The following is a 115,343-nucleotide window of genomic DNA, read 5'->3' as shown; positions in this document are numbered from 1 at the left end:
GGCATGACGATGACGGATGAGGTCGTCAAAGGCGGTCTCGCCGGGTACGTCTTCGAGCATGTCGAAATCGCCTCGTACACGACGCTCATCGCCGCCGCGAAAGCGGCGGGAGACGCGGAAACTCAACGATGTTGCGAAACGATCCTTCCGCAAGAGGTCGCAATGGCGAAGTGGCTTATCGAGAATCTGCCCGAAGTGGTCACGTCGTACGTTGCTCGATCGGAAGCCGATGTGGAGGCCAAACGATAAGTAGCAGCGCCTGGCCGCGGCTTGGTGGCGCCGCGGCGCCGGCGCGTTCGAGGTCTCTCTCGGTTCGACGAAAGGCAGAAACGCCTCTCGTGCGTGCGCGCGTCAGTGCTCCGCGCAACGGTAGAAATCGATTTGCTGTCCCGCGGCGACGGCCCGGCGCAACCAATCGGGCATATCGCCATAGCCGTCCCACGTGTTGCCCATTGCATCGCGATAGAGCACCGGCCGCTCGGGTTGCCGATCGGCCGAAATCGATTCGGCTACGGCCTGCAACGTAATTCCGTATTCGTCCATGCGGCGCCGGAGCCAGCGAATTAACCGTTCGCGAGCCTCTCCTTCAAGCTGTTCCATCGATGATTCCGGTTGTGGTTGATGCGGGAGTTCGAGCTCCCCTGTTGGACCCGAGCCGAATCATACTCGACTCGCGGCGATGAGCGGTCGCAACCGCCCGGCGGCGGGGTCCGAATGAACCCTCGCCAGATCGTGTTTCATGCTGCCAACTCCAATTATCGATACAAAATCTCGAAAAAGCAAAATATGAGAAACCATAAGAGAGGCGTGGCGCGCATATCGATTTTCAACGCACCGTCGGCCGCCCAAGCATTGAATGTGGAAGGCTGCCCGCGCGTACCTGACCGAACGCGGCGAGCGCGAGTGCGGACGCTCGCGCATGCCCTCCCCACGCCGGATGCGGCTGGTTGGCGCCCGTGAGAACGGCTTACCACATCGCACGAGCGGCATCTCCCCGAAGGCAAACGACGTCGACCGGAATTTTTACTGTTTGCGCCGGCATATTGTCGGTAAAGACAACATGAGCATTCTTTGGGGGCGTTCTTTAATGGGCGTTTCGTATCAAATATAAATGTTCGAAAAGATCACGCAACACCGCCGCGTCCGAACGGTGCCTGCAGCCTTGCGGATAGCTCCCGAAGAAGCTCACCTTCGGTGCCAGCAAGCGGTAAAAGTGAGACTTTTCGGGAGTCCTGCGAACGGCCGCGTTCCAACGAACGCAGACTAACCTGAGCGGGGGAGTGCCACCGGGGAAGGGACGCTGGACATGCAATATAGTCGAACGTCACTTTACTTATGGGCCCTTACGCCTATGGCGATGCCAAGTTGCCGCCGCCGACTTTCCCGCAAACACTCACCTTTTGCCGCGGAGCGCTCCCGCAAATGCTCACCGTTGCGGCTGAAAATGAATGGCGCACGGTATGGGCATCGTGGCAGCTCGAATACGGCTACCAACCGAGTCGACGATTCTTGTCCGACGAGATCAATCCGGCGGTTCCCGGAAAGGCTCACCTTTTGCCCACCGCGGATAGCATGGCGGGAACTACGCGGATTCGGAAGATCCCGAAAACACTCACCGTTGAGCCCCGCGTTGGGACCTCTCGCATCCATCGTCGACAACAGAATGGGGCATAACGTGCCGCTCCCGATCCGCACATCGGCTCTCTGGTGCGCCCCCGAAAAGGCTCACCTATTCCTGTGCGGGCCGCGGCGCGATAGGTGGTCCCGAAAATCCTCACCGTAGCTTGCCGAGGTGAGCTTTTACGGGACCAGGGTCGACTTGAGCGTCGCTGAGGATCGATGCGGGCGCAGTTTGCGAATTCGAAGCTCCCGAAAACACTCACCTCCCGGCAAGGAAAGCGCCTCGATACGCGGCAATAGAGAAGATTTTGGCCTGCGCGGGACGAGCACTGAGAGCCGGTTGTGGCTCCCGAAAACACTCACCGTCGAGCGATTCTTGCGTCAGCGCACTAGTACCGCACTCTCAACTGGAATCCGACGGTAAAGGGCAGGTTGTCCGAGGGAATCGGCGGTACCAGGATGAAATTGACGCCCACACGCTTGTAGCTCGTCATCAGGATTGGCGCGGCAACGGGACCGATCGAATGGTCATGTCCGAAGCCCCAACGGCCGTAGTTGTACCCGGAAATAAGCCCGCCCATCACGGCGAGGCGGACGAATCCCCAGTGCGCGAATTCAGGCGCCCACACGCCGCCGCCATACCAGGACGGATGAGCAAGCGAATTGCGAAATCCGCCCGCCGTCAAGGCCCATTGGCCGTTGAGCCAGCACTCCACGCCGAGCCCGGGGTTGAAGTCCTCGAACGATTCTTTCGGATGGATATGATACGAGCCGAGCATCGCGTCGACCCACAGCCCGCCGCTGCACCAATCGGCGCGAGCGCTCGTCGAAGCGCTCATGCCCGATAAGGTCGCGAGCAGAAGCGACGCGGCACGCACCGCTTTCCCATACCGATTCCCCGTACCCATCCACGAAAGACGCATATCCGCTCCGCCCACCGGCGCCAAGCCGGCTCTCTGTCGTTGCCGTCGCGGCTCAGCGCCGCTCGCCGCGCACTGTACCTCAATGACGGCGCATCATGCGAGGAGGAAATTCTCGGACGGACAAGTCGGTCGCAACGAAGCGGGCTGGCGCGACGCTGAATGGATACCGCCAACGGCGCGGAATCGCTCAGAGCCCGAGATCCGACAGCCCTGGATGATCGTCGGGACGGCGACCGAGCGGCCAGTGATAGAGACGCTCGCTTTCTCGTATCGGAAGATCGTTGATGGAGGCGAAGCGACGCGCCATCAAACCATGATCGTCGAATTCCCAGTTCTCGTTGCCGTACGAGCGAAACCAATTGCCCGAATCGTCGTGCCACTCGTAGGCGAACCGAACGGCAATGCGATTGCCATCATGCGCCCATAGTTCCTTGATGAGTCGATAATCGAGCTCCTTCGCCCATTTGCGGCGAAGGAATGCGACGATCTCGGGACGCCCCGTGACGAATTCGGCTCGATTGCGCCAGACGCTTTGCGGCGTATAGGCCAGTGCAACGCGCTCGGGGTCGCGAGTGTTCCATCCGTCTTCGGCTGCACGAACTTTCTGCATCGCGGTTTCGCGCGTGAACGGCGGTAACGGTGGGCGGGCTTCCTCTTGCTGGTTCGTCGTGGACATCGGCAGCTCCTTGCGAGTTGGGGTGGTCGATCATATCTTCAACGATCATTTGCCCGAGTCAAGCTTAATGTAGAACGGTCGTTCCCTGCATCGTCTCGTGCCGTCTCATTCATTCCGCGACCGTTCGCCGCGATCGGCGCTTTATCGTCGGAGAGCGCGCGTATAAGCTACGTTTTGCACAACTTTCTGGCGCTTACATGAGAATGCATTGCACGGTGAGGAGACTGATTCCGCGCGCCCTTCTTGCGCTAACTGTCGCTGCGACGGCGGCGCTCATGCCCGCCTGCACGCCGCTGCGCGTCGTCACCCATACCGTCGGGACTGACGAAGCGCGCGTACCGCCCGGGCAATATTCATTGGATGCTCACCACTGGAGCGTCATCTTCGATGTCGACCATCTGAAGTACTCGCGTTTCGTGATTCGATTCGATCGGGCGCATGCCATGCTCGTCTGGAAAGAAGGCGGGCTTGCGGCAAGCACTGTCGATGCTTCGATCGACGCCTCGAGCGTTGACACGAATGTGCCTTTGCTCGACAAGCTTGTGAAAGGCAAGGACATGTTCGACGCCGCAACTTATCCGACGATCCGCTTCGTCAGCACGCGCTTTACGCGTACGGGGGCCGCCGCGGGCAAATTGGAAGGAGACTTGACTATCCGAGGCGTCACGCGCCCCGTCACGCTGGACGTGACTTTCAATGGCTATGGGCCCAACCCGCTCACGAAGGAGGACACGCTCGGGTTTTCGGCCAGCGGCAGATTCAGCCGCGCGCAGTTCGGCCTCTCAACCTGGTACCCCGCGGTCGGCGACGAAGTGCGCGTGAGGATCGAAGCCGAGTTTGCGAAAAAGAAGGCGGGCTCGGCGCAGGCGGACAGCAACGCGCAGTGACCGCCTGCGCCGCGTTTCGGCGTAACCGCGCGCCGATCAGGCGGCAGCCCAGTCGAGGATGACCTTGCCGCTCTCGCCCGAGAGCATCGTCGAGAACGCCGTCTGATACTCGTCGACCGGGAAGCGATGCGTCAGTATCGGCGACAAGTCGAGTCCGCTTTGCAGCATGGCGACCATCTTGTACCAGGTCTCGAACATCTCGCGCCCATAAATGCCCTTGATTTCGAGACCCTTGAAGATAACCTGATTCCAATCGATCGCCGTTTGGGCGGGCGGGATCCCGAGTAGCGCGACCTTGCCGCCGTGGTTCATCGCTTCGAGCAGGCTCGTAAACGCGGTCGGCACGCCCGACATTTCGAGGCCGACGTCGAAGCCTTCCGTCATATGGAGGTCGCTCATCACATCGCGCAGCGATTCACGCGCCACATTGACGGCGCGCGTCGCTCCCATTTTGCGCGCAAGCGCGAGCCGGTAATCATTGATGTCCGTGATGACGATGTTGCGCGCACCGACGTGCTTCGCGATCGCCGCCGCCATGATGCCGATTGGCCCGGCCCCGGTGATCAGCACATCCTCGCCGACGAGATTGAACGACAGGGCCGTATGCGTCGCGTTGCCGAACGGATCGAAGATCGAGGCGAGGTCGTCCGAAATTTCGTCAGGAATCCTGAATGCGTTGAACGCGGGAATGACTAGATATTCGGCGAACGCGCCCTCGCGATTGACGCCGACGCCCACCGTGTTGCGGCATAGGTGGCGCCGCCCCGCGCGGCAGTTCCGGCAAAAGCCGCAAGTGATGTGCCCTTCGCCCGACACGCGGTCGCCGATCGAAAAGCCCCGCACCTCCTGTCCCATTTCGACGATCTCGCCGACATACTCGTGGCCGACGTGCATCGGCACAGGAATCGTCTTTTGCGCCCAGTCGTCCCACTTCCAGATATGAATGTCGGTACCGCAAATGGCCGTCTTCCTGATGCGGATCATGACATCGTTGTGGCCGACTTCGGGCTTCGCCACGTCGGTCAGCGTGAGGCCTGGCGCGCGTTCGAGCTTTGCAAGTGCTTTCATTGTCGGGATCCTCGCTCGATCAGACGACGCCGAGCGCCGCGCCGACACGCTTGAATGCGTCGACTGCGACGTCAATCTGCTCCGGCGTATGCGCCGCGCTCATTTGCGTGCGAATGCGCGCACGCCCCTTGGGGACGACGGGATACGAGAAGCCGATCACATAAATGCCCTCGTGCAGCAACGCGTCGGCCATGCGTGAGGCGACGAGCGCATCACCGAGCATCACTGGAATGATCGGGTGCTCGCCCGGTACGAGCGTAAAACCGGCGGCGGTCATCGCCTCCCGAAAACGCTCACCGTTGGCGCGGACACGCTTGCGCAGATGCGCGCCTTCTTCGCTTTGCAAAAGCTCGAGCACTTTGAGGGAAGCGGCGGCGATGCTCGGCGCGAGCGTATTCGAGAAGAGATAGGGCCGCGAGCGCTGGCGCAACAGCTCGACGATCTCGCGACGCGCGGCGACATATCCGCCGGATGCGCCCCCCAGCGCTTTCCCAAGGGTTCCCGTCAGTATGTCGATACGCCCTTCGACGCCGCAATATTCCGGCGTGCCTCGGCCATGCTCGCCGACGAACCCGACGGCGTGCGAATCGTCGACCATCACGAGCGCGCCGTAGCGATCGGCGAGATCGCAGATGCCTGCGAGATTCGCGATGATGCCGTCCATCGAGAAGACGCCGTCCGTCGCAATCAACTTGAAACGCGCACCGGCGGCATCCGCTTCACGCAGCTTCGCTTCGAGGTCGGCGAGATCGTTGTTCTTGTAGCGATAGCGCTTCGCTTTCGAGAGCCGGACGCCGTCGATGATGCTCGCATGGTTGAGCTCGTCGCTGATGATCGCGTCGTTTTCATCGGTCAACGTCTCGAAAAGGCCGCCGTTCGCGTCGAAACAGCTCGAATAAAGAATCGAGTCGTCGGTGCCGAGAAACGCTGCCAGCGCGTGCTCGAGTTGTTTGTGCACAGTCTGCGTGCCGCAAATGAAGCGCACCGATGCCATGCCGAACCCGTCGGTATCGAGCCCTTCTTTCGCCGCCGCGATCAGCCTCGCGTCGTCCGCGAGGCCCAGATAGTTGTTCGCACAGAAGTTCAGCAAATCCGCGCCGCTCGCGAGGCGCACCGCAGCTGATTGCGGGCTCGCAATCACACGTTCGGATTTGTAAAAGCCGTCTGCGCGAATTTGATCGATCGTGCTGCGTAGATGGGTGAGATAGGTTTCGCGCATCGATGGCTCCTGTAAGAGTCGGATTGCACCGCGTCGCTCACCGGGGTCTCCGGCGAAAGGCGGCCCTGTTGCTGTTATAGTCGTTTATCGCATCCAGCGGACAATTTCGTTTTGTCGAACTCCGGTTCGATATATCGAACAACTTTAAGCGATCGGAAACCAAATGGCAAGCACCGCCAGCCGGCGTGGCCCGCGCGCGCCGTCGTCGCCGCCCACTATGTCGCCTACGTCGGCACTCGCCGCGCCGCCGCGCGTCGGCGAACAGATCCAGCGGCTGCGCACCGAGCGCAACATGACACTCGACGATCTCTCGCGGTCAGCCGGCGTCTCGAAGTCGATGCTTTCGGAAATCGAGCGCGACAAGGCGAATCCGACGATCGCCGTCGCGTGGCGGCTGACGAATGCGCTGGGGGTAAGCCTCGACCAACTCTTCGCGGCGCAAAAGGCGCCTGAGACGATCAGCGTGGCGGGGCCGCACGACATTCCGACACTCGACGGTCACGATGCCAAATATCAGCTTCGCGTGTGGGGACCCATCGAGCTCGCTGGCAAATTCGAATGGTATGAGCTGACGCTGCAGGCCGGCGGTGCGCTCGTCTCGAATGCGCACGAACCGGGGACGCGTGAGCACCTGACGGTGTTGCAGGGGACGGTCGAAGTCGAAGCGAACGGCATTGCGAAACGTCTCAAGACGGCCGATACGGCACGGTACGTCGCCGACGTGCCGCATGCCATTCGCAACGCCGGCAAAGGTGACGCCAAAGCGCTGCTCGTCGTCATCCACGGCTGATCCGGCGCACGAAACCGAGGTTTGCCAACCGCCCGAGATGCTGTATATTTGTACAGTACTTCATCTCAAAAATAGGCGCGGGCCATGAAAGAACAAGACCTTGCCGCGCTGCGCTTTCAAGCCGCGGCGCGCGACCTCGAGCACATCGTCCGGAACATCGCGGCGCGGTACATCGTGCAGGACGTGCCGTTGACCTGGCGCCTGCTGCACGCCATCGAAGCCGAGGCGCTCGCCGACCTCGGCTTCGCCAGCCGGCACGACGCGTTCATTGCCGAGCTTTTCAAACGTCCGGCCGACATGAGCTATCCGGAAACGGACGACCCGGCGACGTTCGGACGATCCAATGCTCTACCCGCGACATTTGCATTCGTCGTGTCCGCCTATGAAGAGGCCGAGCGAGCCGAGCAATCCCGCCATGCCGCCGAACGCCCGCATCGACTCGTGCGGAGACCGGAGCGACGCGGCTAAGCGGCGCGCGGCCGGGCACGCCGCATCGCGGAAACAGCAGACGAGGCCCGCCTGCGACACTGTTCACGCTATTCCCGGCTCCTGAAAAGGCTCACTTTTCCGATCCCGGAAGAACTCACCATTCGACGAGGCGGAGTAGCCGGAACAGCGGCGAGTCGTCCGGATCGCCTCAGGCAGGCGAGGCGCCCGCCGCGTTCAGGAAGCGCGCAACCGCCTCGAGCCGCGAGCAGCCCATGCCCGAGCTGTGCTCGCATTCGGGACACGACAGTTCGTATCGCCCGTCGACCTGAGCGAGCTCGGGTTCTCCATCGCCGCATTTGGGGCAACGCGAAGGAACGTCGACATGATTGTCGAGGGCCGTGCCAAGTTCATCGAAATCCTGTGCGCCGAGCCGGCCGGAGCGAGCCAGCGCCCAGACAGCGGAGGCAACCTCCGGGGACACCGTGCTTCGCGCTCGCAACGCGTTGAGCTCGCGTGTCAGTGCGTCGATCTCGTCGGATTGGTCGCGAACTTGGGCATCCAGTCGGTCGGAGCGGGTTTTGGCGGCGCTCAGCTGCTGGATGAAGTCGAATTCTTTGCGGCTCGCGTCGCGAATGCCAGCCTGATAGGTCGATGCCATGCCGCGCAGCGAATCGAGCTCGACGAGCATCGGCTTGACGCGACGCTCCGCTTCGGCAATCGCATCTTTGATCTGGGCGGCATAGTGTTCGGCGTTCTGCCGCATTTCCGCCTGAAGCCCGTCGATGCGTTCGCGCAGCGCGGCATTCGCGGCCGTTTCTGTCTTCAGATGCTCGGTCAGCTTCTCATTGTCGGCTTCGAGCCGCATGAGCGCGGCCTGCAACGTCTCTTGTGTCGAGGCGCGTCGCGTGGCCGAGGAGGCCAGTTCGGCTTCCAGCTCGCGAATGCGTGCCCACGCTGCCTCCGCTCGCGCTTCGCTGCGCTGCAGAGCTTCGTCTGACGCCTGACGGCGAATTTCCGCTTCGCGCAGGCGCCGCTCGGTGTCGTCCTTCAGGGCATGCAAATCCCGGCGTTCCGATTCGAGGGAATCCCGAGCAACGATCATTGCTTCGCGGAAAAGCTCGCCAAGCAGTTCGCCCGCCTTTTCCTCGAGAGCGGGCGGGATAGCGCCCGATCCGATTCGAACCTTCGATGCCTTGCGAATTCGTTCCCAGAAGTGGTCGATGTCTTTCGGGATATCGCTAGCACTGCCCGTTTGCGTCAAGTCTCGGACAGCCGCCATCGACGGTCGTATGCCAAGATCGAAAAAGAGCCGTTTGCAAGCGTGCAGCGAAAGGTCCCGCCGATGAGCGCCGCCTGCTTTCATCGATTCAAGTTCCAGGCGAATCGCTCGCCGCTCGTCGTCTATAGTCAAGGAGATATACCTCGGCGATGTGAACCGTGCTGATCATAACGGATTACGTGCTGTCCGTTACGGTTCGGAGCATTGTTGTTGCGTTTTGACGAATCTATTGTCGTCGAGCCGTACCGGGGCGGCTTTCGACAAAGCACGAGCGCCAACTTCGTGAAACAAAACTAACAAGCGCGTCCAACGCCTTGTTGTATAAGGAATTTACGTGGCTGTGGCTGTTCGTTCACTTGTTTCACGGATGCATTCGCAAGCAGTGGAACGACTTTTTTGGAACACACACGGCTTTGCCGTTGAGAGTCATTGAAGTAAACACCCTTGAACCTTGTTAAAAGAAGTTAACGACTGCGCTCGGCCTTGCTGGATAAGGGTTTGCCGGCGCCAAGGTGAAGCCTTCCGGGAAAGATCGTGAGCATTTGCGGGACGCATCAGTGATGAGGTTCAGGGATGCGCGTGAGCGTTTGCGGGACAGGACGTGAGCGGATTCAGGACTCATCGCCGATCTGGTTGGGTGGCGAGGTGAGCGACTTCGGGAAGAGTGAGCGCTGGCAGGCTTATGTCAACGCCCTGTCCTGAGTTGCTTCGATTTATCATCGGTGAGATTTTGCGGGACTCCTCGGAACGGGCTGTCGCAGTGCCAATTCGGCCTGTTGGCTCGACATGGTGAAAGCATTCGGGAGCCAAAGCCCGATGTCGGTGAGCTTTTGCGGGCGCCGAGCCGGCCGGCGCGGGCATTTGGCCCAAAGGTGAGGTTATCCGGGAACACAGTTGGTCTGGAGCAGCGATGACCTCTCGGTCGGCCCCGAGGATCTTGGTCGCGGCGTCAAAGGTGAGGTTATTCGGGGACCGGCTGTTGGGCATCGGTGCAGCTTTGCGGGAAGGAAGCCCGTCAGCTTAAGGTGAGCGCTTTCGGGACATCGCGCGAAGTACCGTGGCGAATCACCTCGGTAAGTTAGTCATTACTTTCGCTGAATGACGCATCTGCGTTGTAAGGTGAGTAGTCGAACGTATATCGATCGCTGCCCAAGGTGAGGCTTTTCAGGGGGCTCCGATCGGTGAGACATGGCGGGTCCGTGAAACTCTCCTCTCCGATAAAGGTGAGGCTCTTCGGGAGCATGCGGCAACATAAGTGATGCACGAGATTCTCGACGTAAGTGGCCGAAGCAACAGCGAATTTTGCGACGGCAGCCAAGTTGAGGTGAGGTTTTTCGGGAATCCATTGCGATGATGCTTGGGCGGTCGTGTCCGCGTCGCTGAAAAGCAATGGTGAGCCTCTGCGGGAGCCGTCAGAGGGGCAACCGTGTGCATCATGATGGAGCTACCGTATGCCGTCTGCGGTTCGGGGACTTCTCGGGTGAGGCTTTTCGGGAGCGAGATGCCGTCTTTGGACATCTTCGGTATCCAGCGGGGCGCTGAGCGGTCCGCACTCGGGCGACGCGTGCGCTCGTGGTCGCCGCTGCATCGCCCTGCGCACATCGCCTTTCGGAACCTCGCGGTTGCCTGACTGCGCCAGCCGTATAGCGTGCCCTGTCCCGCGCAAGTTCGTTTGATATGGAATCCCCAGATGGCCGCCATTTGCCCAGAGGAAATCCCTTGGGGGACGGCCTCGCTCGTCGTTGCCATAGCTAGGGCTATGGCGCCTCCTCCCTCCTTGCCTGACGTCCATCTCGACAATTTCATTTATCAAAGAGCTTACGAGACAGGCACCTGCCTGCGGCTGGCCGATGAGAACGCGAACTCGCTGACTGCCACTCCATTCGTCGCGAAATTGCGACAGCCCCCCGCGGTGAGGGAGTTCGGGAGCCGATGCCACGCGTTCGACGACACGCTTGCCGGCCGATTCGAAGATGGATTCCGCGATAGACAACGAATGCGGACCGGTGGGGTGCGGGCACTAAGGTGAGCCTTTCCGGGAGCGCTGCAGGTGAGTCCGCGCCGAGAAACGACGATCACCCGGAAACGGTGAGAGTGCCGCTATAGACGTGCTTCACCGCACTCGGTATCCTCTTGCGAAAATCCCTTCCGGATCCGATGCATGGTAACGAAGCGCGCAAAGAAAACCGATGTCGTGGGTCCAAGCTCCGCGGAACTGCGCAAGGCCGTCGAAGCGATTGCAATCCAGCCGAAGAGCGGCAAGATCACGCTGCTCACACGCAAGTTGTTCAATGTGTTGCTGGCCGTGGCCCAGCAGGCGGACGAGTCCGGCGATACCTACCGCGCGCTGCTGTCGGACATCGTCGCCAATTCCGCGTTCGATTCGAACGATACCGCGCTCGTCAAAGAGCATCTGCGACGCATGGTGTCCGTCCAGGTCGAATGGAGCCAAGGGACGTCGAGCCAAAAGCCGGGCCGCAAGTGGGGCATCTCGACGCTGATCGCCGATGCGGAAATTCTCGAGGATCCGGCTACGCGCCGCGTGTGGGTGGAATTCTCGTTTGCGCCGAAGATCAAGAAGAAGTTGCTGGACCCGGTGCAGTATGCACGCCTGAGCCTTCAATTCCAAAGTCAGCTGCGCAGCAGCGCGGGTCTGGCGCTCTACGAAATCTGCGTACGCTATTTGACGAATCCGAGCCACCTGACGATGCGTGAGTCGTGGGCCTGGTGGCGGCCGATCCTCTCGGGCACGCCCGACAACGAGGCCGGAGACGAAGCGAAGCGCGAATACAAATATTTCAAGCGCGATTACCTGCGGCCGGCAATCGCTGAGGTGAACGCGGTCACGAACATCTTCGTCGAATTGATCGAGCATCGCGAAGGGCGGCGCGTCGCTGAGATTCAGTTCCGTGTCACCGAGCGCAAGCAGCCGATGCTGGCGCTCGACGAACACCCGAATGTATTCGACAGCACGCTCGTCGATCGCATGGTGAAGATCGGCATTCCGCTCAAGGAAGCGCAAACGATCTATGCCGATAGCGAGGAGAACCGGATTCGCGCGGCGCTTCAGATGACCGAGCAGCGCATGCGTAGTACGACGCTGCCCCCCGTGCGCAGCGCGGCCGCCTTATTCAAGGATGCCTTGAAAAAGGGCTACGCGCCGGCGGTCGAAGTCGTCCAGTCCGGCGGCAACGCCGCGAAGGGCCCGGCTATTGCCGCACCGGCCGACGAATTGAAGGCCCGCCTGCTCGACGAGTACGCCGGATATCGCCGCAATGAAGCCAGGGCTCTCTACGAGGAGCAAGGCGAGTCGGAACAGGAACTCGCGCGGCGCTCGTTCGAGGAAGACGCCTTGCCGGCGCTGGGGCCGCATCTGCGCGAGGACTGGCGTCGCCGAGGACTGAATTCGAAACTCGTCGAAACAGCGTTTTTTGACTGGCTCGCTCGGAAAACGTGGGGCGAGCCGACCGACGGCGATCTGTTAGCTTTCACGCTGAGCCAATCGCGGGCGGCCTGAGACGCACACTCGTCGCAAGTTTTCGGCGCGTCGCGCTCCCCTCCCCTTCCCGCTCGCGGACGCAGACGGCGAATCGTGCCAAAGAGGCACGACCCGCATACGGTTATTTCCGCTCGGATTGCAGGATCTGTTCGATCTGGCGAAGAATGTCGTCGCGCTTTTCGCGCGATAGTCCGCGCAACCGCAACTCGAGCCGATCGTCGCCATATGATTTCAAGTCGCCGACCGAGACGCCGTCGAGCTTGATTTCCATTCGCTGCGCGTAGCGCTGACGGGTCGCGGGCTTAGCACTTTCCTGCGGACCCGTGCGTCCTTTGACGATGTCGGCCACCTGGCGCGTACTCAAGTCGTCCGACACGATTTTGTTGATCAAGCGAAGCGTCGCATCGACGCCTCGGGCCGAATGATACCGGCCGACCTGGTAGGCCATGTTCGAGCCGAAGCGATCGGGTCTGGCCACCATTTCCTGCATGATCGTCTCCGGCAGCTTCGATAGCGAAAGCGCTACCGCCACCGTCGACTCGTCGAGTCCGAGGTGTTCGGCGAGTTCCTTCTGGCTCTGGAAGTGCTTTTCGTCGAGGAAGCGTCGCCAGACGACGGCATTGTCGAACACCGTCTGCGAATCACGCTGAACGTTGAGATCGTAGCCGAGCTTGTAGCTTTCGATGCCGACTGAAATATCGACGACGACAGCTTTTACCGTCTCCTTGTTGGCTTCTTTTAGTGCTCGGACGCGTCGGCCACCGTCGCTGACGAAGTAGGTCCCCGGGTTGGCGTAATCGGGAATGACGTGTATTGCCTGCTGCTGACCCTGCTTGGCGAGATTGACGGCGAGCTCGGCGATCGACGATTTCAGATAGAAATGCCGCGGGTTGAACGGGCTTGGTTTGATCGCTTTGAGATCCAGCTCGATGATTTGACCGGGCCTATATCCATGTGCCCGGCGCCACGCGCGGTATTCGGGCGATTCGTTCGAGGCTTGTTCGTCATCGGCGGCGGGCGCGATCGGCACTTCATGCAGAGACGCCGCCGGCTTGGTTACCGCAGGCGCATCGTTCTTCACCAAGTTGTCGATGGCATTAAGGCGATCGAGTGCGGTTCGCTTCTCGCTACTCGTCGTGTCGGGGCGCGTTTGAAAGCCTTTGGCGAACTGGGAAGGTTTCATGAGGGTGTCGTCCTTTATGCGCATAAACTCATGGGAGCAAGGCGGCGATCTCGTCGGCGCACGCGCGAATTTCGGCGGCGGCGAGTTTCGCACCGCGGTCGCTCATTTGCAGCACGGTTTGTCCAAGCGCCATCGCCTGCTTGTAGGCTTCGCGGGTTGGAATCTGTGTTTTCAACAGCGGGAATCCGAGGTCCTCGAGCGCGCGCTTCAACTCGCGCGTCAGCATTCGCTTTTCTTCCGTCTTGTTGAGGAGGAAAACGGCGCGCAGGTCCTCGTTCATCACTTTTGCTTGCTGAACGAGCTTGACGAGGCCGACGCTCGACCAGTAATCAGCCGGCGATGACGACGTAGGGATCACTGCAATCGAAGCCGCCAACAAAACGACGCCGGAGACTTTCTCGGTAATGGAGGGCGGGCAGTCAACGACGATGACGTCGTAGTCGCTGATGAACTTCTTGATCTCGCGATGGATCTGCCCGCCGGCTTCGGAGAGATTGACGACGGGAAACGGAATGCCCGCTTCTCCGTCATTCGATGCGCTGGCCCAGTGGATCAGCGTGTTTTGACCATCGGCATCGACCACGAGAACCCGCTTCCCTTTTTCGTGGAAGGCCGCGCCGAGGTGCATGGCGATCGTGCTCTTCCCGACTCCGCCCTTTTGTTGAGTTACCGCGACGATTTCCGCTGCCAATTTATTCACTCCTTAAGAGGTCGAGGAATTCTACCTTGAAGGATTTCTATTTCAACGTTTTTGTGTGGCGAGCTGACGACACTTGGCCATTCGGCAGTGGTTTATGCGCATAAATCGAGGGCGATGGAGCGCTGTGTGGCCGGCGGGTGGCACTTCGATAGCCGCTCTTCGGCGATACGATGCGAATCACCATCCAACGGCAACTACTCGCGACCGGCATCGAGAGTCGAGCCCCTGCTCGCCGTTTTGATTACGGGACTGTGAACCCCGGTCAGTCTTAGGATGAGGTTCATCGACGACACGCGCTCACCGCAGCGAGATCATCAAACTAACCGCACCTTGGCGCGGTAACTTGCCGGTAGGGGTCCGGACGCACAGTTCGTGGACCGGTGGCGTGGGACGCGAGAGCGCCTAGCGTTCGTATTTGCCTCATGGGGGGGGCTCTAAGCAAGATCATGCAGCGGATGCCTCCCTCGGTGACCTGCTCTTGGACGGGGCTGCGCGTTGCGCTGGTTTATGCGCATAAAGATGCTGCGGCAACCGCATGGACACGCCACCGGGCCAGTAGCATTGCAGCGACGTGAGGACTAGTCGCCGAGATGACTGGGATAGGTCGGAGCGATCGTTTCGTCGCGCGGCAACTTGCCAATGCCAACGGAGGCGCGAATCGCATGCTAACCACCAAATTGCACTACTGACCAACATTGAAAATTGAAGGGCAAAACAGATTACACGCTTTATATCTCCGCTACCAATGCCATCAATTGCAACACGCGATAGGCGAACGGCAAAAGTGAGATGGATCTGTCGCGCGACGCCGGTTCGCCGTTACGCCGGCCAAGAGAATCGGCGCGCTTTCTCGAACCCGTCGTCACGCGCATCGTGGCTTTCTCTGATCTCTTATAGCCCCTAGAATCGAGTTGTTCGAACATCGAAGCAAACCTCCAAGAACCGCAATACACGATGATCACGATTTATCACAACGCCCGCTGTTCGAAGTCGAGAGCGGCATGCGATCTCGTCCGCGATGCGCTAGCCGCACCCGGCAAATCCGTCCGTATCGTCGAATATCTCAAAGAGCCGCCGACCGTCGACGACCTCGAGCAACTGCATCGCATGCTCGGTGGTCCGGTGCGCGCCATGATGCGAGACACTGAGTCGGTATACCAAGAGCTGGGCCTTGCCGACCCCGCCTTGTCGGATGCCGCGCTCTATGAGGCGATCGCCAAGCATCCGATTCTGCTGCAGCGCCCGATTGTCGTTCGCGATGGGCGAGCGGTGATCGGTCGCCCTCCGGAGGCAATCCGAGCGTTGCTGGATTGAAGCGGTCGCGCGCCCCTCGTACAAAGACGCGCATATGGGCATCGATCCGCGCCGCCGCGCGGGCAAGATGGGTACGCTCATTGCGCCTTGGAGCCGTACTGTCAAGGCAATGACACACATGTGACCATTGGTAAGCGCCAACAGCAGGCGACAAGTTATCCACAGTTTCTGTGGAAAAGGTTGTGGAAAGTCGGATCAAAACCCGCGACGGGCCGACGCCGGACTGGTCTGAGCGCGAAAAGGGCCGCCGGTGCGGATCGCCTTCGGACTATGATCGAAGGGCAGCACATGTCGTCAAACAGTTCTTAGCGAATAGGAGCGACAGCAATGGCCTATCAAATCGAAGTGGTCGTCGGCAGCCTGCGCCGCGATTCGTTCAACAAGCAACTGGCGCACGCCCTGACGAAGCTTGCGAGCGCGGACTTAAACTTTTCGTTCGTGGATATCGGCGTACTGCCTCTTTACAGCCAGGACTATGATCCCGACTTTCCCGAAGTCGCACGAAAATTCAAGCAGCAAATAGAAAGCGCCGACGGCCTGCTGTTCGTCACGCCCGAGTACAACCGATCGATGCCGGGCGTTTTGAAGAATGCGCTCGATTGGGGTTCCCGGCCATGGGGTGCGAACTCGTGGAAGGACAAGCCGGCTGGTGTATGCGGGATTTCGCTGGGTGCGACCGGCACGGCATTGGCCCAGCAACATTTGCGCAACGTGCTGGCATACCTCGACGTGCCGACCCTCGGTCAACCCGAAATCTTTCTCAAGTACAGCGACGGATTCTTCGATGAGCAGGGCGCCATCGCGAGCGAAGACACGCGCCAGTTCCTGCAAGGCTTCATTGGCCGCTACGAGGCCTGGGTCGAGCGGCACGTCGCCAAGAAGTGAGGGCAGTCAATCCTCATACCTGGTTTCCCGCCGCACCGGGAACATGAGAAATCGCCCGACGCCGGCGCGTCACGGGCGATTGCTTCCATTGCGATGGGCTTTGTCCTCGAATTCCTCTTCGTCTTGGAGGTATTCGTCGGGAACCGACTTGGGCGGCACGAGCGGAGGGTCCTCTGGCGTTTTCCGCCGTGCCGGTTCCGCGCTAGTATGGGCGAAGCTGCGCACCGGTCCGCCCGGCTGTGCCTTCGGGGCACTGCGGCGAAGGCCTAGCTCCTCGAGGGGCGAGCGCTCGTGCAGCGCTTGCTCGCTCGGAGCGGACCAGGTCGACGCCCGTTCCTCGATGTCGATGGGACTCGTCCCCTCGAGCGTGGTCTTTGCAAGTTGGCATTGAGCATCGGTCGCCGCATCGACGCTCAGCATGACAGCGCCGCGCCTTATAGCCTCTGCGTATTGCGCCGTTTCACACCGTTGCGGCTGCGTCGTAAACAGCGATTCGAAGAATCGCTCGATGCTCGCGAGCAGCCCCTCGTCCTCATGTGCCTTTCCGGCGACCGTCGTCGCGTCGGTCGCATAGGTCGGCTCGCACCGTGTCTGCAGCGAAATCGATTCGGTCGTGAGCCCCGCGGCGATTAGCATGTCCCGTGCCCGTTCGGCCGCATCGTACGTATCGAAAAATGCGATAACCGTATGTTGCATGATGCTCTCCCCTTACTTTCGTTCTGCTTCGTCTGGCTGCGCCGCAAGCGGCGCGCCGGCTTTTGTCAGCTGGGTTTGCCTGCAGCCTGGGCGCGTTGCTCGCGCTCCCGCTGGATTCCCTCCAGCATCGTCTCCAGCAATGCGATGTCAAAAGGTTTTGACAGCACGCGCACCTTGACATTCCTTGCGCGCTCCAATTCCTGCGCATAACCGGTGATGAGGATCACGGGTAGCGGCGTCGTAAGGGCCTGCGCGGCTTCCGCCAGATCGATGCCGTTCTTCGCGCCGGGCATGTGAATGTCCGAAATGACGACATCGAACGGGGGCGGCGCCGTGTCGAAAAGCAGAGGTATCGCCGCGTCGGCGTTGTACACGCAGCTGACTTCATGGCCCATCATCCGCAGCAGCGCTTCCGTGCCGGCGGCGACTTCGTCGTTGTCCTCGACGAGCAGTACACGTAAGCCGCTCATCATTGCGAGCGCTTCAGGCTTGCGTTCGACTGCTGGCGCTTCGGAAGGCGCGGCGCTCGAGCGGGGCAGGTAGAGCCGCACCGCCGTGCCTTCGCCGACCTTGCTTTCGATCGTGGCCAGTCCCCCCGAGCGTTCGCAGAACGCGTAGACCTGCGGCAGGCCGAGGCCCGTGCCCATGCCCTTCGCCTTCGTGGTGTAAAGCGGTTCGAATGCATGCGCGAGCACGTCGGGCGGCATGCCGGCGCCGGTATCTTCCAACGAGATCTGGACGAATTCGCCGGCCAGTGCGAAGCCGCTCGCTCGCTCGAGCTTGACGTTGCTTGCGCGAAGGGTGAATCGTCCGCCATTGGGCATCGCGTCGCGCGCATTGACGGCGATATTGATGAGGGCGAGCTCGAGCTCCGCGATGTCGACTTCGATGGGCCATACGTCCGGCCCCACGTCGAGGCTGAGACTGGCCTTCGCTCCCAGCGAAGCGTTCAGGAGCTCCCGGCTGGCCGCCATCCAGCGGGCGAGATCGATCGTCTCGTTGCGCAGCGGCTGCTTGCGCGCAACGCCCAGCAACTGACGCGTCAGCGACTGCCCGCTTTTCACGGCGCGCTCGACGGCGCCGAGTTCGCGCTCGAAATTCGACGCGCCGCGGCGACGCGCGATCTGGATGTTCGTCGCGATAATCATCAACAGGTTGTTGAAGTCGTGCGCGACGCTGCCGACGAGGTTGCCGAGCGCCTCCATCTTGCGCGACTGCCGGTATGCCGTTTCGATCGAGCGGCGCATCGAAGCCTCCACCTGCCAGCGCGACCAGGCTTGCTGCTCGGCGGCGAGGCGCTTCAACGACAAGGCGAGCACGATCCAGAGCACGATCGACGGCGCGAACATCGAGACGACGAGTACCGTCGCCCGGCGATACCAGTCTCCCCAGATCACGGCCCGGCTGTACGCGCACGAGACGTAGACCGGATATGAGCCGACGCGCCGATAGGCCAGGATCTCACCCCGTCCCGTTTCGGGCGACGAGCCGATGCGCAGCACGCCGGCGGTCGCATTGGCCGCGAGCGCTGACGACAATGCGGGTGGCAGCGCTTGCTCGCCGCCGGGCTTCGGCGGGTACGAGGCGAGCACGGCGCCGTCCGCGCGCATCAGCGAAATCGTCATGGCGCGGCTTTCCTGACCGAGCAGCTCGCGATAGAACGACTCGAAATACGAACGCCGCAGCGCGATGGAAACGAGGCCGGCGAACGAACCGTCCGCGTTGCGCCGGGCGGCCCCTGTGTTGAAGATCGCTTCGCCGGCGCCGGCGTGCCATGTCATCGTTCTCGAAACGTGCTCGAGTATGCGGCCCCCGCGAATTCCGATGAAATCCTCCCGGTCGGCAATCGAGGCGTGCGGCGCGGGAAAGTAGCGGCTGTTCGCGAGAAGCATGCCCCCCGCACCGAAAATCGAAATCGACGCGACCTGCGGGTAGCCGCCGCCGATCTCCTGCAGCTTATCGTGGATATCGGCTTCTCGAGCCCGTATCCGACTGTCGTCGAGGCCGTGCACCAGATCGTCGACGCGCGCGTTCAGCGTTTCGTTCAGGTCGAATACTTTCAGCGCATGCTCGTCGGCAATGCGCACCGTGCGCACGGTCACGTCGGACGCGGCGGCGACGCGCGCTCGAAAATCCGAGTAGGCCATCGTCGCCGCATAGATGAAAGGCAGCACGATCGCCGCGGCCAACAACACGATCAACGTCGCGCGACGCACCGCGAAATCGGGCTCCGGTACGGCCGGGTACGACGGCTCTTCGTGCCAGCTGCCAGGAGCGTCGTTCTCTGCGGGCCGGTCCACCCGGTGGCGCGTCATGTCGATTCTGGTCCAATGAGGGTACGGTGGGCAGGCACAATCATAAGCGACTTGTCGCTCCGCTTGACGCCGGGTTCCCCCGAAGCCGAACCCTGTGAAATGGCCCCGGTCTCCGCGCGGTGCTCATATGTCGATGCAAAACAGCGACGAAATCGGAAGCGCAAACGTACACAAAAGAATAATCTTCCACGTTCGACGCAAACAAAACGGTTTTCTTTCCTCATATCTCACGGTGGAATGATGTCTTATCCCATGACGGAAAATTAAGGAGTTGATTTTTCGCCTGTTTGCCAACAGAATTTTGCTCCACTTCTACGCGAAAGATGTGCCCACCAGTCTCCGGGCGCACCGTGAAGCGCAGGCTTCACGACGAGACGATGCGCGCGCCGCGCCTTGCGTCTGTCCCCTGATGCACCTTGAGGGCGACCGCCCCAAAGCGGCCGTAGTCTGTCGACACAAGCTCGCTTCTCGCTAAAGAAAGGGTTTCGGGCCGCCGTTAACTCGGCATAGATTGTTTCGTTCTTCGCCACGCTTGCCATGCCTTTGCCGATTGTGATCGCCGATGACTCCCTGCTTGCCCGCAAGGTTTTGACGAAAGCCTTGCCGCAGGACTGGGACGTCGACGTCGCATATGCGTCGAACGGACGAGAGGCGCTCGCGCTGTATCGCGCTGGTAAGGCCTCGGTGATGTTCCTCGATTTGACGATGCCCGACATGAACGGCTATCAGGTTCTCGAGGCGCTGCAACATGAGGATCTCAATACCTTCGTGATCGTCGTATCGGCCGACATCCAACCCCTCGCGCAAGAGCGTGTGCGCGCCCTTGGCGCCGCCGCCTTCGTCCCCAAGCCCGTGACTACCGAGGCATTGCTGCCCATCCTCAAGGAGTACGGGTTGTATGCGTGATCACGTCCTGAACGAAGACCAGCGCGACGCCCTGCAGGAGATCGCCAACCTGGCGATGGGGCAGGCCGCGACACGGCTCGCCCGTCTGCTCGATACGTTCATCGAGCTGTCGGTGCCGCGGGTGCGCGTCGTGCGTGTCGAAGAAGCGGCTCAGGCACTGCGCGAGATGACGGGCATCGACGAAACCGTCACGGCCGTGCGACAAGGTTTTCGGTCGGACATCAAGGGCGAAGCGCTCGTCATCTGCCGCAGCAGCGGCGTCGGCAATCTCTGCTCGCTCGTCAACGATCCGTACATTCATTCGGCTTACGAATCCGTGAGCCAGACCGAGCTGATGTTCGACGTCGCGAACGTCCTCACCGGCGCCTGCGTGTCGTGCATCATGAACCAGCTCGACCGTACGCCCATCTTTTCCGCGCCGGGACTGCTCGGCGAGAAGATCGCACTCGAAGACGTTTTCCAGGCGGATGTGCTGGCGTGGAAATTGGCGCTCTTGCTCGAAGTCAATTTCGCGCTCGAGGATCAGACGTTCCGCGCGCATCTGGTGATGCTGATGGCCGAGGATTCGATCCGCCGCGTGCATGAAGCGCTCAACGCGCTGTTGTCGAGCTTATGAATCAGACGATGGAGCAGTCTCTTAGTGATTTGGTGCTCGAACGGGTCGGCTTCGGCATTTTCGTGCTCGACCGCTCGATGAAGGTCTTGATGTGGAATCGCTTCATGCAGGACCACAGCGGACTTACCGCGCAGCAGGTCGTTGGCAAGTCGATCTTCGAAAGCTTTCCCGAGTTGCCGCGCGTCTGGCTCACGCGCAAGGTCGAAAGTGTCTTTCAACTCGGCAGCTTCGCGTTCAGCTCGTGGGAGCAGCGGCCTTACCTGTTCAAGTTCGATCACGACAGGCCCATCACCGGCGGCGTCGACTTCATGCAGCAGGATTGCACGTTCATGCCGCTCACGCGCGAGCGAGACGTCATTGCCGTGTGTGTGACGATCTCCGATGTGACGCACGTGAGCGTCGTGCAGCGCGAGCGCGAGGAAGCCGTCGTGAAGCTGCGCGAATACGCGAACCGCGACGGCCTGACAGGCATCGCCAACCGCCGGTATTTCGAAGGGCGCCTGCGCGACGAATTTTCGCGCTGGGAACGTTACGGCGGCGAATTGTCGGTGCTCCTTTTCGATCTCGATCACTTCAAAAACATCAACGATCGTTTCGGCCATGCGGTCGGCGATACAGTCCTTCGCGTCATGGCGCAGCGCGTGGCCGAGGCGGTTCGCGTGCAAGACATCTTCGGCCGCTTCGGCGGCGAGGAATTCGCGTTGCTGCTGCCTTGCACGCCGCTTGCCGATGCCATGGTCGTTGCCGAGAAGATCCGCACGACGATCGGCGATACGCCTGTCGAAGCGGAGGGTGTACGCGTACCCGTGACGGCGAGCGTTGGCTGCGCGGCTGCACGGATCGGCCTGCCGACCTATGAGGTGCTGATCAATGAGGCGGACGCCGCCCTCTACAGTGCCAAGCGTCAAGGACGCAATCGCTGCGTCGCGCTGACCTGACGCGCCTCGCGTTTTCCGCCTCTTGCATCGCCGCGGTTCGCGCTTGCGCCTGACGGCTGGCGCGGCCCTTGCTGTGGCACCGATTAAAAGATTGCTATACTTTTGCCGGTTTCCGGCGCCGCCGGCGGACTGCGCCCGGGAAGACAGGGCGCGGCGAGTCGATGCGGCGCGCTTGCGGCACGCCGCCTGGAGAGTATCGATTTTCATTCGCCCGCTATGGGCGCCCACAGCGGAGTTCGCTTTGTCCGTTTCAAATCCCGTCGCAGACGAACCCGATATCGACGCTGCAGCCGTGACTTCCGGCAGCTCGTTCTATCTGGCAATGCGCATATTGCCTGCGGCTCAACGCGACGCGATGTTTCGAATCTACGCGTTTTGCCGAGCCGTGGACGACATTGCCGACAGCGATGCGCCACGCGCCGAGCGCGGCGCGGCGCTCGACCGCTGGCGTGAGGACATCGACGCTTGCTATGGCGGCACGCCACGGCCGGCGCTTGCGGCCCTTGCTCGTCATATCCGCACGTTCGATCTGAAGCGCGAAGATTTTCACGCCATGATCGATGGAATGGCAATGGACGTGGCCGAGGATATCTGCGCGCCGGACGAAGCGACGCTCGATTTGTATTGCGACCGCGTCGCGAGTTCGGCGGGCCGCCTATCGGTGAGAATCTTCGGGATGGAGGAAGAGCCGGGCAGGCGGCTCGCCCATCACCTCGGCCGGGCCCTGCAGTTGACGAATATTCTGCGCGATATCGACGAAGACGCGGCCATCAACCGTTCCTATCTGCCGCGCGAATTGCTTGCCCGCGAAGGCATTGCCGCGACGAACCCAGTGACGATCGCGGACGACCCATCGTTGCCGCGCGTTTGCGCGACGCTTGCCGAGCGGGCGACGAAGCATTTCCGTGAAGCCGACGCGATCATGGACGCCTCGCCCAGAAAGGCAGTGCGCGCGCCTCGCATCATGTCGGGCGTCTATCGGTGCCTGCTCGAGCGTACGCTCGAACGCGGGTTCGATTTGCCTCGCACACCTACGCCCAAGCCCCGCGCGCGCCTTTTGTGGATCGTCGCGCGCTATGCGCTCTTCTGAGCCCAGAAAAAAATGAACGATTTCTCCGCACCCTCCGCCGCGCTTGCGGCGGCTTCCGACACGAGCGAATCCCATGCGATGGACGCCGCGCTGGACGCGGCCATCGCTCGCGCGACCGACGCCATTCTCGCCGCGCAACGTCCCGATGGACACTGGGTATACGAGCTCGAGGCCGATTCCACGATCCCAGCCGAATACGTGCTGCTCATTCACTATCTCGGTGAGTCGCCCAATGTCGAGCTGGAACAGAAAATCGGCCGCTACCTGCGCCGCATTCAGCTGCCCGGTGGCGGCTGGCCGCTTTTCGCGGATGGAGCGCTCGATGTGAGCGCGAGCGTCAAGGCGTACTTCGCGCTGAAGATGATCGGCGATTCCGAGAATGCCGAGCATATGGTGCGCGCGCGCCGCGCCATCATCGAGGCCGGCGGCGCCGAAGCCGTCAACGTGTTCACGCGGATTCTGCTGGCGCTCTTCGGGATCATTCCGTGGCGGGCCGTGCCGATGATGCCCGTCGAAATCACGCTGTTGCCCGCATGGTTTCCCTTCCATCTGTCCAAGGTGTCCTATTGGGCGCGCACGGTCATCGTGCCGCTGCTAGTGCTTAACGCGCGGCGGCCCGTGGCGAGGAATCCGCGCGGGGTGCGCATCGACGAGTTGTTCCTGGGCAAGCCTTCCGAGGCGAGAATGCTGCCGCGCGCGCCGCATCAAAGCCGCGGTTGGTTCACGCTCTTTCGCGTCGCGGATGTCGTGCTGCGCGCGTTCGACGGCCTCTTTCCGAAGGCGACGCGCGAGCGCGCGATCGAGGCCGCCGTCGCCTTTGTCGACGAGCGCCTGAACGGTGAAGACGGGCTCGGCGCGATTTTTCCGGCGATGGCTAACTCCGTGATGATGTACGACACGCTCGGGTACGCGCCCGACCATCCGAACCGCGCGATCGCGCGCGCATCCATCGACAAGCTGCTCGCGGTGGGCGACGAGGAAGCCTATTGCCAGCCGTGCCTCTCGCCCGTGTGGGATACGTCGCTGGCGGCTCATGCGCTGCTGGAAACGCGCTTGCCGCGCGCGGAGCAGGCTGCCGGCAGGGGGCTTCAATGGCTGCGCCCACTGCAGATCCTCGACGTTCGCGGCGACTGGATTTCGCGTCGCCCCGACGTGCGCCCCGGCGGTTGGGCGTTTCAGTACGCGAACCCCCATTACCCCGATGTCGACGATACGGCCGTCGTTGCGATGGCGATGGACCGTGCGGCTCGACTCACGGGCTCGAACGTCGATCGCGAGGCGATCGCCCGCGCGCGCGAATGGATCGTCGGCATGCAAAGCAGCGATGGCGGGTGGGGCGCATTCGAGCCCGAAAACACGCATTACCACCTCAACAACATTCCGTTCTCCGACCACGGCGCGTTGCTCGATCCCCCGACGGCCGACGTCTCCGGCCGCTGCCTTTCGATGCTCGCGCAACTCGGCGAACTGCCCCGCAATAGCGAGCCGGCTCGTCGCGCGTACGACTATCTGCTCAACGAGCAGGAGACCGACGGTAGCTGGTATGGGCGTTGGGGGATGAACTACATCTATGGCACCTGGTCGGTCCTGTGCGCGTTGAATGCGGTAGGGATGCCGCATGACGATCCGCGAATCCGCCGCGCCGCGCAGTGGCTGATCTCGATACAGAACGACGATGGCGGCTGGGGCGAGGACGGCACGAGCTACAAGCTCGACTACCGCGGATACGAGCGCGCGCCGAGCACCGCGTCGCAAACGGCCTGGGCTTTGCTCGGCCTGATGGCGTGCGGCATCGTCGATCATCCGGCCGTCGAGCGCGGCATCGCCTATCTGACGCGCACGCAGTGCGCGCATGGGCTATGGGATGAGACGCGGTTTACGGCAACGGGCTTTCCGCGCGTCTTCTATTTGCGCTATCACGGCTATCGAAAGTTCTTCCCGCTATGGGCGCTCGCTCGCTATCGAAACATGATGCGCGACGGCGAGACGCGCATTGCGGTCGGCATGTGACGATGGGGCAGGGGGCGACGGCACCGGTCGTCGCGGTCACGGGCATGGCTTTCGAAGCCCGCATCGCGCGCGGCGAAGGTGTCGAGGCGGTATTCGCCGCCCGCGCCGATTTGCTCGAGCATGCGCTTGCCGAGGCGCTCGCGCGCGGCGTTTCGGGCGTCGTCAGCTTCGGGACGGCAGGCGGACTCGACGCCGACCTGAAGCCCGGGACGCTGATCGTCGCCGACGCAATTGAAGGTCCGTTTGGCCGCGCGCGCACGGATTCGTCATGGAGCGCGCGGATCGCCGCGGCGCTCGCCGCGTCGCCGCTTGCGCCGCGTGTCCGGTTCGGTACGCTCGCTGCCGTGACGGCTCCACTTGTCACCGTCGAGCAAAAGGCTGCATTGCATCTCGCCGCGGGAGCGCTTGCGGTCGACATGGAATCACATATCGCCGCTGCGATGGCCGAGGCGCGCGGCCTGCCGTTCGTGGCCTGCCGGGCCATCGTCGATCCCGCCTGGCGCTCGTTGCCGAGCGCGGCAACGGCCGGTCTGCGCGACGACGGCACGACTGCCCTGATGCCGATCCTTACAGAGCTTTTGAAGGCGCCCTGGCAGCTCGCCGCGATGATTCGGCTTGCAGCGGACGCAAGCGCCGCTCGCGCGACGCTCACGGGCGCGCGACGAATACTGGGCCGCGCATTCGGATTGCCGGCATAGGCCCGCGCAGGTCTACTTGCCGGCGGCGGAGCTTGCCGGCGCGGCCGGCGTAGCGGGCGCGGGAGCGGGCAGGGGTGCCGTCGGCACCGGAGGGCTGGTCGGCGTGGTTGTCGCCGGCTCGCTTCCGCTCGCGGGCGCCGCCGGCGCCGCACCTGAGCTTTCTTCGTCGCCATAGTTCGGCAGCGCGGGCGCCGTGCCCGTCTCGGCGCCCAAGCGCGAGCGCCGCTGCTGCAAGTAGGCGTCCCGGACGAACGAGTATTTGTCGAGCGCCGCTTGCTCGAGGATGTTCGTCGCCCCCAGCAGGTCGGAGCGCGCGCTGACGAATTGCAGGACATAGAGCTGCGTGCGCGTGGACGGCTCCGCATAGTTCAGCGGATTGAAGCGGACATCGACGGCGAGCCCGACGCCGTCCCGGAACGTGCTCGGTCCGAAGACCGGCAGCACGAGGTAAGGCCCCGAAGGCACGCCCCAGCGCCCGAGGGTGAGCCCGAAGTCCTGATGGTGTTTGGGCAGTCTCGCAAGCGTCGCGAAATCGATGAGGCCGCCGATGCCGAACACCGTGTTCATCGAGAAGCGGATCATGTCCGACGTCGCATCGGTGATCTTCAACTGCAGCAACTCGTTGGCGATATTGCTGAGATCGCCGAGATTCGAGAAGAAGTTGCTGATCGCCGTGCGCAACGGGTGCGGCGTCACTTTCTGATAGCCCTTCGCAACCGGTATCGCAATGGCGTGGTCCACGGCGTCGTTGAACCTGAAGATCGTGCGGTTCATCGGCTCGAGCGGGTCGCCTGGCGTGCGGTTCGCACCTGTTGCGCAGCCCGCGAGCATGGCCGCGGCAGCGAGAGTGGCAGCAAAGGTTCGCATCTTATCTATCGATTCCTTCTAGTTCTTTGCGGGGCGCTTGTGCTTTACGCGGCTTGCCCATCAATATCGGCTGAAAAACGACCGCACCGACGAGCGTGCATGAAAGCGCGAGTGCGAGCAGCCGTCCCATGCTGGCGGTGCCCGGATGATGCGAGAGCCAAAGGCTGCCGAACGCGGTTGCCGTCGTTGCGGCACTGAACAGCACTGCGTGAGTGAGACTGGACGAAAGCAGGCTAGTCTGACCGGCTCGCCATGCCATCACGAAATACACCTTGAATGCTACGCCGACGCCAAGCATCAAAGGCAGCGCGATGATATTGGCGAAGTTGAGCGGCATGCCGAAGATCACGCAAAGCTCGAGCGTGACGAGGGCCGAGGCCAGCAGCGGAATCATCGTTCGCAGCACGTCGCCGAAGCGGCCGAGCGCAAGCCACAGCAAGACCGTGATCGAGATCACGGCGAGCACGGCGGCCTGCAGGAATGCCTTGATGATTACGCGCGCCGAATAGAGGATCGAAATCGGCCCACCGATCGCTGCCGGATCCGCGTGTTTCACCGCGTTGGCGAAGCGGCGCAACATCGCGTCGTCATTGGGATCGACGCCGGGCGGCACGCGCGGCGCGATCTGCACGAGCGCGGCGCCGCCTGGGGCGACCCATTGGCGAACCAATCCGGGCGGCAGCCCTTCGCGCGTAATCGTGGAGGGCTGCAGCAGCATCGTCAGTTGCCGAAGCGCGAGTCGAAGCGGCGTCGAGAACGCCGCCTCGGCACGGTCGCGCGCCGTGGGAGCCGCCGAGGCCAGTTTCGAAATCGATGCCGACAGGCGTCGCGCCTCGCTCGCGCCCGGCCCCGGATGATCCTCGGCCGCGTATTCGAGCAGGTTCGACGCGCGCTTGAGCGCGGCGACGCGCTGAGCGTCCATGGCCGGCGGGGCAGTCGGCTGTGTCAGCGCGGGCAGCAGCGCATCGGCGGCCTGCTTGATCGACGCGAGCTTCTCGGGCTGATCGGCGGGAACGAACGTCGACAGCGTCGTGGCGCTCCCCACCTCCGGTAGCCGGCCGAGACGCTGTGCCGTGGCGTCGGCGGCGGCAAGCGACGGCGCGAGCACGACCACATCGTTGACGCCCGCCTCCGGCGAATCCTTCAGCGAAAGCAACGTCGCCATCGATTCCGTCGTCGGGTCCTTCAGATGCAACGGGTTGAAGTCGAACTGCAGATGCGCAAGCAGGGGCAGCCCGCAGACGATGACGGCAAGCGTGCCGATCAATATCGGTTTGCGGTGGGCCTGAAGAAAATCGTCGATGGGTGCCAGCCGGGGAAAGCCCGGGCTCGCCGGCTCACCGGGAGGCGCGAGCAGTTTCAGCAACGCCGGCAATACAGTCATCGTGCTGAGGTAAGCCACGATCATGCCGACGCCGGCGATGAGGCCGAGCTCGGAGACGCCGCGGTAGGCCGTCGGCAGGAACGAAAAGAAGCTCGTTGCCACGGCCGCGGCCGCGAGCGTCAGGGGCAGGCCCATTGAGTGCACGGCGCCGACGAGCGCATGATCGAGCCGCGCATCGCGAAAATGCTCTTCCCGATATTTGACGCCGTACTGGATCGCGAAGTCCGCGCCGAGCCCGATGAAGAGCACCATGAACGCGACCGAAATCATGTTCAGCGAGCCGACCATCATGAGCCCCAGCGCCGTCGTGATCGGCAGCCCCACGGCAAGCGTGACGAAAACCGCGCCGATGATGCGCATCGAGCGCAGCGCGAGCCAGAGGATCGCGAGCACGACCAGCAGCGTGATGATGCCATTCACGGCGGCTCCGTCTTGGACGGAGGCGAATTCCTCGTCGGCGAGCGGCTGCTGTCCGGTCAGCCGGACCACCGCGCCAAACCGCTTTTGCAAGTCGAGCGAGACGGCGGCGGCACGGATCGCCGCAGAAGCCTGCGCGCCTGCCTGCAACGCTCCGAAGTGGAGCACCGGCGTCACGGTGACGAACGCGCGTGCCGGCTGGCGCGCCGCGTCGGCGTCGACGAGCGCGCGCCATGAGAACGCCGCCGGCTTGCCCGCCAGCACCGCGTCGACGGTATCGGCGCTGCGCGAGAATAGCGTCGCGAGGCTCGGCAGTGCGACTTGCCCTGATTGCAACGGCAACCCGAGCATCGTCGACAGCGTCGTGGCAAGGCCCGTCAAGCTCGGATCGTGAGCGAGGGCGTTGATGAGCGGCTTCGCGCTTGCCAGTTGCGACGTCGTGCCGGCCACCTCGCGCGTCGACAGGAAGAGCAAACCGTTGTGCTCGAAGAGCGGGCCGCCAGCGGGCTGTGTGACGTCGCCGATCTCACTCGCGTAAACGGGCGTTTTAAGACCGGCGGCGAGCGCATCGGCCGCTGCATCGGCGAGCTCCGGCGCCGGGGCCTCGACAACGGCGAGGATCGTCTGGTCGCGCTGCGGAAAGGCACGGTCGAGCGCCGCGCCGAGCGCTGCCCATTGGGGCTCGTTCTCGATCAGCTTGCTTACATCCGTATTGATCTGGAAGTGTCGCGCGACGTAGACGCCGCTTGCCGCAGCCAGCGCCAACGCGAGCGCGACGACCCAGATCGGGCGGCGCACCGACCAGTCGACGAGTCGGACGATTAGGGACGTCAGCATGAGAGGGTTGGCAACGGGGACGGGATAAGCAAAAAGAGTCTAAGTATACCGGCTGCGCGAGCGACACCCGGATTGCATGTACGGCAAATCGCGGGCCACGGATGCGGCTTTGGGGGATGCGCCCGGATGTCCTTCGTGGGCACGTACCATGCGCGACGCATGGGCGGATGCTCTCCCGTGTGCGCTTCCAGGGAGCGGACGGCGGGAAGGCGCGGCGCCGGCGGCAGTATCGGATTGAAAGCGTCTGTATCAAACAAGATGCCACGGGGCCAATGGTCGGTATACTGCCAGCGGCTGCTTGGCGATCTGGCCGTGTAAACGGTCTGCCGCGGGACGCCGGACTTGCCGGTCGGCACTTTTTTCACTCGAAGCGTAATTCATGAAACGTCAACTGTTCGCTTTTCTCCTGGCCTCGTTCGTCGGCGTTGCCGCCCATGCGCAGACCACGCCCGTCGACGTCGTCAAGCACGCGGTCGTCGGCACCGTGGACGCGATGAAGAAAGACCCCGGCGCGCGCACCGGCGATTTGACGAAGATCACGCAGATCGTGCACGAGGACTTCATTCCCTCGACGAACTTCGAGCGCACGGTGCGCATTGCCGTCGGCCAGGCCGCATTCAATCAGGCGACCCCCGAGCAGCAAAAGGAGTTGACCGGCCAGTTCAGCACGCTGATGACGCGCACTTACGCCGCCTCGCTTGCGCAGCTCGGCTCGCAAGACGCGAGGTTTGCGTTCAAGGAAGGAACGGCGACGGTCAACGACGCGCTCGTCATGTCGACCGTCACCACGCCCGGCGATAGTCAGACCGTCGGCTATCGGCTCGGCAAGGTCGGCAGCGATTGGAAGATCTACGACATCGACATGTCGGGCGCCTGGCTGATCCAGGTCTATCAGGGGCAGTTCAAGGCTCAACTGCAGCAAGGCGGCGTGCCTGCGCTCATCGATTACCTCAAGAAGCACAACGCGCGCACCGAATGAGGGGCCAGAGTCGGCTAACGCCTTTGGCGCCGGATCGCCCGGCGCCGGCCCCTTCAGCGATGCCGTCGCTCCACGGCAAACTTGATCAGCTCCGCCTGGCCTTCGATATCGAGCTTGCGCTTGAGATTGAGCCGGTGCGTCTCCACGGTCCGCACGGATAGCCCGTAACGCTCGGCGATCTGCTTGCTCGACAAGCCGTCGGCGAGCGCATCGAGGATTTCGAGCTCGCGCGGCGTCAGCCGCTCGGCAGGCGTCTGCAGTCCGCTCGCCTGAATCATTCGCGCCGCGATGTCCGCACTGAAGAACGTCCGGTTCTCGAGAACGGCCGCTATCGCGTGAACGATTTCGGTGGCAGGCGAGTCCTTGAGCACATAGCCGCTCGCACCTGCGCGCACGGCTTGCGTCACATACTCGATGTTGTCGTGCATCGATAGCATCAGGACTCGCACCGCCGGAAAGCGCTCATGAAAGATGCCGGCGAGCGCAATGCCGTTCATGCCGTTCATGCCGACGTCCATCAGCGCGAGGTCGGGGCCGAGCTTCTCGGCAAGCGCGAGCGCCTCGTCCGCATTGCCCGCTTCGCCGGCGACTTCGAGCCCCGGCACGCCTTCGAGGCGCAGGCGCAGGCCGTCCCGTACGAGCGGATGGTCATCGACGAGGATAATTTTGGCGGGACGAGGGGCGGGTGCGGGCGTACTCATGCGCTGCGAGCCTGTTGCTCCGGTTGGATAGGCGCGTCTGGTTCGATGCTGCTCGCGAGCGGCACATGCGCGGTGACGACGGTGCGGCCCGGCTGTGATGCGAGCAAGAGCGTACCACCGAGCGCGTCGAGGCGCTCGCGCATATTGCGCAGGCCGATGCCACGGCGCGCGTCTGCCTGCACGCGCTCGATGTCGAAACCGCAACCGTCGTCGGTGATCGAAAGGGTCACCGCATGTTCGGATAGACGAAGCTCGAGCGTCGCATGCGCGGCATGTGCATGGTGCACGATGTTCGTCAGCGCTTCTTGCGCGATTCTGAAGAGCGCAGTGTTGAGCGCATCGGGCAGCATGCGCGCGGGTCCGTGCGCGTGGCGCGTGAATACGACTTCGAGGCCTGTCTCGTCGCCGAGCTCGTGCGCCAGTTGCTCCAGCGCGGCGGCAAGGCCGAGATCGTCGAGCATCGCCGGGCGCAGCGCATGCGAGATGCCGCGTACCTCGCGCAATGCGTCCGAGAGGCGGGCTAGGCCCGTCGAAAGCGCCGCTTCCGCGCTCGGCACTCGCGCATTGCGCCCACCGGCCGATTCGAGACGCGCCAGCGCCGATTCGAGCAGCAGCTTGACCGACACCATCTTCTGGCAGATGCCGTCGTGCAACTCTCGCGAAAGCCGCGCGCGCTCCTCCTCCTGCGATTCGACGACCTGCCGCGCGAGCCGCTTCAACTTCGCGTCGGCGCTGCGATGCTCGGTGACGTTGATGATCAGCGCGCAAGCGGCGATGACGACGAAGCCGGCCAAGGCGATGGCGCCGATCCACGTCAGCGTCCGGCCGATATTCGAGGACGCGCTTTCGTCGATGTGCGCGAGCGCTTCATGGACGCCGTCCAGATAGATGCCCGTGCCCATCATCCAGCCCCAGCGCGGCAGCGGCACCACATAGCCGAGCTTCGCTTCGAGCTGGTTCGTCGACGGCCGATGCCAGACGTAGCGTACGTAGCCGCCGCCTCTCGCCGCGGCCGCGATGAGCTCCTGAATCGGGAGCGCTCCTTCGGGGTCGCGCAACGACCACAGATTGCGGCCGACGAGATCGGGTTCGCGCGGATGCATCAGCGAATTGCCGTGCATGTCGTAGACGAAGAAGTAGCCGTCGGGGCCGAAATCCATCTTCTCGAGCACGGCCAGCGCCTGGCGACGCAGCGCCGCATCGTCGCTCGCGGTATCGGCGCTCGCCGCGTAAAGCGGCGCGATGGCGCTGGTCGCCAGCTCGACATAGTGCTTGAGCTCGAGTTGCTTGCTCGACATGTAGGCCGCTTCGACGCTCGCATGCTGCGCCTTTGCAAGCGCTGTCGCCTGCAGGCGCACGCCGATGCCGATTCCCGCGATGGCAACGAGGAACGGCACAATCGCAAGCAGAAAGATTTTGGTCTTGAGCTTCATGTCGACGGACTGCCGCGCCTTAAGCCCCTTCAAAGCGAAAGCGCGACGAATCGCTTCGCCGCGCTTTCTTCGATCATTCGAACGAGTGGACTGCCGAAATCAGCCGCTCAGTGCGCGGCAGCCGTCCGCGTCTTGTTCGCGCCGCCCGAGCGCTTGATTTCCTCGAGCTTAATTTCGACGTGGCGCGAGAAGACATATTCGGCCGGACGTTGCTTGTCGAGCGGGATGTCCTTCGCGAATGCCCCTTCGATCTTCGGCCCGCGCATGCTGACGCCGAGCGCCTTCAGCGGATGCGCGACCGTATCCATCACGGCCGTCGCTTCGAATCCGCTATGCACCATGCAATCGGCGCACTTTTCGTAGTTGCCGGTTCCGTAAGCGTCCCAGTCGGTCTCTTCCATCAGTTCCCTGAACGTCTTGGCATAGCCTTCGCCGACGAGATAGCAGGGCCGCTGCCAACCGAACACGGTACGCGCGGGATTGCCCCACGGCGTGCAATGGTAGGTTTGGTTGCCGGCCAGGAAGTCGAGGAACAGCGCCGACTGGCTGAACGACCAGTTCTTGCCGCGTGCGCCGCGCTTGAAGATCTCGCGGAAGAGCTGCTTCGTCTTGTCGCGATTGAGGAAGTGCTGCTGGTCCGGCGCGCGCTCATAGGCGTAGCCCGGCGAGACGGTGATGCCATCGACGCCCATCGGGTGCAGCGTATCGAAGAATGCCGCGACGCGCTCCGGCTGCGCATCGTTGAAGAGCGTGCAGTTGATGTTGACGCGGAAGCCGCGGCGCTTGGCTTCGCGAATCGCGGCGACAGCCTTGTCGTAGACACCGTCCTGCGACACCGAGTGGTCGTGCATCGCCTTGTCGCCATCGAGATGGACCGACCAGACGAAGTACGGGCTCGGCTCGTAGTCGTCCATCTTCTTTTCCATCAGCAGCGCGTTCGTGCAGAGATAGACGAAGCGCTTGCGCTTGATGATGCCGCGCACGATCTCGGGCATCTCCTTGTGCAGCAGCGGCTCACCGCCCGCGATCGAGACGACGGGCGCGCCACACTCATCGACGGCGCCGAGGCACTCTTCGACGGAAAGGCGCTGATTCAGGATTGGGTCCGGGTAATCGATCTTGCCGCAGCCATTGCATGCCAGGTTGCAGCGAAAGAGCGGCTCGAGCATCAGCGCGAGCGGATAGCGTTTATTACCCGAGAAGTGTTGGCGCGCGATATAGGCGCCGACACGGACTTTCTGCAACAGTGGGATCGACAAAGCGTCCTCCTTGAACTTATCGTGCAGCGACGGGCTCGGCGAGCTTCGACGGCAGCTTGAATTCGACTTTCTCTTCGCGGCCGGCCATCGTCTCGACTTCGACGGGACCGAGCGCGCGTAGCGCGTCGATGACGTTTTCGACCATTTCCTCAGGCGCCGACGCGCCCGCCGTGATGCCGACGGTCTGCGCATTGGCGAACCATTCGCGCTTCACTTCGGAACCGTCCGCGACGAGATAGCTGGGCACGCCGCTTTCGGCGCCGATCTCGCGCAGCCGGTTCGAGTTCGAGCTGTTCGTCGCACCGACGACCAGCAGCACATCGACATGCGCGCTCAACTCGCGCACCGCCGCCTGGCGGTTTTGCGTCGCGTAGCAGATGTCGCGCGTGTCGGGACCGACGATGTCCGAGAAGCGCCGCATGAGCGCATCGATGATGCCGCGCGTGTCGTCGACCGAGAGGGTCGTCTGCGTGACGTAGGCAAGCGGCGTATCGTCGGGCAGCTCGAGTTGCGCGACTTCCGCTTCGCTCTGCACGAGCAGCACTTCGCCTGGAATCTGGCCGATCGTGCCTTCGACTTCGGGGTGCCCGGCATGACCGATCAGGATCAGCGTGCGGCCGGCGGCCACGTACTGGCGCCCCTGCACATGGACTTTCGTCACGAGCGGGCAGGTGGCATCGAGCACGTCGAGGCCGCGCTCTTGCGCGTCGCGCTCGACGCTTTGAGCGACGCCATGCGCGCTGAACACGGTCACGGCCCCGTGCGGCACTTCGTTGAGCTCTTCGACGAAACGCGCTCCCTTGCTGCGCAGATTCTCGACGACGTGCCGGTTGTGCACTATCTCATGGCGCACGTAGACGGGTGCGCCGTGCCGCTGCAACGCGCGATCGACGATCTCGATCGCGCGGACGACTCCCGCACAAAAACCGCGCGGCTGAGCAAGGATGACTCGCATGTTCTGGCGAACTCCGACTGGATCGGGGTATCGAATAAGCCGACTTGTTGCGGCTCGTTGATCGCCCTGATCCAACTATTATTAAAAGCGGGCGTGAAGCCGGCAGACTGAATCCAAACGCGCATTCTATCGCGATCGGGCCGCAAGCGCTTCAAAGCGCCTTTCGAGCGTTGCAGGCAGGGCAATGGCGCTTCTATTGTGCTTGCGCATTGCGCGTGCCCATGAGCGGCGAAGCGGGCGCCGGCGCGCTCCCGCCGCCTTCCCGGTAAACCCCATTAAACTACCGGTCTCGCCGTCAACCTTACATTCTCATTACCGGATGCGCTCATCCCTTTCGTTCTGTTCCCTGGTCAGCACGATCAACTTCGATTGCTCCGAGCATTCGCGCGCCGGCGGCCGCGATGCGTTGTTCATGCCGGCGAGGACGCGGGTATGGTGACGACCCTGCTTTTCAGCGTGTCGCTCGTCTCACTCATCATCTGGTGCGTGCTGCTGTTCGCGCGCGGCGGCTTCTGGCGCGCGCGGCCGCCGGTGCCCGTCGTCTTCGAGTCGAGACTAACGTGGCCCGCCGTCGTGGCGGTCGTTCCCGCGCGCAACGAAGCCGACGTGATCGGCGACGCGCTGGCATCGCTGCTCGCCCAGGACTACGCGGGCCGCTTCCATGTGATCGTCGTCGACGATCACAGCACCGATGGCACGGCCGATGCGGCGCGCGCCGTGGCGCTCGCGCTCGGGCGCGCCGAGCGGCTCAGCGTCGTGGCGGCGAAGCCCCTGCCCGCGGGATGGTCGGGCAAAGTGTGGGCGCAATCGCAAGGCATCGCGGCAGCGGCCTCGCTCGGTCTCGAAGCCGACTACTTGTTGCTGACCGACGCCGATATCGGCCATCCGACCGACGCCGTGACGCAACTCGTTGCGCGCGCAACGAACGAAGAGCGCGACCTGGTCTCGCTGATGGTGCGGCTGCGCTGCGACTCGTTCTGGGAAAAAGCGCTGATCCCCGCGTTCGTGTTCTTCTTCGCGAAGCTGTATCCGTTCGCCTGGGTCAACGATGCGCGCAACAAGACGGCCGCCGCGGCGGGCGGATGCATGCTCGTGAAGCGTTCGGCGCTCGAGGAGGCCGGCGGGATCGAATCGATCCGCGCGGAACTCATCGACGATTGCAGCCTTGCGGCGCGCATCAAGCATCGCGGCTCGGGCGGCCATGCGATTCGGCTCGACGTCGCGGCCGAGAGCGTCTCGCTGCGTCCGTACGATAGCCCGCGCGAGATCTGGAACATGATCGCGCGCACGGCTTTCACGCAGCTGCGCTATTCGCCGTGGCTGCTCGCGGGCACGCTCGCGGGCATGACAGTGATCTATCTTGTGCCCCCCGTCGTCGCGCTGTTGCTCGGCGCGCCGGGGTGGCCCGCCTGGATCGCGTGGGCCGCGATGTGCTGCGCCTACACGCCGATGCTTCGTTATTACGGGCGTTCGCCGTACTGGGCGCCGGCGCTGCCGCTTGTCGCGCTCTTTTACGTCGGGGCGACGTTGGCGTCCGCCATCCGCTATTGGCGCGGCAAGGGCGGCCAATGGAAGGCACGCGTGCAGGCGCCCGTGCAAGATCGTTGACGTTGCATTGAGGGGTTGCTTCATGGCTCGCCCCACCGCCGCGAAGGCCCAAGCGATGCGGCAGAGGCGGGCGAATGAAAGAGAAGGCGAGCCGCGGCTGCTATTTCGACAGCATCATGTAGAGCTGGATGACCATATCGGGCGAGAACGTAAATGGCACCCAGCCGTGCCCGGTGTGGCGAGCGACGAGCAACCGGTCGCCATTCGCCTGTTTTTGCACGGCGACGATCGGGTTCTTGGTCGAGACGAATTGCCATCCCTGCGCAATCGTCGTCGGGACCTCGGGCAACATCGATGCTCGCGCATTGGCGAGCTCTTCGACGAGTTGACCGATCTGCTCGGGACGCAGCGTGACGCTCTGCGAGCCGATCGTGAGCGTCAATTCGTTTTGCGATGGCCGGCCAACGCGCAGCGTAGGTTTATCGTCGCTAGTGCCCCGCGTTTCGGGGATTTCGGGCGTTTGGGCCGGCGAGTCGGCCGCGTCGGCCTTCTCGGGTTCACGCTGTGCGGCCGCCGCGAGCGCCGCTTGCGCGGCCCGGTTGAGCTCATTGATCTGATCGATGCTTGCTTCCAGCGCCCCGATCTGTTCGTGAAGGTTCATGCGCGTTCTCGTTCGCGAGAAGAGTCCGCGATTTTAACGGCGCGCGGACGCATTTCCCGCGCCATCCCGATCAAGGTTGTAACAAAATGCACGAGGCCGGCCTTCGCTCGCGCCTGCGCCTCTATCCCTTTGCCTCAAGCTTTCAAATAGCCGGCCTCGCGGAACCAGTCGAGCGCGTCGTGCAGCCCTTCCCGATAGGGGCGAGAGCGATACCCCAGCTCGCGCTCTGCCTTTGCCGAGCTGAAATACATCTTGTTCTTCGCCATCTTGAGTCCGTCGATGGTCACGAACGGTTCGCGCTTCGTGAGCTTGGCGACGCATTCGGCGCCGAATGCGATCGGATAGAGCGGCAAGCGCGGCAGGCTGATGGTGGGCGGTTTGCGGCCGGTTCGCGTTGCGATGTCGGCGAGCATTTGCTGCAGCGGCAGGTTTTCGCCGCCTAGAATGTAGCGCTCGCCGATGCGCCCGCGCTCGAGCGCGAGCAAATGGCCCGCGGCGACGTCGTCGACGTGCACGAGATTGAGTCCCGTATCGACGAATGCCGGAATCTTGCCGAGCGCCGCTTCGACGATGATGCGTCCGGTCGGCGTCGGCCGCACGTCGCGCGGACCGATCGGCGTGGACGGATTGACGATGACGGCCGGCAGCTGCTTTTCGGCGATCATGCGCTCGACGGCGCGCTCGGCGAGCACTTTGCTGCGTTTATAGACGCCGATGGCTTGCTCCGGCGCGAGCGGCATCGTTTCGTCCGCGACGCGGCCTTCGCTCGTGACTTTCAAAGTGGCGACGCTGCTCGTGTAGACGATGCGCTCCACGCCTTCGGCGAGTGCGGCCCGCATCGTCGCCTCGGCGCCTTCGAGGTTCGCGCGCTCGATCTCGCTCGGGTTCGGCGCCCAGAGGCGGTAATCCGCGGCCACATGAAGCAGATAGCGCACGCCGCGCAAGGCAACTCGCATAGAGGCCTCGTCGCGCATATCGCCGACGACGACTTGCGCATCGAGCGATTCGAGGTTCGTGCGCGGGCTCGTCGCGCGCACCAGCACGCGCACGGCGAAGCCGCGCTCGAGCGCTGCGCGTGCGACGGCCGAGCCGACGAAGCCCGATGCGCCCGTGACGAGCACGAGATCGCGTGATGTGGCGGTCATCTGAGGGGTTCCTTATTCGTTGCAAACCGATGCGACGCACCTATCGCATCGCTGGCCATTCCAAGCGTGTTGCGATTCTAAACGCGGACGCGGACGGCGTTGGTAGGAAGCGGGAACGAGAGCGGTGTTTCAGCTTGGCACGAGCGAGCCCGCGTTGAAGCGGTGGATGAACGTGTACGCGTCCACCGCGGGCATCGGTCGAGCGAAGCGGTAACCCTGCACGACGTCGCAACCGTGGCGGCGCAAGAACGCGAGCTGCAGGTCGGTCTCGACGCCCTCCGCGACGACGCTGAAGCCGAGGGCATGACCGAGCGACAGAATGGCCCGCGCAATGACCTCGTCTTCGCGATGCACGCCGATGCCGCGCACGAACGACATGTCGAGCTTCAGGCGCTCGGCCCGGAATCGGCGCAGCCGGGAGAGACTCGAATAGCCGGTGCCGAAATCGTCGATAGCGATGTCGACGTTCATCGCGCGCAGCGCTTCGAGGAGTTCCGCTGACCCGGCATTGAGGAGCGCGCCTTCCGTGATCTCGACTTCGAGTAGCTGCGGCGCGAGTTGCGCGCGCGCTAACGCGCGTTGAATCACGCACACGATGTCGCCACGCGCGAGCTGACGGGGCGACAGATTGACCGACATGCGCAAGCCAGGCAGGCTTTCCTGCCACGCCTGTGCTTGAAAGCAGGCCTGTTGCACGACCCATTCGCCGATCGGCGCGATGAGTCCATTTTCCTCCGCGATCGGAATGAACGTGGCCGGACTGACGGAGCCGTGCTCAGCATCGTGCCAGCGCAGCAGCGCTTCGACGCCGGTCACGCGGTGTGTTTGCAGATCGACCTGCGGTTGATACTCGAGTCTGAATTCGCCGTTCGAAAGTGCGACGCGCATGCGTCGCGAAAGCGAAAGCCTTTCGTCCGCCTGCTTGCCGAGCGCGGGCGTGAAGCGCTGCAGACCGTTGCGCCCGTTGGATTTAGCGCGGAACATCGCGAGATCGGCGCGGCGCAGCAAGGTCTCGGCATCGTCGCCGTCGGCAGGGAAGCAGGCGACCCCGATGCTCGTTTCGACATGGAACTCTGTATCGTCGATCGCGATGGGAGCAGCGAACACGCGCATGACGTGCGCGATGACCTCGCTCTGACGGTCGCATTGGCAAGCACCGCCAGCCACACTATCGCTATTTGCGCCGTTTTCGAGCACGACCATGACAAACTCGTCGCCGCCATAGCGCGCGACGGTATCGGACGGGCCGACGCATGACGAGAGCCGCGAGGCAATCTCCTGAAGCAGACGGTCTCCGACGCCATGCCCCAAGCTGTCGTTGACGTCCTTGAAGTGATCGACGTCCATGAACACGAGCGCCACGCCCGTATTGTTGCGTCGCGCGTCGTCGATCGCCTGTTCGAGCCGTTCATTGAAACGTTTGCGGTTCGGCAACGACGTAAGCGAGTCCACGTCGGCCTGCCGGCTCAGCAATTCGCGCGAGTGCTCTTTTTCGGTGACGTCGATGACGACGACGAAACAGCCGCGGCGGCCTGCGTACCTCATCATGTGATACGTGGGCTCGACGCTGAACCGCGTGCCGTCCTTGCGGATATGCCGGCGCACGCCCCTTGTACCGCTGGCCGGCCCATCGCGGGAAACGAGCACATCGAAGTCTTCGAGAAAGGGCGCGCGATCTTCGGGCGGACGCAGTTCGGTGATCGGCAAGCCAGCGAACTCTTCACGCGAGTAGCCATATAGGCGCATCGCCGCCTTGTTTGCGGCGGCGACGGTGCGGGTCGCAACATCGTAGACCAGCATCGGGAGGGGATGGCCTTCGAAATAGCGGCGAAAGAACGCGCCCCCTTGTTCGCTGGCGAAAGGGGCGCGAGCTCGTGCCTCCAGGCGCCGACCGACGACTTTCTCGCGACTGATCTTTACGTTTGCTGCGCGGCGTCGCTGACTCACCGTAGGGTCTCCTCTCGCGTTAATGAGTGATCGCGCTTACGCAATCAGTGCATTAACGGCGCTCGCGTCGGCATTCTTTAGATGTTTTGCGCGTGCATGAATCGCCCGGTTGCCGACCGCGGGCGTCGACGGCGTCTAAAATGCCCGCTTGGAGCGAAAGCATTGGAGCGTTGGCTATGACAGCCCCCGATTTGAATACGAGGATCGAAACTTACTATGTGCATCTGCGCGGTGCCGTGCAAGGCGTCGGGTTCCGGCACGCTACGGTGCGACGTGCCCACGAGCTCGGCATTACAGGCTGGGTGGCGAACCTCCCCGACGGATCCGTGGAGGCGATGGTGCAAGGGTCCGCCAATCAAGTCGACCGAATGCTGGAATGGCTGCGCCGTGGTCCGCCCGCGGCGCGCGTGACTGATTTCGCGAGTGAAGAGCGGGCAGTGGAGAAGCGTTTTGCCCGTTTCGAGCAGCATTGAACGACTCACTCGCATTTGCGTGTCAATACGATGACATTGCGCTGAGGTGTGCCGCGAAGCACGCTTGCCCACACCGTGAGGCATTGCACCGCGAATGCGGGCTTCTCTGACCGCGTCGCCGTGCGGGTTTGCTCGCGTTCACTTCGCGAATCGCAATTGACTCACCCGCGCCGCGCATTGATGACAGTCGGGTCGCTATGCTTTTCGATCGCGGCACGCAGTCCGGGCCTCCATCCGAGCCCGAACAATGCTTCGGCGAGCACGAAAAGCGGGCCGATCAGAAGACCGATCAGGTCGTCGGCGAACGCGGGCTTCCTGTGCTCATAGGCGGCATGGCCGACGAACTGAAAGACCCAGCCGACGACGAAGAGCGCCGTGCCCGAGGCGAGCCAGAGCGCGAACGAGCGATGTGCAGCCCATTCGCCGATCGAAACGCAGACGGCCGAGAATGCCGCCATGGCGAGGCCCAGCGAAATGTCGAGCCGCAGGTAATAAAGCGTCGCTCCGATGAACAGTGCCCAAGCCGGCGAGACGACGAACGGCAGCACGCCGAAGGTCGATGAAGGGCGGCTCAGCAGTATTGCCACCGCGAGCACGATCATCGGAATGCCGATGAAATGCGTGGCGATGTTGCGGCGATCCCGGTGGTACGCAGCGTAGTGCGAAAGCTGGTCGGTCAGGGTTTTCATTTCGACGGCGCTTCGAGCCAAGCGCGGGATGATTGTCGATGACCGCACCATCGCATGAATCGCACGGCGATTTCAAGCGATTGAATGTTTTCTTCGGTGAATAAGGAGTCGAGAATCGCCGCGGCAATGAGCGCTCGACGCGACGCTACTTGCAGTCCCGCCCATCAAGCCGCGGCGCCGTCCGTCAAATTCGTGCGCAACGCATCGACGAAGCGCATGAACGCGGTCAACGAGCCGGCGATGCTTTGATATTTCTCTCGTCCGATCTGGCCGTCGAGCGTAACCAGCAGCCCGGCGCTCCGCGCGAGCGCCAGGACGTGGTCGGCGTCGGTCGCATGATCGAGATTCGGATCGTGGCTCATCGCGGCTCTCCTTGGCGCAGTGGTATGGTGCTGTCATCCGTTGCTGCCTTGCTGCCCAATCAACGGATAATCAGATCTCCATGTCTGCAGTATCGGCCGCCCGTCATGTTTTGGAAATCAGACGGCACTGAACCTTCCGTAGGCCAGGTGGTACCTATGTCAGCCTCGTCCTACAAACAGCCGGGCGTTTTTATGGGGCAGCCGCGCCTCTCGTCATCGGGCGCGCAGCCGAGCAATGGTGCTCAGCAGCGCGTCGAGCATGACCGGCTTCGTGAGATGCGCGTCGAAGCCTGCATGCAGCGCGTCTTCCACATCCCCTTGCCTTCCGAAGCCGCTCAACGCGACCGCCTTGACATGGGCCAACTCGGGGCGCCGCCTCACGGCCTCGATAAACTCGAATCCGCTCATGCCGGGCATGCCGAGATCGGACAAGATCAATGACGGCGGTGTGCTGTCGAGCATCTCGAGCGCCTGCTCGCCGTTTGTCGCGACGGCGACACTCGCGCCCTCCATTTCGAGCAGCAGCTTGAAGGTCTCGACCGTTTCAGTGTCGTCGTCGACGAGCAGGATTTCCGCGCCGTTGAGGAACGTAGACGGGTACGCGGCGCCGCCGGCGTCGGCTGCCGCGCCGACGATGCGCGGCAACTCCACGGTGAACGTTGCGCCGAGACCGAGGCCATCGGAGTGCGCGTCCACTCGCCCGCCATGCACGGCAACGAGCTCCTTGACGAGAGAAAGGCCGATGCCGAGTCCGCCGCGCTTGGCCGCCGTATTCGTGCGGCCTTGCTGGAACATGTTGAAAATTTGCGGGAGCATGCTCGCATCAATGCCGATGCCGTTATCGCTGACGGAAAGTCTTGCCGCGTGCTCATCGAGCGTGAGCTCGACGGAGATCTTGCCGTTGGCATCCGTGAATTTCATCGCATTGCTGACGAGATTCCAGACGACCTGCTCGATGCGCGTGAGGTCCGCATTGATCGCGACTGGCTCGTCAGGCAAGGAAAGTCGGAAATCGATGTTGTTGCGTTGTGCCTCTTCCTGCACGGTGTGCGAGATGCGCTGAACGACTTCCTTCAGATCGACGGCGCTGCGCGTGATCGAGAGCTTGCCCGTGCGCAGCCGCGACATGTCGAGCAGGTCGTCGATAATCTGCGCTTGCCCCATGACAGTACGTCGTATCGTGTTCGCAGCACGCGAAATCGCGCTGTTCTGCCGCGCATCGGGCGCGCGCGCGATCAGCTCGGCGCTGGCGCTGATCAGATTGAGCGGATGCTTGAGCTCATGCGAAACAACGGCGAGAAACTCATCGCGGCGGCGCTCGACTTCGTCGAGGCCTGCTTGCCCCGCCTCGCGTAGCTGCTCCTCGGCGGCGCGGCGCGAGGTGATGTCGACGAACGAGAGCACGGCGCCGTCGATGCGGTCCTCCGTCGTGCGATAGGGCAGGAAGCGCGCGAGATACCACCGCCCGTCAGTGCTTTTCAATTCGCGTTCGATGAGGCGCAGCGAATCGAACGCCTCGGCGGCATCGTCGGCGAGCCTGTCGTATTCGAGCCGGTGCGTGATGTCGAGCAGCGAGCGTCCGACGTCGGACGAGATGATGCTGAAAACGTCCGTCGCCCGTGGCGTGAAGCGCTTGATCCTCATGTTGCGGTCGACGAAGATCGTGCCGATGTCGTTGGCCGTGATGAGGTTTTGCAGATCGTCGTTGATCTTGCTCGTTTCTTCCACTTTTGCTTTGAGCTCGGCGTTGACGGTCGTCAGTTCCTCGTTGATGGACTGCAACTCCTCCTTGCTTGTCTCGAGCTCCTCGGTCGCGGAACGCAGCTCTTCGTTGATCGCCTGCAACTCCTCGTTCGAGGCCTTGAGTTCCTCTGTCGACGTCTCGGACTGCTCGATCGTCGCCTGCAACTGCTCTTTCGTCCGCTGCAGTTCGCGCTCGAGCTGGGCGATGATCGGATCGTGCTGATCGTCCGCTTGTGCACCGTTCGAGCCGACCATGCTGTCCTCGACTTCGTCGAAGAGAACGAGGATGAAGTCGGCATTCGCTTCGTCGTCATGAACGGGCCGCGCGATCATATTGACGAAGAAAGATCGCCCCTCTCGGTCCATCCGCACGCGTCGCGCCTCGACGCTGTGTTGCGTCTGCAACGCCTGATAGATGGCGGTCCTGAGCTCGAGCCTGAGCTCGGGTCTCACCGCCGCAAGAATGTTGTGCGACGGCTCGCCTCCAGCGTAATGAAGGAACCGGCCCGCGCGGTCGGACAAATGGACGATCTCCGAGTCCCGGTTCACGAGTACGCTCGGCGGCGCGTATTGCTCGACGAGCCGCTGATGGAGGTCGCCGAACGAGAACTTGCGCTTGCCCGGCGGCTGCAGCACCGACAAGGTGGGGCGCACGCCGTGCGCACCCGATGCCGCGATCGGCAAAGGGGTGTCCGTACGGACAGCGACGTTCGCGCGGAAGATGCGCGCCTTTTTGTCGACGACGGCAAAAAGACCGCCGACCGTATCGGCCGCCTCAGATGTGCCCAGGAAGAGATGACCGCCGGGCCGCAACGCGAAGTGGAACGTGCGCAGGATGTCGATCTGCGCTTCGCGATCCAGATAGATGAGCAGATTGCGGCAGCAGACGAGATCGAGCCGTGAGAACGGCGGATCGCTGAGCACGTTATGCAATGCGAACAGCACGCGCTCGCGGAGTTCTTTCTTGATCCGGAAATGCGCCCCTTCCTTGGAGAAGAATTGCTTCATGCGCACGGCGTCGACGTCGGCGGCGATCGATTCGGGATAAAGGCCGTCCCGCGCGATATTGATCGCGCGTTCGTCGATGTCTGTGGCGAACACCTGGAACGGCACATGTTCCGATGTCTGCGCCGACGCCTCCTGCAGCAGCATGGCGATCGAATAGGCTTCTTCCCCCGTCGCGCATCCCGCCGCCCAGACGCGTACCGGTTCCTCGGCCGTGCGATTGCGAAAGACGATCGGCAGCACCTCTTTGCGCAGCGCCTCGTAGGCTTCCTTATCGCGGAAAAAGTTAGTCACGCTGATGAGCATATCCTGCAGCAGCGCGGCCGTTTCCTCGGGATGCACGTGGAGGTAATCGCGGTACTGCTGCAAATCGGTGAAGCCGTTCACTTGCAAGCGCCGCTCGATCCGGCGCAGGACGGTGGCGCGCTTGTAATGCCGGAAGTCGTGAGCGGTGCGCGTACGCAAGATGATCATGATCTCGCGCAACGCTCGTTCATTACTTTCGGAGAACGCGCGATTCGTCTCGCTGTCCTCGTCGGCTCCTTCCGGCTCGGCCGGAAGCCGGATCTGCTTTGCGTTCTTCCAGAAGTCGAGCAGACGCTGCGGCATTTCGCTGGCCGGCAGCGTGAAGTCGATCATGCCCGTCGCGATAGCCGCGTGCGGCATGCTGCTATGTTCCGCCTCGGCGGGCGCTTGCGCGAGCGTAATTCCCCCGAGCTCCTTGATGCGCGTGATGCCGACGGATCCGTCGGAGCCGGCGCCCGAAAGCACGATGCCGACCGCCCGTTCGCGATGCGCCGCGGCGAGCGAGCGGAAAAAGAGGTCGATGGAGGTGGCGTAGACGTCCGTCGTTTCCTTTTTCTCGACATGCAGCTCGTCGTCCGACATCGTCATCCCCAATGCCGGCGCGATGACGTAGACATGGTTCGGCTCGATCGTGACGGTTTCCGTCACCTGACGGACGGGCATTTCGGTGAGCGGCTGCAGCACGGCGCTCAGGTTGCTCGAATGTTCAGGCGAAAGATGCAGGACCACCACGAACGCAGCCCCGGTGCGTGCGGGTAGCGCCTCGAGAAACACCTTTAGCGCTTCGATGCCGCCGGCGGAAGCACCGAGACCTACTACGGGAAAAGGCAACCTGCTAGGCGGCTTGCCACCACTCTGTTTGCGCATTGTCTGTTGATCGATCGAGGATATCGGCGGCTCGACCGGAACCGGCAACTCACTCCTCGCCGCGCAGAAGCTTCTCCAGCGTTCGTGCCGATGCTTCGGCACGGCGCGCCTCGCTGAGGCGGCGTTCGGCGTCAACGGTCTCACCTAAACGACTATGATACGCGGCGCGAAGCTTGCTTTGTGCACTCTTTTCATGCAGCACGCGCAGCGCCTCCGAGATCGCGCCTTCGACGACTTGATCCGTCGCGGCACCGAGGCTTTCGAGGCTGAACGCATGCCCGGTATGGCAGCGATAACGCGGAGGCCCCGCTTCGTGCATTCGCCATAACGTTCCGCCGCATTCGGGACAGGTCAGCGATGAAGGCTGAGCGACTTTATCCGGCATCTTGTCGATCGATTCGGGTGCGAGGACCGCATGGTTCTCCGCAATGAGGCCAGCCGGACACGGAGGCACGGATTCCGGTACCGGGCTGCCGGCCAGCGCGCCGAGCATCGCTCCGATTTCGTTCGCCGCAAGAATGTAATCCGGCGGCGTATAGCGCATCGCGTTGCGTGGCATCTCGGGCGCGAATGCATCTTCAGGGTCTTGCGCGATCGTCAGCCCACCGCACGCCCGCACAGCGGCGAAGCCTGCCGTGCCGTCGTCGAGCTGGCCAGTCAAAATCGCCGCGATGACACGCGCGCCTCTTGCCACGGCGGCACTTCTGAATAGCGGATCGATAGCCGGCCGGGCGAAGTTTTCCTTCGGACCCCGAACCGTTTTTGCCACACCGTCGGTGAGATGAGGTGCCGATCCGGGGGTGCCACATAAATTCTTCCGGTCTCGAGCGGCTCGCCGTCGCGTGCGTGATCGGCGCGCAACGGGCCCACTTTCTGGAGCATCGAGGGCAAGATGCTGTCGTTGCTGCCGATATGCAGAACGACCAGCACCGCGGCTGGCAAATTCGCCGGCAGCCGCTTGGCAATCGCGCATAGCGCGTCGACACCGCCAGACGATGTACCCAGAACGATCGTATCCCTGCTTTTGCGCGGTTCCAACACGTGCCCCTTACCCCCGTGTTCAAGTCGAGCAAGGCCTGTTCCCGCGGCGGTTCCGTCACGTTGCGTCACCGAAAGGCGCGTTATACTCGGTGCCGCATTTCAGTCGTCACCTTCACAAGAGGCAGACGTCGAATAGCTCTTCGACCTCGGATATGGATAACAATGAAAGCGAGCGTTGCGAATCGTGCCTGACGCCGGCCGAGGGCCGTGGCGGGGCATGGCCGTACCGAACGGGATCGGCGTTTGCCATTGCGGCGCTCCTCACGGCATGCGCGGTAGGGCCCGACTTCAAGCCACCGGCGCCGCCGCTCGCGCGTGACGTCACCGAAGAGCCGCTTCCTGATGAAACGCGAGCCACTCCCGTGCCCGGCGGCGAAGCGCAGGCTTTCCGGCCCGACGTGGGGCTCGATTCGCGCTGGTGGACGGCCTATGGCTCGCCCGAGCTCGACCGTCTCGTCGAGGAGGCATTGCGCAACAATCCGAACGTCGCATCGGCGCAAGCTGCGTTGCGCGCCGCCGAGCAGCAAGTCGTCGCGCAACGCGGCGCGCTCTTTCCCTCATTGAGCGGCAGCTTCAACGCGACCCGGCAGAAGATCAACGGCGCGACCGAAGGTTTTCCGCAAGCGGGCAGTTTCGTCTTCACCCTCTACAACGCATCGGTCAATCTGTCGTACAACTTCGATGTATTTGGCGGCGTGCGGCGCGGCATCGAAGCGCAAGAGGCCGCGCGCGAGGCTCAGCGCGAAGAACTGCAGGCGACCTATCAGACGCTCGCGGCCAACGTCGTGACCACGGCGCTACTCGAAGCGTCGCTGCGCGCGCAGATCGATGCGACCGACGGACTCATCGCATCGGCGCAGCATCAAGTCGATTTGAGCCGCAAGCAGTTCGAGCTCGGCGGCGCGGCGCGCTCGGACGTCCTCTCGGCCGAATCGAATCTCGCGACGCTCGAGGCCACATTGCCGCCCTTGCGGCAGCAACTGGCGATGGCGCGCAGCCAATTGGCCGTCTATCTCGGCAAGCCGCCGGCCGAATACGGCGAAACAGGGTTCGACCTCGCCTCGCTGCGCCTGCCGCGCGACATACCGGTGATGCTGCCCTCCGACATCGTGCGACAACGGCCCGACATTCGCCGCGCGCAAGCGCAACTGCATCAGGCAAGCGCGCAAATCGGCGTCGCGACGGCCAACATGTTGCCGCAGTTCGGCCTCTCCGCGAGCTATGGGGACTCGGCTCAATCGCTCGGATCGCTGCTGTCGAATTCGGTGTTTTCTCTGGCAGGCAACCTCGCGCAACCGCTGTTTCAAGGCGGTGCATTGAATGCGAAGCGGCGCGCGGCCATTGCGCTCTACGATCAATCTCTCGCCCAATACCGGCAGACGGTGCTGCTCGCCTTCAAGAACGTTGCCGACACGCTGCGCGCGCTCGACAACGACGCGCAAACGCTGAACGCGCAATACCGGGCGCAGCGGGCCGCCGCCGACAGCCTGCATCTGATCGAGCAGCGGTTCGGCCTCGGCGGGGCCAACAATCTCGATCTGCTTGTTGCGCAGCAGCAGTACGATCGATCGCGCATCGCCTACGTGCAGGCGTTGGCGGCGCGCTATCAAGACACCGCCGCGCTCTTTCTCGCGCTCGGCGGCGATTGGGAGAGGGGCGCGAACGGCGGCGCGCAACGGTCGCTGCCACCCCCGTCGCGGCAATAGAAGACATTGAAGACACAGCAGATGCGGAAGATACAAACGACTATTCGAAACCGGAAGCCAACATGACCGACAAGTCGGACTTGCTGCGGCAATTGCGCATCGATCGCGACAAACGTGCGCCTGAAGAAACGGGTCTTCGCCGCCGGTGGTGGATGGCTGGAATCATCGCTTTGCTGATCGTGGCCGGGGCCGGCTCGCTCGTCTGGCTTCGCTCGGGCGTACCGCAGGTGAAACTCGCGATCGCGCGGCCCGTCTCGACGGGCACTGGCACGGCGGGCGCGTCGATACTCGATGCATCGGGTTATGTCGTGGCACGCCGGCAGGCGACCGTGTCGGCCAAAATCACCGGCAAGCTCGATCAAGTCTTCATCGAAGAGGGCCAGCACGTCAAGGAAAACGAGATCGTGGCGAAGCTCGACGACACGAACGCGGCGGCGGCACTTTTGCAGGCGAAGGCCGGCGTCACGCAAGCGGAAGCGACGCTTGCACAGGCGAAGGCGGCCGCCGACGACATTGTGCCGATTTATCGACGGAATCAGCAGCTCGCCGCGGCGGGTGTGATCAGCAAGGAGGCGCTCGATTCGAGCAAAGCCGACTACGATGCGAAGCAAACGGACTTGGCGGTGGCGCAGGGCAACCTGGCCGTGCGCCGGGCAGCGCTCGCGGTCGCGCAGCGCGAAGAAGACGACACCATCGTTCGTGCGCCTTTTACGGGTGTCGTCACGACGAAGAACGCGCAGCCCGGCGAAATCGTGTCGCCGTTGTCGGCCGGCGGCGGCTTTACGCGCACCGGCATTTGCACGCTCGTCGACATGGATTCGCTCGAAGTCGAGGTCGACGTAAGCGAAAACTTCATCGGTCGCGTTCATGCTAACGAACCCGCCGTATTGAAGCTGAACGCCTATCCTGATTGGCAGATTCCGGCGTACGTGATCGCCGTGATACCCACGGCCGATCGCAGCAAGGCGACGGTGAAAGTGCGCGTCGGTTTCAAGTCGCGCGATTCGCGTATTCTTCCCGAGATGGGCGCGCGCGTATCGTTTCTCGGCGAAGCTGGCAAGTCGGCCGGCGGCTCCTCTGAGGCAGGCGTCGTGTTACCGCCCGAAGCTGTACGGCAAAGCGCCGATGCGGGGCAGAACGCCGGTGTCGTGTTCGTGCTGCACGACGACACGGTAGAGCGGCGCGTAGTCAAGCTGGGCGCGCGCAACGACGACGGCCAGACGGTGTTGTCCGGACTGGCGCCCGGCGAGCGCGTTGCTATCGGCGATTTCTCGAAGCTTGCCGACGGCGTGCACGTGAAGGTCGTGGAGCGCTAAGCGCTAAGTTCGTTCTCAACTTGCGGGACAGGGCACTCGCTGCGATCAGGATGCGGGACCGCTCGAACACCTCGACGAGGAGCACTCATGAGCGCAATCGTTTCTCTGCAGAACGTCGTCAAAACCTATACGCGGGGCAAGCAGACCGTCGAGGTCCTGCACCACCTGAATCTCGAGGTCGACGAAGGGGACTTCGTCGCATTGATGGGGCCGTCCGGGTCAGGCAAAACAACCGTGCTCAATCTGATCGGCGGCATCGATCATCCGAGCTCGGGCGAAGTCGTCGTGGCGGGCGAGCGGATCGATCGACTGAGGGGCAGCCGGCTTGCGCGCTGGCGCGCGAACAACGTCGGATTCGTCTTCCAGTTCTACAACTTGATGCCGATGCTGAGCGCCGAGCGTAACGTCGAGCTGCCGCTGCTGCTCACGTCGTTGAATCGCCAGGAACGCAAGCGCAACGTGCAAGTCGCGCTGTCGGTGGTCGGGCTCGAGGACCGCATAAAGCACAAGCCGGCCGAGCTTTCCGGGGGGCAGGCGCAACGCGTTGCGATTGCGCGTGCGCTCGTCTCCGACCCCAAGCTGCTCGTTTGCGACGAGCCGACCGGCGATCTCGATCGGGCCACGGCCGATGAGATCCTCCATTTACTGCAGGTGTTGAACCGGGATTACGGCAAATCGATCGTGATGGTCACGCACGACCAGAAAGCAGCCGATTTCGCGACGCATACGCTGCATCTCGACAAGGGCAGGCTTGTCGAGGAGCCCCTAAAGACCGAGGCGTGACACGAGGAGCGGCGATGAAATTCGTTCCCCTGATGTGGGCGATGCTGTGGCGCAAGAAGCTGCGCACGTGGCTCACGCTGTTTTCGATCGTCATTGCATTTCTGCTTTTCGGGATGCTGCAAGGAATCAACGCGGCGTTTCAGGAAACGATCGAGCGATCGAACGTCAACCGTCTCATCGTCACGAACAGGATCTCGCTGACCGAGAGCCTCCCTTACTCATACATGTCGCAGATCGAATCGCTCCCCGGGGTTGCGATCGTTTCGCATGAGTCGTGGTTCGGGCCGTACTACCAGGATCCGAAGAATCTGATTGCCGCGTTTCCGGTCGAGCCCGAACGCGAATTTGCGGCGCACCCCGAGGTCGTCATTCCCAAAGAGCAGATCGCCGCGCTCGAGCATATGCGCGCGGGTGCCATCGCGGGGGCGGGGCTCGCCAGAAAATATGGCTGGAAGGTCGGCGATCGCATTCCGCTGCATTCGACGATCTGGGTCAAGGCGTCCGACGGCAACTCGGATTGGGATTTCGATATCGTCGGCATCTACGAAGAGCCCTCGAACCGCACGCGCGAAGACGGTCTCTTCTTCAATTACAAATATTTCGACGAGGCGCGCAGCTTCGGGAAGGGCACCGTCGGATGGTACGTCGTGCAGTTGAAGGATCCTCGCCAATCGGCGCAGATCGCAGCAACCATCGACAAGCTCTTCGCCAATTCGCCGAACGAAACGAAAACGCAGACGGAGAAGGAGTTCCAGCAGTCCTTCCTGAAGCAGATCGCCGATATCAGCTTGATCGTCACGTACATCCTCTTTGCCGTCTTCTTCGCGCTGCTGTTCGCGGTCGGCAGTACGGCGATGCAGGCGGTTCGCGAGCAGGTGCCCGAGCTCGCCGTGCTGAAAACGCTTGGATTCAGCGATACGCGCGTGCTCGTTCTCCTACTGCTGCAGGCGCTCGTGCTTTGCATCGTCGCGGCGTTACTCGGGCTCGCGGTCGCCAACCTGCTGTTCCCGCTGCTCAGGGATACGCTCGGCGTCGTTAAGATGCCGGTCGCCGTCATCGTCGAGGGCGTCGTTATCGCCGCCGTGCTCGCCGCTGCGACGGGTGTTATTCCAGCCTGGCGCGCGAAGCGGCTCGTCATCGTGGAGGCGCTGCGCTCATGATCAAGCAGATTGTCGCCGTGACCGCCATGAATCTGCGCAGCCTGCCGCAGCGCATTGGCACGGCCTGGGTCATCGTGATCGGGATTGCCGTGACCGTCGCGGTCATGGTGTCAGTGCTCGCGATGGCGCAGGGCTTTACGAAGACCGTGAAAGGCACCGCCCGCCTCGATCGCGCGATCGTGCTGCGCGCCGGCTCCGAGGCCGAGCTGGCGAGCACCATCTCGCGCGAGAACACGCAAACGATCATGGACGCGCCCGGAGTACGCAAGGACGAAGCGGGCCGGCCGATCGCATCGGCTGAAGCGGTCGTCATCGTCGCGTTGCCGCAGAAGAAGGATGGCGTCGACGCGAACGTGACTTTACGCGGAATCGGCGCGAATGCGATGAAGCTGCGGCCCGAGGTGCATCTCATAGCAGGCCGGATGTTCCGGCCGGCCGTGCGCGAGATCATCGTCGGCAAATCGGCCTTGGCTCAATTCAAGGGGTTGGAGCTCGGCAGCCGTATCGCGTTTCGCGATTCCGAATGGACCGTCGTCGGCATCTTCGAAAGCGGCGGCGATGCGCACGAGTCGGAATTGCAGGGCGACGTCGAGACCGTTTTGTCGGCATACCGGCGCAACCTCTTTCAGTCGGTGTCGCTGCTGCTCGAGTCGCCGCAAGCGTTCGATCGTTTCAAGGCGGCTTTGACCACGGATCCGACGCTGAAAGTCAGTGTCGAGCGCGAAACCGAATACTACGCGGCGCAGTCGCGCAATCTGGCGAAGCTCTTGAACCTGCTTGCCTACTTCGTCGGCGGCATCATGGCGCTCGGCGCGTGTTTCGGCGCCGTCAATACCATGTACACGGCGGTCTCGACTCGTACGCGCGAGATCGCCACGTTGCGCGCGATCGGCTTCGGCGGGTTGCCGATCGTCGTTTCAGTGCTCGTTGAATCGCTGCTGCTCGCGTTGATCGGCAGCGCGATCGGTTCGGCGGCGGCGTGGGTTTTCTTCGACGGCAACACCGTCAATACGTTGGGTGCGGGGTTCACGCAGGTCGTGTTTCATCTGACCGTGACCGCCTCGCTATTCGTATCGGGCGTGTTCGTCGCGTGCACAGTCGGCATGCTGGGCGGGATGCTGCCCGCGATTAGGGCTGCCCGGCTGCCGATCGCGACGGCATTGCGCGCGAGTTGATGGCGTTTTGCCGATAGGGTCGGCGGTTTCGCGAAGTATAGAGGCTCGGCGTTTCGCCGAGCCGATCGACCGGCTGCGGATCGAGCTATTCCGACTTCTTGGCCGCTTCGGCGAGCATCGCTTCGCCGATCCGCGAGTTGCCGCTCGCCTTGAGCGCCTCCCCGGCACCTCGAATATCGCGCGCTTCCTTGTTCTGCCCGAGCTTGCTCTTGCCGACCAGTCGCGTGATATCGATTTGCAGGCCGACGATCGCTTTGAGCAGCGTATCGATATAGTCGCTCGGGGCGTCGGTCATCTTCCAGGGCGCACGTTGCGGCGCTTCGTGCGTGCGCGTCAGTCGCGCGACGACGCCGCGCACATACTTCTCGTCGTCGCGAATGGTAATGCGCCCATGCGCGTGGACGACCATGTAATTCCAGGTCGGCACCTGCTTGTGGAACTCGTGCTTGCTCGGATACCAGTTGGGCGAGACATAGGCATCTCCCGCCTGAAAGATAACGAGCACCTCGTCGCCGTTCGCGACATCCTGCCATACGGGGTTGGCCCGCGCGACATGCGCGCGCAGCACGCCCAGCTCGCCCCCGTCGGCTGCAAGCTCGAAGGGAATATGGTTTGCGTCGAGCCCGCTCTTCCCATTCGTGATCAGCGTGCCGAAAGGATTTTGCACGATCCGTTCGTGCAGGATTTCGGTGCGAGGTTCGTTGAAATCGGCTGGGACGTACATATCGGTTCGGCTCGCTGGCTGAAGTGAAGGTTATCGGCTTGAACTTGCTTGAACGTATTGTCGGGGAAAACCGGTTTATCCTAAAGAGCCAGTTCGGATCATTTTGGTAGAACCAGAATTCATGACGGGAACGGCTCCGGTCGCGGACATTCCGTGGCGATTGGACGGAGATGACGATGAGTGAAATACATGACGCTTTCCCTTACTTGCGCGTTCGCGGAGCAGCGCAAGCGATCGATTTCTATTGCCGCGCGTTCGGCGGCGTCGAGCGCTTTCGTCTGACCGAGCCCAGTGGACGCATCGGGCACGCCGAGATCACGTTGGGGCCCGCGACGATCATGCTGTCCGACGAGTTTCCCGAACATGGTCTGCTTGGACCCGCCCCGTCGGGGCGAAGCAGCTTCGCCGTTCATCTCCATGTCGCGGACGTAGACAAAGTATTCGAGCGCGCCGTCCGCGAGGGTGCGTCCGTCATCCGTCCGCTGGAGAATCATTTCTACGGCGAGCGTTCCGGTACCGTTCAGGATCCGTTCGGACACGAGTGGCTGCTCGGGGGCCAGATAGAAGCGCTTACGCCGGAGGAAATGCAGCGCCGTTATACGGCTTTGTTTCAGCAGTAGGCGAACACCGCCGATCGTCTGTCTCAACTCGACGCGTGTGCGAAGGCGGGTGCCTCACCCGCCGCGATGCCATCGGTACCTCGAAGGGGTGACTCGCCGGCGAAACGTGACGCGGCGATCAGCGTCAATGCAGTTTATCTAAAGATGACATAGCAAAACTTCGTTTGTCGAGCGTGGCGGTCCGTCGACAAACTGAGGGTTACGCAGCGGACCGAGACGCTCGTGCGTCGTCCGCTGAATTCAAATCACCGAGCAAAGCCATCATGAACGCTGTCCAACTGATCGTCCTGGCTGCCATATGGGGAGCCTCTTTTCTGTTCCTGCGAATGGGCGCGCCCGATTTCGGGGTCGTGCCGTTGATCGCACTGCGCGTCGGCATCGCGGCGATCCTGCTGTTGCCTGTCATGCGCACTGCCGCCGCGCGTGCCGAGTTCAAGAACAATGTCGGCCCGCTCTTCGTCGTCGGAATAACGAACTCGGCCCTGCCGTTTTGTCTTTTGACCTACGCCGCACTCTACGTGTCCGCCGGAGTCGATTCCATTCTCAACGCCACGACGCCTTTGTGGACCGCTGTCATCGGTTTCCTCTGGTTCGGCGCGCCGCTCAAGCGCATGCAGGTCGTGGGATTGCTAACCGGTTTTGCCGGCGTTGTGGTTCTCGCTTGGGATGCCGTCGGAGCAGGCGGCGAGGACGCGCTGATCGCAGTGGCGTCGGCCGTGCTCGGCGCCCTCTCCTACGGTTTCGCCGCCAACTACTCGAGGCGAAAGCTCGGCGGCGTTCGCCCGTTCGTTTCGGCATTCGGAAGCCAGGCGTTGGCGGCGGTCGTGCTTGCGCCCGTCGCGCTCGTGCTTTGGCCGCATACGCCGATCCATACCATCAATTGGGTAGCCGTGGTCCTGCTGGGTGTGCTCTGTACCGCGATCGCGTATCTTCTCTACTTCGCCCTTATTCGAAACGCCGGTGCGCAGTACGCTGCGTCGGTGACATTTTTGATTCCGGTCTTCGGCGTAGTCTGGGGTGCGGTGTTCCTCCATGAAACGATCACGCCGCAAGAGGGGCTTGGCTGCCTCGTCATTCTGCTGGGGACAGCGCTCGCCTCGGGCAAGCTCAGCGGTTTGCCGCGAGTGCTCGGCCTGGGGAAGCAGAATTGATCGGTATCTCGAGCGAGTCGTTCTCCATTTCCTTGCGGACCCAGTCGCGAAACGCCGCGATTCTCCACTCGTCCTTTCGTTGCGCGCTGCAAACGACGTAGTAGGCGAATTGAGTGGGCCACGGGAGATTCAGCGCGCGAACGAGCTGGCCCGCCGCGATTTCGTCTCGGACGTAAATGTCGCGCACGAGCGCGATCCCTTGCCCTGCAATCGCGGCTTTGACGAGCAGCGACTCGTCGCTGAAACTCGTGCCGCGCTGCGCTCGCTTGTCGTCGATGCCCTGCGCTCTGAGCCAAAGCGCCCAATCCGCGCGATCGAGGTCCTGCAACAGCGGGTAAGCGAGGCAATGTTCGGGCCGCGTGATTGGTTTATCCGTTGAAAGAAGGGCAGGGCTGCACACCGGGATCATTTCGGGCGCCCATATTTTGACGGCGTCATGCCCGGGGTAGTCACCCAGGCCATGCCGGATGGCGACATCGACGTACTCGCGACGAAGGTCGAGCACGCGTTGGCTAGTATCGATCGCCACCTCGATACCGGCGTGCAGCGCCTTGAATTGCCCCAGTCGCGGAACGAGCCAGGCGCTCGCGAAAGACGCCGTGGTGCTGACCGTCAAGCGCGTAAGGCGACCGCTCGTCCCCGGTGCGTTCGACCAGATCTCCTCGACTTCCTCGAATAAGGGCGAGAGTCGATCGAAGAGCGCGCGGCCGGCGTCCGTCAGCTCGACTTCGCGGTTCGTGCGCGTAAAGAGCCGAACCGCCAGCCGATCTTCGAGATTCTTGATCTGCTGGCTGATCGCGCCAGGGGAAACGTACAGCGCCTCGGCCGCGCGCTTCATGCTGCCAAGCTTTGCGACTTCGACGAAGGTATGCAGCGCGGCCAGAGGCAGAGACTTGCTCATGATCGTTGCTTATGCGACTGCGGTGTTTAGTCACGGGATCGCAATAGTATGAACCGATCCGCAACGCATGCCGGACGTTACGTGGGGGTAATGGTTTCGGATGCGCCGAAGCGGCGCACGTGGGCCTCGATGTAGGCGTCGCGGGACGGCGCGAGATGGTTTCGGCATAACTCGACAAGCGCTTGCCGATCCCGCGACACCAGCGCTTCGAGCATTTGATGGTGTTCGGAGCCCGCCTTCTCAACGTGGTGAGCAAATAGTAAAGACGCCGAACGAATTGCATGCGTGCGGCGTGCGTATTCGCCGATCGCCTCCGTCAGCGCTGTGTTGTCACATAGCGCAAACAATGCACGATGAAACGCCATGTTTGCGCGGAACAGAGCGCGTGAGTCGCCAGCCATCGCTGCCGCGTCGTGTGCACGCTGGATATCAGTCAGCTCCTGGAGTCGCTCGTGCGCAACGGGCAGCGCAATGCGTGCGGCCGCGTTCGTCTCGAGGATCTCGCGCACGGCGTACAGCTCGTGCACTTCGCGCGGCGAGTACGACTTGACGAGAGCACCGACATTCCTGCGCCGCTCGACCAGGCCGCGTCGCTCGAGTTCGACGAGCACCTGGCGCACGACGTGCCGCTTCAGCGTGAAGCGGTCGCACAGGTCGTCTTCGACGAGCCGTTCGCGCGGATGCAGCATGCCGAGCACGATCTCTTCTTCGAGAAGGTCGGAGACACGTTCGATGTTGGATTCGACATCGCGATCGCGCATTGCGGCCGGGCCCGAGGCCGCGCTGGTCGAACGATTCGATCGTGCAGAGAGGGGAGGGCTGTCCATGGTTCTCGGGCGGTTCGCTGATCTCAGCCGCGTGGCCTCGGTACTTTTGCGGTCGTTTCGGGCGCCCGCAGGAAGTCGAAGTCGCAACCTTTGTCGGCTTGCAAAATCGACGTCAGAAACAGCTTGCGATAGCCGCGCTCGTCAGGTGCGACGACATACGGCGATGCCGCTTCGGCGCGGCGCCGCAACTCGGCATCGTCGACGAGCATGTCGATCGAGCGGCGCGAAACGCTGAGCCGGATCCTGTCGCCCGATCGCACGAGCGCGAGCGGGCCGCCGATCGCCGATTCCGGGGTGACGTGCAGCACGATCGTCCCGGCGGCAGTCCCGCTCATGCGGCCGTCTGAGATGCGCACCATGTCCTTCACACCGAGCTTCGCGAGCTTCTTCGGGATTGGGATGTACCCGGCTTCGGGCATGCCAGGCGCTCCGACGGGGCCGATGTTCTTGAGGACCAACACATCGTCGGCTTCCACATCGAGCGCCGGATCGTCGATGCGGCGCGCCAGATCTTCCGCGTCCTCGAAGACGACGGCGCGTCCCTCGTGCTCCATCAGTACTGGGTTCGCGGCCGATTGCTTGATGATCGCGCCGCCCGGCGCGAGATTGCCGCGCAGCACCGCGATGCCGCCTTGCGGATAGATCGGCCGATCGAAGGGGCGCACGACGCGTTGCGCAAAGCTTGCCGGCGCGGCCTCGAGCTCTTCGCCGAGCGTACGCCCCGTTACGGTCAATGCATCGAGCTTGAGGAGCGGTTTCAGCTCGCGCAGCACGGTCGTCAGACCGCCCGCTTTATGCAGGTCCTCCATGTAGTGCTCGCCGGACGGCTTCAGATCGACGAGCACGGGCGTCTCCCGCGCCATCCCGTCCACTTCGTCGAGGTCGATCTCGATGCCGAGACGCCCCGCGATCGCCGTCAGGTGGATGATGCCGTTCGTCGAACCGCCGACGGCCAGGAGCACGCGCAATGCATTCTCGAACGCATCAAGCGTGAGAATCCGCTCGGGCGTCAGCTTTCTTTCGATCATCGCGACGGCTGTCGCGCCGGTGCGCTCGGCGATGCGGATGCGGTCTGCTGTGACGGCGGGTGCGCTTGCGCCGCCCGGCAACATGATGCCCAGCGCCTCCGCGAGGCAGGCCATCGTGCTGGCCGTGCCCATCACTGAACAGGTTCCGACTGTCGGTACGAGTTGGTCGTTCACGTCGTCGATTTCGCGCGCGTCGATTTCCTCGCCGCGAAAACGCGCCCAGAAGCGGCGGCAATCGGTACACGCGCCAACCCGTTCGCCGCGATGCGAACCCGTCAGCATCGCTCCGGTGACGAGCTGAATGGCCGGCACGCCCGCCGCTGCCGCACCCATCAACTGCGCGGGCACCGTCTTGTCGCAACCGCCGATGAGCACGACGGCATCCATCGGCTGCGCGCGAATCATTTCCTCGGTATCGATCGACATCAAATTGCGCAGATACATGCTCGTCGGATGCGAGAAGCTCTCCGCAATTGAGATCGTCGGGAATTCGACGGGCAAGCCACCCGCCAGCATCACGCCGCGCTTGATGGCTTCAATGAGCTGCGGCGCATTCCCGTGGCACGGGTTGTATGCGCTACTCGTGTTGGCGATCGCGACGATCGGGCGCGAGAGCGCATCGTCCGTGTAGCCGGCGCCCTTGATGAACGCTTTGCGCAAGAAGAGCGAGAAGCCCTCGTCGCCATAGCTCGTCAACCCTTTCTTGAGCCCAGCGTCTTTCACCGATTTGCTCATGGCATTGTCAACAAGATTATCGATAATGTTGACGTCGATCGTATCCACTTTTATAGTGAGCCGCAAGCGAAGCGGGCGATAACCTGTGCCGGTGGTTGGTTTTTCTATGAGCGAGGGCGTGATCCGATGTGGCAACAGAGCGAGCGTTATCCCGATCCGCGGGTTCAGGTGTTCGATCCTGAATTCGAGCAGTTCAGGCTGCCCGCCGCGGCGGTCGAGCGCATCGCGACGGGTTTTCGCTGGTGCGAAGGCCCCGTTTGGTTCGGTGACGGTCGTTACCTGCTCTGGAGCGACATTCCGAACAACCGCATCATGAAGTGGGAGGAAGAAACCGGTGCGGTGAGCTTATTCAGGAGTCCTTCCAATTTTGCGAACGGCAATACGCGCGATCGCCAGGGGCGCCTCGTAACATGCGAGCATGGTGGCCGGCGCGTGACGCGGACGGAGTATGACGGGTCGATCACCGTTGTTCTCGACAGCATCGACGGCAAGCCGTTGAACTCGCCGAACGACGTCGTGGTGAAGTCGGACGGCTCGATCTGGTTCACCGATCCACCGTTCGGTATTCTCGGGCACTACGAAGGGCACAAGGCCGAGCCGCAATTGCCGCAAAACGTCTACCGCGTCGATGCGGCGACGGGGGAGGCCAGTGTCGTAGCGGGCGACGTTTTGGGGCCCAACGGGCTGTGCTTTTCGCCGGACGAGAGTCAGCTCTACATCATCGAATCGCGTGGCAAGCCCAATCGCAAGATACTGGTTTACGACGTGGCGCCCGATGGCAAGACGATCTCGAACGGCCAAGTCTTTCTCGATGCGGGCGCCGGCACGATCGACGGATTGCGCTGCGACATCCACGGCAATCTCTGGTGCGGATGGGGGATGGGCAGCGACGAGCTCGACGGCGTGATGATCGTATCGCCGCGGGGCAAGCTGATCGGGCGTATCGCGCTGCCCGAGCGCTGCGCGAATCTCTGTTTCGGCGGCCTCAAGCGCAACCGATTGTTCATGGCTTCGTGTCAGTCGGTCTATGCGCTTTATGTCAATACGCAGGGGGTGGCGGGGGGGTGAACCCGCGGTCATCTCGGACGCACAGGCTATGTTGGGGCGTGGTCCGGCTCCACGGAAAGCCTCATTCCGACCGTCTTCAATACGGCAATCAGGGTCTTCAAGGTCGGGTTACCTTTGGGCGAAAGCGTTCGGTAAAGCGTTTCCCGACTTATCCCCGCGTGTGCCGCAACGGCCCCGAGGCCGCCATAGGCTTCGGCAATCGCACGCAGCGCTAGCAGCGCGCCGCCGCGTTCGTCGGGGTCGTCAAGTCCTTCCATCGCCGCCTTCAAATATTCGACGGCCAATTCACGATCCGCTCGAAGCTCGGCGACTTCTCTATCATGGTGAGACACCGCGCCCTTACGCTTGCTCATCGATGCCTTCCTTCTCTGTCAGATAACATACGACAGTGTAGCTTAAAAGCTACACCCCCTTTCCTATTACCGAAAGACGCTGACACTGGCCTTCATTGTTAGACAGGCGGACAACACGCCCACGAAATCGGACCCGTGGCCATTGCCCGTGCTGGCCGCATGCTCGGTTAGCGATGGGCAGGTTCGCCGATTGGGATTTTTTGTGGCTTTTTGAACGGTTAATGTGACGCGGGTATTGGGGCAATCGATTCAACGACCGCGGAGGAAGGTATGACGACCGTCAGCGTGGTGATTCCCACACGCAATCGCCCTGAGAAGTTGCAGCGCTGTCTGGCGGCGCTCTCGGTCGCACGATCGCGGATGCCATTTGACGTCGTCGTCTGCGATTCAACTCCCGATCGAGATTTGCAAGCGAAAGTTGTCGACGTCTGCAGCCAACACGACTTCGTCAAACTTCGCTTTCACGATGGCAAGAACGTCGCCGCCGCGCGGAATTTCTGCGCGCGCTCCGCCGATACCGACCTCATCGTCAATGTCGACGACGATATCCGTGTCGAGCCCGATGCGATTCAACGGCTTTTTGAGGCTTACGAGGCTGCCTCGGGCCATCGCGTCGTTGCTGGAAGCGTCCAGTGGGGCGACTCATGGAGCAGCCCGGTCGTCATGCGTTCGATCGGATATGGACGGGCCGCGCGTCCCGGCGAGTCTCCCGATTTCCTGATCGGCGCGTTTTTCATCTACGCACGCAAGCTTGCACTCGCGAAACCCTGGAACGAGGGTATCCGCACATCCGATGACCGTTTCATGGGAGCGCTATGGCGCAGCAGCGGCGTCAAGCTGTTGTTCGAGCCCGGTGCACGCGCGGTACACGATCATGAGCACGTGAGCTACGGCGTCGAGCATCAAAGCTCGCACATCTACGTCAACCTGTTCGATGCGATGATCGCGAATCCGAGGCCGCTTCGCGCGCTCTCGTATGAGTTCCTCGGCTTCGTCTGGGGGGCTAAAAAAGCGGTGTCGTCGGGGCCGCATCTGTTCCGCTTTCTGTCGGCATGGGGCAAGGGGCACCGAGCCTTGCTGCGCGACTATCGCTATTTGAGCCGTCTCGTGGCAGATCGCCTTCCGCCACCGTAATCGAATGACACGACGCGCGAGCGTTGCGATAAAAACTGTCGGGAACGTCAAAGCCGTCGTTTGTAACTGCTGGTAAAAGATGCGATGAGAAACGCCGGATATAGTGAGCTGGCCGCGGTTGACGATCACGCGCCGGTCGCACTGACGACCGACCTTCGACAGAGATCGAGCGAATTACATCGTCGACGTCACCACGCGGAAAACACACGGCGTTACAACTCGATAAAGATTCCGATCCTTTGCTGAAGCACACTGCGATCCAACGATAAAGATGTACCACCGCTTGGAGATCGCAATGGAAACGACAACGCAGCAATCCAACCGTATTCATCCTCTCGTGGCGACGGCGGCCGGCGCCGTCATCGTCGCCAGTGCCGTTGCAGTGGCCGCAATGACCGGCATCCTGCCGAAAGCGCACGGCAACGACAATCCTTCGGCTCAAGCGGTTATTGCCCAGGCCGCTTCGGCACCCGTGGCTCTGCCGGTCCAACAAGGCGCCGTCCAGGTCGAGCCGCATGCGCCGACTCGTCCGCGCGTCGCGACTCGCCCTGCGCGCGTCGAACCGCGGTATACGGGTGAGGGGCAGCAGCAGGCCGCGGTCGACCGCAACGTGGGAACGGTGGAGGCGATCACGCCCGTCACGCAGCAGGGTCATGGTACGGGTTTAGGCGCGGTCGGAGGCGCCGTAGCCGGCGGGCTGCTCGGCAACCAGGTCGGGCGCGGCAACGGACGTACCGCCGCGACGATCATCGGTGCATTGGGCGGTGGCGTTGCCGGTAACGTGGTCGAGCAACACTTGCGCAGCGAGACGGACTACGAAGTCAGCGTGCGAATGGGAGACGGCTCCGTCCGCACGATGACCTATCACCAGCAGCCCAATCTCGCCGTTGGCCAACGCGTTCGTGTTGATGGCGATACGATCGTCGGTGCGGTTTGAGCGACGGCGCCTGGGGCGCAATTCGAGAAGAAGTTGCTTACTGCTTCGTGGAAATGCTCGGCGCGGCGGCGGTCATGGTCGATCGAATGCCGCTGTCGGGCGCCTGGCCCCGCACACTGATGTCATGCCTGATGATGCTGTCGCGCAAGATCGCGCACATCGCGATCAGTAGCGCAAGGGCGACCGCCCAAAGCGCACAATAGCCCACGATTTTCATGACCGCGCCCCCGGAATTAAAGACGACTGTCTGCGCAATGCATGTCGCTGCGCGGCCACATATATACCACGCGGGATGCGGTTTTCAAGTGAATTCAAGTGAAGGCTAGTTGAAAGCTTTCGGGGCGGATGCCTGGTGATCGCTCGATCGAAGCGGGCCGCCGATCGTCAACGCAATTGTGCAGCCGCCACGAGCAACACCATGCTGCCGATCGCGCCGTCGAGCAGGCGCCACGCCGTCGCCTTGCGAAACAATGGCGCGAGCAATTGCGCACCGTATCCGAGGCCGGCGAACCAGATCGGACTCACCACCATTGCCCCGAGCGCGAACGATTTTCGCGCTCCCTCGGGCTCACGCGCACCCGCCGTGCCGATCAGCAGGACGACGTCGACATAGACGTGCGGATTGAGCCACGTGAACGCAAGTGTCATCAGCACGACGGACCACGCGGTTTGGCCGCCCCCCAGAGCCGCGTTGCCGCGCGTTTGCGATGCGTCGACGTCCATGACCGCATGCCCCGATCGCAACGCGCGCCGCAACGCCGAGAGCCCGAACCAGGCGAGATAGGCGAGGCCCGCATAAAGGATGAACTCGACGAACCTCGGATAGCGGGCGGCAAGCGCCGATGCGCCGCCGACGCCGGCAGCGATCAGAACGAAGTCGGAGAGGCTGCAAATCGCCACGATTTTGCCGATATGCGAGCGCATGATGCCCTGGCGCAGCACGAAAGCGTTCTGCGCGCCGATGGTGACGATCAATGATGCCGAAAGGGCGGCGCCGTGCGAGAAAGCAGTCCAGTTCATGAGATCGAGCGATGCGGTAAGGATGGACGAGCGATGCGAATGCGCGTAGTCTGCCGTCTCGTACGATAGTTAGAGAAGCTAATTTTCTTAAACGAGATTAAGAAGCGCTAATGTTCGACTACGCTCTGCTCGATGCGCTTGCCGCCGTCGTCCGACATGGCTCGTTCGATCGCGCCGCGAGCGAACTCAACGTCACGCCTTCCGCGATTTCGCAGCGTGTCAAGCTGCTCGAGGAGCGCATCGGCAGCGTGCTCGTGAAACGGGGCCAGCCGTGCGTGGCCACCGCTTCGGGTGCGCTACTGTGTCGCCATACGGAGCGTGTCCGCTTGCTCGAGGCGGAGCTGACGGGACGCATGCCGCTGATGCCGGGCGGCGCCGCGCTCGCCGACGTCTGGCCGACGCTGCGTGTGGCAGTGAACGACGACAGCGTCGGCAGCTGGTTCGTCGAGGCGGCATCGGCGTTCTGCGTCGAGCGACAGGTCTTGCTCGATATCGTGATCGACGATCAGGATTACACGGCGCAGCGCATTCGCGATGGCAGCGTGCAAGGCGCCGTGACGACGCAGGCAGAGCCGGTACAGGGTTGCCGCTCGACGCGGCTCGGCACGATGCGCTATCTGGCCGTCTGTGCGCCGGCGTTTTTCGAGCGGTATTTCGCCGACGGCGTGAATCGCGAAGCGTTGCGTCGCGCGCCTTGTGTCGTCTTCAACGCGAAGGACGCTTTGCAGACGCGCTTCATGCGCCGCATCACGCGCGCGCAGGTCGATCCGCCCGTGAACTGGGTACCGCACGTCAGCGGTTTTTTGCGCGCCTGCATGACGGGTCTTGGCTGGGGGATGTGTCCGGCGCAGACGATTGCCGCGCCGCTCGCGGCCGGCGATCTCGTGGAATTGCTGCCAGGCCGGCACCTCGATATCGATCTTTACTGGCAGAGCTGGCGGCTCTCGATCGGCTTGCTCGACGAGTTCACCACTGTATTGAAGAAGCGCGCGGGACAATACCTGAGTTGAGCAGGCGAGCGCCCTATTGATTCGTGCTTCTCACGCACTGCCGCTCGCACCCGTTCGGCCGACGCGCTCGATGAGCGCCATGCTCGCCAACGGATTGTGTGCTTTGAAGCCGCTGATCACGTAAAGGTAGACATCCCGTGCCGACTTCTTCGCTCGATGTCCTTCGTTGGGTTCGGCGACGGTTTCGAGCCCCGTCGGCGCGCTGCCGGAGGCCCAATGCCGGATATGGTCGGCCCAAACGTCGAGCTCGCTCTCTGAGTATCCGCAGCGCTCGGATTCTCGTGTGCCCATGATTCGCGCGTAGACGAAAGGCGCCGTCAGGTCGGCGATCTGCGGATACTTGCTGTCGCCCGCCACCACCACGGCCACGCCATGCTCGCGGGCCAGCGCGACGAACTCGGCGCTGCGAAAAGTCGGATGCCGCACTTCGACGGCATGACGAACCGGCTGGCCGTCGACACGATCGGGCAGCAATCGCAGGAATGCTTCGAAATCCTCGGCATCGAATTGCTTCGTCGGGGCAAACTGCCAATTGATCGGGCCAAGCTTCTTCTTGAGCTCCATTACGCCGCTCGAGAGAAAGCGCTCGATCGAATCGCCGGCTTCGCCGAGCACGCGCCGATGAGTGGTGAAGCGCGGCGCTTTGACCGCAAACACGAAGTCGTCGGGCGTTTCGTCGTGCCACTTCGCAAACGTCTCGGGCTTTTGCGTGCCGTAGAAGGTGCCGTTTATTTCGATCGAAGTCAGCTTGCGGCTCGCGAATTCGAGCTCGCGCTTTTGCGCAAGACCCTCCGGGTAAAACGGCCCGCGCCAAGGTTCGTACGTCCATCCGCCGACTCCGATGCGGATTTCGGCACGGGCTTTCTGATCTGCTCGATTCATCGCCGTTGCTCCGGTTTGCAAATACCAGTCGTCACTGTAGTCGATGGACATCGTTCGTGAACAGTGTGCGCGTCGCTTGGGCCGAGTGCGCGCCACCTCACCTGTCGTCGCCGATCGCCGCCTGGCGGCTGGGAAACTTTTTGGCCAGTAAGTGAGCGGTAAGTCGATCGGCTTTAAATTCTGCGTCGCTTTGTCCACCGCCCTCCCAGGAAAATGATCGTGAAAAAATCGCCCGGCCGCGAACGCCAGTCGTTGTTGCTATTCGTTTGCTTTCTGTCATTGTCGGCCCCGACGTGGGCTGAAGGCGAAGGCGCCGGTCAGGCCGAAGCAGACGGTACGGGTTTGGCCATCTTGAACAACGCCACGAATGTGACACATTGGGGCCTTGGCGCGGGAGTCGGTATCGAGCAGTCGCCGTATAAGGGGTATGGCAGCAAGGTATCGCCCATTCCACTACTCTACTTCGACGATAAATGGGTGCACATACTCGGCACGACGATCGATTTGAAGGTCGGGAGTTGGAGCGGCGTCAGCCTCGCACTGCGCGGGCAGTTCGCGCTTTTCGATCACGAGCGCCTCGCCTCATCATCGACCGCTGCCTGCCGGATGGAGACGGTCTCGCGTTTTTGCGGACCTTGCGCGCGGCGGGACGAATGACACCTTGCCTGATGCTGACTGCGCGCGATGCGCTGCATGACCGCATCGACGGCCTTGAAAGCGGCGCGGAGGACTACGTGACCAAGCCGTTCGAAATGAGCGAGCTCGTTGCGCGCGTGCGCACGCTGATGCGCCGGCCCGCTGTACTTGCTACGCTCATCGCATCGTTCGCCGACATCGCGGTGGACCCGCTGCAACGCACGATGACCTGTGACGGCCGAACAATCCTGCTCGCGCCCGCCGAACTCCAAGTCATGCTATGCCTCATAGAGGCGGCGGGCCGGACCGTGCGGCACTCGATACTCGAGCACGCAGCCTGGGGCCTGGGCGAAGCGGTGACGCCGAACGCACTCGAAGTGACGGTGCACCGCCTTCGCAAAAAGCTGACGTCGATCGGTGCAACGACGCGGCTCACGAATATACGCGGGGCCGGCTTCATGCTGAGGGAAGCGTGAATGCGAAGCACAGAACTACTGCTTCGATCAGGTAAGCAGCGTCGAAGTCGCGCGGGAAGTCGTCGACTATTTGGACGGCAAGGCCAATTCGAAGCAGGTGACACTCCATGTGGAAGCGAGCGACACGCAGCCGCACGTATGGGCGGATCGCAGCGCGCTCTTCGTTCTCCTAAAGAATCTCGTCGAAAACGCGATCAACGTTTCGCCGGTGAGCGGCGTGGTCGTACTGACGATCGAGCAGGCGTCGATCCGGGTCGAGGACGAAGGGCCCGGCATCCGGCTCGAACATCTGCCGTTCCTCTTTGATCGATTCTGGCGAGCGCCGGAGTCCCAATACGACGGGGCAGGCCTCGGCCTCGCGATATGCCGGGAGATCGCGGTTGCACACCAATGGCGATTGACGGTCAACGTGCTAAAGACGGGCACACGGTTTAGTGTCTGGCTGTAGCCGTCGGTGAACGAAAAATCCGGTGAGCTTCGAATTCGCCTTACTTATAACGAAAACGAAACGCCTCAGGCATAAGAATACGCCCCGCGATTACATCGGCAATCCTGCGGCGGAGCGCCAATACCCTGCCCGCATCCGCCGGCTGCGTTAGTTACGCAACAAAACTATGCGACTCGCGTTTGCCGAATTTTGATCATGGCCGCTGGTGAACTACGCTAGCAGTGGCGCCGAAACTGGCGCGCCGCGCTGATCGCGTTTTCCATTTATAGGACGCAAGCAGATGAAATACGACGTCTTGATCGTGGGCGCTGGTTTTGCGGGCGCCGTCTGCGCGGAGCGTCTCGCCGCTGCGGGCAAGCGAGTGCTCATCATCGACAAAAGGAGCCATATCGGCGGAAATGCATTCGATTGTCACGACAAAAACGGCGTGATGATTCATCCTTACGGGCCCCATATTTTCCATACTTCCAGCAAGCGCATCTTCGAGTACCTTTCGAATTTCACCGACTGGCGTTTCTACGAGCATCGTGTGCTCGCTTGCGTGGACGGAACGCTTTATCCGATCCCCATTAACCGGACAACGATCAACAAGCTATACGACCTCGATCTCGATGAGCAGGCCGTGACGGCGTATCTCGAATCGGTGAGAGAGCCGCGAGATCGCGTCACGACGAGCGAAGACGTCGTGCTGAGCAGCGTCGGCCGAGACCTGTGCGAGAAATTCTTCCGCGGCTACACACGAAAGCAGTGGGGACTCGACTTGTCCGAACTATCGGCCGGAGTGGCGGCACGGATACCGACCCGCGCCAACGACGACGACCGTTACTTCACCGATGCATTCCAGTTCATGCCCGCCCAAGGTTACTCATCGATGTTCGAGAGAATGCTCGCGAGCCCGAACATCGAGTTGCGACTATCGGAGGATTTCCACGCCATCAGGTCGGTCGTCGAGCGTCAGCATACGGTCTATACGGGGCCCATCGATGCATACTTCGATTTCCGCTTCGGCAAACTTCCTTACCGCAGCTTAGCGTTTGAGCACGAACATCTGAGCAACGTAGGCCGATTCCAGCTGACCGGGACGGTCAACTACCCCAACGATCACGAATACACGCGGATCACGGAATTCAAGCATCTGACCGGTCAGCGCCATAGCGGCACGTCGATCGTGAGGGAGTATCCGCGGGCGGAGGGCGAGCCGTACTATCCCATTCCCCGGCCCGAGAACGAGGCGCTTTTCAAGCGCTATAGCGAGCTCGCGGAGGCCACGCCCGATGTCACGTTCGTGGGGAGACTCGCGCAATACCGTTATTACAATATGGACCAGGTTGTGGGCGCCGCGCTGAAAGCCGCGGAGGATCTGACGTTATGAAACCGGCCAGCGTTGCAGCCATCGTCGTTTCGTTCAATCGACGAGCGTTGCTGCAAGAATGCATCGAGGCGCTCCTCGCCCAAACATGGCCACTGGATGCCATTTTCGTCGTCGACAACGGCAGCAATGACGGCTCACGCGAATATCTGGCTGCCGTCGAAGCGAAGCACGACAGGGTTGTCGTCTTTTTGACGGAGAGCAACATCGGCGGCGCCGGCGGGTTTGCGACGGGTCTGCGCGCCGCGGCGGCGAAGGGCTTCGATTGGTATTGGCTCATGGACGACGACGCTGAGCCGATGCCCGATGCGCTCGAAAAACTGATGGTGTCGGACGACGCCGCCCGGGCAGGCGTTGTCGCACTGTGCGGCTCAGTGCGGGGCATCGATCGACGCACGCAGCTCTGGCACCAGGGCACCTTCGACGAGCGAATGCGACTGATCGCGCCGACGGCTGAGCACCATGCCGCCGCTTCCTTCAAGACCGACTACATGTCGTTCGTCGGTGCCTGCATCCGAGACGATGCGGTTCGACGGGTCGGCTTTCCGTCCCAGGAATATTTTCTCTGGAACGACGACGTCGAATACACGGCTCGTCTGAGCCGCATCGGCGAGCTGCGCTGCGTGACTGCCTCGCACATGACCCACAAGGACGGTGAAAACCGCGATTTGACGGAGAGCCGCCGGTCTTTGCGCGCGTGGTTCACGAGCAGGCGCATGCCAGCGGCGACGCAGTGGAAGTATGCATGTGGACTGCGCAACTATGTGCATATGGTGTTTCGGCATCGCGGTCCCGCGCCGATTTGGGCGGCGTCGCTCTTCGCCAGAAGGCTCGCTCGTGTGCTGGTCTTCGGCGATCGCCGTCTTAGCGTCATCTTGCTGTACGTTCGTTACTTCGAGCAAGCGGTCGGGCGCAGGCAGTTCGATACAGTCAGGCCGACCGATTGGAAAAAGACGCTTGGGGAGTCATGACTCGAGCACATGCGGACATCCGCGGTTATCTATGCGTCTGCCAAGCAGCGCCTGACGGCTCTTTATCTCCGTAATAACCCGATCAAAACCAAAGGTACGATCGAAATAGCGCGGAAGTCGCTTTTGGCGAGATGCCCGAATGCAATCATTAGCCAAGTGAGAAAGCCCGCGATCATATTCAATCGACTGATAAAACCAAAGCCTTGCATAACGCTGACAACAACGCTGGCAGGGAGCGCCAGCGCAGTACGAGCATTGCGTTACTCAATAGGGACAATTCTCGGTTCGCCAAGTGTTAGCGCGCAAGCGACTTTTCTTGAACTTAGTTTTTTATCGCCTAGGATTAAACCCACGTTTGCAAACGTGCGTCTCCGTCAGCACATCGCGGCTAAAAGTCGCCGATTTTGCCGTCTTCCCAATGTTAATGCGATATCTTGACGTTCAAGAGGTGGCTTCATGACTAACGCACGCAACAGCAACAGTGCTGCTCGACTAATTGTCGCGTCGGTCCTCGCCGGCATAGCCGGCTCCGGCGCGCAAGCGCAAAGCTCGAACGCGGCACCGGCCGCGGCGTCCGCGCCGGGTCTCGCGATAGCGGGCCAAGCGTCGGCAAACGTACCGTTTCCGTTCCCTCATGGTGCACACCCGTTCGGCGTCGGACCCAAACTCCCGCCTGCCAGCGCGCTCGATGGATCGGATGTCGACAAACAGAACGGGGGGGACAAAATCGATCCCAACCGATTCCGCGACGATTCGGGGCCGTCGGTGGATACACCGTACCATGCTCCCGATCCCGTGACCGCCGCCACGGCCGCGCAAACACCTGGAGCCGCCGCGGCCTCAACGTTTACCTCGACGGACTGGCCGACGTTTGGCATGAACCGGCAGCGGACCGGGTATAACCCCGTTGAGACGGTGTTGAGCCCGACCAGCGTGAGTCAAACGACGATGAAAGTACACTGGACGTCGCCTGTCCTCGATGGCGCCATCCTGACACAGCCGGTATTGGCTACCGGCGTGTCGATCAATGGCGTGCTGACCGACCTCGTCATTGTTGCCACCGAGGGAAACACCACCTGGGCGCTGAATGCCAACACGGGAGCGGTCGTTTGGAAGAGCGCCCCCATTCCTCAAGCTGTTTTGTCGTCCACCTGTAGCGGCTTGTTCCAGGGCAAGATCGGCGTGCAAGGAACACCGGTCATCGACCATCCCAACAACCGAATCTTCGTCGCGAGCGGCAAAGGCTATCTGCATGCGTACGATCTCTCGACCGGCGCCGATCTCCCGGGCTTCAACCTGCCTCTTCTCGATGCGGCAAATGCCTCGCCGAGAACGATGGTCTACGGCGCCTTGACACTGAGTCCCGACAGTTCGTCGATATACGTTGCGACGGCGGGCGACCCCTGCGATACGCAGCCCTACCACGGACAGGTCGTTCACGCGACGACGAGCAACCCCGCCAGCATCTTGCAACGCTGGTATCCGGACGGTGCAAGCGGGCCGAACGGGGGCGGCGTCTGGGGTGCGGGAGGCGTATCGATTCCTCCGGACGGGACAGTCGTCTATGCGCTCACAGGCAACGCATTCGCCACTCCCGAGAACGCCGGGTTCGCGGAACATGTCGTGAAGCTCACGCCGACGCTGGCCGTGGCCGCGGCGAACTCGCCGCTCACTCCCACGCCGAACGAGGACGCCGATTTTGGTGCCACGGCATTGCTGTTCCAGCGCCCCAACTGCCCGACGATGCTCGCTGCCTACAATAAGTCCGGCAACCTGTACATCTATAATCGGGCAACCATCCAGCAGCAAGGTCCGATTCAAACGTTGACGATTGCGCTACCTTCGTCCGACGGCAGCAACATAGGCCTGCCTGCGTTCGATCCCGTGCTCAATCAGCTTTACGTCGTATCTCCGTCCGGCTCAGGCAGCAACAACTTGTACAAACACGGGCTCATGGCACTGTCCATCACGAGCAGCTGTAAGGTGAACCCCACACCCGTCTGGCAAACGCTAGTCGGCGTGAACAGCCCCACGTTCAATCCGGCTATTCCGCCGGTCGCGGCCAACGGTGTGGTGTATTACGCCGACGGAATGGGTAACGACGTGTTTGCGGTCGACGCGACGAACGGAGCGATTCTCTTCCAAGACCACTACACGCCGGTGCAAAGCGGCGAGGGCAACTTCGCGTCGCCGATGGTCGTGAACGGGCAGCTCTTCGTCGCCGGAAGCGACCACGTGGTGCACGCTTATGGCTTATAAGGAGTGACGCCTGCCAGCCTGAAATCACGCCCGGCCGCGGGCGTGATGCTCGCCGGCTTTAGCAAGATTCCGCACTGTTGCCACCGAGAGTAGACAACTACTGGCCCGTGCTCATGCGCGGATGCTCGTGGCCGTACGTCGCCACGACTGCGCGACTCGTGGTGCGCGCGATGCCAACAACAACGACACGGCGAGCGACATGATCAGTACGTTCGACGGCGATGTCAGTCGGTGTTCCGAGCAGGACATTGCAATCAGGCATACGGCAGAAAGCTCGACGAACAGATATCCCACGTAGTCCGTTGCCCCCTCTCTCCAGGCCTTCGTTGCACCGTCGGAAGCCCAGGCGATGAGTTGCCACATGAAACGCATCATGAGCATGAGGCCGACCACGCCCAGCTCCGCGAGAATGTTCAAATAGGAGTTATGCGCGTGCGAATCCGAGTGAACGATCTCTACCTCGAGTGGCTGGCCGAACAATCCGAAATAGTCGATGACACGCGCGATATGGTCGTCGAACGAGCCGAAGCCCAAGCCGAACACGGGACTATGACTGAAATAGGCCAGCGCTCGCGGCCATAGCCATTCGTAGCGGATATCGAGGTTGGCGACCTTTTCATCGGGATTCGCGATGTCGAAGGGAAATCCGAAGTAGTCGACCGATGGCCTGGTGTGATAGGCCGCGACGGCAAGCGATATGGCGATCACCCCAACGATCAACGAAACCAGCATCCAGCGCTTTCTACCGAAGACGACGTACGGGAGCACCACCAGAACGCCGAGCATGGACCCTCGGCTGTATGTCGACACCAACATGGCGGCATTGAGCGCCAGCACGGCAAGAAGCGACCAGCTGCTTTTGTTCAGGTAGCACGCCAGCCCGAGACAAAAGACCATCGCCAGAAAGCCGCCCGCGGCGTTGCGTGCGATGAAGTAGCTGCCAAACGTCTCACCGGCGTTTTCGAGCGGGGAAAGCAAGCCGTGATGCACGAGGTACGACGCATACGGCGGAACGTTCGCCAGGACCGCAAACACGAAAAAGCAGGTTAGCAGCTTGTTCACGTTCCAGCGATGGTTGTACACACACCCAGCCAATATCGGCGCGTAGGAGACGAAGAAATTGCCGTCGCGCCGATAGAAGTCGAAATTGACGAGCGAGGCGGGATCGTAGATGAGCGTGGAAAGTAGCGCATAGCCCGCAAAGAGCGATAGCGACGTGACAAAGGCCGGATAGGTTCGCCCATAGAATCGCCACGCACATAAGACCATCGGAGCGAAACCGATCGCACTGATGGGCACGAAGTTCGTCACTGTGAGAAACAACGCAATCAACGAAACATACGCCATCTCACTCACTCCTTCACGAGCGCCGCCATCGCGACGACATCGCGCGCCGCAACGGCAATGTCCGTGCGGTAGCGCGGCTCCGCGTCGTCGATGAACCGACACTCACCGCCAGGGACGATCATTTTTTCGAGGGCCATGGTCGTCGCTACGCAACGGGAGTCAGCACGAGATACGCGAGATGACGCGGCGCCTCGTCGGGCGGACCATTGGTCGATTCCGGCACCATGAAGCGAATCGATAAGGCGTTTCGCTCCCAGCCGGACACCAAGCTCTCCTTTGGGCTGCGCGTCCCGGTTATGGCGTCGATCAATGCGATTCGAAATCGGCTCGACCCGACCGCGGGCAGGTCGTCGAGGTACACGGTGCGCCAGCCCGGTGCAGCGGTAACTTGCAGCACGATTGCGTCGTCCGAACACAACGCGCGGACGTGCGAATCGGAATCGGATCGAAACGAAATTCGACACGGAGAGAGCGCGCCCGAAACGGTTCTATGCAACACGATCAGCGAACTGCCCGACGCATTGTACGTTCGCGGTGGTCCGCGGTGCGTCAGCCGGAACGGCTCGAAGCCGTCCCAGTGATAGACCATCGTCACGTACTTGTTGTCCTCGTTCCAATTTCGTCCGAGCGCCCAGACGGCGAGCTCGAAGAGGTACGTCGGGAGAAAGTGGGGGTCTTCCATGTACCGGTCCCCGATCTCGGTCTGCCATATTCCGCGGGCATCGCCGTTGGCGACGTAGCGTTGGTAGAGCGCATCCATCTGCGGGATGCCCAGGTAGTGAATGTCCAGATAGTCGATCCAGTCGAGCATGCGAGCCCCATGTACCGAGCTTCGGTATTCGAGCCACTCGAAATAATGGCTCAAGCCGCCCTGGTCGGGCCACCCGCCATAAACCACGTAAGCGTCATACTTGCGAATGATTTGCGCGGCGGGAATGTGGATGCGGTCCACGTAGTCCTGCATCGCACGCGCATAGGGTCCCGAATGGCGGTCACCGTCGAAATTCGGCCCATGCCAAAACGTCGCTTGAGGCGCGCCCCCCGTCAGGGGGCCAGCGGCTTCATTCCATATCTGGAAGTATTTGAGGTGATAGGGCGGTGCCGAGTACTTGCGAACCACTGCCTCCACGTAGCGCTCCCAGTACCGAACATCTTTCGGGGCCGATTTGTCATCGCCTGTACGAGAGGCGTTCCATACCGGCGTATAGGCAAGGAGAAGCAGCGAGTTGATGCCGTTGCGATTGTTCCGCGCGATAATGGCCGGCAGATCGAACGCAAAGCCGGTGCCTGTTTTGTCGACTTCGACTTCATCGTCGCTAGGCGGAGGCAGCACACCCGGTCCCACCGAATCGCGGCCCCAAGTCAGGCCCATGGCTTGCCACACGCTCACGTCCTTCGGCGACAGCGGCCAGCCGTTCGAGCCGATCAGTTGCGTGATTTTGCGGCGGCCCTGCTTCGCGACCTTGGCTTCCTTGGCGCGCGTGGCGGTGAACCCGGGAACGCCGCCGACGGCGATGCCTGCCAACGAGGCAAGCGTCATCATCGCGCTGCGCCGACCTGCTGCAATGCACGCTCTCTTCTGCATCCCGTCGCCTCGATAAAGGGGGCGTTGCCAATTCTCGTTGGCGCAATACCTGCCGGTCGTCAGCTCCTATGCTCGATCAGATCAAGCGTTTTGTAACCCATGGCGTAGGCATACCCGCGATTGCTCCGGCGCAGTGGTATTGCGTTGAAAACGGCACCCATCAGACGGGCATTCGCGTCCTGCAGTTTCTTCACCGTCTCCGCGATCTCCTGCTCGGTCTGCATGCCTGAGCGGACCACGAGCACCGTGACACCTGCTTCGTTCGCGACGATGGCTGCGTCTGCTACGGCAAGGAGCGGCGGTGTATCCACGATGACAAGATCGAATGCGAGACTTAACCGCCGCAGCACCTCCTTGAATCGCGCTCCCATCAGCAACTCAGCGGGGTTGCGTGGATAGCACCCGCAAGACATGAACGACAGCCCGTCGATACCGACGCTGCGGATGACGTCGCGTGGTTCCTTGTCGCCTGCCAGGACTTCCGATAAACCGCGCCGATTGTATTGACCGAAAAAGTAGGCAAGCCGGCCGCGCCGCATATCGGCATCGATCAGCAGGACGCGCGACCCGACCTCGGCCTGAAGCACCGCCAGGTTCGCGGCAGCAAAGCTTTTGCCAGCGGATGGCGCCGCCCCCGCGAACATCACCACGTTATTGGCCGCTTGCGCGATTCCTCGATTCAATGTCGTACGCACGCCGCGCAGCGCCTCGACCGATTGATCATCCGGAAATCTGGCGGCCAGCACGCGGATGGGGCCATTACCGAGGAAGACAGCCTCGGAGGCATCGCCCGATAAGCGGGCCACCGCTGCGTCCTCCTGATTCGTCAACGCTCCATGCGCTTCGCCCGGCATCCGAGTGGTCATTACCGCGCGAATCTCTTCGTCCAGTCGTGCCTGATTTGCGCTGAACAGCACCTTTCCGAGGACGGGAACGCTCATGCCCTGCTCGACAAATAGCGGGTCCGTCACACCCGTCATGACGTGATGACGGACGAAAACGAACACAGTGCCGGCGATGAGGCCAAGCACAGTTCCGGCGGATATGACCAGCAATCGGTTTGGCTTGACCGGCCGGTGCGGACGAAGCGCATCATCGACGATGTGCACGCCGCCCGAAGTGCTTGCGCGGCGCACGGATAGTTGCTCGGCCTTGTTTTGCATCCCCAGGTAAACCGCTTCCGCCACCCGTGCATCTCGGGCCAGGTCCGCGCTTCTGCGTTCAGAGGTGGGCATGTCGGCAAAGCGCGCCTCGAATGCCTGATTGGCGCGCATCAAGTCGGCCAATTGCGTGTCGACATTGCGTACCCAGCGACTGTCCGGCTGGTAACGCTCGAGCAATTGCGTGCGCTGCAATTGGAGCGTCGCGATCTGTCGCTGGAAGTCGATTCCGCCTTGTAGATACGCTTGCGCTTCGGCTGTCGGCTGAAGCGAGTTCGCTGAATTTCGGTAGTCGTTGAGCGCCCGCTCCGCGCGCTTCAACTGTGCATTCAAGCGCGGCAGTTCTTTGTTGATGAACGCAAGTGTCGCTGTATCGTCGCGCTGCCGATTCGCGATAGCCAATGCGACGTACTGCTGGGCAAGCGCGTTGGCGACTTCGGCTGCCATCGCGGGCGAAGGGTTCATGTACGCGATTTGTATGACGCCCGTGTCCTTGGCCTTATCGATCACCTTCATGCGGCGCAGGAACTGATTGAACGCGTCAATGGGATTCCAGCGAATCACCTTGAATATCGTTCCCGGGCGAGCAACAAGCTGAGTCACTGTGATGGTGACGCCCGAAGACGAAGCCGGTTCGCCCACGAACCCGCTCAGCAGGTGCTCGCCCGAAGGCCCGCGCAGCTCGTACTCGTGATCGGCGAGCGAAACGAGTTCGAGCGACTCGTCTTCGAGCGCCGGGGGCACGTGGAGCGAGGCGATCTTGATTTGCTCGCCGCCCCATGCGAACGAGTCGAGCCAAAGCCAGGGGCGTGCAGGCTTTCCAGGGGTGGCGAACGCGCTCGCAATCGCTCCCAGAATCGGAAATGACCGCGGCGTGATCGTGAGGTCGAATTGATAACGGTCGATGACGGGCTCGATCACCGAGCGGCTCTGCATCACTGCGATCTCCCCGCTCGGAGATGGCGCCGCGGGAGGTTGGTACACCTGGTTCTCGGATGCGATGCCGAGCGCATTCGGTTCGGGCGCGTCCAGACGCAGCAATACGTCACCGGAATAGAGCGGCTCGGCGAGAAAGGCGTAGGCGACGGCCAGTCCGATCGTGACTGCGGCGATCGCGGCAAATTCGGACAGGTGATCGCGCAACAGGTTGAGCACCTCTCGCGCGGAGAGCTGATCGCGGTCATCGGCTGCGCGGGGGAGTCCTCTGTCGAAGCGGGAGTTGCTCACGAGCGTCGTCCTCGAAGTTTCAACGTGTGCCTACCGTTGAAGGTTGGTCACGGAACCATGTCCCTCGTCATCCCGGTTGCTAGATACTGTTGCTGCTGTTGCGAAACGCCGTACGCGGTACCTGGCGCAACTTGAGAATGGGAAGCGGAGCGCTGACTCGCGACGACCATTCCTCCGTCCGCCGCAACTCGCTGCGAAAGCTCGCGAGCCGCACCTCGATGAACGCGCGAAACGCGGCATTGAACTGCTCGGTCCTGAAACGCTCGGCGTTTCGGCGGCAGTCTTGGGGATCGAAAGCCCACGCATGGTGTTCGAAGCAATCGAGGGCGTCCAACAGCGATTCTGTTGTTTGCTCGTGGAAGAACACGCCGGTCGCATGCTCCCTCGGGTATCCCAAGACCGACTCCAGCGCGCCCCCTTTTCCATACGCGATGACCGGCGTGCCGCACGCTTGCGCTTCGACCACTGAGATGCCGAAATCCTCTTCAGCCGCAAACACAAAGGCGCGGGCGCGCTGAAGATGGTCGCGCAAGACCTCGAATGGCTGGTAGCCCATTACTTCCACGTTGGGCCCCGCCGCCGCTTTGACCTTCGCCATGTCGGGGCCGTCGCCGATCACGACCAGCCGGCGCTCCGGTGTTTGCGAGAACGCCTTCACGATCAGATCGATCCGCTTATACGGCACCATGCGCGATGCCGTCAGGTAAAAGTCGCCCTTGTGCGTCTCCAAAGACAGCGCACTGACGTCGACGGGCGGATAGATGACCGTCGCATCACGTCCATATACTTTCTTGATCCGCCTGGCCACAAAGCGCGAGTTCGAGATCAAGTAGTCCACCCCGGTTGCCGAGCGTGAGTCCCAGCCCCGGATGTAGTGCAGCAGCACGCGCGCCAATGCCGACTTGAGTCCCGAGCTCAGCCCCGCTTCCCGTAGATATTGGTGTTGCAGGTCCCACGCGTAGCGGATCGGCGAGTGGACATAACTGATATGCAATTGGTCCGGTCCCGTCAACGTCCCTTTTGCCACCGCATAGGAACTCGAAATCACGAGCTCGTAGCCCGACACGTCGAACTGCTCTATCGCAAGCGGCATGAGCGGCAGATAGTCCCGGTAGTGCTTGCGCGCGGATGGCAGCCGCTGGATGAACGAGGTATACACCGGCCTGCCCTTGAGGCACGTCCGGTCCTCCAGAAAGTCGACGAGCGTATAGATGTCCGCCTCAGGGAAGCATTCGATGATCTGTTCAAGCACTCTTTCCGCTCCGCCGTACACAACGAGCCAGTCATGCACAATCGCAACTCTCATCTCCATATCCCCCTGCCGTTGGATTTAAGGTGCATACAGATGCTCGAGAAAGCGCTGAGCTCTCAAGAAATTTTCACAGACATTAGATCTCCATCGGACAATCCAATTAAAACTGACGTAATGCTCCCTGGTGTTGCACGCATCTGACTCTATGAGCCAATGATTATTCTTTCGCTCCGATTTGTCTAACATTCGCGCGATTGTGCGCGCCATCTGACATTAGACTGTATGTGCGCGATTATCAACCACAAAAAAACACGATCTTCCTCTGAACTAGAGCGTTCCCTGCGCCGACGCGTATCGCACCAGGGACGTGCGCGACGGCACGCGTATGGCGCGATAATGGGAGCCGCTGCCCGCAAGTAGGCCGATTACGATGAAGAAAAAGCGATCACTCGCCGCAGCTTGTGTTGTATTGACGCATTGCGTTCGAGACGCACTGGGCGTGGAGCCGAGTGCGGAATGCGGAACTAATAATTCAGCGTGGCTTCGCATTATCAGTGATGCCAGAACGATTCCGCCATTGCCTGCGAAAAAGTGGCGAGTTATCGCTATTCAAGCTTTTTCCGGCCAATTCCCAGAGCAACGCGACGACCGGTTCTCGTTACATCATGGAGCGCTTCGCCCGTTGCCCATCTGCCAAAGCCAAACGAGGCGCCGCCGCACGGCGCGTTGGACCCGTTTCGGCGCGATTCTTTGCAGCCACTTCCGCTTGGTCACGGACGGCTCGGTCAATCGCTGTTCGAGCCAACGCAATCGCGCTTCGTTTTCCCGCTCGCGGTCCGCATAGAGCGTCAGCGGGAACGGATGCCCAAGCCGCTGGCCATAAAGCGCGTGAGCGGCATCCACGATGTCGCGGTTCTCCTCCCGCTGAGTAAAGAACGCGAGGTGGACGAATGGTACGCGACGCACACAGACGATCCGGAGATCGTTGCGCTCGCAATACATGTGCATCATATGCTCGTCGTCGTGTCCCCCGTCATCGATCGCATCCCACAGTGGCTTCCGAAACAAGATGCAGCCAATCGAATAGCGCGATTGTGCCGGCACATCGCATGGCGCGAGTGCTTGCGTGGCAGCGATGAATGCATCGGGCTGAAGGGTGGTGCGCTCGTGCAGCCAGCGTGCGATGTGGGGGTAGCCCCATATCGTCCCGTTCGTGCCCGTCTCGATCTGCTCCGCGGGAATGATACGCAGCGGAAAGCGCCCGCTCTTCCCCGTCCCGACGAAATGCGGATGCGCCTGCGTAGCAAAGTACTCCTGCTCCAGGTTCATCACCTTCATCACCTGAGGGAAACCCCAGCCGTTGTTGTTGATGAGCGGCGTGACATACGCGAGCTTGCCGCCGCTTTCTTGCTCGGCGTCCCCATAGGCCTCGAGCATATGGTCGAGCCATTGGTGCGTAATCGGGAACGCATCGTCGTCGATCTTGCACACCAGGTCGATCTCCGCGAACTCCGGCTTGGAAAGCAACTTTTTGATCGAGCGGTAGGGGTCGCCGGGCACGATGTCGTCGACGACCTTGACGACGCCGGGAAAAAGCCTCTCATATCGCCGAGCTACGCCGAGCGTCCGTTCGGCATCGTACCCCCCACGGCAATTCTGCAGCACGAAGAACGGCACACCGGGTGGCCGGTAAGCCATTTGGCTCGCGAGCGCCAGCTCCAGTGCCGCGTAGTCGCGGCACGCGAGTATCACGATAGCCGTACGCCGTGCCATGGGGGCGGGATGCGATGTGCTCATGCGTCAACTCCTTTTGGCGATCTGGTGCGCTTAGCATTCAGGTGGCGATGCCCTTGTCAAAAAGACCGGGACTCGTTTCCGAATGAGGTAAAGCGCCATGCAGCCCGTGACGAGGACTTCCGTTGCGAGCACGGACATCGCCGCGCCCTGCGCTCCCAGGCGAATCGCAAGGGGCACCAGCAGCGCGACGTTGAAGACACCGGATCCGAGCAGTATCTCGCTGAATTTCTTCTTCATGCCAAGCGGCAGCATCATTTGGAGCCCGAGCACATTGTTCAGGCTCACGAGCAGGGGCACGAAGGCCATCCAACGCAATACGTCGACGGCGGGTGCGTATTGAGGTCCCATCGCTATGCGAACGATCCATGGCGCACCCGCCCAGAGCATCGCCGAAATTGCCAGCATGATCGCGCTCATCGCGTAAAGCGCTTTGCGCACGAGCGCATAGGCCTTGGCAGCGTCCTCGGCGAACAGTGCATTGACGCGTGGATAAAGGGCGTTGCTGAGCGGCCCTATCAGCGCCTGCGCCGCGTTCCGAATCTTGTCGGCGGCACCGAAGTAGCCTAGCGTGACATTGCCGGCGAGAAACCCTAGCAATACGCTATTGGTCGTTGTGTAGAGGCTCACCGCCGCCGTGGAAATGAATACGTGCCAGCCTTCCCGGAACGCTTCCATGACATCGTTGGCGCTCGGCGTCCAGAGCGAAATCATCCTTGCGCGCACAATCAGTGTATGGGCGACGATGCCCGCGACGACGGTGCTCATCGAATTGATGAGCGCCGCGAGCCACGTGTCACCGGGTGAGTGCACCAGAAGGTAGGTAAGGGGTATCACGAGCACGCGTGCACTGAGTGTCGATACCGTGATGAAGAACATCCGCTCCAAGCCCTGAAACAGCCATTGCGGAAATAAAACGGTGCCGATGACGAAGGGGAACGTTGCAAACATGATTGCCCGCAGCTCGATCAGTTTCGGCACCATCAGCACGCCGACCACAAGAAGCACCAGACCGGCGCACGCAACGAGCGCCTTCGCCGCTTGCGTCCGCCAAAAGATTCTCGTGACAGCGCCATGATCGCTCTGCACCTTCGCGATCTCGCCCGTGGCGGACCAATTGAAGCCGTAGTCGGCCAACAGAACCAGATAGGCAATGACTGCCTGAGCGAAGACATAGGCGCCGAAGTGGCTCGGGCCCAGGACGCGGAACAGATACGGTAACGTGGCGAGCGGCAGCGCCATGTTCGCGGCTTGCAAGACCGAGAGTGCAACCATGTTCCGCAACATTCGGTGCGCCATAGTGAGTCGGTCCTCGGTTCTTAACCTTCTTTATGGCCGTCCGATCGACGAGAAGTCAATCGATCAATAAAAGAAACGCATTTGACGCGGTGATTCCCAATTGGTCATTCGATCAGACGGAAGGTCGAATGCGGATGAGACTACGACCTTGCGTGGTATCGAAACGGCCGGCTATGGTTGACCGTCACCGCGTATCGGCGGAACGTCGATCTGCATGACTCGCACAAGGCGCTCCGCATATCGATGAGGCAGAAAGTCACTTACGTGGTACGTTCTGTCAGCCCTCGCGAGGTGTGCAGCGAGTTCGTCGAGCGCTGCGCGAAGGCTTTGCGCATCATCGTGGTACGCAATTTTGCTGCCGACTGTATCGCCGAATGTGAATCGATAGTTTCCCTCTCGGATCAATGTGGGCAATCCCAGCATCGCGGCCTCGACGATAACGAGCGGCGCGATTTCGGTGCCGACCGACGGAAGCACGATTGCGTCGGCGAAGCCACGTAGTGCGGAGAATAGTCGGTCGTGCGGCAGCCTGCCAAAGAAAATCAGTTTGCCCTTTTCGACGAGCGATGCGTAGCGTTGCTCGATCGCCACTCGATCGGGCCCGTCGCCAAAGACACCAAGGCATTCGATTCGCGCGAAATCGATCGAGTGGGCGAGCTCGATGAACTGCTCGAGGCCCTTCTCATACGCGATGCGTCCAACGAATGCAAGATTGAAGCGTTCTCGATTGCACACACTCACCGGCTTGCTCGCCACTGAGAGTGCCGATGGGTTGTAGAGGACGACGGTGTTGTCGATGCCTCTGCGATGCAGAGCCTGCTGCATGAAATCGGACGGGCAAAGTATCCGATCGAAGATACGCTCGGGCTTGTACAGGATCCGTATCGCATGCCAGTACGCCTTTGTGAAGATGTCATGGACTACTCCCTTCGCGCTGGCGCGCAGCCTGAGCATACGCCACGTTCCTAACTCATCGAGCGTCACCTGCTCTATATGGCCGCTTACGCGGTAATGAAGCGTAGGGTTGTAATAGACCAGATGATAGTCGTGACATGTCAGATACGCTGTGTAGCCAAGCTTGCGTTTGTAACGAGCGATCACGCCGAGGACCGACGCTGACAACGCGTTGTGGTAGTTGTGGACGAGGATCCTATGCGGGCGATACCTGATCAACGCTTGCTCGAGCGCGCGTGCTGCCGCCAGGTTCCACGACTTGGCGAGCAGCGATGAGCTTCCGTGGAACCGGCTTTCGTCGAAGCATTGCACTTCGACGCCAGGCATTGCGCTTAGAAGCTCGGCGGACTGTCGATAGACGACGTCCGCACCTCCTTTTTGCACGAAATCATTGATCACCAAGACCCTGTAGCGCTGCATATCTGCCTCTTGTCCTGTAAATGGCCGTGCGTTCGGGGCAACGATAGCCGGCGGCGCGCAAGCGGCTACGTTGGACAGCGCACGGAGTCTCATAATGCCTTGATGACCGACTGCACGATCAGCACAGGCTCCTCGAACATTGTCGCGAGTTCGAAGCAAAACACGAATGCAAGCAGGTAACAAATAGCGGGATGGGCATCGAATAGCCGCAGGACCATCGGTGCAAAGTGCTTTTTCACTGAATCGCGAGAAAGGATCAACGTGACAACAATGCCGATCGCGGCACCGCCGATAATGTCAGTCGCATAATGTAATCCGAGATAGACGCGCGGAAGACAGATGAAAATGGCCAGCTGAAGGAAGGCAAAAACACCCACCCAGCGCCAGATAAGGAATATTCCCGTCGCAACCGAGGCCCACAGCATGGCGTGGTCGCTCGGGAACGAACTCCATGTTCTTCGAACGAGTTCCGGCGCTTCGGAGAGGGGGAATACGAGGTGCAGATCCGGGTTGTAGATCGGACGCACACGAAATGGCAAGAAGAGCCCGAGTGTCCTTCCTACGATCATTGTCAACAAGCTGCTCGCAAGCGTGACGATCACCATCTCGCGCGCCCATCCGGCATCACGACGTGCCCCGAACCAAATCGCCCACAACAAGCCTGTCGGTACTACGCCCTTGAACAAGTTGAAGCTGGCGATGGCGCGCATTGCGTGATTAAAAAACGGCCAACTCACGGCGGCGTGCGTAATGAAGTTCTCTACGGCGGCATCGAATGTGTTCATCGTCGAGGAGGCGTGGAAAGAACTGGCGGCCGCCGTCCGCGGGCGTCGTTCGCTGTTGCCAGGGCGGGCGTTTCCTCGCGTCGGCCGCGATCTTGGCCGTTTCCTGAGTCATGACCATGCGGGCCATTGACAACGGAGGCCGTCTGATCTCCCGCACCGGCTTCGATCGCGCCCCATGCGAACTCCCAGTCTGGCATTAATTTAAACCTGCGGCCAGTGTCGGCGACGCAAGGTGGTCGTGGCGCACTGCAATACAAGAATAACGAACGCTTTGGGGTCGCAATGGTATTATATTTAATCATATAATAATCGGAGAAATCCCTGCCGATTTAATACGACGATTCGGCGAAGTTGCGACGGATTTTCCGAATCGGCTTGCGCCGGACAACCGCGTAGGAAAATCCTGACGCAAAATTCGGTGATGCATTATCAAATGACATAAGTTATACTTGCCCTGACTCGCGCGGCTGCCCCGAAAGCAGTACGGCGTTGGCTCTCCGCGAGTTGTGGCATGACCGCAGTTCAAGGCCGCCGCGATCGATGTGTATCCATGAAGTGTTGATCGATTTCGACCGCGCAGCCGTCCGTTCGAATACCTATTAATTCATCGAAAAATCGCCGCGTTTTTTCGGCGATGGATAAACTCGTCATGATTCATTGCGGATTCCTTAATGATCCGATAGCAGCATTTCATATCTGTACGTTAACCGCTTGCCGCGGTGACAAGGCTCTCGTGTCTGAAGCCAGCTCAGATTCGACGTGACAGATATCAGCTGAAGCCGCATCCGCACCGGCGGCCTCTGACTGAATGCCATAGCAGCGATATTGGCACTTCGGTGGGCGCTTCGCGATTTCGCGCGCCAATTGTGTGCAACGCCCAGCATCAATCCTGGTGACTCCGTCCAACTCCGCACTCTGTCCGATCGGCCAGGTGCTGAGCGTGGAAGACTCATCTCATCAAGAATGAGGTCAAATTGACGATTAATCGAAGGCAATTTCTGAATACGCTGGCTGCGGCTGGCATCGCTAGCGTAGCGGGTCTTGACGTGGCGAAAGCAGCCGTGACCAGCATGCCCCACTTTTACGGGATATGCGGACACTACGATTACCCACCGGACAGTGCGACACTCGTCAATCAGCTTCATTCGATTGGCGCCAAGACGCTGCGCCTCGATACCGGTGGCTTCAACCCGACGCATATCGCGAGTGTGCGGCGATTCGCCACCGAAATCGCGGCCATCGATCCGAGCATCAAGATTTTGTGCTGTATCACCACGAGTTTCCTGGGGACGGACGAGAACTCGGCTTACAACATCGCGTTCACCAACGCGCAGACTATCGCGCAGATGCTCGGACCGGCGGGCGTGACGGACTTCGAATGTGGCAACGAGATGACCGCCAGCACACTGGTGTTCCGGACGCCGGGCGCGCCAGGAAACAAGGTGAGCGACTACATCGCCGATAACAACTGGAACCGTATGCGTGGGACGATGCGCGGGCTCATCGATGGGATCAAGTCCGTCAATTCAGCTTATCGGTGCGGCATCAACTTCACGATTGCGCAGATCGCAGCGTCGGACATGCTGTGGCACGGTATGGCCCCGGACGGTAGCACTGGACATCCTACCGTGCGCTGGGACATCACCACGTGGCACAACTATTCCGTCTACGGTGATCTGTTCAACATGACGCTCGATGGGTACCAGACGAAGATGAACGTCATCGACTACATCAGCAAGGCGTACGGCAAGCCGATCATGATTACCGAGTGGGCGGCCAAGCCGGAGGACACGGATGCGCAGAAGGCCGCCTACTGTACGAAATTCCTGACGGAGTACTACAACAATCGCCTGCAGTACAACATCGAAAGCGTCATGAAGTATCAGCTTCTCGGTTCCGCACAGTTCGGCCTGCTCGCGAACCCGCAGGAGACGGCGGCCTACGCCGGGTTCTCGCGCGCTCATCTGGCATAAGGGCTAACGGCGGTATTTCGTCAGCCTCTTCATCGAGGCCGAGCGGGTTCTGCGCATCCGTGCGCAGAACCGCCGAGTTGATTGCCGCCAAGCACGTTCATCAGTTGGCGGGCAGCTCGTTCCCAGCGATACTTGCGCGCCTGCATCAGACCCAGTTGCCGATAGCGAGCGCGCAGACTGTCGTCGCCCAACATCTGCGCCATCTTGTCAGCGATATCGTCGACGGAGGTCGCATCGCAATAGAGCGCAGCGTCACCGCAAGCCTCGGGCAACGACGCTTCGCGCGAGACGACCGCGGGGCAACCGCAATACATCGCTTCCAGCGGGGGTAGTCCAAACCCTTCGTATAGAGAAGGAAACGCGAGCAACCGCGCGTTTTCGTAAAGCGCCTTCAGCTCGCTATCGGTCACGAAGCCCGCCCATACCACCTGACGATTTTCCGCTGTGCTCGTTGGCGTCTGCTCGCCGAATACGCGCGAATTCTTGCCGCCGACCACGACGAACTTGACCTCGCTCAAATGGCCGAGGTGCTCGACCGCGGCGAGCGCGCGCCGCAGATTCTTGCGCGGGTCCAGACTTCCTACGAGCAGACAGTAGGGGGCCGTCGCCAATTCGAGGCGCGCCAAAACGCTTCGGTCGCTATGCACGCGCTCCATGTGGTCGATGCCGGGATTGATCACGAAAACGCGTGACGGATCGACGTTCAGATGCCGGCAAATGCGCTCCTTCGAAAACTCCGAGACGGTCAGGATGACCTTCGCATTTCGGTGAATCGTCGCAAAAACAAGCTTGTACCAAAGTCTGAACTTTTTCGAAAAGGCGTACGGCACATCGAAGATCGCCATGTCATGCACCATGACGATCTGACGACGCTTGATCAGAGGGCTCGTATTGCAAAGGCTGATCAGCGTTTCACCGCTTGTCGTCAACGGGAGCGCGATCTGCTCCCATACGTTGCCCATGAACCATGGACAGCAGCGCTTGGATAGAAGCGATGCACCCGGCTCCGTGGCGTTCCTGGGGACGACGATCTCGATATCGTTCGAATGCAAATCGAGCAATTGCATCGCTCTCGTCAGTTCGTACGCGACGCGCTGCACCCCGGTGATGCGCTGCGCGGTGAATTTTCCGTTGATCGCAAAATCCATGGCTCGCCCCGGAAGTAGCGTTCGCTACGGTCCGCTGCAGGTTGCTTCGTCCGATCTCGAGGAACCTGGCTTTCGCCGCGGGATTGGCGCGGCCTCGAGGGGGCAGAATCGATTACGCAAAAACGCGCGTATGTTGCGGAACGCACATTGAGCAAATACTGCTCTAAAACGTCTGATCGGGACTGATAAAGTCTTAGGTAAATATGATAAGTAGAATAAGCCTGACCCAATTCAAATAAATAGCAAATCCCGAAATTGAAATGCGTGACAGTGGACATTGTTTGGCGGCTGGCCGTGGCTCCGTCGGCGCTGCCAGCAAACGTTCAACGTACGATGGCCCTCGGTCCGGGCGCTGCAAGGCACTCCCACACGCACGAACGACGCCCCCTCATTGTTGATAGCTGCACACGGCAAAGCCCGCGTGCTTTGATGCGGCCTGTTGCGACCGATCCGTCACGGTTTCGCGGCAAACACAAGCTCCCTTTACATTGCGCCGCTCATCGCTTATGAAAGCTTCGCGTTTTACCTTGTTCGCGGCCGCGTTGGCCGTGCTCCTATCGGTGTCGATACGAGTGCCCGGCGCTGCGTGCGCCGCCGAGATTCCCGCCGGCGTCGAACTCGCGCCCATTCAAGAACTGAATCGGCAGGTGCCTTCCGAAGTCGAATCGCTCGACCCCGCGCATATCGAATCGTGGAGCGCGAATACCATCGGCCTCGATCTTTTCGAAGGGTTGACGCGCATCGACGCGGCCGGCCACGTCGCCCCCGGCGTCGCGCAGAGCTGGATGCGCACGGCGCCCGATACCTGGGTCTTCAAGTTGCGCACCGACGCGCGATGGAGCAACGGCCAGCCCGTGACCGCCGACGATTTCGTCTACGCGTGGCGGCGCGTCGTCGATCCGAAGACGGGCTCGAAGTACACGATCCTCGTCGAATTCGTCAAGAACGCCAAGGCAATCATCGCCGGGAAGGCGCCGCCCTCGAGTCTCGGCGTGCGCGCCGTCGATAGTTACATGCTCGAGGTGAAAACCGAAATACCGGCGGCGTTCTTCCCGGAGTTGACGGCCATGGCGACGATGGCGCCCGTCTTGCGCGCGGCAGTCGAGAAAGGCGGAGACGTTTGGACGCGCCCAGGCTCGCTCGTCGGCAACGGTGCTTATGTGCTTGCCGACTGGCGGCCGAACGACCGGCTCGTTGCCGTGAAGAACGACAAGTACTGGAATGCACGCCACGTCGCGATTTCCAAGGTGACATACCTGCCCGTAGACGATGACCAGACCGCGATGCGCATGTATCAGGCGGGTCAGGTCGACTACACGTATCGCATTCCTTCCGGCATCCATGAGCTGATTGCTCGTCAATTCGGCGCCGAACTGCGCAGAGGCCTGCAAATCGCAACCTACTTCTACAGCATGAACAACGACGATCCGGCATTCAAGGATGAGCGCGTGCGCGAAGCGTTGTCGATGGTGATCGACCGCGATCTTCTGACGTCGAAGCTGCTGCAAGCGGGCGAGTTGCCGCTATACGGGCTCATTGCGAAAGGCACGAAAGGTGCGCTGCAATTCCGTCCGGACTGGGCGGATTGGACGATGCAAAAGCGCGTCGAGCGCGCCCAAGCGTTGATGCGCGAAGCCGGATATTCGGCTGCGAAGCCGTTTTCGTTCACGCTCACCTATAACACCAACGATCTGAACAAGAAGGTGGCGCTGTTCGTGACGTCACAGTGGCATACGAAGCTTGGCGTGAATGCCAGACTCGAGAACGTAGAGTTCAAGGTACTGCTGAAAGAACGTCACGATGGGGCGCTGCAGGCATCGCGCGACGGCTGGTTCGTCGATTACAACGACGCCATGTCGTTTTTCGATCTGCTTCGCTGCGGCGGCGTGCAAAACGATCAGCGCTACTGCAATCGACGCGTTGATGCGCTTGTCGACGAGGCGAATCGTCAACTCGACGATGGCCGCCGAACCGAGCTGCTCACGGAGGCGCACGCGCTCGCGATGCGCGACTACCCGTTGATTCCGCTCTTCCAATATTCTGCCGACCGTCTCGTGAAATCGTATGTGGGGGGCTACCTGCCCACGAACTACGTGGACATGCGGGCCTCGCAGGACCTCTACATCGTCAGGCACTGAGCCGGAGTCAGCGATGCTTGCATATACGTTGCGGCGAGCGCTTTGGGCGATCCCGACAGTTCTCGCGGTGATCACGATCTGCTACCTGCTGTTGCACCTGACGCCGGGCGGCCCGTTCGATTCGGAGAAGGGCCTGTCGGCGGCCGCGCAGGCCAACCTCGAGGCGAAATATCATCTGCGTGAGTCGCTTTGGCGGCAGTACCTGCTCTATCTATCCTCGCTCGCCCGCGGCGATCTGGGGCCGTCGTTTCGCTATGTCGACTGGAGCGTCAACGACCTCGTGGCCAAGGCACTGCCCGTCAGCCTGCGCGTCGGCGGCGCCTCGATTCCCCTCGCGCTCGCGTTAGGCGTGGCGCTCGGCGTCATCGCGGCGGTGCGGCGCAACGGGGTGATCGACCGAATGGTCATGCTGCTCGGCAACGTCGGTAATGTGCTACCGCCTTTCGTGCTCGGGCCGCTTTTGGTCTGGGTCTTCGCCATCCTGTTGAAGACGAGCGGCGGCGCGCGCGGCTGGCTGCCCGCCGGCGGATGGGGCGACGGCGACTGGCGCTACCGTGTGCTGCCGATCGCACTTCTGACGGTCATCAACCTGTCGACGATCGCGCGCGTCATGCGCGCGAGCATGATCGAAGTCCTCTCGAGCAATTTCATTTTGACGGCGCGCGCGAAGGGGCTGCCGACTCGCCGAATCGTCGTGCGCCACGCGTTGAAGCCGGCGTTGCTGCCTGTGGTCTCGCTGCTCGGCGCCGTCGCCATTTCGTCGATTACGGCGGCCGTCGTGACCGAGTCGGTCTTTTCCCTGCCGGGGCTGGGTCAGCTTATCGTCAACGCGGCGACTAACCGCGATTACACGTTGATGCTCGGCCTCGTCATCTTGACCACTGTCGCCGCCGTCCTCTTCAACCTCCTCGTCGATCTCGCCTACGCGGTGCTCGACCCTCGTATTCGATATTGATCAAGGATCATGGCTATCACGACTTCCCCCGCGCGAGACAACGATGACGGTTCGCTCCATGCCCCCATCGCGCGTAGTCCGCTTGGGCAAGCACTGGCTCGGTTCGTCCGCAATCGGGCCGCGCTCGCCAGTCTGACCATCCTCACGCTGATCGTCCTCGCCTGCTATGCGGGGCCGCCGCTCATCGGACGCGATCCCGCGGCGAGCGACTGGGCGGCAATCGCCGTCGCTCCGACGCTCGCTTCCGGCCACTGGTTCGGCACCGACGAACTCGGTCGCGACTTGCTCGTGCGTACGCTCGTCGGCGGGCGCGTTTCGCTCGAGATCGGCTTGCTCGGAACGCTCGTGGCCGGAGTAATCGGCGTTGGCTACGGCGCTTGCGCGGGCTACTTCGGCGGCCGGGTCGATGCGGTCATGATGCGCCTCGTCGACATGATGTACGCGATCCCTTACATGCTGATCGCGATCCTGATGATGACGCTTTTCGGCCGCGCGTTTTATTTGGTGGTCCTAACGATCAGCGCTTTCTCGTGGCTGGACATGGCGCGCGTGGTACGCGGCCAGACGCTGTCTTTGCGCACGCGCGAGTTCGTCGACGCGGCCCGCGCGATCGGCGTAGCGCCGTGGTCGATCGTCGTGCGGCATATCGTGCCCAACCTCGTGGGCGTGGTGGCCGTCTACCTGACTGTCATGGTGCCCGGCGTCGTTCTGACCGAGTCCGTGCTTTCGTTCCTCGGGCTCGGCGTGCAGGAGCCGATGACGAGCTGGGGCGTGCTGATCGAAGACGGCGCCCAGAAGCTCGAGGCCATGCCCTGGCTGCTGCTCGCGCCGGCCTCCATGCTGTGTCTCTCGCTCTATTGCATCAACTTTGTCGGCGACGGTCTTCGCGACGCCTTCGATACTAAGGACTCCTGATATGCCTATGTTGGAAATCGAACATCTGAGCGTACGGTTTTCGCGGGCCGACGGTCCGGCGATCGATGCCGTCGATGACGTCTCGTTCGCGCTCGACGCGGGCCGAGTACTCGGCATCGTCGGGGAATCGGGCTCGGGAAAGAGCCAGACCGTGTTGTCGCTGATCGGCCTGTCGGCGCGCAATGCCCGCGTGAGCGGCGTCGCGCGCTTCGAAGGGCGCAATCTGCTGACGCTCGACGAGCGCGGGCTGAACCGGTTGCGCGGCAATCGGATTGCTGTCGTCTTTCAGGATCCGATGACGTCGTTGAACCCATTTTTAACCATCGGACAGCAACTGATCGAGCCGTTGGTACTGCACCGGAGAATGTCGCGCCGCGATGCGCGCAGACGCGCCGCGGAAGCGCTCGAGCGCGTGCATGTGCCCGATGCGGCGCGGCGTCTCGACATGTACCCGCACGAGTTCTCGGGCGGGATGCGGCAGCGTGTCATGATCGCGATGGCGGTCATCACCGAGCCTCGTCTCTTGATCGCGGACGAGCCGACGACAGCGCTCGACGTCACGGTGCAGGCGCAGATCGTCGAGCTGCTGCGCGAGCTCAATCGTGAGCACGGCACGGCGATGATTCTGATCACGCACGACATGGGCGTCGCGGCCGGGCTCAGCGACGAAGTCATGGTCATGTACGCGGGCCGCACCGTGGAGCACGCGAGCGCGGCTGAGCTCTTCGCCGCTCCGACTCATCCGTACACGATCGGACTCATGAACGCCTTGCCGCGACTCGACGACGAAGGTGGGCGCCCGCTCACCACGATAGCGGGGCAGCCGCCCTTGCCGGGGGAAACGATCGCCGGTTGCGCATTCGCCAAGCGCTGCCCCCATGTCGCGGAGCGCTGCTTGACGAGGCGCCCACCGTTGGAGCGCCGGGCGGATGACGGCCGAGCGTGGCGCGCTTGTCATCGGCCGGCGGCGGTCGTCGCGGAGGGACTGGCGTGAACGATCCGCTATTTTCGGTCCGCGATTTGCACGTGCACTTTCGTGTCAAGCGCTATTCCGAGGCCTGGGCGGCATGGCGTCCCACGGCGATGCTGCGCGCGGTCAACGGCGTTTCGTTCGATATCGCTCGCGGCGAGACGCTCGGGCTCGTCGGCGAGTCGGGCTGCGGCAAGTCGACGCTTGCGCGTGCGATCGTCGGCCTTACGCCCGTGACCAGCGGAAGCATCCGCTGGCGGGGCATGGAAACCGTCCGCGGTGGGCGCCGCCCCGGGCCGGCACTCGCTGAGTTGCGCCGGGGCGTGCAGGCGATCTTTCAAGATCCGCTCGCGTCGCTTGATCCGCGCATGACGATCGAACGAATCGTTGCGGAGCCGCTCCTGGTTCGTCGTCCCCATATGAGTCGCGGCGAAGTGCGCGTGCGCGTCAGGACGATGCTCGAGCGCGTAGGCCTGAGTGCCCACTATCTCGGCCGCTATCCGCACGAATTCTCGGGCGGTCAATGTCAGCGAATCGGGATTGCACGGGCGCTCGTCGGCGAGCCGCAACTCGTCGTCTGCGACGAACCTGTATCGGCGCTCGACGTGTCGATCCAGGCGCAAGTCGTCAATCTGCTCCGCGATCTGCAACGCGAGTTTTCGCTATCGATGCTTTTCGTGGCGCACGATCTCGCTATCGTCAAGTCGATCAGTCATCGCGTGCTCGTCATGTACCTGGGGCGCGTGATGGAGGTCGCCGAAAGTGAGGCGCTCTATCGGGCGCCGATACATCCCTATACGCGCGCGCTGCTCTCGGCAGTTCCCATCCCCGATCCCGCGATCGAACGCAATCGTGGCCGTCTCTTGCTGCAGGGCGATTTGCCGTCGCCGATTGCACCGCCCACGGGTTGTGTTTTCCGCACTCGATGCCCGGAGGCAATCGAGGCCTGCGCGCAGCGCGTGCCGCCGCTTCAGACGCTCGACGATCGATGTAGACGCGTGGCCTGCGTTCGCGTGGCCGGCGGCTAGTTCGCGCCGGGCGTGCCGATAGCAGGGCGTCAGCACTCCATTTGAAGACCGGTTCTTTCGGCGCGAAGTGTGTCGCGCCGAGGAAAGCGCTCGTCCATTTCGTTTTCGATGGGCGCGTGAAGACGCTTGCGGCCATGAGCCGGCAAGCCATGTTGAACGCCTACAACAAGAGACTTGGATGAAGAGAGACACATCATCGCTTGCCGCGAGCAAGCGGCTTTTTGCATTGACGCTGACCCTCCCGGTCGTGGCGGGTACCGGTCACGTTCACGCGGACGAACGTCCCGCCCCCGGCGGAACAGCTCCGCTCCCGGCATCGGCGCCTGCCACGAGCGCAGCCGCCGCCTCGTCATCGCCACCCGCGCCGGCGCCCGCCGATGTGGCCAACATTGACGTCATTCAGGTGCCGCCCGTCGCGGCGTCGCCATCTTCGACGAGCCAGCGGAACAGCAAAGGATTGATCGGCGACAGCCATTTCGATCTGGAGTTTCGCAACTACACCGACTACTTTCATGACAACGACGGCGCCCACCGACACGCTTGGGTCGACAGCGTCCAGGCGCGGTTCCAGTCAGGGCTCACGAAAGGGCTCATCGGGTTCGGGTTCGACGCATCGCTTTTCGGCGCCCTAAAGCTCGACGGCGGCAACGGCGCGGGCAACATGGTTTTCGTCGGCAAGCACGGCGGCGGATCGAATCGCCTTGCGTGGGCGTATCCGGGCACCTACGACGTGAAGGCGCGCATCTCCGACACGGTGTTCAAGTATGGCCTGCACAACGTATCGAATCCGTTCCTCGATCCGCACGACAATCGCGCACTGCCACCGGCGTTTCTCGGCGCGTCGATGCTGAGCCGCGAGATCGTTCCACTGACGTTGCAGGCAGGCAGCTTCACAAAGGTCGATGCGCGCGGGCACACGAACCTCATGAGACTCAGCACGTCGTACGGAGGCATCGGATTCAAGCGGATCAGCTACGCGGGCGGCACGTGGGACTATTTCTCGAGCGGGTCCGCGTCGCTTTTCGCGGATCAGGCCGACGACGTCTGGCGGCAATACTATGCTTCAATTCAGCACAGTATCGGCCGCGTCGATACGATCAAGCTCACCGGATCGGCCAATCTCTATTCGACGCATGACACCGGCGCGGCGCGCCAAGGAACGATCGACAACAACGCTTACAGCCTCGCGCTGTCGGCGCAACACGGACCGCACGCATTGCTCGTCGGCTATCAGAAGATTGTCGGCGATCAGTTTTTCGACTACGTGAATGAAACGGCCGGCAACTACCTGACCAACTCGATGGATGTCGATTACAACGCGCCGCATGAGCAGTCATTGCAACTGCGCTACACGTTCGACGGCAATTATGCAGGCGTTCCAGGCTTTTCCGCCATGGTTTGGGCGCAGCAAGGATGGGGAGCCGACGCGTCATCCACTGCGAACCGCTACGGGCCCGGCGGTCCCGCGTTCAGCTCGGTTTACTTCAAGAACGGTCAGCCGGTGCATGGACGACATCACGAGTTCGGGTTCATCCCTTCGTACGTCCTGCAAAGCGGCCGGCTAAAGAACACCAAGGTGACGGTACTCGCGATGTGGCATGTCGGGTCGGCCTACTACTCGGATCCCACGAGTCAGGTCTACCGGCTCGTCGTGACCGTGCCGGTGAACGTGTTCTGAAAGATGGGAATCGAGCCGGCGGCGGGCGTGCAAAAGTGGCACGCGCCGCCGGCGTGCTGGAAACTGACGCGACTAACGAGCGCGAATCGCGCCTGGGCTTTGCCCATCAGCGCGCATGCTGCTCGCCCGAGAGCTCCGCGCCATGCGCGCGGATGGCGGCGATCAGTTCGGCCGCCGTAATTTCGTAGCGTACCTCTCGATGGATGCCGGGCTTGCGCTCGTCGATTTCGATCAGAAGAATGCTTTTGCCGTCTTCTGACGCTTCGAGCCGTAACGAGCGTACTTCGCGTCCGCTCGCTTCCTCGATTTCAGTGAGCAGGGTCATCGCCCCGGAAGAACGGGTGGTGCGCATCGAACGTTTCCTCGTGTCGTCAATGAAGCCATTTTACGGGCCTAGCATGTCAGCGCACACGGCGGCTCTCAGTGCGCGCGAGCGCTATCAGTGCGCGCGAGCACACACGTCCCGTCGCTGCGGCGGTGCGGCCGGCCTTCGCCCGTTTCCTGTCGATGAGTTTAACGCGAACCGCCAACGCTTCAGTGGCTTTTTAAAGTGCGCGAACAAGTGTCGAACCTGACACAACGGTGCGCGACTAAGCCCCCCGATCACTCACCTGAGGCACGGCGTGAGGCGGATAGAAACGGCTCGAGCCCGGCGGTTCGGCCTGCTCAGGCCAAATGCAAACGCTCGTTCTCGATCAGCGTTTGCGCCATGTCCCAGGCATCGCGGGCCGCGTCCACTCGTCCGCTCAACTGCCGCGCGAGCGTGGCGCCATCGAGCAGCAGCGCACAGCGACGAGCGAGCCGAACGGCGGCCTCGTGATCGAAGCGTTCGCCGAGTATGCGCTCGAGCACATGTGAGAATGCTCGACGTTGCGCAGCCGAAGCGGCGAGGATCTCATTCTCCTCGGCGTGGAATTCGGCCGCCGCATGAATGAAGATGCTGCCGGTAAACGATTCCGAGCGGAACCAGGCGTCGTGCCAGAGAAAAACGGCGTGGAGCTTGTCGAGCGCATCCGAATGCGGCGCGGCCGCCGCGGCGATTCCCGCTGCGAGCGCGGCACCTTGCTCGTTGAGCACCTCGACGACGAGCTTGCTTTTCGACGGAAAGTGTTTATACATCGTCATCTTCGCCACGCGCGACTCGGCGATGATGCGATCGATTCCGACCGCATGAAAGCCGAACCTCGAAAATAATCGAGTGGCGGTGTCGATCAGCGCTTTCTTTTTTTCGCTCATTTTTAGGCCCGCTTGATAATGTCAAAGTTATGCGTTCTCGCGCCGAAGTCCGTCTGCCGAGACGTTTTCTGCGAGGAAAGCGGAATTTTCGGAAAAGCTTTCCGCCGGCAGGCGATACCAATCGGTCGCCGCGCACTCTCTCAATGTGCGGCGACGAGCGGAACCACTGCTATTCAAATCGAAGAGCGTCCCGAAATCAAGCCCTTCCTTTTATTATTCGAGCAAGTGGTCGGTTTATTTATTGCGTGCCGAACGCGTGCGCCGCATGGCGATCGAGTTCTGGTGCGAGCGAAATGGATGTTGCAAGATGATTCTTCGCGGATTCGACGTCATCCGCTAGAACGCGTCAATTATCGGCATTGCGCCCGTGCGGCTCCCGCTCGCCGCGACGGGCACGGGCATGGGCGGACTTGGCGGCTTCAGGCTCGAAATGCCGGCTCCCCCGTAACAAGATGACGGCAGCGTGGCATACTCCGGCCATTCGAAAAAAGAATGAAGGGTTCATTCGATGACACGCACGCTTCGCTCCGTTGTTCGAGATGGCGCGGCCTCGCGCGCCGTTTTCGCCGCCGCGCTCTGCTCGGCTCTCGCCGGCTGCGGCGCAAGCGCGCCGCTCTTCACGAGCGACGGCCGCCCCACGACGCTCGTCCAATGTCCCGCGCAGGGCCCGCTGACCGCGTGCACCGACAATGCGCGCGGTATCTGCGGAGGCGGCATCGACATCATCAGGGAATCGACGGATAAGGGCACGCGCAGCCTGGTTTTTGCCTGCAAGCCGCGTTAGGCCGCACTTTTGCTTGCGCCACCGGTCATACACATATCTTTTTGCAATCACTTAGGAGGCAATGCTTTATGGCGACATACAGGCAACTGACGGAGCAACTGGCGAAAGTGCAGGCGCAGATGGCGGCTGCACGCGAAAAGGAGATGGCCACGGCCATTGCCCAGATCAAGGAGCAGATCGCGGAATATGGAATTACGGCCGAGGAGCTCGGCTTCTCGGACAGGCGCTCGCGCAGGACAAAATCGGCGACATCGGAGCCGAAATACCGTAACCCGCAGACAGGGCAGACCTGGAGCGGCCGCGGGCGCAGGCCGATGTGGCTAGGCAAGCGCCCGGAGAAATTCCTGATCAAGGATTGAAAATGCGCGGTAACGACGAACTGGGCGCCCGAGCATATCGTTTGACGAGCCGGCGCAATGACCTTGCATAAAGTCATCTACGATACGGATCCCGGCGTCGACGACGCGATGGCGTTCGTTCTCGAGACGCTGCATCCCGAGATCGAACTGATCGGCGTCACGAGCGTATTCGGTAACGCGACCATCGATACGACTACGCGCAATGCCTGCTATCTGGCCGGGCGTTTTGCGCCCGCTGTGCCGGTGGCGAGAGGGGCGGGCGCTCCGCTCGAGGGCGAGGCGCCGACGCCACTCGCTGCGATTCACGGTGACGACGGGCTCGGCAATATCGGCCCGAGCGAGGACGGCACCGTATCGCCCGATGCGCGCGCCGCGTCGCGGTTCATCATCGACAGCGTGCGTGCGCATCCATCCGAGGTGACGATCGTCGCGGTGGGGCCGCTCACCAATCTCGCGCTCGCGCTTGCCGAGGATCCGTCGATCGTCCCGCTCGTCAAGCAAGTGATCGTCATGGGCGGCGCATTCGGCATCGGCGGTGTGAATGGCAACGTCACGCCGGCCGCGGAGGCGAACATGTTCGGCGACCCTCACGCGGCCGATCTCGTGTTCGGCGCGGCGTGGCCGCTCACCATCGTCGGTCTCGACGTGACGCATCGAGTCGTCATGTCGACGTCGTACCTCGCGTCGATTCGCGATCGCGGCGGCGTTGCCGGGCGCTTCGTCTGGGACGTTTCCCGGCATTACGAAGCATTTCATCGGGATACCGAGAATATCGAGGGTATTTACGTCCACGATGCGTCGGCGGTCGCGTATCTGCTTGCTCCTCAGCTATTCACGGTACGCAAGGGACCGGTGCGCGTGCTGACCGAGGGCATCGCCGCGGGTCAGACGATCCAGAAACCCGAAGGGATGCCGTGCGCGGCGCCCGCGTGGGATGCCCGCCCTTCCTGCAATGTCTGCGTCGGCGTTGATGCCGACGGGGTGCTTGCGCTCTACGAGCGCGCGCTGTGCGGCGCGCAGTGAGCTGCGGGGCAACGCCCGTATGCATTGCGGTCATTGCGCAGTGTGCGGGCCGTTGCTACCTCGACGGACGCATCGACATGTACGGCGATTGAGCGGACCGCGCTAGGCCGCGACCCGTGCGAGGTCCGCCTCGACCATCATCTGGCAGAGGCCTTCGAGCGTGGTGTGCGGCCGCCAGCCTAGCTTGTCGCGGGCTTTGTCGGCGCAGCCGATCAGCAAATCGACTTCGGCCGGGCGATAGAAGCGCGGGTTGACTTCGACGAGCAGGTCGCCCGTCTTCATATCGACTCCACGCTCGCGTTCACCTTTGCCGGCCCATTCGATTCGATGGCCGGCCGCCTCGAACGCCATGCTGACGAAGTCACGCACGGTTTCCGTGCGCTGCGTCGCGAGCACGTAAGTGTCGGGCTCATCCGCCTGCAACATGCGCCACATGCCTTCGACATACTCGCGCGCATAGCCCCAGTCGCGCTTGGCGTCGAGGTTGCCGAGCTCGAGCCTGTCGAGCTTGCCGAGCTTGATGCGCGCGACAGCGTCGGTGATCTTGCGCGTCACGAATTCGAGACCGCGCAATGGCGATTCGTGATTGAACAGAATGCCGCAAGCGGCGAAGATGCCGTACGACTCCCGATAGTTGATCGTCGTCCAATGAGCAAAGAGCTTGGCGGCGCCGTACGGGCTGCGTGGATAAAAAGGCGTGCTTTCCGTTTGCGGGATCGCTTGCACCTTGCCGAACATTTCCGACGTGGATGCCTGATAGTAGCGAATGCCGCGATCGACGATCCGAATTGCTTCGAGCAGGTTCAGCGCGCCGACGCCGGTGACTTCCGCCGTCGTCACCGGTTGGTCGAACGACATTCCGACGAAGCTTTGCGCGGCGAGGTTATAGAGCTCCTGGGGCCGTGCTGATTCGATGAGGCGCACCGTGGAGCCGAAATCGGTCAGATCATGCTCGACGAGCGTCAGGTTGGGATGGCGATCGATACCGAGCTCGGCCATGCGCCAGAAATTGACGGAGCTTGTACGCCGATACGTGCCGACGACTTGATAACCGCGCTCGAGCAGGAATTGGGCGAGATAGGCGCCGTCTTGCCCGGTGATGCCGGTGATGATTGCCTTGTGCGCAGGGTTGGTCGCGTTCATGATGTTTTCCCTTTCAAGTCGTTCGAGGAAATGGACATTCAGTTCAGTCGCGGGCGAACGCGACAGGCATAGGGGATCGGTGCGCCTGCCCACGGACCAGGCGCTTTTCGATCAAAAACCAGCTCGCGGTCGCATAGGCGAGCGTGGCCACGCCGGCCGCCAGCGCGCTTTCGTAGCGTCCCAGGTCCATGCGCCAGGCAAGCGCGATGAAGCTCACGTGCGCGAGATAAATCGCGTAGCTGATCGTGCCGATGTAGACGAGAACGGGGTTCGACAGCACGCGCGCGACGATTCCTCGCTTGCGCAGCGCGAGCAGAACGACCGCCGCGGACAGGAGAAGCGTCAGCGTATAGAGCGTTGCATTCCAGAACGGCTCGTTAGCGTCGCGGATCGTCGCGAAATGTGCGTGAAGCCAGGCGAGAACGGCCAGCGTGCCGACGAGCGTCGCCCACGCTACGATCGCCAGGCGTTCGGGCAAGTGGGGCCGGCGCCGCAACAAGATCGCGAGCAGCGCGCCCGCGCATAGCAGATCCATGCGAAAGGGCGTCAGGTAATAAACCGGCCAAAAGGAATCGAAAAACGGTGTTGCGGCCGCGCGCAGCACCGGAGCGATCACGATGCCCGCTCCCGCGACAGCGGCGAGCTTGCGCTCGGATACGAACGAGACGATGACCGGCCAAATCAGATAGAACTGCTCCTCGATCGCGAGCGACCATAGGACGCCAAAGCCGGGATTCCCCGATTCGCCGAATGCGTAGCCGATGTTCGTCGCGAAAAACGCGTACCACCACCAGTGACTGAGCCATCCGACGCCGAAGAGTAGCGACGACAGCACGAGCAGCATGACGTACGGCGGCAGGATGCGGCGCGCGCGGCGTGCGTAAAAATAACTGAAATAGGACTGCTTGCGCTTTTTGCGCTCGAGCAGAATGCCGGTGATCAGAAAGCCGCTCAAGACGAAAAACAAGTCGACGCCCATCCAGAGCGAAACGCCGAGCGCGTGCGTGAGAAATACGGCCAATACGGCGACGGCACGAACGCCGTCGAGCTGAACGATGCGTCCAGTCTCGCGGGCGGTTTCGATCTCGGGATGGCTCGACTCGGTCAGTCGGGACATAGGCTCGTTTCCTTGGCCGGCGAGGCGTGCCGGGCAGTGCGTTCGGATCGACCCATTCTAGAAAAAAGAAATTGATGAAAAACCCATAAAGCGCATCGGGCGCGTGCGCGATCCATTTCGGATGCCGAGCAGGGGAACGGTATTTTTTTTAGAAAAATTTGGCCTTTACGGGCAATAGTTTCTCCGTACTCTGAAGGCGGCTGAACGACGACAGATAAGGCGTTCATAGACGCAGAGGGGGAATGGATGGGTATGTCGACTCGGCGGGCGATCCGCTGCGTTCTCATGTGCGTCGCGCTGCTCGCTGAATGCATGGGGGCTCAGGCTCACGACTCGCCGCGGCCTCTCGTTCGCGCGCCCGGCAGGCAGCTCGCCGTGACTACATCGTGGATCGGCAATACCTCGGGCTTCGGCCACGGTGAATGGACGCAGATCGACATCACATCGATCGCCGTCTCGCCCGATGGCCGGGTGTTCACGGATTCGCCATGGGACGAGAGCGGTGCCGAAGCGAGCGTCTATCAGGACGGCCGGCGGCTTCAATTCGCGGGCGGCACGCACGGTTGGGGCAACGCGGGAGGCAACGCCGTGGCGATCAATAACCGCTATGCGTTCATTGCCGTCGCACGGGGCAACGAGAATGGCAAGCTCGCGGCCGAAGGCGTCTGGCCGCCGAAAGGGAGGCAATGGTTCGGCATCACGCGCCGCGCGATCGGCGACGTTACGCGAGTCCAGCCATTTCGCCAGGTGTCAGGCGCGGACCCGCACGCGGTGCTCGCATCGGCTTTTCTGCCCGTCAACGACGTGGCCGTTGGAACCGGCGAACGGATCGATGGACTCGCTGCGACCGATTCGATGCTCTATGCGGCCACTGCAAAGCGCGACGAGATCGATGTGTTCGACGCCGAGTCGATGAAGAAAGTCGCGACGTGGCCCGTGCACGAGCCCGGGCGGATGTCGTTGGCACCCGACGGCACGCTATGGGTATTGACCGATACCTTGACCGGGACGTCCGCGAATCTCGCTCACTATGGCGCCGACGGCAAGAAGTTGCCCGACGTCGTGGCATTGCCGGAGGACACGCGAGCCGTCGACGTCACCGTCGACAAGAACGGGCGTTTGCTGATCGCGGACAACGGCTGGCGTCAGCAGATCCTCGTTTTTACGGCCACGAAGCCGGGTCGATATGAACTGAGCGGCACGTTCGGACAACGCAACGGAATCTGGGGCGGCGCGCCGAGCGAATCAGGGCGGCCCGGACCGTTGCGATTCAACGGACTGACCGGTGTCGGCGTCGACGCCGCAGGGAACATCTATGTCTCCATGAACGGCGTCGGTCCGCATCCCGGCACCATCGGGGCCGGGCTCGGCGCATCGCTGCAGAGCTATTCGCCCGACGGCCGGCTGCGATGGGAGGTGGACGGGCTCTTGTTCGTCGATGGGGCATGCGCCGATCCAGGCCGGCGCGACAGTGTCTTCACCGGCAACAAGCGCTTCGTCCTCGATTTCTCTCAGCCGCCTGGCCACGAATGGAAATACGCAGGATTCCTCTCTAACCGGTTCAAGTATCCCGAGGATACGGTTTTCCATATGGATCAATGGCCGGGCACGCCTCTCGCGCGGCGTGTGAACGGCCGTACGTTCCTCTATCTGACCGATATGTACGCCGATCACTTGAAGATTTATCGCTTCGATCCGCCGCATGACGGCGAGACCGCCATTCCGTCGGGTTTCATCGCCGGGCGGGCCTCAGGTGTCCGGTCCGTGCCCAACGCCCCGCCGGGCGGTGAGTGGATCTGGCGCAACGAGAAGGGCGATGGGCAATTCAATCCTGAGGAGTTCGAACGAAACACGAGCGACGAAAAGCTCGCGGGCGGCTGGGGCTGGTGGGTCGACACAAAGGGCGATATCTGGCGTGCCAACGATACGGCGATTCACCGCTTGCGCTTCGGCGGTATCGACTCGTCGGGAAATCCGGTCTACTCGTACGCGAAGATGGCGACGTTTCCGATTCCCGCGCCATTCAGGTACGTCAAGCGTGCGATCTACGACGCCGGCGGCGATACGCTGTTCGTCACCGGCTACACCGCGGATGCGATGCCGGAGAGCAAGGATGTGCCGAAGGAAATCGGCCGTGTGCTCGCGCGCTACGACCACTGGTCGAGCGCGAAGCCGACGTTGCGGTATGCGACGAATCTGCTCTGGCAGCCGGCGGGGAACCCGCGGCGCACACTCGTCAGCGTGACCGTCGAAGGCGATTATCTCTTCGCCGTCGAATTCATCGGGGCGGTGCACGTATTCGACAAAAACACCGGCGCCGAGGTCGGCGTCATCAACCCGGGCGCGGAGGTCGGCAATACCTCGGGCCACATCGACGTCGCCAATGCGATAACGGCGCATCGGCGCGAGAACGGCGAATACCTCGTGTTCGTCGAGGAGGATGCGCGCGGCAAGGTCATGATGTACCGCTGGACGCCATCGCGGGTGAGCACCGATGGATAAGGGGATGCTCAGAAACGTCGCGATCAACTTCTTCGGGCTGATCCTGCCGACGTTCGTATCGCTGGTCACGGTGCCGAGCTATATCCGGCTGCTCGGCGTCGAGCGGTACGGTGTGGTGAGCCTCGTCTGGACGTTCATCGGCTATTTCGGCGTGCTCGACCTCGGCATGAGCATGGCTGCCCAGAACCACATCTCGAAGGCGCGCGCGGCAAACGATGGTGAGCAGAGCGCGCTCGTTTTCTGGAGCGCGTTTTGGCTCAATCTCGTGACGGGTGTCGCGGGCGGAGCGCTGATCTACGTGGGCGGGTTCGTCTACACGGCCTACTTCACGCATACCGCTCCGCTGCTGCGTGAAGAGGTTTATCACGCGCTTCCCTGGCTTGCTCTCGCCATTCCGATCGCCAACGTCTCATGGGTCTGCGCGGGCGCCATCAACGGGGCCGAGCGCTTCGGCGTCTACAACGCGAACCAGACGCTCGGGACGTTTCTCTTTCAGCTGTTGCCGCTCGGCGCCGCATGGCTCATCGCGCCGACGTTGCCGAGCGTGCTCGCGGCCGCCGTGCTCGCGCGCGCGATCGGAGCGGTGCTGCTCGCACGCGCCGGTATGCGCGTGCTCGGCATCGATCGCATCCTCATGCCGCGCTTGCGCGTGGCCAAGGACTTGTTTCGCTTCGGCGGTTGGATGCTCGTGGCGAGCATGGCGATCATGATCGGCGATACGCTCGATCGCGTGTTGCTCGGCGCGGGGCTCGGCGCGCGCTTCGTGACCTACTACACGGTGCCGCAAAACCTCGTGACGCGGCTCAATATGCTGCCGAATGCGCTCGTGCGCACGCTGTTTCCGCGCTTGTCGGCGATCGAGCGCGATCACGCGGATGCGCTCGTACGGCAGGCGCTCGAATTCCTCAACGGCGTCTTCACGCCGATCATGATCGTCGCCATGCTCGCGCTCGGGCCGTTTCTCGACCTGTGGATCGGTAACGAGCTCGCATCGGCCTCGGTGAACGTGGGGCGCATCCTGATCGTGAGCGTGTGGCTCGTCGGGCAGGCGGGCGTCACGCGGCTTTTGATCCAGTCGCAAGTCGATCCGGCGCGCGCGGCATGGATCGGCATCGTCGAGCTGCCGTTTTTCGCGGGCGTCCTGATGCTCGGCATCACGCACTTCGGCCTGACGGGCGCCGCCGTCGTCGTCGTGATGCGCTCGCTCGTCGATTACGGCGTGCTGCTTCATTTGTCGTCGATACGTGCTCGCCCGATCGTGCTCGATATGCTCGGCCATCTGGCGTTTCTCGGTGTCAGCGCTTGTTGCGCCCACGCCGTCACGAATCTCGCCGCGCTCGCGGTATTGGCCACGGGCCTGGCCTGCGCGAACGTCTCGTGGTCGATGACGACTTCGCCCGCCCTGCGCGGCATCGTCCGCAACGTGTTGCTGCGCCTCGATCCAAGGAGAAGCGCATGAGCGATGAAGCGCTGATCACGAGCGAGGCCGCTTCGCTCGTTTCCACCCCGATATCGTGGCGGACCGCTCCCGCGACGGCAGCGCGAACGCCGCGCGTGGCCATCGTTCACGACTGGCTCGTGACTTACGCGGGCGCTGAGCGCGTACTGGAGCAGATCATCGCCTGCTTTCCCGAGGCCGATCTGTTCAGTCTCGTCGATTTTCTCGAGGATCGGACGTTCCTGCGCGGCAAGCGTGCGACGACTTCGTTCATTCAGCATCTGCCGTTCGCGCGCACACGCTATCGCGCCTACCTGCCGCTGATGCCGCTCGCGATCGAGCAACTCGACGTGAGCGGATACGATCTCGTGATATCGAGCAGCCACGCCGTGGCGAAAGGGGTGTTGACGGGCCCGGACCAACTGCACGTCAGCTACGTTCATTCGCCGATTCGCTATGCGTGGGATCTCCAGCATCAGTACCTCGAGCAATCGCACCTTACGCGAGGACTGCGCTCGGCGCTCGCCCGCGTCGTGCTTCATTACATTCGCAATTGGGATATTCGCACCGTCAACTCGGTTGACCACTTCGTCGCGAATTCGGAATTCATCGCGCGTCGGATCAAGAAGGTTTATCAGCGCGAGGCGCGTGTCGTGTTTCCGCCGGTGGACGTAGATGCATTTTCGCTCGGCGAGCACAAGGAGGATTTCTATCTGACCGCTTCGCGACTTGTTCCGTACAAGAAGGTCGAGCTGATCGTCGAGGCGTTCGCGCGCATGCCGGAGAAGAAGCTCGTCGTGATCGGCGATGGGCCGCAGATGCATGCCGTGCGCGCGAAGGCGGCGGCCAACGTCGAAGTCATGGGCTACCAGCCGTTCTCCGTGCTCCACGAGTACATGCGCAGGGCCAAGGCGTTCGTCTTCGCGGCGGAAGAGGATTTCGGCATCGCCCCGGTCGAAGCACAGGCATGCGGAACGCCCGTGATCGCGTACGGAAAGGGAGGCGCGCTCGAAACGGTGCGAGGCTTGTCACAATCGTCGCCTACGGGGCTCTTTTTCGAAGAGCAGAGCGCCGCGGCCATCGTCGCCGCTGTCGGCGAATTCGAGCGAGGGGGGCAGCGGTTTTCAGCACGCGATTGTCGCGCGAATGCCGAGCGCTTCTCGGTCGCTCGTTTCCACGAACGGTTCCTCGCATACTTGGACGAGGTGCGTCCGGGGACCTCCGCTCTCAGGAGCAACGGTCGCGTCGAGACGGCGCCTGCCGTCGCGCCTCATGTCGCAAATCGCGCGGTTGCCCGCGTGCCCGCGCCGATCAAAGTGCTTGCGGTCGACCAGAGCGGCGTACTCGGCGGGGCGGAGCTGTCGCTGCTCGAACTCGGCCGCCATATGAGCGATAGCGTGGAAGTCGTTCTGTTCGACGACGGGCCATTTCGCCTTGCGCTCGAGCAGGCCGGCGTCGGCGTCGACGTGCTCGAGGCGCCGCGGCTGCGCGGAATTACGAAGGGCGGCGGCCTGCCGAGGATAGCGACGTTGCGCGGCATCGGGCTGCTCGTGCGCGAGACAGCACGACGGGCGCGGCATTTCGACGTGATCTACGCCAACACGCAGCGGGCGATGGTGGTGAGCGCGCTCGCAGGCGCCATCGCGCGGCGGCCCGTCGTCTGGCATCTGCGCGATATCGTCAGCGCCGAGCACTTCGGGCGTTTGCAGCGGATGGCGATCAAATGGTGCGGCAAGTTCGGGCTCGATCACGTGATCGCGAATTCGGCCGCGTCCGCGAAGGCGTTCATCGACTTGACGGGCGCGCGAAAGGAGCGCGTCGATGTCGTCTTCAACGGCATATCGGAGACGCCGTTTCGCCGTTACGACAAGGTGCCGAGGGACGTGTTGCGGGAGCGCCTCGGATTGCCGCTCGATGCGTTCATCGTCGGCTCGTTCAGCCGCCTCGCGCACTGGAAGGGGCAGCATGTGCTGCTCGAAGCGGCGCTGCGCGATCCCGACATGCATGTTGCGCTCGTTGGCGCGCCGCTCTTCGGCGAGCACGATTACGAGGCCTCGTTGAAGGCGTTCGCGCAAACGCACGGCATGGCATCGCGTGTCCATTTCCTCGGCTTTCGCGAAGACATACCGGCTTGCATGCGCGCCGTCGACATCATCGCGCATACGTCCATCGCGCCCGAGCCGTTCGGTCGCGTCATCGTCGAAGGCATGCTGGCAAAGCGGCCCGTCGTCGGCATGCGGGCCGGCGGCGTGACCGAGATTGTCGAAGATGGAACGAACGGTCTGCTTTGCGAACCCGATGATGCGACCGCGCTGGCCGAAGCGCTCGCTCGGTTACGCACGGACGAAGGCCTTCGTGCAAGGCTGATCGAAAACGGCTACGAAGCCGCGCGGCGCCGGTTCGGCGATCAGGCGTACGCCGACGACGTACGGCGCATTCTAGGTCGGACGGCGGCGCGCGAGAAGCCGTGAGCGGCGGCTCAATCGGTGCCGCTCGGAGCTCGCCGTTTGATGCTGGCTGACCAGCGGATGGCGGGCAACTCCACGCATTGATAGAACAGATAAGCGGCAACGACGGCGACGGGCATGAAAGCGATCGACGGCCAAATCGAAGCCTGTAACGCCGAGCGGAAGAAGACGGCCTGCAGGCAAACGAAGATGGGTAGGTGGATGGCATACAGCGAGTAGCTGAATGCGCCCAGGCGAGAGAACGACTGCATGACGATGCTTGACGAAGCGCGCCTGTCGTCCGGTCTCAGGGCCGTGCGGAGGACGCATGCGAAACCGATAGCCCAGAACTGGAACGCGACGTATTGACTGACATTGAACGCCGCGCAGCCCAGCACGGCGCCCGCCATCGCGGCGCTGCGCCAAACGAGGACGCCGCGCGCGCTGAGCGCCAAGGCTCCCGGCTGGGCGCGAATTTCGGCGAGATAGGCGCCGATCGCCCACGAGAACCAGTACGAGGTGAAAAAGGAGATGAACTTCGGTTCGAGCAGCCAACCGGAAATGATGTTCAGGACCGCAATGCAGCTGAGGACGATAGGCATCCCGAACCGTCGGCGCGCGGCGAAAAGAAGAGGGTAGACGGCGTAGAACTGAACTTCGATGGCGAGTGTCCAGAGCGCGCCGTTCGAGCCGTAGGTATGTCCGAATACGCCCTGCAACGAGAAAAGATTGACGAGAAACGCGTGCGGACCGTTATCGAGAATCTTGTGACTGACGGGCGGGAAGCCGCGACTGATCGAGTCGAGCGCGAGCGTCAACAGCAATGCCGCGATCAGGACGGGATAGATGCGGGTGAAACGGCGTGCCCAGAAGATACCGGCGTCGAGCCGGTAGGACGGGTCCGCCGCGAGCCGCAGTGCCGCATTGCGATGAATGCAATAGCCGCTGACGACGAAGAAGATCGATACGCCGGCCGAGCCGTAGGCGATGGGCAGCGTCAGGTAACCGATTACGACGCTCGGGTCGAGCGAGAATCCCGCCAGCTCATGAAATCGGTGCATGCCGATCCACGCAACCTGCCTGCAGTGAAAGTAGGCGACGAGCAGCGCAGCGACGCCGCGCATTGCGTCGATGAAAGCTTCCTTGGAGGCAACGGCTGACGGCGATACGCCGAGCAAGCCGGCCGCGGGGGCGGCCGGCGCGGCGCCGTCGACGGGGAGGGCGGGCGATTCGTTCATGCGCGAGCCTCTCGGGGATGGAATGGTCGATTGATCGCGGCGGCACCTGCAAACACAGGTCCCGCATTCAAATCGCATCGTAGAGTGAAAAAAAACGACTAAAACGGCTAGTGCCCGTACAGGCCTGTCGATACGGATAGGGGCAACGCTTTCTGTCATCCGGTAAAAAACATCGGCCGCCCGGCGGCGGATTATTGTTCGGTTTTTTTGATGTTAGCTTGCACGTACGACAGGTCGCGAAGGGAGCGTCTCATGGACTTGCATTGGATAGCGGGGGGCGCCGTGCTGCTGATTCTCGTTGCCGTATCGGCCTACCGGGAGGCCGTCGAGCGCGATGAAGCGGCGCGCTTCTCGGCGGTTCGAGACAAGCACCGGGACGCACGCGGCAGCGAGGAGGCAGTCGAGCGCTTCTAGCTTTTTCTTTCGAATAGCTTAATCACGCTTCACATAAAGAACTGACAGAGAGGGGTTGATGATGTTGAAAGTCACCAAAGCGGTATTCCCGGTGGCTGGCTTGGGTACGCGGTTCTTGCCCGCTACGAAGGCGAGCCCCAAGGAGATGCTGCCAATCGTCGACAAGCCGCTCATCCAATATGCGGTGGAGGAGGCAATCGAGGCTGGAATCACGGAGCTCATTTTCGTGACGGGCCGCAGCAAGCGCGCGATCGAGGATCATTTCGACACATCGTACGAGATCGAGGCGGAGCTCGAAGCGCGCGGCAAGGAAAAGCTGCTCGACCTGGTGCGCAACATCAAGCCGAGCCATGTGGATTGCTTCTACGTGCGTCAGCCGACCGCGCGCGGCTTGGGGCACGCGGTGTTGTGCGCCGAAAAGCTCGTGGCGGACCACCCGTTCGCCGTGATTCTCGCGGATGACTTGCTCTACTGCGAGCGGCCCGTCATGAAGCAGATGATCGACGTCTTCAACCATTATCACAGCTCGATCGTCGGCGTCGAAGCGATCGCGCGTGAGGACACGCGTTCGTACGGCGTGGTGGAAGGTCGCGAATGGGAGGAGGACATCTTCAAGCTGTCGGGCATCGTCGAGAAGCCGGCGCCGGACGATGCACCGTCGAACCTCGGCGTAGTCGGCCGCTATGTGCTCATGCCGAGCATCTTCGCGCACTTGCGCAAGCTCGAGCCTGGTACGCTCGGCGAGCTTCAGCTGACGGACGCCTTGCATTCGCTGCTGACGGAGGAGCAAGTGCTGGCTTATCGGTACTACGGCACGCGCTACGATTGCGGCAGCAAGCTTGGTTATCTCAAGGCGACCGTCGAGTTCGCGCTGCGCCACCCCGAGATCGGCGACTCGTTCGATGCCTACCTGCGCGACTACGTGGCGCATCTCACTGTCTGATCGTTCGCCTTCGTCGGCCGCGCGTGTCGCCCAGGCACGCGCCTTCGCCTCCCTTACGTTCTTCCACGCGTTCGTGCGGCTAGCGGGCCGCCGCGCGTGTCCCTGCTTCGGAATCGCTCTTCCAATTGAGCGCGTTACAAGAAGTTACGATTGATTCCGACTCCGTAAGATCTTCATCAGTCCGACACGATTCGTTCCTATGCTGACCGCCATCCGGCTGTTGGCCAGACATTGGCTTGCTGATGCGTGTCCGGCATCGAGCTCGGTCATGGAGGAACGGTGTCGACGAACAAGTGGCGCGAAGGCGCGCGTTTGGGCAAACGTTTGTGGCTCGGCGCGTTTGTGAGGGGGTGGCGTGTGTTCCCGGTGTATGCCGCCATCGCATTGACGGCTTGCGGCAATCGCGGCGGCAGTGAGGAAGCGCAAACGACGACGCAAGCGTCCGAATCCACGCCTATGTTGCCCGGCGCGCGCGCCGGCCTGCTACAAGATGCTGGCCACGCGGCGAGCGGCTCGCTCGCTCAGGGCTTCGGTACGCCTCCCGGCCCGGGACAGACGCCCGCTTCGAACCCATTGCTGCCGCCTGTCATGCATTCCGCCGATTGAGTTCGATCGACGGCACTGTAAATGCCGTTTCGAGCAATACCGTCGAGATTTCTCGTTGTCCTCGTTTTTCAGCGTTTGTAGTCTGGCAGTACTCGCCGACGCGCTTCGTTCGCACGAGGCCGTCTCGTTCCACTTTCGCCCAAGACGAACCGAATATGACTTCGACAAGCCGCCGTGACTTCCTGCGCGCTGCCGCCCAAGCGGCCGGCGCGGCCACCGCGATGGGCATCGTGCCCGCCGGCATTCGTAACGCGCTCGCGCTTCCCGCCAACGATGCGACGCGCAGCATCGAAGATATCGAGCACATCGTCATCCTGATGCAGGAGAATCGCTCGTTCGACCACTACTTCGGTACGCTGCGCGGCGTGCGCGGATACGGCGATCGCCGCGCAATCACGCTGCCGAACGGCAAGCCCGTCTGGTATCAGCCGCTCGCCGCCGACGCGGGCTACGTCCTGCCGTTTCACCCGAGTGCGCCGGACCTCGGCCTGCAGTTCCTGCAGGATCTGCCCCATGACTGGACGACGACGCATGCCGCGTGGAACGGCGGTCGCTACGATCAGTGGGTGCCGGCGAAAGGCACGACGACGATGGCCTACCTCACGCGGCAGGACATTCCGTTCCACTACCAGCTCGCCGATGCGTTCACGATCTGCGACGCCTACCACTGCTCGGGCATGACGCCGACCGATCCAAACCGCTACTACATGTGGACAGGCTGGGTCGGCAACGACGGCAACGGGGGAGGGCCCGTCATCGACAATGCCGAAGCGGGCTATTCATGGTCGACGTATCCCGAAGTGCTGCAGGCAGCCGGCATCTCGTGGAAGGTCTACCAGGACATCGGCACCGGGCTCGACGCGAACGGTTCGTGGGGCTGGACGCAGGACGCCTATATCGGCAACTACGGCGACAACTCGCTGCTCTACTTCGACCAGTACCGCGGCGCGCAGCCCGGCAATCCGCTCTATGACAGAGCGCGCACCGGCACGAACGTGGCCGTGAGCGGCGGCTATTTCGACATGCTGAAGGCCGATGTGCAGAACGGGACGTTGCCGCAGGTTTCGTGGATCGTCGCACCGGAGGCGTACTCCGAGCATCCGAACTGGCCGGCGAACTACGGCGCATGGTACGTGGACCAGGTCCTGCAAGTTCTCACGTCGAACCCGGCCGTATGGAGCAAAACGGCGCTTCTCATCACTTACGACGAGAACGACGGCTTCTTCGACCATGTGGCGCCCCCGTTCGCGGCCTGGTCGACGACGTCGGGGCGCTCGACGGTCGACACGACGAACGAGTATTTCGCGGGTAACGGCACTTATCCGGCGGGACCCTACGGACTCGGCCCACGCGTGCCGATGATCGTCGTTTCCCCGTGGTCGAAGGGCGGCTGGGTTTGCTCGGAGACGTTCGACCATACGTCGATTATCCGTTTCATCGAAAAGCGCTTCGGTCGCCAGGGCAACCTGCGCGAGGCCAACATTACGCCATGGCGCCGCGCCGTCTGCGGCGATCTGACCCGCGCATTCGACTTCGCGAATCCGAACGCCGCATTCCCGGTGCTGCCGGCGACGACGAGCTATGTGCCGCCCGATCAGCAGCGGCACCCCGACTACGTGCCGGTGCCTCCTCCCGCTCAGTCGATGCCGAGCCAGGAGCCGGGCGTGCGTCCGGCGCGCGCGCTGCCCTATGAGCTTTTCGTGCGCTCGCACGCAGACGCGGGGAACAACACGCTGCGCCTCGAATTCGTCAATACGGGTGAGGCGGGCGCCGCGTTGCTCGCTTATCAACCCGCATCCGTTAATGCGCCGCGCTCGTACACCGTCGAGGCGAAAAAGCGGCTTACCGACGATTTGCCGCTCGGCGCGGATGGCAGCTACCGATACGTCGTGCATGGACCGAACGGCTTTGCCCGCGGTTTTGCGGGCAAAGCGGCGATGCTGCATGCGTGGCACGCGGATACGGCCGTGCCCGAAGTGACGGAGTCCTATGACGTCGCGAACGGCAACATCGAACTGCATCTGAAGAACGCCGGCACGTCGGCTTGCACGTTCAAGATCGCCAACGCTTACGACGGCGGCAGCGTCACGCGCCAGGTGGCGGGTGGAAAAAGCGTGGACCTGTACCTCGATTTGCGCGCATTCCATGGCTGGTACGACCTGACGGTGACGGTCGATACCGATGCATCGTTCGCCAGAACGCTGGCCGGCCACGTCGAAACCGGCCACAGCAGCATGAGCGATCCGGCGTTGGGCGCGTCGTGATCGCCGGGTAGTTCATCGTCGAAGCACAGGGCTCGCCCTATGAGGGCGAACCCTGTACCCCACGGCTTTTGCTTCCGACGTACCCGCTTCTGCCTGTTCGAAGGGGCGCCACGAGTGCCGATAGTCTGACGGACGCAACGTTTTTCGGCCGGTGAAGCGGCTCGCGCGCATAAAAAGATGCATTAAGCCGCGCGGCGCTTGTAGAATCCGGCGTTGAAGCGGCGCGCTACTTTGGCGCGCGCTTCCTGCGTTCAACGACCAACAGGTAGGAGAAACATGTCGACTTCCGCAAAGAAGGTTGCGAAAAAGGCTGCGGCTGCACCGGCCAAGAAAGCAGCTGTCAAGAAAGTGCCCGCAAAGAAGGTCGCGGCTAAGAAGGTCGCCGTGAAGGCGTCCGGCGCACCCGCGCCGATCAAGGACACCTTCACGAAGGCCTCGCTGGCTGCCCACCTCGCCGAGCGTGCCGCTGTCGAGCCGAAATCGGTCAAGGCCGTCCTCTCGGCGCTCGAGGACACGATCCTCGGCTCCGTGCACAAGAAGGGCGCCGGCGAGTTCACGCTCTCTGGCCTCCTGAAGATCGTCGTCCAGGCGGTTCCGGCGAAGAAGAAGCGCTTCGGCAAGGATCCGTTCACGGGCGAAGAGCGCTGGTTCCCGGCTAAGCCGGCCACCGTGCGCATCAAGGCACGCGCGCTCAAGAAGCTGAAGGATGCCGCCTCCGGCGTTTAGTCGGGCGTTCGACGAGCGAATCACGCTGGTTGCAAAAACCCCGTGAGGTAGGGAGCTTTCGAGCTCCCGCGCCTCGCGGGGTTTTGTCTTTTTGTCTTATTGCGGACTGTACCCGTCGTTCAAAGTCTTCAGGAACGCGATCAGATCGGCGATCTCGTCTTTCGACATGGCAGGCTCGTCGCCGCGCTTTCGATCGAATGGTGCGTCTTGCTTGTCGATGTTCGCCCGGTACTTCGCGGGCAGATCGTCGTATTGCAGGATGCGGCCATGCGCGTCGCGCGGATAGACCTTCGCGGGATCGATGTCGCGCAGATTGTAGAAGTCGATGACTTCCTCGAGCGTGCGATAGACGCCGTTATGAAAAAACGCCTCACGTGTGGCGGCGTTGCGCAGTGTCGGCGTGAGGAACATCCCGCAGTACTGCGTTTGCGTCGCGAGATCGCTGCGATAGGGGCCGCAAACACCCATATCGAAGTAGCGCGGATTGCGGTTGGCCGCGATGCGTCGGTTGCGCGGCACCCCGAGCGCTTCGTATTGATAGTCGGTGAACATCGGCGGTTGACCGTCCTTGCTCGGTTGCGAGAGATGGCATCCCGCGCAGTTCGCCTTTTTCGAATCGTTGAAGACCCGCAATCCCTGCAGTTCGGCCGGCGTCAAACGCGCTTTGCCCTCGAGCCAGTAATCGTATTTGCTCGTGTACGGATGGAACGACGGTTCTTCGACCTGATAGCGAGCCACCGCGAAGAGCGCCTCGGACAGCAACAGACGGCGGTTCTTGAAAATTCCTGGGCCAAAAAGTTGCTCGAATTGGGCTCGATACGGGCTGCGTTCGATCTTCTCGGCCGCTTCGTCGATGCTTCCATTCGCCATCTCGGCGTGATCGAGCAACGGGCCGTACGCTTGCGATTGGAGCGTGTCGGCGCGTCCGTCCCAAAAGAGGCCGCCTTGCGGCACGAGTGCCGGTGCGGCGGGCGCGACGCCGGCGGTTTTCTGCGCGCGGGCCGCACCTGAAACTTGCGCCGCTGCCAGTGTGAGATCGACGGGCGCGTCGGCATCGGCCTGGTCGGGGCCGATGCTGAAATTCGGCTGGCGATAGAGGTACATCAGCGAGGGCGGCGTTCGCACGCCCTGCAATTTCAAGGAAGGACCGCCGAGCTGGACCGACAGCGCATTCGGCGGACCGTAGGCGCGTTGCGGGCTATGACATGACGCGCACGACATCTTGCCCGAGGCCGATAACGAGGGATCGTAGAAAATCAGTTTGCCGAGCTGAGCCATTGCGCTGAGCGGCGCTACGGCCGGGCGTTGCAGGTGGACCGGATGGGGGTTCCATCCATCGTGCCCGATGCCGTCATCGGCCGGGATTGCGGCGTCGCTGGCCGCGGCGCTTTGCGGTTGCTCTTGTCGCGCTTCTGTTTGCGCATGCACATGCATCGCCGTGCCCGCGCCGATTCCGACGGCGGCAAGGATGAGCGCAACAGTCGCGCAGGCGCCCATGAGGGACGCGCGCGGCCGCGTTACGCGCGGTGGGTTAGCAGTGCAATTGGGTTCGGGCGAGTGCATCGTTGACAAGAGTTGGAGTGGCGATCGATCGATAAAAACGCGCACAGCCCGGCAAAAAGCCGGGCTGTGCGCGCTAGCCATCTAGCGGAATATCATCAGTGCCGCGGCACCGCGCTTCAAATCCCGGCTTCCGAATCGACGGGTACGCCCGTGTTCGGATCGAGATAGAGCTTGGCCGACTCGCCATGCTCTTCGTCGCGGCGATTGAAGTCGAACATGCCCATGACGCTACCCGCGCTGGCGTCGAACGAGCCGCCGCCGATGCGCTCGCCGTCGAGCCAGTTGTCTTCGATGAAGCGAACGACGGACGACTGATCGATGAGCGTATGGTCGATATGGTTGCGCTTCGCCCACGGCGAAATCACGAGGAACGGGATGCGCGTGCCCGGACCGCAACGGCCGTTGACGGGCTTGCCGTTCAGGCCGGCCGGCGCCGTGCCCGAGCCGCAGATGCCGTTGCCGTTGAGCTGGTCGGCGACGGAATCGAAGGAGGCGCTCGTCGGCAACGCGTAGGCGTGGTCGTACCAACCGTCGGAGTCATCCCAGGTCACGATGACGGCCGTATCGCGCCATTCTCGTTGCTGTTGCAGGAAGTTCAGAACCTTGACGACGAAGACCTGCTCGTCGAGCGGGTCCGAGTAGCCCGCATGGCCGTCCTGATAGGCGGGCGCCTTCAGGAAGCTGACCGACGGAAAATTCCCGGCGCGCACGGCGGCGAAGAAGTCATCGATATCGTACTGGTGATTGGCCGGGTCGAGCGTCTTGCTGTGCGGGTCGTAGCTATGACCGATGGCCTTCACCGAGCTCGGACGCAAGTGCTGCGGGTTCGACGTCGACGCGTAGTACTGGAACCAGTTGTGGTGCGGAATGTAGTCGCCCGTTGCCGCGCCGACCACCGTCGAGAACGTGCTGCGCTGGCAGTTCGTCGTGCCGTTGGCGTTCGTCGTCTGCAGGTTGAAGCCGCCCATGAACCCGCCCCACGAGATGTCGCGCGCGTTCAGCAAATCGCCGATGTTCTTGCCTGTCATCAAGGCCTGGTCAGTCTTGCTCGAGCAGACGTCGTAGGCGGGATCGACGTCGTTGATCATCGTGAAGCTGCCCTGGCCGTCGTTGACGTAGTAGGAGCCAGGCACCGACGGTTTCTTCGTCGTCAAGATCGGCTTCATGCCGTTCGTCTGCCCCGCGATGACTTCGAGTGCGCCGGGCGTCGACGGACCGTAGGTCGACGTGTACGCGTTGTCGCTCATCGCATTGTGCTGTGCGTAATTCCAGAGCGCCGTCACGGTGTTGCCGTCGTAGTAGCCCATGACCTGACCGTTCGTGCCGAATGCGCCGGCTCCGCCGCTCGAGCCGCGGCCCGTGTATTTCGGAAAGAGGTCGGCCGCGCCGTTGTCGTACGCTTGCTCTTCGGCTGTATAGGCGTGGTTCTGATCAGCCGTGGCCGCTTGCGAACGGTCGAGGCGGAACGGATTCGTCGCGCCCGTGCCGTTGGCCGGATTCGTCGCGTTCGGGTTGTCGGTCAACAATGCGCCGGAGAGACCATTGCCGCTCGGCGTGCCGGCGGCCGCCGTGAAGCTCGGCTCTCCGGTCGGGTTGGCCGCGTGCGGGTACGTCGCGAAGTAGTGATCGTAAGAAACGTTCTCATTGAAGATCACGACAAGGTGCTTGATGGGCGTTGCCGTACGGACCGCTTCCGCATGCGAATCCGAATGGCCTTTGTCGTGGTCGTCGCTCGCGCTCCACGCGACCGTGGACGCAAGCGCGATGGCCGAAAGGGAAAGAAGAGCAATCTGACGCCGAAGCATTGGGGGGCTCCTGGTTATTGGTAACCGCGGCGCCCGCGCGAGACAGATCGACCCCGCA

101 protein-coding genes and 1 pseudogene (1 of these 102 cut by a window edge) are annotated in these 115,343 nt (G+C 62.1%); 52 read left to right on the top strand and 50 right to left on the bottom strand.

Features of this window, described 5'->3' with window-relative positions; all coding sequences use genetic code 11:
- Positions 1-249, top strand: the end of a protein-coding gene (locus B0G57_RS18255) for a ferritin-like domain-containing protein (protein WP_018444411.1). It extends 258 nt beyond the left edge of the window; 249 of the gene's 507 nt are visible here — the last part of the coding sequence; its start codon lies beyond the left edge, outside the window; its stop codon occupies positions 247-249.
- 102 nt (positions 250-351) lie between these two features.
- Here B0G57_RS18255 and B0G57_RS18250 read toward each other — a convergent pair whose 3' ends face one another.
- From B0G57_RS18250 to B0G57_RS18240, 3 genes are all read right to left on the bottom strand, one after another.
- On the bottom strand, positions 352-600 hold the full coding sequence (locus tag B0G57_RS18250; RefSeq protein WP_026230370.1) for an H-NS family nucleoid-associated regulatory protein: 249 nt from the start codon (positions 598-600) through the stop codon (positions 352-354).
- 1,409 nt (positions 601-2,009) lie between these two features.
- Positions 2,010-2,543 (bottom strand): hypothetical protein, encoded by a 534-nt coding sequence (locus B0G57_RS18245; protein ID WP_399278007.1) that lies wholly within the window; start codon positions 2,541-2,543, stop codon positions 2,010-2,012.
- Between the two features lie 187 nt (positions 2,544-2,730).
- Positions 2,731-3,219 carry a nuclear transport factor 2 family protein gene (locus tag B0G57_RS18240; protein WP_018444408.1) on the bottom strand — a complete coding sequence of 163 codons (489 nt, stop codon included), beginning with the start codon at positions 3,217-3,219 and terminating at the stop codon, positions 2,731-2,733.
- Positions 3,220-3,494: 275 nt separating this feature from the next.
- Here B0G57_RS18240 and B0G57_RS18235 point away from each other — a divergent pair, with 275 nt between their 5' ends.
- Entirely contained in the window at positions 3,495-4,106 is a 612-nt protein-coding gene (locus B0G57_RS18235) for a YceI family protein (protein WP_223258707.1), read from the top strand.
- 36 nt (positions 4,107-4,142) lie between these two features.
- On the opposite strand, the gene tdh is transcribed toward B0G57_RS18235, so the two are convergent.
- Positions 4,143-5,174, bottom strand: coding sequence for an L-threonine 3-dehydrogenase (tdh, locus tag B0G57_RS18230; RefSeq protein WP_018444406.1), 1,032 nt, complete (start codon positions 5,172-5,174; stop codon positions 4,143-4,145).
- A 19-nt stretch (positions 5,175-5,193) separates the two neighbouring features.
- A complete protein-coding gene (locus B0G57_RS18225) occupies positions 5,194-6,393 on the bottom strand; it encodes a glycine C-acetyltransferase (protein ID WP_018444405.1) in 1,200 nt (399 codons plus the stop codon).
- Between the two features lie 163 nt (positions 6,394-6,556).
- On the opposite strand from B0G57_RS18225, the gene B0G57_RS18220 reads away from it, so the two are divergent.
- Positions 6,557-7,183 carry a helix-turn-helix domain-containing protein gene (locus B0G57_RS18220; RefSeq protein WP_018444404.1) on the top strand — a complete coding sequence of 209 codons (627 nt, stop codon included), beginning with the start codon at positions 6,557-6,559 and terminating at the stop codon, positions 7,181-7,183.
- 84 nt (positions 7,184-7,267) lie between these two features.
- Positions 7,268-7,651 (top strand): DUF2471 family protein, encoded by a 384-nt coding sequence (locus B0G57_RS18215; protein ID WP_018444403.1) that lies wholly within the window; start codon positions 7,268-7,270, stop codon positions 7,649-7,651.
- A gap of 169 nt (positions 7,652-7,820) precedes the next feature.
- On the opposite strand, the gene B0G57_RS18210 is transcribed toward B0G57_RS18215, so the two are convergent.
- A complete protein-coding gene (locus B0G57_RS18210; RefSeq protein ID WP_026230367.1) occupies positions 7,821-9,023 on the bottom strand; it encodes a DNA-binding protein in 1,203 nt (400 codons plus the stop codon).
- Positions 9,024-11,052: 2,029 nt separating this feature from the next.
- Between B0G57_RS18210 and B0G57_RS18200 the strand changes: the two genes are divergently transcribed.
- A complete protein-coding gene (locus B0G57_RS18200) occupies positions 11,053-12,408 on the top strand; it encodes a replication initiation protein (RefSeq protein ID WP_018444400.1) in 1,356 nt (451 codons plus the stop codon).
- Between the two features lie 103 nt (positions 12,409-12,511).
- On the opposite strand, the gene B0G57_RS18195 is transcribed toward B0G57_RS18200, so the two are convergent.
- The 3 genes from B0G57_RS18195 to B0G57_RS30935 form a co-directional block, all read right to left on the bottom strand.
- A complete protein-coding gene (locus B0G57_RS18195; protein WP_020566617.1) occupies positions 12,512-13,573 on the bottom strand; it encodes a ParB/RepB/Spo0J family partition protein in 1,062 nt (353 codons plus the stop codon).
- A 28-nt stretch (positions 13,574-13,601) separates the two neighbouring features.
- A complete protein-coding gene (parA, locus tag B0G57_RS18190) occupies positions 13,602-14,264 on the bottom strand; it encodes a ParA family partition ATPase (RefSeq protein ID WP_020566616.1) in 663 nt (220 codons plus the stop codon).
- A gap of 737 nt (positions 14,265-15,001) precedes the next feature.
- Positions 15,002-15,196, bottom strand: a complete 195-nt coding sequence (locus B0G57_RS30935) for a hypothetical protein (RefSeq protein WP_146013385.1) — start codon at positions 15,194-15,196, stop codon at positions 15,002-15,004.
- Between the two features lie 31 nt (positions 15,197-15,227).
- Here B0G57_RS30935 and arsC point away from each other — a divergent pair, with 31 nt between their 5' ends.
- Both arsC and B0G57_RS18180 read left to right on the top strand, forming a co-directional pair.
- A complete protein-coding gene (gene arsC, locus B0G57_RS18185) occupies positions 15,228-15,587 on the top strand; it encodes an arsenate reductase (glutaredoxin) (RefSeq protein WP_018444396.1) in 360 nt (119 codons plus the stop codon).
- A 327-nt stretch (positions 15,588-15,914) separates the two neighbouring features.
- A complete protein-coding gene (locus tag B0G57_RS18180; RefSeq protein WP_018444394.1) occupies positions 15,915-16,472 on the top strand; it encodes an NADPH-dependent FMN reductase in 558 nt (185 codons plus the stop codon).
- Positions 16,473-16,541: 69 nt separating this feature from the next.
- On the opposite strand, the gene B0G57_RS18175 is transcribed toward B0G57_RS18180, so the two are convergent.
- Both B0G57_RS18175 and B0G57_RS18170 read right to left on the bottom strand, forming a co-directional pair.
- Complete coding sequence (locus B0G57_RS18175; RefSeq protein ID WP_051090147.1) at positions 16,542-17,168, bottom strand: hypothetical protein; 627 nt, start codon at positions 17,166-17,168, stop codon at positions 16,542-16,544.
- Between the two features lie 65 nt (positions 17,169-17,233).
- Positions 17,234-19,483: a hybrid sensor histidine kinase/response regulator gene (locus B0G57_RS18170; protein WP_018444393.1), complete on the bottom strand. Its 2,250-nt coding sequence runs from the start codon at positions 19,481-19,483 to the stop codon at positions 17,234-17,236.
- Positions 19,484-20,020: 537 nt separating this feature from the next.
- Between B0G57_RS18170 and B0G57_RS18165 the strand changes: the two genes are divergently transcribed.
- The 6 genes from B0G57_RS18165 to B0G57_RS18140 all read left to right on the top strand — a co-directional run bounded on the left by B0G57_RS18165 (position 20,021) and on the right by B0G57_RS18140 (position 25,741).
- Entirely contained in the window at positions 20,021-20,389 is a 369-nt protein-coding gene (locus tag B0G57_RS18165) for a response regulator (protein WP_018444392.1), read from the top strand.
- The gene (locus B0G57_RS18160) at positions 20,382-21,005 is read left to right on the top strand and encodes a chemotaxis protein CheC (protein WP_018444391.1); all 624 of its coding nucleotides are present in this window, start codon (positions 20,382-20,384) and stop codon (positions 21,003-21,005) included. Before B0G57_RS18165 ends, B0G57_RS18160 begins: the two co-directional genes overlap by 8 nt.
- Complete coding sequence (locus B0G57_RS18155; protein WP_018444390.1) at positions 21,002-21,943, top strand: sensor domain-containing diguanylate cyclase; 942 nt, start codon at positions 21,002-21,004, stop codon at positions 21,941-21,943. Before B0G57_RS18160 ends, B0G57_RS18155 begins: the two co-directional genes overlap by 4 nt.
- A gap of 241 nt (positions 21,944-22,184) precedes the next feature.
- Positions 22,185-23,033 carry a presqualene diphosphate synthase HpnD gene (gene hpnD, locus B0G57_RS18150; RefSeq protein WP_018444389.1) on the top strand — a complete coding sequence of 283 codons (849 nt, stop codon included), beginning with the start codon at positions 22,185-22,187 and terminating at the stop codon, positions 23,031-23,033.
- A gap of 12 nt (positions 23,034-23,045) precedes the next feature.
- A complete protein-coding gene (shc, locus tag B0G57_RS18145; RefSeq protein WP_018444388.1) occupies positions 23,046-25,043 on the top strand; it encodes a squalene--hopene cyclase in 1,998 nt (665 codons plus the stop codon).
- 2 nt (positions 25,044-25,045) lie between these two features.
- The gene (locus B0G57_RS18140) at positions 25,046-25,741 is read left to right on the top strand and encodes a phosphorylase (RefSeq protein ID WP_018444387.1); all 696 of its coding nucleotides are present in this window, start codon (positions 25,046-25,048) and stop codon (positions 25,739-25,741) included.
- Between the two features lie 12 nt (positions 25,742-25,753).
- On the opposite strand, the gene B0G57_RS18135 is transcribed toward B0G57_RS18140, so the two are convergent.
- Complete coding sequence (locus B0G57_RS18135; RefSeq protein WP_018444386.1) at positions 25,754-26,608, bottom strand: MlaA family lipoprotein; 855 nt, start codon at positions 26,606-26,608, stop codon at positions 25,754-25,756.
- 1 nt (position 26,609) lies between these two features.
- Positions 26,610-29,246 (bottom strand): hopanoid transporter HpnN, encoded by a 2,637-nt coding sequence (gene hpnN / locus B0G57_RS18130; protein WP_018444385.1) that lies wholly within the window; start codon positions 29,244-29,246, stop codon positions 26,610-26,612.
- Positions 29,247-29,625: 379 nt separating this feature from the next.
- Between hpnN and B0G57_RS18125 the strand changes: the two genes are divergently transcribed.
- Positions 29,626-30,225, top strand: a complete 600-nt coding sequence (locus tag B0G57_RS18125) for an MlaC/ttg2D family ABC transporter substrate-binding protein (RefSeq protein ID WP_018444384.1) — start codon at positions 29,626-29,628, stop codon at positions 30,223-30,225.
- 53 nt (positions 30,226-30,278) lie between these two features.
- On the opposite strand, the gene B0G57_RS18120 is transcribed toward B0G57_RS18125, so the two are convergent.
- From B0G57_RS18120 to ispH, 4 genes are all read right to left on the bottom strand, one after another.
- Positions 30,279-30,926 carry a response regulator gene (locus tag B0G57_RS18120; RefSeq protein ID WP_018444383.1) on the bottom strand — a complete coding sequence of 216 codons (648 nt, stop codon included), beginning with the start codon at positions 30,924-30,926 and terminating at the stop codon, positions 30,279-30,281.
- Positions 30,923-32,359 (bottom strand): cache domain-containing protein, encoded by a 1,437-nt coding sequence (locus B0G57_RS18115; protein WP_018444382.1) that lies wholly within the window; start codon positions 32,357-32,359, stop codon positions 30,923-30,925. The genes B0G57_RS18120 and B0G57_RS18115 overlap by 4 nt, the downstream gene beginning before the upstream one ends.
- Positions 32,360-32,466: 107 nt before the next feature.
- Positions 32,467-33,618, bottom strand: coding sequence for an adenosyl-hopene transferase HpnH (gene hpnH, locus B0G57_RS18110; RefSeq protein WP_020566614.1), 1,152 nt, complete (start codon positions 33,616-33,618; stop codon positions 32,467-32,469).
- A gap of 16 nt (positions 33,619-33,634) precedes the next feature.
- On the bottom strand, positions 33,635-34,573 hold the full coding sequence (ispH, locus tag B0G57_RS18105) for a 4-hydroxy-3-methylbut-2-enyl diphosphate reductase (protein ID WP_018444380.1): 939 nt from the start codon (positions 34,571-34,573) through the stop codon (positions 33,635-33,637).
- Positions 34,574-35,005: 432 nt separating this feature from the next.
- Between ispH and B0G57_RS18100 the strand changes: the two genes are divergently transcribed.
- Positions 35,006-36,181, top strand: coding sequence for a glycosyltransferase (locus B0G57_RS18100; RefSeq protein WP_018444378.1), 1,176 nt, complete (start codon positions 35,006-35,008; stop codon positions 36,179-36,181).
- A gap of 100 nt (positions 36,182-36,281) precedes the next feature.
- Here B0G57_RS18100 and B0G57_RS18095 read toward each other — a convergent pair whose 3' ends face one another.
- The 3 genes from B0G57_RS18095 to B0G57_RS18085 form a co-directional block, all read right to left on the bottom strand.
- Positions 36,282-36,782, bottom strand: coding sequence for a hypothetical protein (locus tag B0G57_RS18095; RefSeq protein WP_018444377.1), 501 nt, complete (start codon positions 36,780-36,782; stop codon positions 36,282-36,284).
- Between the two features lie 134 nt (positions 36,783-36,916).
- Positions 36,917-37,927 (bottom strand): hopanoid-associated sugar epimerase, encoded by a 1,011-nt coding sequence (gene hpnA, locus B0G57_RS18090; protein WP_018444376.1) that lies wholly within the window; start codon positions 37,925-37,927, stop codon positions 36,917-36,919.
- Between the two features lie 129 nt (positions 37,928-38,056).
- Positions 38,057-39,874 (bottom strand): putative bifunctional diguanylate cyclase/phosphodiesterase, encoded by a 1,818-nt coding sequence (locus tag B0G57_RS18085; RefSeq protein ID WP_146013384.1) that lies wholly within the window; start codon positions 39,872-39,874, stop codon positions 38,057-38,059.
- Positions 39,875-40,050: 176 nt separating this feature from the next.
- Between B0G57_RS18085 and B0G57_RS18080 the strand changes: the two genes are divergently transcribed.
- The gene (locus B0G57_RS18080; RefSeq protein WP_020566613.1) at positions 40,051-40,347 is read left to right on the top strand and encodes an acylphosphatase; all 297 of its coding nucleotides are present in this window, start codon (positions 40,051-40,053) and stop codon (positions 40,345-40,347) included.
- Between the two features lie 161 nt (positions 40,348-40,508).
- Here the strand turns inward: B0G57_RS18080 and B0G57_RS18075 are convergent, their stop codons facing one another.
- The 5 genes from B0G57_RS18075 to B0G57_RS32155 form a co-directional block, all read right to left on the bottom strand.
- A complete protein-coding gene (locus B0G57_RS18075; protein WP_026230365.1) occupies positions 40,509-41,036 on the bottom strand; it encodes an Mpo1 family 2-hydroxy fatty acid dioxygenase in 528 nt (175 codons plus the stop codon).
- 164 nt (positions 41,037-41,200) lie between these two features.
- The gene (locus B0G57_RS18070) at positions 41,201-41,398 is read right to left on the bottom strand and encodes a hypothetical protein (RefSeq protein ID WP_018444371.1); all 198 of its coding nucleotides are present in this window, start codon (positions 41,396-41,398) and stop codon (positions 41,201-41,203) included.
- Positions 41,399-41,611: 213 nt separating this feature from the next.
- Entirely contained in the window at positions 41,612-45,319 is a 3,708-nt protein-coding gene (locus B0G57_RS18065) for a CheR family methyltransferase (RefSeq protein WP_026230364.1), read from the bottom strand.
- Positions 45,320-45,368: 49 nt separating this feature from the next.
- Positions 45,369-46,013, bottom strand: coding sequence for a chemotaxis protein CheB (locus B0G57_RS18060; RefSeq protein WP_262984472.1), 645 nt, complete (start codon positions 46,011-46,013; stop codon positions 45,369-45,371).
- Entirely contained in the window at positions 45,977-46,360 is a 384-nt protein-coding gene (locus B0G57_RS32155) for a chemotaxis protein CheB (protein WP_262984473.1), read from the bottom strand. Before B0G57_RS32155 ends, B0G57_RS18060 begins: the two co-directional genes overlap by 37 nt.
- 152 nt (positions 46,361-46,512) lie before the next feature.
- On the opposite strand from B0G57_RS32155, the gene B0G57_RS18055 reads away from it, so the two are divergent.
- The 5 genes from B0G57_RS18055 to B0G57_RS18035 all read left to right on the top strand — a co-directional run bounded on the left by B0G57_RS18055 (position 46,513) and on the right by B0G57_RS18035 (position 52,500).
- Positions 46,513-48,066 (top strand): efflux transporter outer membrane subunit, encoded by a 1,554-nt coding sequence (locus B0G57_RS18055; RefSeq protein WP_018444369.1) that lies wholly within the window; start codon positions 46,513-46,515, stop codon positions 48,064-48,066.
- A 62-nt stretch (positions 48,067-48,128) separates the two neighbouring features.
- The gene (locus B0G57_RS18050) at positions 48,129-49,382 is read left to right on the top strand and encodes an efflux RND transporter periplasmic adaptor subunit (protein WP_018444368.1); all 1,254 of its coding nucleotides are present in this window, start codon (positions 48,129-48,131) and stop codon (positions 49,380-49,382) included.
- Between the two features lie 87 nt (positions 49,383-49,469).
- Positions 49,470-50,165 (top strand): ABC transporter ATP-binding protein, encoded by a 696-nt coding sequence (locus tag B0G57_RS18045; RefSeq protein ID WP_018444367.1) that lies wholly within the window; start codon positions 49,470-49,472, stop codon positions 50,163-50,165.
- A gap of 14 nt (positions 50,166-50,179) precedes the next feature.
- Positions 50,180-51,325: an ABC transporter permease gene (locus B0G57_RS18040; protein ID WP_020566612.1), complete on the top strand. Its 1,146-nt coding sequence runs from the start codon at positions 50,180-50,182 to the stop codon at positions 51,323-51,325.
- Complete coding sequence (locus B0G57_RS18035) at positions 51,322-52,500, top strand: ABC transporter permease (RefSeq protein ID WP_018444365.1); 1,179 nt, start codon at positions 51,322-51,324, stop codon at positions 52,498-52,500. The genes B0G57_RS18040 and B0G57_RS18035 overlap by 4 nt, the downstream gene beginning before the upstream one ends.
- A gap of 85 nt (positions 52,501-52,585) precedes the next feature.
- On the opposite strand, the gene B0G57_RS18030 is transcribed toward B0G57_RS18035, so the two are convergent.
- Entirely contained in the window at positions 52,586-53,224 is a 639-nt protein-coding gene (locus B0G57_RS18030; RefSeq protein WP_018444364.1) for an FMN-binding negative transcriptional regulator, read from the bottom strand.
- Positions 53,225-53,400: 176 nt separating this feature from the next.
- On the opposite strand from B0G57_RS18030, the gene B0G57_RS18025 reads away from it, so the two are divergent.
- Both B0G57_RS18025 and B0G57_RS18020 read left to right on the top strand, forming a co-directional pair.
- Positions 53,401-53,844, top strand: a complete 444-nt coding sequence (locus tag B0G57_RS18025) for a VOC family protein (protein ID WP_026230363.1) — start codon at positions 53,401-53,403, stop codon at positions 53,842-53,844.
- Between the two features lie 263 nt (positions 53,845-54,107).
- Positions 54,108-54,995 carry a DMT family transporter gene (locus B0G57_RS18020; RefSeq protein WP_018444362.1) on the top strand — a complete coding sequence of 296 codons (888 nt, stop codon included), beginning with the start codon at positions 54,108-54,110 and terminating at the stop codon, positions 54,993-54,995.
- Here the strand turns inward: B0G57_RS18020 and gcvA are convergent.
- From gcvA to B0G57_RS18005, 3 genes are all read right to left on the bottom strand, one after another.
- Positions 54,952-55,896 (bottom strand): transcriptional regulator GcvA, encoded by a 945-nt coding sequence (gene gcvA, locus B0G57_RS18015; RefSeq protein WP_018444361.1) that lies wholly within the window; start codon positions 55,894-55,896, stop codon positions 54,952-54,954. The two genes, B0G57_RS18020 and gcvA, sit on opposite strands and share 44 nt — an antisense overlap.
- 77 nt (positions 55,897-55,973) lie before the next feature.
- Positions 55,974-56,657 carry a GntR family transcriptional regulator gene (locus tag B0G57_RS18010; protein WP_018444360.1) on the bottom strand — a complete coding sequence of 228 codons (684 nt, stop codon included), beginning with the start codon at positions 56,655-56,657 and terminating at the stop codon, positions 55,974-55,976.
- A gap of 89 nt (positions 56,658-56,746) precedes the next feature.
- Entirely contained in the window at positions 56,747-58,486 is a 1,740-nt protein-coding gene (locus tag B0G57_RS18005; RefSeq protein ID WP_026230362.1) for an IlvD/Edd family dehydratase, read from the bottom strand.
- 126 nt (positions 58,487-58,612) lie between these two features.
- On the opposite strand from B0G57_RS18005, the gene B0G57_RS18000 reads away from it, so the two are divergent.
- Positions 58,613-59,554 (top strand): SMP-30/gluconolactonase/LRE family protein, encoded by a 942-nt coding sequence (locus B0G57_RS18000; protein ID WP_018444358.1) that lies wholly within the window; start codon positions 58,613-58,615, stop codon positions 59,552-59,554.
- Between the two features lie 26 nt (positions 59,555-59,580).
- Here B0G57_RS18000 and B0G57_RS17995 read toward each other — a convergent pair whose 3' ends face one another.
- Positions 59,581-59,907 carry a helix-turn-helix domain-containing transcriptional regulator gene (locus B0G57_RS17995; protein ID WP_020566611.1) on the bottom strand — a complete coding sequence of 109 codons (327 nt, stop codon included), beginning with the start codon at positions 59,905-59,907 and terminating at the stop codon, positions 59,581-59,583.
- A gap of 270 nt (positions 59,908-60,177) precedes the next feature.
- Between B0G57_RS17995 and B0G57_RS17990 the strand changes: the two genes are divergently transcribed.
- The 3 genes from B0G57_RS17990 (at position 60,178) to B0G57_RS30930 (ending at position 62,181) form a co-directional block, all read left to right on the top strand.
- Positions 60,178-61,041: a glycosyltransferase family 2 protein gene (locus tag B0G57_RS17990; RefSeq protein WP_018444356.1), complete on the top strand. Its 864-nt coding sequence runs from the start codon at positions 60,178-60,180 to the stop codon at positions 61,039-61,041.
- A gap of 295 nt (positions 61,042-61,336) precedes the next feature.
- The gene (locus tag B0G57_RS17985) at positions 61,337-61,978 is read left to right on the top strand and encodes an outer membrane lipoprotein (protein WP_018444355.1); all 642 of its coding nucleotides are present in this window, start codon (positions 61,337-61,339) and stop codon (positions 61,976-61,978) included.
- Positions 61,975-62,181, top strand: coding sequence for a hypothetical protein (locus tag B0G57_RS30930; protein ID WP_146013383.1), 207 nt, complete (start codon positions 61,975-61,977; stop codon positions 62,179-62,181). Before B0G57_RS17985 ends, B0G57_RS30930 begins: the two co-directional genes overlap by 4 nt.
- A gap of 181 nt (positions 62,182-62,362) precedes the next feature.
- Here the strand turns inward: B0G57_RS30930 and B0G57_RS17975 are convergent, their stop codons facing one another.
- Positions 62,363-62,998 (bottom strand): LysE/ArgO family amino acid transporter, encoded by a 636-nt coding sequence (locus tag B0G57_RS17975; RefSeq protein WP_018444353.1) that lies wholly within the window; start codon positions 62,996-62,998, stop codon positions 62,363-62,365.
- Between the two features lie 110 nt (positions 62,999-63,108).
- Between B0G57_RS17975 and B0G57_RS17970 the strand changes: the two genes are divergently transcribed.
- Positions 63,109-64,008, top strand: coding sequence for a LysR family transcriptional regulator ArgP (locus B0G57_RS17970; RefSeq protein WP_018444352.1), 900 nt, complete (start codon positions 63,109-63,111; stop codon positions 64,006-64,008).
- Between the two features lie 30 nt (positions 64,009-64,038).
- Here the strand turns inward: B0G57_RS17970 and B0G57_RS17965 are convergent, their stop codons facing one another.
- Positions 64,039-64,890, bottom strand: a complete 852-nt coding sequence (locus B0G57_RS17965; protein ID WP_026230361.1) for a DUF72 domain-containing protein — start codon at positions 64,888-64,890, stop codon at positions 64,039-64,041.
- 97 nt (positions 64,891-64,987) lie between these two features.
- Positions 64,988-65,170, bottom strand: coding sequence for a hypothetical protein (locus tag B0G57_RS31815; protein WP_223258702.1), 183 nt, complete (start codon positions 65,168-65,170; stop codon positions 64,988-64,990).
- Between B0G57_RS31815 and B0G57_RS17960 the strand changes: the two genes are divergently transcribed.
- The 6 genes and pseudogenes from B0G57_RS17960 to B0G57_RS17935 all read left to right on the top strand — a co-directional run bounded on the left by B0G57_RS17960 (position 65,110) and on the right by B0G57_RS17935 (position 71,049).
- Positions 65,110-65,547 carry a hypothetical protein gene (locus B0G57_RS17960; protein ID WP_223258708.1) on the top strand — a complete coding sequence of 146 codons (438 nt, stop codon included), beginning with the start codon at positions 65,110-65,112 and terminating at the stop codon, positions 65,545-65,547. The two genes, B0G57_RS31815 and B0G57_RS17960, sit on opposite strands and share 61 nt — an antisense overlap.
- Positions 65,472-66,002 (top strand): annotated as a pseudogene (locus B0G57_RS17955) (response regulator transcription factor); the annotation flags it as partial. The gene B0G57_RS17960 and the pseudogene B0G57_RS17955, both read left to right, overlap by 76 nt.
- 70 nt (positions 66,003-66,072) lie before the next feature.
- Entirely contained in the window at positions 66,073-66,450 is a 378-nt protein-coding gene (locus B0G57_RS17950) for a sensor histidine kinase (RefSeq protein WP_018444348.1), read from the top strand.
- Between the two features lie 280 nt (positions 66,451-66,730).
- Positions 66,731-67,822 (top strand): UDP-galactopyranose mutase, encoded by a 1,092-nt coding sequence (gene glf / locus B0G57_RS17945; RefSeq protein ID WP_018444347.1) that lies wholly within the window; start codon positions 66,731-66,733, stop codon positions 67,820-67,822.
- Positions 67,819-68,790, top strand: coding sequence for a glycosyltransferase family 2 protein (locus B0G57_RS17940; RefSeq protein WP_018444346.1), 972 nt, complete (start codon positions 67,819-67,821; stop codon positions 68,788-68,790). Before glf ends, B0G57_RS17940 begins: the two co-directional genes overlap by 4 nt.
- A gap of 456 nt (positions 68,791-69,246) precedes the next feature.
- Complete coding sequence (locus B0G57_RS17935; RefSeq protein WP_018444345.1) at positions 69,247-71,049, top strand: outer membrane protein assembly factor BamB family protein; 1,803 nt, start codon at positions 69,247-69,249, stop codon at positions 71,047-71,049.
- 111 nt (positions 71,050-71,160) lie between these two features.
- Here B0G57_RS17935 and B0G57_RS17930 read toward each other — a convergent pair whose 3' ends face one another.
- From B0G57_RS17930 to B0G57_RS17895, 9 genes are all read right to left on the bottom strand, one after another.
- Positions 71,161-72,396, bottom strand: coding sequence for an O-antigen ligase family protein (locus tag B0G57_RS17930; RefSeq protein ID WP_018444344.1), 1,236 nt, complete (start codon positions 72,394-72,396; stop codon positions 71,161-71,163).
- Positions 72,397-72,401: 5 nt separating this feature from the next.
- A complete protein-coding gene (locus B0G57_RS32150; RefSeq protein WP_018444343.1) occupies positions 72,402-72,533 on the bottom strand; it encodes a hypothetical protein in 132 nt (43 codons plus the stop codon).
- 8 nt (positions 72,534-72,541) lie between these two features.
- Positions 72,542-73,981 carry a hypothetical protein gene (locus B0G57_RS17925; RefSeq protein WP_018444342.1) on the bottom strand — a complete coding sequence of 480 codons (1,440 nt, stop codon included), beginning with the start codon at positions 73,979-73,981 and terminating at the stop codon, positions 72,542-72,544.
- Between the two features lie 59 nt (positions 73,982-74,040).
- A complete protein-coding gene (locus B0G57_RS17920) occupies positions 74,041-76,368 on the bottom strand; it encodes a polysaccharide biosynthesis tyrosine autokinase (protein WP_018444341.1) in 2,328 nt (775 codons plus the stop codon).
- A gap of 79 nt (positions 76,369-76,447) precedes the next feature.
- Positions 76,448-77,674, bottom strand: a complete 1,227-nt coding sequence (locus tag B0G57_RS17915) for a glycosyltransferase family 4 protein (RefSeq protein WP_020566608.1) — start codon at positions 77,672-77,674, stop codon at positions 76,448-76,450.
- Between the two features lie 609 nt (positions 77,675-78,283).
- On the bottom strand, positions 78,284-79,417 hold the full coding sequence (locus tag B0G57_RS17910; protein ID WP_026230359.1) for a hypothetical protein: 1,134 nt from the start codon (positions 79,415-79,417) through the stop codon (positions 78,284-78,286).
- 30 nt (positions 79,418-79,447) lie between these two features.
- Positions 79,448-80,701 carry a flippase gene (locus tag B0G57_RS17905; RefSeq protein ID WP_018444338.1) on the bottom strand — a complete coding sequence of 418 codons (1,254 nt, stop codon included), beginning with the start codon at positions 80,699-80,701 and terminating at the stop codon, positions 79,448-79,450.
- A 183-nt stretch (positions 80,702-80,884) separates the two neighbouring features.
- Entirely contained in the window at positions 80,885-82,087 is a 1,203-nt protein-coding gene (locus tag B0G57_RS17900) for a glycosyltransferase family 4 protein (RefSeq protein WP_018444337.1), read from the bottom strand.
- Positions 82,088-82,176: 89 nt separating this feature from the next.
- Positions 82,177-82,872 carry a phosphatase PAP2 family protein gene (locus tag B0G57_RS17895; protein WP_018444336.1) on the bottom strand — a complete coding sequence of 232 codons (696 nt, stop codon included), beginning with the start codon at positions 82,870-82,872 and terminating at the stop codon, positions 82,177-82,179.
- Between the two features lie 1,061 nt (positions 82,873-83,933).
- Between B0G57_RS17895 and B0G57_RS17890 the strand changes: the two genes are divergently transcribed.
- Positions 83,934-84,845: a hypothetical protein gene (locus B0G57_RS17890; protein WP_146013382.1), complete on the top strand. Its 912-nt coding sequence runs from the start codon at positions 83,934-83,936 to the stop codon at positions 84,843-84,845.
- Positions 84,846-84,874: 29 nt separating this feature from the next.
- On the opposite strand, the gene B0G57_RS17885 is transcribed toward B0G57_RS17890, so the two are convergent.
- The gene (locus B0G57_RS17885) at positions 84,875-85,993 is read right to left on the bottom strand and encodes a glycosyltransferase family 4 protein (RefSeq protein ID WP_018444334.1); all 1,119 of its coding nucleotides are present in this window, start codon (positions 85,991-85,993) and stop codon (positions 84,875-84,877) included.
- 506 nt (positions 85,994-86,499) lie between these two features.
- Between B0G57_RS17885 and B0G57_RS17880 the strand changes: the two genes are divergently transcribed.
- From B0G57_RS17880 to B0G57_RS17855, 6 genes are all read left to right on the top strand, one after another.
- A complete protein-coding gene (locus tag B0G57_RS17880) occupies positions 86,500-88,131 on the top strand; it encodes a peptide ABC transporter substrate-binding protein (protein ID WP_018444333.1) in 1,632 nt (543 codons plus the stop codon).
- Between the two features lie 13 nt (positions 88,132-88,144).
- Entirely contained in the window at positions 88,145-89,086 is a 942-nt protein-coding gene (locus tag B0G57_RS17875) for an ABC transporter permease subunit (RefSeq protein WP_018444332.1), read from the top strand.
- A gap of 9 nt (positions 89,087-89,095) precedes the next feature.
- A complete protein-coding gene (locus tag B0G57_RS17870) occupies positions 89,096-90,001 on the top strand; it encodes an ABC transporter permease (protein WP_018444331.1) in 906 nt (301 codons plus the stop codon).
- Between the two features lies 1 nt (position 90,002).
- The gene (locus B0G57_RS17865) at positions 90,003-90,995 is read left to right on the top strand and encodes an ABC transporter ATP-binding protein (RefSeq protein WP_026230356.1); all 993 of its coding nucleotides are present in this window, start codon (positions 90,003-90,005) and stop codon (positions 90,993-90,995) included.
- Positions 90,992-91,999 carry an ABC transporter ATP-binding protein gene (locus B0G57_RS17860; RefSeq protein WP_018444329.1) on the top strand — a complete coding sequence of 336 codons (1,008 nt, stop codon included), beginning with the start codon at positions 90,992-90,994 and terminating at the stop codon, positions 91,997-91,999. Before B0G57_RS17865 ends, B0G57_RS17860 begins: the two co-directional genes overlap by 4 nt.
- 178 nt (positions 92,000-92,177) lie before the next feature.
- Positions 92,178-93,677, top strand: coding sequence for an OprD family outer membrane porin (locus B0G57_RS17855; protein WP_018444327.1), 1,500 nt, complete (start codon positions 92,178-92,180; stop codon positions 93,675-93,677).
- 106 nt (positions 93,678-93,783) lie between these two features.
- On the opposite strand, the gene B0G57_RS17850 is transcribed toward B0G57_RS17855, so the two are convergent.
- Both B0G57_RS17850 and B0G57_RS17845 read right to left on the bottom strand, forming a co-directional pair.
- Positions 93,784-94,029, bottom strand: a complete 246-nt coding sequence (locus tag B0G57_RS17850) for a hypothetical protein (protein WP_026230355.1) — start codon at positions 94,027-94,029, stop codon at positions 93,784-93,786.
- A 314-nt stretch (positions 94,030-94,343) separates the two neighbouring features.
- Positions 94,344-94,913, bottom strand: a complete 570-nt coding sequence (locus B0G57_RS17845; protein WP_018444325.1) for a TetR/AcrR family transcriptional regulator — start codon at positions 94,911-94,913, stop codon at positions 94,344-94,346.
- A gap of 508 nt (positions 94,914-95,421) precedes the next feature.
- Between B0G57_RS17845 and B0G57_RS17840 the strand changes: the two genes are divergently transcribed.
- From B0G57_RS17840 to B0G57_RS17830, 3 genes are all read left to right on the top strand, one after another.
- Positions 95,422-95,697, top strand: a complete 276-nt coding sequence (locus B0G57_RS17840; protein WP_018444323.1) for a hypothetical protein — start codon at positions 95,422-95,424, stop codon at positions 95,695-95,697.
- Positions 95,698-95,765: 68 nt separating this feature from the next.
- Positions 95,766-96,056 (top strand): H-NS histone family protein, encoded by a 291-nt coding sequence (locus B0G57_RS17835; RefSeq protein ID WP_018444322.1) that lies wholly within the window; start codon positions 95,766-95,768, stop codon positions 96,054-96,056.
- Between the two features lie 57 nt (positions 96,057-96,113).
- Positions 96,114-97,079 carry a nucleoside hydrolase gene (locus tag B0G57_RS17830; protein WP_018444321.1) on the top strand — a complete coding sequence of 322 codons (966 nt, stop codon included), beginning with the start codon at positions 96,114-96,116 and terminating at the stop codon, positions 97,077-97,079.
- A gap of 102 nt (positions 97,080-97,181) precedes the next feature.
- Here B0G57_RS17830 and gmd read toward each other — a convergent pair whose 3' ends face one another.
- Positions 97,182-98,222 carry a GDP-mannose 4,6-dehydratase gene (gene gmd, locus B0G57_RS17825; protein ID WP_018444320.1) on the bottom strand — a complete coding sequence of 347 codons (1,041 nt, stop codon included), beginning with the start codon at positions 98,220-98,222 and terminating at the stop codon, positions 97,182-97,184.
- Between the two features lie 43 nt (positions 98,223-98,265).
- Complete coding sequence (locus B0G57_RS17820; RefSeq protein WP_399278030.1) at positions 98,266-99,330, bottom strand: acyltransferase family protein; 1,065 nt, start codon at positions 99,328-99,330, stop codon at positions 98,266-98,268.
- A 321-nt stretch (positions 99,331-99,651) separates the two neighbouring features.
- Between B0G57_RS17820 and B0G57_RS17815 the strand changes: the two genes are divergently transcribed.
- The 3 genes from B0G57_RS17815 to B0G57_RS17805 are packed head-to-tail and all read left to right on the top strand — an operon-like array spanning position 99,652 to position 105,750.
- A complete protein-coding gene (locus B0G57_RS17815; RefSeq protein WP_399278027.1) occupies positions 99,652-101,841 on the top strand; it encodes a hypothetical protein in 2,190 nt (729 codons plus the stop codon).
- Positions 101,834-103,300 carry a flippase gene (locus B0G57_RS17810; protein ID WP_026230353.1) on the top strand — a complete coding sequence of 489 codons (1,467 nt, stop codon included), beginning with the start codon at positions 101,834-101,836 and terminating at the stop codon, positions 103,298-103,300. The genes B0G57_RS17815 and B0G57_RS17810 overlap by 8 nt, the downstream gene beginning before the upstream one ends.
- Positions 103,297-105,750, top strand: coding sequence for a glycosyltransferase family 4 protein (locus tag B0G57_RS17805; RefSeq protein WP_018444316.1), 2,454 nt, complete (start codon positions 103,297-103,299; stop codon positions 105,748-105,750). The genes B0G57_RS17810 and B0G57_RS17805 overlap by 4 nt, the downstream gene beginning before the upstream one ends.
- 8 nt (positions 105,751-105,758) lie before the next feature.
- Here B0G57_RS17805 and B0G57_RS17800 read toward each other — a convergent pair whose 3' ends face one another.
- Positions 105,759-106,964 carry an acyltransferase family protein gene (locus B0G57_RS17800; protein ID WP_018444315.1) on the bottom strand — a complete coding sequence of 402 codons (1,206 nt, stop codon included), beginning with the start codon at positions 106,962-106,964 and terminating at the stop codon, positions 105,759-105,761.
- 252 nt (positions 106,965-107,216) lie between these two features.
- Between B0G57_RS17800 and B0G57_RS31130 the strand changes: the two genes are divergently transcribed.
- The 5 genes from B0G57_RS31130 to B0G57_RS17780 all read left to right on the top strand — a co-directional run bounded on the left by B0G57_RS31130 (position 107,217) and on the right by B0G57_RS17780 (position 111,917).
- Complete coding sequence (locus tag B0G57_RS31130; RefSeq protein WP_018444314.1) at positions 107,217-107,378, top strand: hypothetical protein; 162 nt, start codon at positions 107,217-107,219, stop codon at positions 107,376-107,378.
- A 61-nt stretch (positions 107,379-107,439) separates the two neighbouring features.
- Positions 107,440-108,321 carry a UTP--glucose-1-phosphate uridylyltransferase GalU gene (gene galU / locus B0G57_RS17795; protein WP_026230351.1) on the top strand — a complete coding sequence of 294 codons (882 nt, stop codon included), beginning with the start codon at positions 107,440-107,442 and terminating at the stop codon, positions 108,319-108,321.
- Positions 108,322-108,600: 279 nt separating this feature from the next.
- Positions 108,601-108,927, top strand: a complete 327-nt coding sequence (locus B0G57_RS17790) for a hypothetical protein (protein WP_018444312.1) — start codon at positions 108,601-108,603, stop codon at positions 108,925-108,927.
- Between the two features lie 155 nt (positions 108,928-109,082).
- On the top strand, positions 109,083-111,191 hold the full coding sequence (locus B0G57_RS17785; RefSeq protein ID WP_018444311.1) for a phosphocholine-specific phospholipase C: 2,109 nt from the start codon (positions 109,083-109,085) through the stop codon (positions 111,189-111,191).
- Between the two features lie 276 nt (positions 111,192-111,467).
- Positions 111,468-111,917 carry an HU family DNA-binding protein gene (locus B0G57_RS17780; RefSeq protein WP_018444310.1) on the top strand — a complete coding sequence of 150 codons (450 nt, stop codon included), beginning with the start codon at positions 111,468-111,470 and terminating at the stop codon, positions 111,915-111,917.
- Between the two features lie 96 nt (positions 111,918-112,013).
- On the opposite strand, the gene B0G57_RS17775 is transcribed toward B0G57_RS17780, so the two are convergent.
- Together B0G57_RS17775 and B0G57_RS17770 are read right to left on the bottom strand one after the other, a co-directional pair.
- Positions 112,014-113,414, bottom strand: a complete 1,401-nt coding sequence (locus B0G57_RS17775) for a cytochrome-c peroxidase (protein WP_018444309.1) — start codon at positions 113,412-113,414, stop codon at positions 112,014-112,016.
- 182 nt (positions 113,415-113,596) lie between these two features.
- Positions 113,597-115,285: a phospholipase C gene (locus tag B0G57_RS17770; RefSeq protein ID WP_018444308.1), complete on the bottom strand. Its 1,689-nt coding sequence runs from the start codon at positions 115,283-115,285 to the stop codon at positions 113,597-113,599.
- Between the last annotated feature and the right edge of the window lie 58 nt (positions 115,286-115,343).

The sequence above is a fragment of the Trinickia symbiotica genome (assembly GCF_002934455.1).
Classification (GTDB): domain Bacteria; phylum Pseudomonadota; class Gammaproteobacteria; order Burkholderiales; family Burkholderiaceae; genus Trinickia; species Trinickia symbiotica.
The sequence above is the reverse complement of the archived record's forward strand: the minus strand, read 5'-3'. Positions and strand labels throughout refer to the sequence as shown.

Coding starts and splice junctions, on each gene's coding strand:
- B0G57_RS18250 (WP_026230370.1), bottom strand. CDS start 600: ATGGAACAGCTTGAAGGAGAGGCTCGCGAACGGTTAATTCGCTGGCTC.
- B0G57_RS18245 (WP_399278007.1), bottom strand. CDS start 2,543: ATGCGTCTTTCGTGGATGGGTACGGGGAATCGGTATGGGAAAGCGGTG.
- B0G57_RS18240 (WP_018444408.1), bottom strand. CDS start 3,219: ATGTCCACGACGAACCAGCAAGAGGAAGCCCGCCCACCGTTACCGCCG.
- B0G57_RS18235 (WP_223258707.1), top strand. CDS start 3,495: ATGCCCGCCTGCACGCCGCTGCGCGTCGTCACCCATACCGTCGGGACT.
- tdh (WP_018444406.1), bottom strand. CDS start 5,174: ATGAAAGCACTTGCAAAGCTCGAACGCGCGCCAGGCCTCACGCTGACC.
- B0G57_RS18225 (WP_018444405.1), bottom strand. CDS start 6,393: ATGCGCGAAACCTATCTCACCCATCTACGCAGCACGATCGATCAAATT.
- B0G57_RS18220 (WP_018444404.1), top strand. CDS start 6,557: ATGGCAAGCACCGCCAGCCGGCGTGGCCCGCGCGCGCCGTCGTCGCCG.
- B0G57_RS18215 (WP_018444403.1), top strand. CDS start 7,268: ATGAAAGAACAAGACCTTGCCGCGCTGCGCTTTCAAGCCGCGGCGCGC.
- B0G57_RS18200 (WP_018444400.1), top strand. CDS start 11,053: ATGGTAACGAAGCGCGCAAAGAAAACCGATGTCGTGGGTCCAAGCTCC.
- B0G57_RS18195 (WP_020566617.1), bottom strand. CDS start 13,573: ATGAAACCTTCCCAGTTCGCCAAAGGCTTTCAAACGCGCCCCGACACG.
- B0G57_RS30935 (WP_146013385.1), bottom strand. CDS start 15,196: ATGTTCGAACAACTCGATTCTAGGGGCTATAAGAGATCAGAGAAAGCC.
- arsC (WP_018444396.1), top strand. CDS start 15,228: ATGATCACGATTTATCACAACGCCCGCTGTTCGAAGTCGAGAGCGGCA.
- B0G57_RS18180 (WP_018444394.1), top strand. CDS start 15,915: ATGGCCTATCAAATCGAAGTGGTCGTCGGCAGCCTGCGCCGCGATTCG.
- B0G57_RS18175 (WP_051090147.1), bottom strand. CDS start 17,168: ATGCAACATACGGTTATCGCATTTTTCGATACGTACGATGCGGCCGAA.
- B0G57_RS18170 (WP_018444393.1), bottom strand. CDS start 19,483: ATGACGCGCCACCGGGTGGACCGGCCCGCAGAGAACGACGCTCCTGGC.
- B0G57_RS18165 (WP_018444392.1), top strand. CDS start 20,021: ATGCCTTTGCCGATTGTGATCGCCGATGACTCCCTGCTTGCCCGCAAG.
- B0G57_RS18160 (WP_018444391.1), top strand. CDS start 20,382: ATGCGTGATCACGTCCTGAACGAAGACCAGCGCGACGCCCTGCAGGAG.
- B0G57_RS18155 (WP_018444390.1), top strand. CDS start 21,002: ATGAATCAGACGATGGAGCAGTCTCTTAGTGATTTGGTGCTCGAACGG.
- shc (WP_018444388.1), top strand. CDS start 23,046: ATGAACGATTTCTCCGCACCCTCCGCCGCGCTTGCGGCGGCTTCCGAC.
- B0G57_RS18140 (WP_018444387.1), top strand. CDS start 25,046: ATGGGGCAGGGGGCGACGGCACCGGTCGTCGCGGTCACGGGCATGGCT.
- B0G57_RS18135 (WP_018444386.1), bottom strand. CDS start 26,608: ATGCGAACCTTTGCTGCCACTCTCGCTGCCGCGGCCATGCTCGCGGGC.
- hpnN (WP_018444385.1), bottom strand. CDS start 29,246: ATGCTGACGTCCCTAATCGTCCGACTCGTCGACTGGTCGGTGCGCCGC.
- B0G57_RS18125 (WP_018444384.1), top strand. CDS start 29,626: ATGAAACGTCAACTGTTCGCTTTTCTCCTGGCCTCGTTCGTCGGCGTT.
- B0G57_RS18120 (WP_018444383.1), bottom strand. CDS start 30,926: ATGAGTACGCCCGCACCCGCCCCTCGTCCCGCCAAAATTATCCTCGTC.
- B0G57_RS18115 (WP_018444382.1), bottom strand. CDS start 32,359: ATGAAGCTCAAGACCAAAATCTTTCTGCTTGCGATTGTGCCGTTCCTC.
- ispH (WP_018444380.1), bottom strand. CDS start 34,573: ATGCGAGTCATCCTTGCTCAGCCGCGCGGTTTTTGTGCGGGAGTCGTC.
- B0G57_RS18100 (WP_018444378.1), top strand. CDS start 35,006: ATGGTGACGACCCTGCTTTTCAGCGTGTCGCTCGTCTCACTCATCATC.
- B0G57_RS18095 (WP_018444377.1), bottom strand. CDS start 36,782: ATGAACCTTCACGAACAGATCGGGGCGCTGGAAGCAAGCATCGATCAG.
- hpnA (WP_018444376.1), bottom strand. CDS start 37,927: ATGACCGCCACATCACGCGATCTCGTGCTCGTCACGGGCGCATCGGGC.
- B0G57_RS18080 (WP_020566613.1), top strand. CDS start 40,051: ATGACAGCCCCCGATTTGAATACGAGGATCGAAACTTACTATGTGCAT.
- B0G57_RS18075 (WP_026230365.1), bottom strand. CDS start 41,036: ATGAAAACCCTGACCGACCAGCTTTCGCACTACGCTGCGTACCACCGG.
- B0G57_RS18070 (WP_018444371.1), bottom strand. CDS start 41,398: ATGAGCCACGATCCGAATCTCGATCATGCGACCGACGCCGACCACGTC.
- B0G57_RS18065 (WP_026230364.1), bottom strand. CDS start 45,319: ATGCGCAAACAGAGTGGTGGCAAGCCGCCTAGCAGGTTGCCTTTTCCC.
- B0G57_RS18055 (WP_018444369.1), top strand. CDS start 46,513: ATGGATAACAATGAAAGCGAGCGTTGCGAATCGTGCCTGACGCCGGCC.
- B0G57_RS18050 (WP_018444368.1), top strand. CDS start 48,129: ATGACCGACAAGTCGGACTTGCTGCGGCAATTGCGCATCGATCGCGAC.
- B0G57_RS18045 (WP_018444367.1), top strand. CDS start 49,470: ATGAGCGCAATCGTTTCTCTGCAGAACGTCGTCAAAACCTATACGCGG.
- B0G57_RS18040 (WP_020566612.1), top strand. CDS start 50,180: ATGAAATTCGTTCCCCTGATGTGGGCGATGCTGTGGCGCAAGAAGCTG.
- B0G57_RS18035 (WP_018444365.1), top strand. CDS start 51,322: ATGATCAAGCAGATTGTCGCCGTGACCGCCATGAATCTGCGCAGCCTG.
- B0G57_RS18030 (WP_018444364.1), bottom strand. CDS start 53,224: ATGTACGTCCCAGCCGATTTCAACGAACCTCGCACCGAAATCCTGCAC.
- B0G57_RS18025 (WP_026230363.1), top strand. CDS start 53,401: ATGAGTGAAATACATGACGCTTTCCCTTACTTGCGCGTTCGCGGAGCA.
- B0G57_RS18020 (WP_018444362.1), top strand. CDS start 54,108: ATGAACGCTGTCCAACTGATCGTCCTGGCTGCCATATGGGGAGCCTCT.
- gcvA (WP_018444361.1), bottom strand. CDS start 55,896: ATGAGCAAGTCTCTGCCTCTGGCCGCGCTGCATACCTTCGTCGAAGTC.
- B0G57_RS18010 (WP_018444360.1), bottom strand. CDS start 56,657: ATGCGCGATCGCGATGTCGAATCCAACATCGAACGTGTCTCCGACCTT.
- B0G57_RS18005 (WP_026230362.1), bottom strand. CDS start 58,486: ATGAGCAAATCGGTGAAAGACGCTGGGCTCAAGAAAGGGTTGACGAGC.
- B0G57_RS18000 (WP_018444358.1), top strand. CDS start 58,613: ATGTGGCAACAGAGCGAGCGTTATCCCGATCCGCGGGTTCAGGTGTTC.
- B0G57_RS17995 (WP_020566611.1), bottom strand. CDS start 59,907: ATGAGCAAGCGTAAGGGCGCGGTGTCTCACCATGATAGAGAAGTCGCC.
- B0G57_RS17990 (WP_018444356.1), top strand. CDS start 60,178: ATGACGACCGTCAGCGTGGTGATTCCCACACGCAATCGCCCTGAGAAG.
- B0G57_RS17985 (WP_018444355.1), top strand. CDS start 61,337: ATGGAAACGACAACGCAGCAATCCAACCGTATTCATCCTCTCGTGGCG.
- B0G57_RS17975 (WP_018444353.1), bottom strand. CDS start 62,998: ATGAACTGGACTGCTTTCTCGCACGGCGCCGCCCTTTCGGCATCATTG.
- B0G57_RS17970 (WP_018444352.1), top strand. CDS start 63,109: ATGTTCGACTACGCTCTGCTCGATGCGCTTGCCGCCGTCGTCCGACAT.
- B0G57_RS17965 (WP_026230361.1), bottom strand. CDS start 64,890: ATGAATCGAGCAGATCAGAAAGCCCGTGCCGAAATCCGCATCGGAGTC.
- B0G57_RS31815 (WP_223258702.1), bottom strand. CDS start 65,170: ATGACAGAAAGCAAACGAATAGCAACAACGACTGGCGTTCGCGGCCGG.
- glf (WP_018444347.1), top strand. CDS start 66,731: ATGAAATACGACGTCTTGATCGTGGGCGCTGGTTTTGCGGGCGCCGTC.
- B0G57_RS17940 (WP_018444346.1), top strand. CDS start 67,819: ATGAAACCGGCCAGCGTTGCAGCCATCGTCGTTTCGTTCAATCGACGA.
- B0G57_RS17935 (WP_018444345.1), top strand. CDS start 69,247: ATGACTAACGCACGCAACAGCAACAGTGCTGCTCGACTAATTGTCGCG.
- B0G57_RS17930 (WP_018444344.1), bottom strand. CDS start 72,396: ATGGCGTATGTTTCGTTGATTGCGTTGTTTCTCACAGTGACGAACTTC.
- B0G57_RS32150 (WP_018444343.1), bottom strand. CDS start 72,533: ATGGCCCTCGAAAAAATGATCGTCCCTGGCGGTGAGTGTCGGTTCATC.
- B0G57_RS17925 (WP_018444342.1), bottom strand. CDS start 73,981: ATGCAGAAGAGAGCGTGCATTGCAGCAGGTCGGCGCAGCGCGATGATG.
- B0G57_RS17915 (WP_020566608.1), bottom strand. CDS start 77,674: ATGAGAGTTGCGATTGTGCATGACTGGCTCGTTGTGTACGGCGGAGCG.
- B0G57_RS17910 (WP_026230359.1), bottom strand. CDS start 79,417: ATGAGCACATCGCATCCCGCCCCCATGGCACGGCGTACGGCTATCGTG.
- B0G57_RS17905 (WP_018444338.1), bottom strand. CDS start 80,701: ATGTTGCGGAACATGGTTGCACTCTCGGTCTTGCAAGCCGCGAACATG.
- B0G57_RS17900 (WP_018444337.1), bottom strand. CDS start 82,087: ATGCAGCGCTACAGGGTCTTGGTGATCAATGATTTCGTGCAAAAAGGA.
- B0G57_RS17895 (WP_018444336.1), bottom strand. CDS start 82,872: ATGAACACATTCGATGCCGCCGTAGAGAACTTCATTACGCACGCCGCC.
- B0G57_RS17885 (WP_018444334.1), bottom strand. CDS start 85,993: ATGGATTTTGCGATCAACGGAAAATTCACCGCGCAGCGCATCACCGGG.
- B0G57_RS17880 (WP_018444333.1), top strand. CDS start 86,500: ATGAAAGCTTCGCGTTTTACCTTGTTCGCGGCCGCGTTGGCCGTGCTC.
- B0G57_RS17875 (WP_018444332.1), top strand. CDS start 88,145: ATGCTTGCATATACGTTGCGGCGAGCGCTTTGGGCGATCCCGACAGTT.
- B0G57_RS17870 (WP_018444331.1), top strand. CDS start 89,096: ATGGCTATCACGACTTCCCCCGCGCGAGACAACGATGACGGTTCGCTC.
- B0G57_RS17865 (WP_026230356.1), top strand. CDS start 90,003: ATGCCTATGTTGGAAATCGAACATCTGAGCGTACGGTTTTCGCGGGCC.
- B0G57_RS17855 (WP_018444327.1), top strand. CDS start 92,178: ATGAAGAGAGACACATCATCGCTTGCCGCGAGCAAGCGGCTTTTTGCA.
- B0G57_RS17850 (WP_026230355.1), bottom strand. CDS start 94,029: ATGCGCACCACCCGTTCTTCCGGGGCGATGACCCTGCTCACTGAAATC.
- B0G57_RS17845 (WP_018444325.1), bottom strand. CDS start 94,913: ATGAGCGAAAAAAAGAAAGCGCTGATCGACACCGCCACTCGATTATTT.
- B0G57_RS17840 (WP_018444323.1), top strand. CDS start 95,422: ATGACACGCACGCTTCGCTCCGTTGTTCGAGATGGCGCGGCCTCGCGC.
- B0G57_RS17835 (WP_018444322.1), top strand. CDS start 95,766: ATGGCGACATACAGGCAACTGACGGAGCAACTGGCGAAAGTGCAGGCG.
- B0G57_RS17830 (WP_018444321.1), top strand. CDS start 96,114: ATGACCTTGCATAAAGTCATCTACGATACGGATCCCGGCGTCGACGAC.
- gmd (WP_018444320.1), bottom strand. CDS start 98,222: ATGAACGCGACCAACCCTGCGCACAAGGCAATCATCACCGGCATCACC.
- B0G57_RS17815 (WP_399278027.1), top strand. CDS start 99,652: ATGGGGGCTCAGGCTCACGACTCGCCGCGGCCTCTCGTTCGCGCGCCC.
- B0G57_RS17810 (WP_026230353.1), top strand. CDS start 101,834: ATGGATAAGGGGATGCTCAGAAACGTCGCGATCAACTTCTTCGGGCTG.
- B0G57_RS17805 (WP_018444316.1), top strand. CDS start 103,297: ATGAGCGATGAAGCGCTGATCACGAGCGAGGCCGCTTCGCTCGTTTCC.
- B0G57_RS17800 (WP_018444315.1), bottom strand. CDS start 106,964: ATGAACGAATCGCCCGCCCTCCCCGTCGACGGCGCCGCGCCGGCCGCC.
- B0G57_RS31130 (WP_018444314.1), top strand. CDS start 107,217: ATGGACTTGCATTGGATAGCGGGGGGCGCCGTGCTGCTGATTCTCGTT.
- galU (WP_026230351.1), top strand. CDS start 107,440: ATGTTGAAAGTCACCAAAGCGGTATTCCCGGTGGCTGGCTTGGGTACG.
- B0G57_RS17785 (WP_018444311.1), top strand. CDS start 109,083: ATGACTTCGACAAGCCGCCGTGACTTCCTGCGCGCTGCCGCCCAAGCG.
- B0G57_RS17780 (WP_018444310.1), top strand. CDS start 111,468: ATGTCGACTTCCGCAAAGAAGGTTGCGAAAAAGGCTGCGGCTGCACCG.
- B0G57_RS17775 (WP_018444309.1), bottom strand. CDS start 113,414: ATGGGCGCCTGCGCGACTGTTGCGCTCATCCTTGCCGCCGTCGGAATC.
- B0G57_RS17770 (WP_018444308.1), bottom strand. CDS start 115,285: ATGCTTCGGCGTCAGATTGCTCTTCTTTCCCTTTCGGCCATCGCGCTT.